Source organism: Hymenobacter algoricola, from assembly GCF_039539525.1.
In the GTDB taxonomy this organism is placed as follows: domain Bacteria; phylum Bacteroidota; class Bacteroidia; order Cytophagales; family Hymenobacteraceae; genus Hymenobacter; species Hymenobacter algoricola.
Map to the genome: position 1 here is coordinate 108,816 of NZ_BAABDH010000041.1, position 113,902 is coordinate 222,717.

At 63.9% G+C, this 113,902-nt stretch carries 94 protein-coding genes, 1 tRNA gene and 2 pseudogenes (2 of these 97 only partly in view); 32 read left to right on the plus strand and 65 right to left on the minus strand.

Features of this window, described 5'->3' with window-relative positions:
* Positions 1-918, minus strand: partial view of a PAS domain-containing protein gene (locus ABD842_RS13020; protein ID WP_345114535.1) — the start only. Its footprint begins 2,553 nt before the window's first position; 918 of the gene's 3,471 nt are visible here — the first part of the coding sequence; the start codon lies at positions 916-918; its stop codon lies off the left edge, out of view.
* Positions 919-1,051: 133 nt separating this feature from the next.
* Here ABD842_RS13020 and ABD842_RS13025 point away from each other — a divergent pair, with 133 nt between their 5' ends.
* Positions 1,052-1,279 (plus strand): hypothetical protein, encoded by a 228-nt coding sequence (locus ABD842_RS13025; RefSeq protein WP_345114538.1) that lies wholly within the window; start codon positions 1,052-1,054, stop codon positions 1,277-1,279.
* A 177-nt stretch (positions 1,280-1,456) separates the two neighbouring features.
* Positions 1,457-2,122: a peptide-methionine (S)-S-oxide reductase MsrA gene (gene msrA / locus ABD842_RS13030; RefSeq protein ID WP_345114541.1), complete on the plus strand. Its 666-nt coding sequence runs from the start codon at positions 1,457-1,459 to the stop codon at positions 2,120-2,122.
* A 58-nt stretch (positions 2,123-2,180) separates the two neighbouring features.
* Here the strand turns inward: msrA and ABD842_RS13035 are convergent, their stop codons facing one another.
* The gene (locus ABD842_RS13035) at positions 2,181-3,902 is read right to left on the minus strand and encodes an alpha/beta fold hydrolase (protein ID WP_345114544.1); all 1,722 of its coding nucleotides are present in this window, start codon (positions 3,900-3,902) and stop codon (positions 2,181-2,183) included.
* A gap of 514 nt (positions 3,903-4,416) precedes the next feature.
* Between ABD842_RS13035 and ABD842_RS13040 the strand changes: the two genes are divergently transcribed.
* On the plus strand, positions 4,417-5,016 hold the full coding sequence (locus ABD842_RS13040) for a TlpA family protein disulfide reductase (RefSeq protein WP_345114550.1): 600 nt from the start codon (positions 4,417-4,419) through the stop codon (positions 5,014-5,016).
* 91 nt (positions 5,017-5,107) lie between these two features.
* On the opposite strand, the gene ABD842_RS13045 is transcribed toward ABD842_RS13040, so the two are convergent.
* The 3 genes from ABD842_RS13045 to ABD842_RS13055 all read right to left on the minus strand — a co-directional run bounded on the left by ABD842_RS13045 (position 5,108) and on the right by ABD842_RS13055 (position 7,307).
* The gene (locus tag ABD842_RS13045) at positions 5,108-5,380 is read right to left on the minus strand and encodes a hypothetical protein (protein WP_345114553.1); all 273 of its coding nucleotides are present in this window, start codon (positions 5,378-5,380) and stop codon (positions 5,108-5,110) included.
* Positions 5,381-5,515: 135 nt separating this feature from the next.
* On the minus strand, positions 5,516-5,731 hold the full coding sequence (locus ABD842_RS13050; protein WP_345114556.1) for a heavy metal-binding domain-containing protein: 216 nt from the start codon (positions 5,729-5,731) through the stop codon (positions 5,516-5,518).
* 109 nt (positions 5,732-5,840) lie between these two features.
* Positions 5,841-7,307: a L,D-transpeptidase family protein gene (locus tag ABD842_RS13055; protein ID WP_345114561.1), complete on the minus strand. Its 1,467-nt coding sequence runs from the start codon at positions 7,305-7,307 to the stop codon at positions 5,841-5,843.
* Positions 7,308-7,589: 282 nt separating this feature from the next.
* Here ABD842_RS13055 and ABD842_RS13060 point away from each other — a divergent pair, with 282 nt between their 5' ends.
* The 7 genes from ABD842_RS13060 to ABD842_RS13090 all read left to right on the plus strand — a co-directional run bounded on the left by ABD842_RS13060 (position 7,590) and on the right by ABD842_RS13090 (position 17,020).
* A complete protein-coding gene (locus ABD842_RS13060) occupies positions 7,590-8,756 on the plus strand; it encodes a hypothetical protein (RefSeq protein WP_345114564.1) in 1,167 nt (388 codons plus the stop codon).
* Between the two features lie 80 nt (positions 8,757-8,836).
* Complete coding sequence (locus tag ABD842_RS13065; RefSeq protein ID WP_345114566.1) at positions 8,837-9,526, plus strand: HD domain-containing protein; 690 nt, start codon at positions 8,837-8,839, stop codon at positions 9,524-9,526.
* Between the two features lie 95 nt (positions 9,527-9,621).
* A complete protein-coding gene (locus tag ABD842_RS13070; RefSeq protein WP_345114568.1) occupies positions 9,622-9,864 on the plus strand; it encodes a hypothetical protein in 243 nt (80 codons plus the stop codon).
* Between the two features lie 112 nt (positions 9,865-9,976).
* Positions 9,977-12,553, plus strand: a complete 2,577-nt coding sequence (gene gyrA / locus ABD842_RS13075; RefSeq protein WP_345114571.1) for a DNA gyrase subunit A — start codon at positions 9,977-9,979, stop codon at positions 12,551-12,553.
* A gap of 177 nt (positions 12,554-12,730) precedes the next feature.
* Positions 12,731-13,873 carry a tetratricopeptide repeat protein gene (locus tag ABD842_RS13080; RefSeq protein ID WP_345114574.1) on the plus strand — a complete coding sequence of 381 codons (1,143 nt, stop codon included), beginning with the start codon at positions 12,731-12,733 and terminating at the stop codon, positions 13,871-13,873.
* A 940-nt stretch (positions 13,874-14,813) separates the two neighbouring features.
* Positions 14,814-15,821, plus strand: a complete 1,008-nt coding sequence (locus tag ABD842_RS13085; protein ID WP_345114577.1) for a hypothetical protein — start codon at positions 14,814-14,816, stop codon at positions 15,819-15,821.
* 182 nt (positions 15,822-16,003) lie between these two features.
* Positions 16,004-17,020, plus strand: a complete 1,017-nt coding sequence (locus ABD842_RS13090) for a GDP-mannose 4,6-dehydratase (protein ID WP_345114580.1) — start codon at positions 16,004-16,006, stop codon at positions 17,018-17,020.
* A 15-nt stretch (positions 17,021-17,035) separates the two neighbouring features.
* Here ABD842_RS13090 and ABD842_RS13095 read toward each other — a convergent pair whose 3' ends face one another.
* Positions 17,036-17,671: a lipid-A-disaccharide synthase N-terminal domain-containing protein gene (locus tag ABD842_RS13095; RefSeq protein WP_345114583.1), complete on the minus strand. Its 636-nt coding sequence runs from the start codon at positions 17,669-17,671 to the stop codon at positions 17,036-17,038.
* A gap of 3 nt (positions 17,672-17,674) precedes the next feature.
* On the minus strand, positions 17,675-18,433 hold the full coding sequence (locus ABD842_RS13100; RefSeq protein ID WP_345114586.1) for a glycosyltransferase: 759 nt from the start codon (positions 18,431-18,433) through the stop codon (positions 17,675-17,677).
* A 159-nt stretch (positions 18,434-18,592) separates the two neighbouring features.
* Between ABD842_RS13100 and ABD842_RS13105 the strand changes: the two genes are divergently transcribed.
* Together ABD842_RS13105 and ABD842_RS13110 are read left to right on the plus strand one after the other, a co-directional pair.
* A complete protein-coding gene (locus ABD842_RS13105) occupies positions 18,593-19,213 on the plus strand; it encodes a DUF3575 domain-containing protein (protein WP_345114589.1) in 621 nt (206 codons plus the stop codon).
* A gap of 197 nt (positions 19,214-19,410) precedes the next feature.
* On the plus strand, positions 19,411-20,022 hold the full coding sequence (locus ABD842_RS13110; protein ID WP_345114592.1) for a hypothetical protein: 612 nt from the start codon (positions 19,411-19,413) through the stop codon (positions 20,020-20,022).
* Positions 20,023-20,123: 101 nt separating this feature from the next.
* Here the strand turns inward: ABD842_RS13110 and hisIE are convergent, their stop codons facing one another.
* The 8 genes from hisIE to hisG form a co-directional block, all read right to left on the minus strand.
* Positions 20,124-20,765, minus strand: coding sequence for a bifunctional phosphoribosyl-AMP cyclohydrolase/phosphoribosyl-ATP diphosphatase HisIE (gene hisIE, locus ABD842_RS13115; protein ID WP_345114595.1), 642 nt, complete (start codon positions 20,763-20,765; stop codon positions 20,124-20,126).
* A 104-nt stretch (positions 20,766-20,869) separates the two neighbouring features.
* Positions 20,870-21,628, minus strand: a complete 759-nt coding sequence (hisF, locus tag ABD842_RS13120; RefSeq protein ID WP_345114598.1) for an imidazole glycerol phosphate synthase subunit HisF — start codon at positions 21,626-21,628, stop codon at positions 20,870-20,872.
* 91 nt (positions 21,629-21,719) lie between these two features.
* Positions 21,720-22,436 (minus strand): 1-(5-phosphoribosyl)-5-[(5-phosphoribosylamino)methylideneamino]imidazole-4-carboxamide isomerase, encoded by a 717-nt coding sequence (hisA, locus tag ABD842_RS13125; RefSeq protein ID WP_345114601.1) that lies wholly within the window; start codon positions 22,434-22,436, stop codon positions 21,720-21,722.
* Positions 22,437-22,484: 48 nt separating this feature from the next.
* The gene (gene hisH, locus ABD842_RS13130) at positions 22,485-23,072 is read right to left on the minus strand and encodes an imidazole glycerol phosphate synthase subunit HisH (RefSeq protein WP_345114604.1); all 588 of its coding nucleotides are present in this window, start codon (positions 23,070-23,072) and stop codon (positions 22,485-22,487) included.
* Positions 23,073-23,224: 152 nt separating this feature from the next.
* A complete protein-coding gene (gene hisB, locus ABD842_RS13135; protein WP_345114607.1) occupies positions 23,225-24,328 on the minus strand; it encodes a bifunctional histidinol-phosphatase/imidazoleglycerol-phosphate dehydratase HisB in 1,104 nt (367 codons plus the stop codon).
* 53 nt (positions 24,329-24,381) lie between these two features.
* Positions 24,382-25,428, minus strand: coding sequence for a histidinol-phosphate transaminase (gene hisC / locus ABD842_RS13140; protein ID WP_345114610.1), 1,047 nt, complete (start codon positions 25,426-25,428; stop codon positions 24,382-24,384).
* Between the two features lie 90 nt (positions 25,429-25,518).
* Positions 25,519-26,814, minus strand: a complete 1,296-nt coding sequence (gene hisD / locus ABD842_RS13145) for a histidinol dehydrogenase (RefSeq protein WP_345114613.1) — start codon at positions 26,812-26,814, stop codon at positions 25,519-25,521.
* Positions 26,815-26,925: 111 nt separating this feature from the next.
* Positions 26,926-27,777 carry an ATP phosphoribosyltransferase gene (hisG, locus tag ABD842_RS13150; protein WP_345114616.1) on the minus strand — a complete coding sequence of 284 codons (852 nt, stop codon included), beginning with the start codon at positions 27,775-27,777 and terminating at the stop codon, positions 26,926-26,928.
* A gap of 504 nt (positions 27,778-28,281) precedes the next feature.
* Here hisG and ABD842_RS13155 point away from each other — a divergent pair.
* Positions 28,282-29,184: a DUF2911 domain-containing protein gene (locus ABD842_RS13155; protein ID WP_345114619.1), complete on the plus strand. Its 903-nt coding sequence runs from the start codon at positions 28,282-28,284 to the stop codon at positions 29,182-29,184.
* Between the two features lie 106 nt (positions 29,185-29,290).
* Here the strand turns inward: ABD842_RS13155 and ABD842_RS13160 are convergent, their stop codons facing one another.
* From ABD842_RS13160 to mnmA, 6 genes are all read right to left on the minus strand, one after another.
* Entirely contained in the window at positions 29,291-31,837 is a 2,547-nt protein-coding gene (locus ABD842_RS13160; RefSeq protein ID WP_345114622.1) for a TonB-dependent receptor, read from the minus strand.
* Positions 31,837-32,517 carry a ribulose-phosphate 3-epimerase gene (gene rpe, locus ABD842_RS13165; RefSeq protein WP_345114877.1) on the minus strand — a complete coding sequence of 227 codons (681 nt, stop codon included), beginning with the start codon at positions 32,515-32,517 and terminating at the stop codon, positions 31,837-31,839. Before rpe ends, ABD842_RS13160 begins: the two co-directional genes overlap by 1 nt.
* A 238-nt stretch (positions 32,518-32,755) precedes the next feature.
* On the minus strand, positions 32,756-33,073 hold the full coding sequence (locus ABD842_RS13170) for a hypothetical protein (RefSeq protein WP_345114625.1): 318 nt from the start codon (positions 33,071-33,073) through the stop codon (positions 32,756-32,758).
* Between the two features lie 172 nt (positions 33,074-33,245).
* A complete protein-coding gene (locus tag ABD842_RS13175) occupies positions 33,246-34,865 on the minus strand; it encodes a S8 family serine peptidase (protein WP_345114628.1) in 1,620 nt (539 codons plus the stop codon).
* 252 nt (positions 34,866-35,117) lie between these two features.
* Positions 35,118-35,861 carry a hypothetical protein gene (locus ABD842_RS13180; protein ID WP_345114631.1) on the minus strand — a complete coding sequence of 248 codons (744 nt, stop codon included), beginning with the start codon at positions 35,859-35,861 and terminating at the stop codon, positions 35,118-35,120.
* Between the two features lie 11 nt (positions 35,862-35,872).
* A complete protein-coding gene (gene mnmA, locus ABD842_RS13185; protein WP_345114633.1) occupies positions 35,873-37,039 on the minus strand; it encodes a tRNA 2-thiouridine(34) synthase MnmA in 1,167 nt (388 codons plus the stop codon).
* Between the two features lie 264 nt (positions 37,040-37,303).
* Between mnmA and trpF the strand changes: the two genes are divergently transcribed.
* Positions 37,304-37,930 carry a phosphoribosylanthranilate isomerase gene (trpF, locus tag ABD842_RS13190; protein WP_345114636.1) on the plus strand — a complete coding sequence of 209 codons (627 nt, stop codon included), beginning with the start codon at positions 37,304-37,306 and terminating at the stop codon, positions 37,928-37,930.
* Positions 37,931-38,263: 333 nt separating this feature from the next.
* Here trpF and trmB read toward each other — a convergent pair whose 3' ends face one another.
* From trmB to ABD842_RS13230, 8 genes are all read right to left on the minus strand, one after another.
* Positions 38,264-38,926 carry a tRNA (guanosine(46)-N7)-methyltransferase TrmB gene (gene trmB / locus ABD842_RS13195; protein WP_345114638.1) on the minus strand — a complete coding sequence of 221 codons (663 nt, stop codon included), beginning with the start codon at positions 38,924-38,926 and terminating at the stop codon, positions 38,264-38,266.
* An 80-nt stretch (positions 38,927-39,006) separates the two neighbouring features.
* A complete protein-coding gene (locus ABD842_RS13200) occupies positions 39,007-40,302 on the minus strand; it encodes a bifunctional folylpolyglutamate synthase/dihydrofolate synthase (RefSeq protein ID WP_345114641.1) in 1,296 nt (431 codons plus the stop codon).
* 135 nt (positions 40,303-40,437) lie between these two features.
* Positions 40,438-41,322, minus strand: a complete 885-nt coding sequence (locus ABD842_RS13205; RefSeq protein WP_345114643.1) for a hypothetical protein — start codon at positions 41,320-41,322, stop codon at positions 40,438-40,440.
* Between the two features lie 121 nt (positions 41,323-41,443).
* Positions 41,444-41,854, minus strand: coding sequence for an ExbD/TolR family protein (locus ABD842_RS13210; protein ID WP_345114645.1), 411 nt, complete (start codon positions 41,852-41,854; stop codon positions 41,444-41,446).
* A gap of 94 nt (positions 41,855-41,948) precedes the next feature.
* On the minus strand, positions 41,949-42,656 hold the full coding sequence (locus ABD842_RS13215) for a MotA/TolQ/ExbB proton channel family protein (protein WP_345114648.1): 708 nt from the start codon (positions 42,654-42,656) through the stop codon (positions 41,949-41,951).
* A 1-nt stretch (position 42,657) separates the two neighbouring features.
* Positions 42,658-43,797, minus strand: coding sequence for an HU domain-containing protein (locus ABD842_RS13220; RefSeq protein ID WP_345114651.1), 1,140 nt, complete (start codon positions 43,795-43,797; stop codon positions 42,658-42,660).
* A gap of 169 nt (positions 43,798-43,966) precedes the next feature.
* Positions 43,967-45,673: a hypothetical protein gene (locus ABD842_RS13225; protein WP_345114653.1), complete on the minus strand. Its 1,707-nt coding sequence runs from the start codon at positions 45,671-45,673 to the stop codon at positions 43,967-43,969.
* Positions 45,674-45,854: 181 nt separating this feature from the next.
* The gene (locus ABD842_RS13230; protein ID WP_345114656.1) at positions 45,855-49,073 is read right to left on the minus strand and encodes a tetratricopeptide repeat protein; all 3,219 of its coding nucleotides are present in this window, start codon (positions 49,071-49,073) and stop codon (positions 45,855-45,857) included.
* Positions 49,074-49,474: 401 nt separating this feature from the next.
* Here ABD842_RS13230 and ABD842_RS13235 point away from each other — a divergent pair, with 401 nt between their 5' ends.
* Entirely contained in the window at positions 49,475-49,963 is a 489-nt protein-coding gene (locus ABD842_RS13235) for a hypothetical protein (RefSeq protein WP_345114659.1), read from the plus strand.
* 142 nt (positions 49,964-50,105) lie between these two features.
* Here the strand turns inward: ABD842_RS13235 and ABD842_RS13240 are convergent, their stop codons facing one another.
* The 3 genes from ABD842_RS13240 to ABD842_RS13250 all read right to left on the minus strand — a co-directional run bounded on the left by ABD842_RS13240 (position 50,106) and on the right by ABD842_RS13250 (position 52,891).
* The gene (locus tag ABD842_RS13240) at positions 50,106-50,567 is read right to left on the minus strand and encodes an RES family NAD+ phosphorylase (RefSeq protein WP_345114661.1); all 462 of its coding nucleotides are present in this window, start codon (positions 50,565-50,567) and stop codon (positions 50,106-50,108) included.
* 9 nt (positions 50,568-50,576) lie between these two features.
* Positions 50,577-51,026, minus strand: coding sequence for a type II RES/Xre toxin-antitoxin system antitoxin (gene parS, locus ABD842_RS13245; RefSeq protein ID WP_345114664.1), 450 nt, complete (start codon positions 51,024-51,026; stop codon positions 50,577-50,579).
* Between the two features lie 359 nt (positions 51,027-51,385).
* Entirely contained in the window at positions 51,386-52,891 is a 1,506-nt protein-coding gene (locus ABD842_RS13250; RefSeq protein ID WP_345114666.1) for an NCS1 family nucleobase:cation symporter-1, read from the minus strand.
* A 147-nt stretch (positions 52,892-53,038) separates the two neighbouring features.
* Between ABD842_RS13250 and ABD842_RS13255 the strand changes: the two genes are divergently transcribed.
* The gene (locus tag ABD842_RS13255; RefSeq protein ID WP_345114669.1) at positions 53,039-53,686 is read left to right on the plus strand and encodes a sce7726 family protein; all 648 of its coding nucleotides are present in this window, start codon (positions 53,039-53,041) and stop codon (positions 53,684-53,686) included.
* A 174-nt stretch (positions 53,687-53,860) separates the two neighbouring features.
* Here the strand turns inward: ABD842_RS13255 and dinB are convergent, their stop codons facing one another.
* Entirely contained in the window at positions 53,861-54,895 is a 1,035-nt protein-coding gene (gene dinB / locus ABD842_RS13260) for a DNA polymerase IV (RefSeq protein WP_425553188.1), read from the minus strand.
* A gap of 281 nt (positions 54,896-55,176) precedes the next feature.
* Positions 55,177-56,229 (minus strand): DNA polymerase III subunit delta, encoded by a 1,053-nt coding sequence (holA, locus tag ABD842_RS13265; protein ID WP_345114674.1) that lies wholly within the window; start codon positions 56,227-56,229, stop codon positions 55,177-55,179.
* Positions 56,230-56,418: 189 nt separating this feature from the next.
* Here holA and tyrS point away from each other — a divergent pair, with 189 nt between their 5' ends.
* Complete coding sequence (gene tyrS, locus ABD842_RS13270) at positions 56,419-57,723, plus strand: tyrosine--tRNA ligase (protein ID WP_345114677.1); 1,305 nt, start codon at positions 56,419-56,421, stop codon at positions 57,721-57,723.
* 193 nt (positions 57,724-57,916) lie between these two features.
* Here the strand turns inward: tyrS and ABD842_RS13275 are convergent.
* Both ABD842_RS13275 and ABD842_RS13280 read right to left on the minus strand, forming a co-directional pair.
* Positions 57,917-58,087, minus strand: a pseudogene (locus ABD842_RS13275) (histone H1); the annotation flags it as partial.
* A 252-nt stretch (positions 58,088-58,339) separates the two neighbouring features.
* Positions 58,340-59,578 (minus strand): aminotransferase class I/II-fold pyridoxal phosphate-dependent enzyme, encoded by a 1,239-nt coding sequence (locus tag ABD842_RS13280; protein WP_345114679.1) that lies wholly within the window; start codon positions 59,576-59,578, stop codon positions 58,340-58,342.
* Between the two features lie 428 nt (positions 59,579-60,006).
* On the opposite strand from ABD842_RS13280, the gene accC reads away from it, so the two are divergent.
* The 3 genes from accC to ABD842_RS13295 all read left to right on the plus strand — a co-directional run bounded on the left by accC (position 60,007) and on the right by ABD842_RS13295 (position 63,933).
* Complete coding sequence (gene accC / locus ABD842_RS13285) at positions 60,007-61,515, plus strand: acetyl-CoA carboxylase biotin carboxylase subunit (RefSeq protein ID WP_345114682.1); 1,509 nt, start codon at positions 60,007-60,009, stop codon at positions 61,513-61,515.
* 668 nt (positions 61,516-62,183) lie between these two features.
* Complete coding sequence (locus ABD842_RS13290; RefSeq protein ID WP_345114685.1) at positions 62,184-62,846, plus strand: carboxypeptidase-like regulatory domain-containing protein; 663 nt, start codon at positions 62,184-62,186, stop codon at positions 62,844-62,846.
* 505 nt (positions 62,847-63,351) lie between these two features.
* Positions 63,352-63,933, plus strand: coding sequence for a helix-turn-helix domain-containing protein (locus ABD842_RS13295; RefSeq protein ID WP_345114687.1), 582 nt, complete (start codon positions 63,352-63,354; stop codon positions 63,931-63,933).
* A 277-nt stretch (positions 63,934-64,210) separates the two neighbouring features.
* Here ABD842_RS13295 and bshB1 read toward each other — a convergent pair whose 3' ends face one another.
* The 8 genes from bshB1 to ABD842_RS13335 form a co-directional block, all read right to left on the minus strand.
* A complete protein-coding gene (gene bshB1 / locus ABD842_RS13300) occupies positions 64,211-64,930 on the minus strand; it encodes a bacillithiol biosynthesis deacetylase BshB1 (protein WP_345114690.1) in 720 nt (239 codons plus the stop codon).
* A gap of 99 nt (positions 64,931-65,029) precedes the next feature.
* Entirely contained in the window at positions 65,030-66,136 is a 1,107-nt protein-coding gene (locus ABD842_RS13305; protein WP_345114693.1) for a peptidoglycan DD-metalloendopeptidase family protein, read from the minus strand.
* Positions 66,137-66,214: 78 nt separating this feature from the next.
* Positions 66,215-67,162 carry a thioredoxin-disulfide reductase gene (gene trxB / locus ABD842_RS13310; protein ID WP_345114696.1) on the minus strand — a complete coding sequence of 316 codons (948 nt, stop codon included), beginning with the start codon at positions 67,160-67,162 and terminating at the stop codon, positions 66,215-66,217.
* 293 nt (positions 67,163-67,455) lie between these two features.
* Positions 67,456-68,319: a sigma-70 family RNA polymerase sigma factor gene (locus ABD842_RS13315; protein ID WP_022823752.1), complete on the minus strand. Its 864-nt coding sequence runs from the start codon at positions 68,317-68,319 to the stop codon at positions 67,456-67,458.
* Between the two features lie 110 nt (positions 68,320-68,429).
* Entirely contained in the window at positions 68,430-70,586 is a 2,157-nt protein-coding gene (gene pnp, locus ABD842_RS13320; RefSeq protein WP_345114699.1) for a polyribonucleotide nucleotidyltransferase, read from the minus strand.
* A gap of 191 nt (positions 70,587-70,777) precedes the next feature.
* Entirely contained in the window at positions 70,778-71,053 is a 276-nt protein-coding gene (rpsO, locus tag ABD842_RS13325) for a 30S ribosomal protein S15 (RefSeq protein ID WP_345114702.1), read from the minus strand.
* A gap of 147 nt (positions 71,054-71,200) precedes the next feature.
* On the minus strand, positions 71,201-72,634 hold the full coding sequence (locus ABD842_RS13330) for an LptF/LptG family permease (protein WP_345114704.1): 1,434 nt from the start codon (positions 72,632-72,634) through the stop codon (positions 71,201-71,203).
* Positions 72,635-72,747: 113 nt separating this feature from the next.
* Entirely contained in the window at positions 72,748-73,161 is a 414-nt protein-coding gene (locus tag ABD842_RS13335; protein ID WP_345114706.1) for an START-like domain-containing protein, read from the minus strand.
* A gap of 138 nt (positions 73,162-73,299) precedes the next feature.
* On the opposite strand from ABD842_RS13335, the gene ABD842_RS13340 reads away from it, so the two are divergent.
* Positions 73,300-73,373, plus strand: a tRNA-Met gene (locus ABD842_RS13340).
* A gap of 391 nt (positions 73,374-73,764) precedes the next feature.
* Here ABD842_RS13340 and rplT read toward each other — a convergent pair.
* From rplT to ABD842_RS13380, 8 genes and pseudogenes are all read right to left on the minus strand, one after another.
* Complete coding sequence (gene rplT / locus ABD842_RS13345; protein WP_345114708.1) at positions 73,765-74,109, minus strand: 50S ribosomal protein L20; 345 nt, start codon at positions 74,107-74,109, stop codon at positions 73,765-73,767.
* 92 nt (positions 74,110-74,201) lie between these two features.
* On the minus strand, positions 74,202-74,396 hold the full coding sequence (gene rpmI / locus ABD842_RS13350; RefSeq protein WP_135499477.1) for a 50S ribosomal protein L35: 195 nt from the start codon (positions 74,394-74,396) through the stop codon (positions 74,202-74,204).
* Between the two features lie 170 nt (positions 74,397-74,566).
* Positions 74,567-75,115: pseudogene (gene infC / locus ABD842_RS13355) on the minus strand (translation initiation factor IF-3); the annotation flags it as partial.
* 376 nt (positions 75,116-75,491) lie between these two features.
* Positions 75,492-77,438 (minus strand): threonine--tRNA ligase, encoded by a 1,947-nt coding sequence (gene thrS / locus ABD842_RS13360; protein ID WP_345114713.1) that lies wholly within the window; start codon positions 77,436-77,438, stop codon positions 75,492-75,494.
* A gap of 135 nt (positions 77,439-77,573) precedes the next feature.
* Complete coding sequence (locus tag ABD842_RS13365; protein WP_345114716.1) at positions 77,574-78,656, minus strand: tetratricopeptide repeat protein; 1,083 nt, start codon at positions 78,654-78,656, stop codon at positions 77,574-77,576.
* A gap of 117 nt (positions 78,657-78,773) precedes the next feature.
* Positions 78,774-79,637, minus strand: coding sequence for a tetratricopeptide repeat protein (locus ABD842_RS13370; protein WP_345114719.1), 864 nt, complete (start codon positions 79,635-79,637; stop codon positions 78,774-78,776).
* 110 nt (positions 79,638-79,747) lie between these two features.
* Positions 79,748-82,681 (minus strand): DNA gyrase/topoisomerase IV subunit A, encoded by a 2,934-nt coding sequence (locus tag ABD842_RS13375; protein ID WP_345114722.1) that lies wholly within the window; start codon positions 82,679-82,681, stop codon positions 79,748-79,750.
* 224 nt (positions 82,682-82,905) lie between these two features.
* Entirely contained in the window at positions 82,906-84,381 is a 1,476-nt protein-coding gene (locus ABD842_RS13380) for a hypothetical protein (RefSeq protein WP_345114725.1), read from the minus strand.
* 308 nt (positions 84,382-84,689) lie between these two features.
* Here ABD842_RS13380 and ABD842_RS13385 point away from each other — a divergent pair, with 308 nt between their 5' ends.
* Positions 84,690-85,781, plus strand: coding sequence for a PAS domain-containing sensor histidine kinase (locus ABD842_RS13385; protein ID WP_345114728.1), 1,092 nt, complete (start codon positions 84,690-84,692; stop codon positions 85,779-85,781).
* Positions 85,782-85,787: 6 nt separating this feature from the next.
* Here ABD842_RS13385 and ABD842_RS13390 read toward each other — a convergent pair whose 3' ends face one another.
* The 6 genes from ABD842_RS13390 to ABD842_RS13415 form a co-directional block, all read right to left on the minus strand.
* Complete coding sequence (locus ABD842_RS13390; RefSeq protein ID WP_345114731.1) at positions 85,788-86,213, minus strand: response regulator; 426 nt, start codon at positions 86,211-86,213, stop codon at positions 85,788-85,790.
* Positions 86,214-86,276: 63 nt separating this feature from the next.
* Positions 86,277-88,619, minus strand: a complete 2,343-nt coding sequence (locus ABD842_RS13395; RefSeq protein ID WP_345114733.1) for a PAS domain-containing sensor histidine kinase — start codon at positions 88,617-88,619, stop codon at positions 86,277-86,279.
* Positions 88,620-88,815: 196 nt separating this feature from the next.
* Positions 88,816-89,442 (minus strand): response regulator, encoded by a 627-nt coding sequence (locus ABD842_RS13400; protein WP_345114735.1) that lies wholly within the window; start codon positions 89,440-89,442, stop codon positions 88,816-88,818.
* A 100-nt stretch (positions 89,443-89,542) separates the two neighbouring features.
* Entirely contained in the window at positions 89,543-91,612 is a 2,070-nt protein-coding gene (locus tag ABD842_RS13405) for a tetratricopeptide repeat-containing sensor histidine kinase (protein ID WP_345114738.1), read from the minus strand.
* A gap of 485 nt (positions 91,613-92,097) precedes the next feature.
* A complete protein-coding gene (locus tag ABD842_RS13410; RefSeq protein ID WP_345114740.1) occupies positions 92,098-94,182 on the minus strand; it encodes a T9SS type A sorting domain-containing protein in 2,085 nt (694 codons plus the stop codon).
* 244 nt (positions 94,183-94,426) lie between these two features.
* Entirely contained in the window at positions 94,427-96,358 is a 1,932-nt protein-coding gene (locus ABD842_RS13415; RefSeq protein ID WP_345114743.1) for a DNA topoisomerase IV subunit B, read from the minus strand.
* 236 nt (positions 96,359-96,594) lie between these two features.
* On the opposite strand from ABD842_RS13415, the gene ABD842_RS13420 reads away from it, so the two are divergent.
* From ABD842_RS13420 to ABD842_RS13440, 5 genes are all read left to right on the plus strand, one after another.
* Positions 96,595-97,776, plus strand: coding sequence for an AI-2E family transporter (locus ABD842_RS13420; protein WP_345114746.1), 1,182 nt, complete (start codon positions 96,595-96,597; stop codon positions 97,774-97,776).
* A gap of 205 nt (positions 97,777-97,981) precedes the next feature.
* Entirely contained in the window at positions 97,982-98,455 is a 474-nt protein-coding gene (locus ABD842_RS13425) for a ferritin-like domain-containing protein (RefSeq protein WP_345114748.1), read from the plus strand.
* Positions 98,456-98,624: 169 nt separating this feature from the next.
* Positions 98,625-99,104 carry a ferritin-like domain-containing protein gene (locus ABD842_RS13430; RefSeq protein WP_345114750.1) on the plus strand — a complete coding sequence of 160 codons (480 nt, stop codon included), beginning with the start codon at positions 98,625-98,627 and terminating at the stop codon, positions 99,102-99,104.
* Positions 99,105-99,378: 274 nt separating this feature from the next.
* Positions 99,379-100,863 carry an exonuclease domain-containing protein gene (locus ABD842_RS13435; RefSeq protein WP_345114752.1) on the plus strand — a complete coding sequence of 495 codons (1,485 nt, stop codon included), beginning with the start codon at positions 99,379-99,381 and terminating at the stop codon, positions 100,861-100,863.
* A gap of 243 nt (positions 100,864-101,106) precedes the next feature.
* Positions 101,107-101,532 carry a hypothetical protein gene (locus ABD842_RS13440; protein WP_345114755.1) on the plus strand — a complete coding sequence of 142 codons (426 nt, stop codon included), beginning with the start codon at positions 101,107-101,109 and terminating at the stop codon, positions 101,530-101,532.
* 14 nt (positions 101,533-101,546) lie between these two features.
* On the opposite strand, the gene ABD842_RS13445 is transcribed toward ABD842_RS13440, so the two are convergent.
* Both ABD842_RS13445 and ABD842_RS13450 read right to left on the minus strand, forming a co-directional pair.
* Positions 101,547-101,981, minus strand: a complete 435-nt coding sequence (locus ABD842_RS13445; protein ID WP_345114757.1) for a hypothetical protein — start codon at positions 101,979-101,981, stop codon at positions 101,547-101,549.
* A 51-nt stretch (positions 101,982-102,032) separates the two neighbouring features.
* Positions 102,033-103,646, minus strand: a complete 1,614-nt coding sequence (locus tag ABD842_RS13450; protein ID WP_345114759.1) for a hypothetical protein — start codon at positions 103,644-103,646, stop codon at positions 102,033-102,035.
* 164 nt (positions 103,647-103,810) lie between these two features.
* Between ABD842_RS13450 and ABD842_RS13455 the strand changes: the two genes are divergently transcribed.
* Positions 103,811-105,403: a hypothetical protein gene (locus ABD842_RS13455; protein ID WP_345114761.1), complete on the plus strand. Its 1,593-nt coding sequence runs from the start codon at positions 103,811-103,813 to the stop codon at positions 105,401-105,403.
* A gap of 83 nt (positions 105,404-105,486) precedes the next feature.
* Here the strand turns inward: ABD842_RS13455 and ABD842_RS13460 are convergent, their stop codons facing one another.
* Positions 105,487-106,596 carry a DNA topoisomerase IB gene (locus ABD842_RS13460; protein WP_345114764.1) on the minus strand — a complete coding sequence of 370 codons (1,110 nt, stop codon included), beginning with the start codon at positions 106,594-106,596 and terminating at the stop codon, positions 105,487-105,489.
* A gap of 338 nt (positions 106,597-106,934) precedes the next feature.
* Here ABD842_RS13460 and ABD842_RS13465 point away from each other — a divergent pair, with 338 nt between their 5' ends.
* Positions 106,935-107,756, plus strand: coding sequence for a M48 family metalloprotease (locus tag ABD842_RS13465; RefSeq protein ID WP_345114767.1), 822 nt, complete (start codon positions 106,935-106,937; stop codon positions 107,754-107,756).
* 140 nt (positions 107,757-107,896) lie between these two features.
* Positions 107,897-109,039, plus strand: coding sequence for an App1 family protein phosphatidate phosphatase (locus tag ABD842_RS13470; protein WP_345114772.1), 1,143 nt, complete (start codon positions 107,897-107,899; stop codon positions 109,037-109,039).
* 74 nt (positions 109,040-109,113) lie between these two features.
* Here the strand turns inward: ABD842_RS13470 and ABD842_RS13475 are convergent, their stop codons facing one another.
* Positions 109,114-109,548, minus strand: coding sequence for a YybH family protein (locus ABD842_RS13475; protein ID WP_345114775.1), 435 nt, complete (start codon positions 109,546-109,548; stop codon positions 109,114-109,116).
* Between the two features lie 20 nt (positions 109,549-109,568).
* A complete protein-coding gene (gene mtgA, locus ABD842_RS13480; RefSeq protein ID WP_345114778.1) occupies positions 109,569-110,309 on the minus strand; it encodes a monofunctional biosynthetic peptidoglycan transglycosylase in 741 nt (246 codons plus the stop codon).
* Positions 110,310-110,445: 136 nt separating this feature from the next.
* On the opposite strand from mtgA, the gene ABD842_RS13485 reads away from it, so the two are divergent.
* Positions 110,446-111,081 (plus strand): LON peptidase substrate-binding domain-containing protein, encoded by a 636-nt coding sequence (locus tag ABD842_RS13485; RefSeq protein ID WP_345114781.1) that lies wholly within the window; start codon positions 110,446-110,448, stop codon positions 111,079-111,081.
* A gap of 107 nt (positions 111,082-111,188) precedes the next feature.
* Entirely contained in the window at positions 111,189-112,424 is a 1,236-nt protein-coding gene (locus ABD842_RS13490; protein ID WP_345114784.1) for a metallophosphoesterase, read from the plus strand.
* On the opposite strand, the gene ABD842_RS13495 is transcribed toward ABD842_RS13490, so the two are convergent.
* Positions 112,378-113,286 carry a diacylglycerol/lipid kinase family protein gene (locus tag ABD842_RS13495; RefSeq protein WP_345114786.1) on the minus strand — a complete coding sequence of 303 codons (909 nt, stop codon included), beginning with the start codon at positions 113,284-113,286 and terminating at the stop codon, positions 112,378-112,380. The genes ABD842_RS13490 and ABD842_RS13495 overlap by 47 nt on opposite strands.
* A gap of 102 nt (positions 113,287-113,388) precedes the next feature.
* A protein-coding gene (locus ABD842_RS13500; protein ID WP_345114788.1) for a M48 family metalloprotease crosses the window boundary here: on the minus strand, positions 113,389-113,902 show its 3' portion. It continues 296 nt past the right edge of the window; 514 of the gene's 810 nt are visible here — the last part of the coding sequence; the start codon falls outside the window, past its right edge; its stop codon occupies positions 113,389-113,391.

A 113,902-nucleotide genomic window follows, 5' to 3' on the forward strand; every position in this document is an offset into this window, starting at 1 on the left:
GAACAGGTAGCGGTGCTGGGCATCGAAGACGGAAATGGCCACCGGCAGCTCCTCCAGAATGGTTTCGTAGAACTCGCGCTGCTCGGCAAACTGCTGCTCCACCTGCCGCCGGGCGGTAATGTCGACCAGGTACAGGGTGGCGTAGCCGGCGGCCGGCACGGGGGCCGCGGTGAGCAGGAAGTAGCGGGCGCCGACGCCGATTTCCTGCTGCTGGGGGGCCGCCGTGCGCAGGGCAGTGGTGACCAGCTGCAGCAGCTGGCGCTGCAGGGCCGCCCCGGCCGGATCCTCCAGCTGCTGCACCACGGGCCGGGCCGCGGGATTGGCGTAGAGCAGCTGCCCGGCCGTGGTGAGGCGCAGAATCGGGTTGGGGCTCTGCTCCGAAATCAGGGAGGCCGTGTGCAGCTGCGCCTCGCGGGCGTGGCGGCTGGTCACGTCGCGGTAGCACACCAGCCGCCCGGCCATGGCGTTGTCGAGCACCAGGTAGTCGCGCTCCAGCACCCGGCCGTCGACCAGCACGAGCTCCTCGTTGAGCACCGTGCGCCCGGCCTGACGAATTGCGGCGGCCCGCGCCAGGTGCGCGGCCGGATCGGGGAAGTGGTGCTGCATCCGGGCCGCCACGCTCAGGCCCATGGCGCGCGGCAGCCCGGCAGCCTGGTCTTCGAGCCCAAACAGCTCCAGGAAGCGCTGGTTGACCAACTCCACCTGGCCGCTGTCGTCCACGAGTAGCAGCCCCATGCGCAGGTTCTGGACCAGGGCCGAGAGGCGGGTGGAGTAGCGCTGGGCGTTGAGCTGGGTTTCGACCAGCTGCTTTTTGAGCCCGGATACCTCGGCTTCGGCCCGCTCGCGCAGGCGGCGCTCAGCCTGCAGCTGGGCGGTAAGAGCGGCCACGGAGTCGGCCGGGACGAAAGAAGAGGGCATAGGGGCGCGGAACAGGCGGGGGATAAAAGCTCAATATACACGGCTGCCCGACCCGCCCCAACTGCGCCGCAGGTCCCGGCACACTATTTCGGCCCCCGCCGCAGTTCTTTTCCCGTACCAACTTTGCCCGCTGATGAAAACCGGAATCCTGCTTTTGTTGGGTATCCTGCTGCTGGTGTTGAGCACCGCCGCCACCGCGGCCCGGCCCAGCGCCTGCGCCCGGCCCAAAATGAAGGGGCCCCTTTACGTGCACCGGCCCAACTACAAAATCTGCCGCGGCCATCCGCGGCGCCACCGCACCTGGCTGGGCCGTCTCATTCCCCAAACCCACCGCGCCCGCCCGGCCCGCAGCCGGCTCTAAGGCCGGCCACGGAGTGGTCCGCCAATCCTGGGCGGCAGGTGTCTGCGGAGCTGGTCACGTGCCCCGGAGCCGGTAAAAACCCCGCGGCGCGTGACTTTTTGCTGGCTTCGGGGTTAAGTTTACGGGGGCGGCCCAGTAGGCCGCTCCGGCCTTTTTTTCGTCTTACTTGCTTCGCTCATGTCCTCTTTTAGAATGAACCTGGCGGCCCTGGTGCTGCTGGCTGCTGCCAACCTGGCGGCCTCAGCCCAGACGCCGACGCGCCCCACGGCCGGCGCGGCCCCCAAGAATCTGAGCGGCCTGGCCGTGGCTACCTTCGGGGGGGGCTGCTTCTGGAGCTGCGAGGAAACCTTTGAGGAGCTGCGCGGCGTGCGCGAAGTGGTAGCGGGCTACGCCGGCGGCACGGTAAAAAATCCGACTTACGAGCAGATTGGGGGCGAAAAAACCGGCCACGCCGAGTCGGTGCAGGTGTACTACGACCCCCGGCAGGTCAGCTACCAGACGCTGCTGGAGGTGTTTTTTCTGGGGGCCCACGACCCCACCCAGCTCAACTACCAGGGCCCCGACACCGGCCCGCAGTACCGCTCGGTGGCATTCTACCGCAGCGCGCAGGAAAAGCAGCTGCTGGAAACGACCATCCAGCGCATCAACGCCACCCGGCACTACGCGGCGCCCATCGTGACGCAGGTGACGGCCTTCACGCAGTTCTGGCCCGCGGAGGCCTACCACCAGGGCTACATGCGCCTGCACCCCGAAAGCGGCTACATTCAGCACGTCTCCCAGCCCAAAGTCGACAAGTTCCGTCGGGCTTTTGCCGACCAGCTCAAGCCCGGCAAGGCCCTGTAGCGCCGGGGTGCGGGCCTTATCCGGAAGGGGGGCGGGTGCGACGGGCTGGGCCGGCTGCTTAGGGCGTGAGCAGAAAGTCGAGTACCGTTTGGTTGAAGAGGGCAGGGATTTCCTGGGGCGCATTGTGTGAGGCTCCGGGAAAAATTGCCAGCCGGGCGCCCCGGATGTGTCGGGCAATAGCGCGGGTGTGGGTTTCGCGAATCAGGTCGTACTGCCCGGCCAGCACCAGCGTGGGCGCCGTAATGGCGGCTAGCTCGGTAAAACTCAGCCGCGGCTCCTCAAGCAGCAGCTGTACCAGCCGGGCCTGCTGCCGGGCGCTGGTGTCGGGTCGGGCAGGCAGGCTTAGGAGCTGCTCGCGCAGGCCCGCCAGCACGCCCGGGGCCAGCGCCTGCTCGGTAGGAAACAGGTTGGGGGCCATCAGCACCAGCCGGTCGACGGCGGCCGGGTGGGCCAGCGCCAGCTGCAGGGCGGTATTGGCTCCGTCGCTCCAGCCCAGCACGCTGGCCCGCTCGAGGTGCAGGGCCTGCAGCAGCTGCCACGCATCGGCGGCAAACAGATCATACGAAAGCGGCCCGGTCGTAAAATCCCGGCTTTTCCCCTGAGCCCGGGTATCGACGGCAATAACGCGGAAATGACGGGCCAGCGGCGCCAGCTGCCGCTCAAAGGCCGCCACCGATTGCCCGTTGCCGTGCAGCAGCAGCAGCGGCGCACCCTGGCCGTACTCTTCATAATACAGCCGGGCACCCCGTACCGGCACGTAGTGGCCCGCGGCGGCACTGTCGCCGTAGTGGTGCGAATCCGGGGGGGCGGGCTGAGGGTGCTCGACAAACTGCAGGTACTTCAGGCTGTCGGGCACCGCGTAGGTGGCCGGGGTCGGTGCTGAGCGGCGGGGTGCGGCGCCGCGGTACGAGTCGGCGGTAAGAAACAAACTCAGGTGGCCGGGCCGCACCTCCCGCCAGGGGGCCTGGCTTTTGTCGCGAAACAGAATGGCGTGTCCCGGGGTCGGCACGGCGGAGAGGCCAAAAGCTTTCGGGGTACCCGGGGCCGCCTCGCTCTGCAGCCACTGCAGCGTAACGGCCACCTGCCGATGATTCTGGAGCAGAATCCGGTACGGGGTCAGGTCCACGCTCACCCAGCCGCGGGGCTGCGTTACCTCAAAGAGAATATCCGGATGGGGCACAGGCGCGGCGGGCCGCCCGGCCTGCACGGCGTACAGGTTCAGGCGAAACCGCACCCGCTGAAATCGGTTGAAAGCCACGTGAAAGCGCAGCTCCCGCAGCCGACAGTCCGGGTCCAGGTCAAGGATGGTGCCCTGCTCCTTGCCCAGCTCATCCTGCTCCAGGGCTGGCTCGGTATACATCCTGGCGACCATGAAGGCAGAGGCCCCGGTACGGCCAAAGGTTTTGGTGGTCACGTTGCCCGGCCGGACCGTCACGTCACCCAGCTCCACCGCCGCCGCCCGCAGCTGCACGGTTTGCGGGCCCGCCCGGAAAGCCGCTACCGGTACCGCGGCCGGCGTAAACCCCACGCAGGACACGACCAGCTGCACCGCGCCGCTGGCCAGCAGGGTCGTGGGTACCCGGAAGTGGAAGCGCCCCTGGGCATCGGCTACCGAACCCAGGGGCTGCTGCTGAATTCCCAGCGTGGCAAAGGGCACGGGTGCCTGGCTGACCTGGTCCCGCACCTGGCCTTCGAGCAGCAGGGACTGTGCCGCTACGGGGCTTTGGAGCAGGAGAAAAAATGAGAACAACAGAAAGTGACTACTGGAGCGAAGCGGCATAATAACGTGAGCGGCAAGGGTTGTCAGTTTGCCAAGGAGTAGGGGCAGCGGCTAAAGGTTGCCTCCCGGGGGCTGCTACAGCGTAAGTAACTCAGTCCTTGCCCCGCGCCAATGCCGGAGTAGGCTCCCGCGCGGCCTGCTACTCAGCCCCTGTCTTCGCGCCAGTTCCCCAGTCAGGGCGGACAGGCGGCCCGGGCCGGAAACTCTCCAACGCGACGTTATGCGGGGACTCTATGCCCTGCTTGCCCATTCGGGAGCGGCGCAGCCCGCAGCACTACAACGGGCGCCGGCCTCGTTTCTGCGTGAGCACGAAGTTGCGGTATTACCGGCTGTTTGAAGCCCCGGCCCCGGCCATTCTGCTGATCTTCGGCATGGGGGCCGACCCTCCGGGCGCCTGCACCATCGACCCCGGCGTAGCGGGGCCAGCTGCCTGGTCGGCACAGTTGGTTTCGTCCGGCGTATATTGGCCGGCGGGAGTCCCGCCGCTGGTCAGGCGGCTTGCCCTGTCTTTCTTATGAAATCAATTGCGCTGAAATGGCCTGCCTGGGCCCGCTCCGCGGCCTACATTCTGGTGCCATTGCTGCTCTACGCATCGGGGCTGCACTCGGAAGTAATCGGTGGGGCGCAACGTTTGCTGCTGGCGACGGGGTTGTTTGTGCCCCGGCTATCGGCCCCGGTGGCCCCGGCCAAAGCCGACTACAGCCTGGCCCTGCGCACGCTGGACGGGCGCCTGACCACGCTGCAGGCGCTGCGGGGCAAAGTGGTGTTTCTGAACCTATGGGCCACGTGGTGCCCGCCCTGCGTGGCCGAGATGCCCGGAATTCAGCGCCTGTCGGAGCAGCTTAAAACCGCGCCCAACGTGGCGTTTGTCCTGCTTTCCCTGGATCAGAATCCCGACAAGGCGCGCCGCTTCGTAGCCCGGCGCGGCTTTACCATGCCCGTGTACTTGCTGGCCGGGCCGTTGCCCGCCGTGTTTGAGTCCGGGTCTATTCCCACCACTTTCATCATCTCGCCGGCCGGGGAAATCATCGTGCGCCACGAGGGCATGGCCGACTATGACCGGCCCGAAGTCGCGGGCCTGCTGCGCCGCTTGCAGACGGCCACCGTGGAGTAAGGCCCAAATGGGGCGCAACCGCATCGGAGGACCCAAAAAAGCGGCTACCCCGTGTAGGGTAGCCGCTTTTATGCTGGGTTGCGAAATCGGGTTAGTTAAGCCAGACGGTGTGCAGCAGCTCGAAGCGGTGGGGGGCATACGCGTTGAAGTATGGGGCCTCGGCCTCGAAGCCCAGCACGTGCACCAGCGGCATGCCTTCCAGGTGCGACTCGACCACGCGCACGGGGTAGAGCTGGCCTTCCACCGGCCAGTCGCCAGTATGGTTGGCCGGGCGGCTGCTGGCATCTACGCAGCGGGCAAAATCCACGAACGGAGCGTGGCTGGTAGCTTCGGCAAGGGTCAGATTGGCTACTTCGTGCGACATAAAACAAAGGGTAAAGCGAAAAGGGAGACTGTCCGGCCGCTAACCGGGCAGTCATTCAACTAAGTAAACAAAAAAATGCGGGGTTGGTGCCAGCGCCCGGACTACTTTATTAAGGATTAAGGCCGCGCTGGGCACTCAGCTCTTTTTCTCGAGCTTCATGCCGCATACCGGGCAAGTGCCGGGCTTGGCACTGGTACTGCCTGCGCAGCGCATCGGGCACTCGTAAACGGCCGCCGCCGCTTTAGCCGCCGGCGCGGGCGGGGCGGCCGTCTCGGCCGACTTGCTGCCGCAGGCGCCGAGCAGGCTGCCGGCCAGCAGCAGCGTGGCCGCAAAAAGGGTTTTGCCTTTCATGAGGTCGTTGGAATGGAAACCACAAAGGAACGGCAGAATATCGAATGAACGGACGCCGGGCCCCGGAATTGTTCGGCCCCGGTCGGCCTTGCTGCCAGTAGCCGCTGGCTCAGGGCCGGGCGAAGAAGGCCCGCAGCAGGGCCGGGTCCTTGTCGTAGATATCCGGGTAGGAGCGGAGCTGCCCCTTTTCGCCGCCGCAGGTGTAGTAGCGGAAGTGCAGGGGCAGTCCGCGGCGCAGGTCGAAGCGGTGCTTTTCGTGGCGGGCCGGGCCGGTGAGGGCGGGGCGCAGGGTGGCTGCGGTACCTTCCCGGCGCAGCAGGTAGTCGGCCAGCAGCAAGGGGTTTTCGACCCGCACGCAGCCGTGGCTCAGGGCTCGGTCGGGCCGGGCGAAGACGCTGCGCACGGGCGTATCGTGCAGGAAAACGGTGTGGCGGTTGGGGAAGTAAAACACTACTTTACCCAGGGCGTTGGTGCGACCGGCCGTCTGGCGGATGGTGTAGGGAAACGTCTGCGGAGTGACGTGGCGCCAGCGTACCCGCCAGGGGTTTACCCGCTCGTTGGCCGCGTTTCGAAGCTCATAGTGGTGGTCGGCCAGAAAGCCGGGGTCGCGCTGGATTTTGGGCAGCAGCTCATTCACCGCAATGCTGTAGGGCACCCGCCACTCCGGGGAGGTTATAAACACGATAATGCGGCTGTTCAGGGTGGGAGTGGGCATAGCCGGCGCCCCGACCACTACCCGGTGGGTCTGCACCACCCGCCCGTTGCGCACCAGCGCGAGCCGGTACGCCGGAATATTGACCATGGCGTACTCCGAATCCGGGGCTGCTTCCCAGCGCAGACGCTCCAGGTTGATGGCTACCCGGCGGAACAGGGCCTGCTCCCCGCTCAGCAGCCGGGCCGAGTCTTCCGGACAGGCGGCGGCCAGCGTGGCCTGCCAGGCGAGCAGCAGCTGCTGGTAGGCCCGGCTGGTGGGCTGGCACGCCGCCCGGAAGTCAGCCAGCGTGCCCGTATCCAGGGCCTGGCGTAGTTGGTCGGCGGCCGTCAGGCTGGTCGTTGCCAGCGGGGCTGGTGCCAGGGTAGTGCTGAGCAGCCGCCCCCGCTGCAAATGGGTGGTGTAGCGCAGCAGCGCATCGGTGAGCTGCAGCTCAAACAGGCCCAGCCGGGGCCCGAGCCGGTCAGCTTGCAGGAGCCGGAGCGTGTCGGGCAGCGCCTGCAGCGGTTGCCAGTCGTATTCGGCCGGCGGCAGGCCGTAGTCGGCGGCCCGGGCCAGCCAGCCCAGGGCTTCGGTGGCAGCGGCCGTCCAGCCCGCAGGCTGGGTCCAGACGGGCTCATAGCCGGTAGAAGCGTAGAAGAGGTGGACGCCGGCGCCGGCCTGCAGGCCCAGGTGCTGGTAGGTGGCCACCGGGCCCAGGGCTGCCGTGTCGAGCAGGGTCCGCAGGGTCCGTACGGCTTCGGTGCCGGGGCGGGGCAGCCCCGCAAAGCCGGTCGGCGGCGGGGCTGCGGCCATCAGCAGGCCGCAACAGGTGCCAGCGACCAGGCGGCCGGCAGCACGCACGTAGTTTCTTAGCCAGACCATGGTTGTGGGGCAAGAAAAAATGGGGAAAGCGGTGCGGGTAACGGGGCAGAGCATACCGGGCAAACAGCAGGAGCAGGCATGTCAGCGGGTGGGAGCCTGGTCCGGCGAGCCTCTTTCTCAATATAAGCATTGCCCCCGCCAAAGTCAACCGCGGCTGCCGTGGGGGAAGGCAGCAGGCCGAATTTTAGGGGTTGCCGGCCCGGGAATGGGGGGGAGTGCGTACCTTGGTCCGGTCAGGCTGCTGTTGGCCCCGGCGCATTATTTCATCCGTCCCGCTCATCTATGCAGTTGCAGGAAGTGCTAACCCCGGCGCAGGCCCGTGAATTTCTGGAATTTCCGGTGCGCCTCTACCAGAACGACCCTCAGTATATCCGGCCGCTGGACAAGGACATAACCCAGGTATTCGACCCCCGGCAAAACAAATACTTTCACCACGGGGAGCTCACGCGCTGGCTGCTGCTCGACGAGGCCGGGCAGACGCTGGGCCGGGTCGCCGCGTTTATCAATGAGCGCACGGCCCGCACCTTTGAGCAGCCCACCGGCGGAGTCGGCTTTTTTGAGTGCCTCGACGACCAGCTCGCGGCCACCGCCCTGTTCGACGGCTGCCGCGCCTGGCTGATGGCGCGGGGAATCGAGGCCATGGACGGTCCCATCAACTTTGGCGACCGGGACCAGTGGTGGGGCCTGCTGCTCGACAACTTCGGCGCCCCGCTCTACGGGCAGAACTACAATCCGCCCTACTACCGGCGCCTGCTCGAAACCTATGGCTTCCAGCTCTACTTCAACCAGTACACCTACTTCCGCAAGATTGCCACCCCGCTTTCCCCCGGCTTTCACACCCGGGCGGCCGCGCTGCTGCAAAATCCCGAGTACAGCTTCGAGCACCTGCGGCTGAATAACCTGGCCAAGTACACCGAGGACTTCCGTCAGGTCTACAACAAGGCCTGGGTGAAGCACGACGGCGTGAAGGAAATGACGCCCGAGCAGTCGGCTACCATCATGCGCAAGCTGCGCCCCATCATCGACGAGCGGGTGTGCTGGTTTAGCTACCACCGGGGTGAAGCCGTTGGGTTTTTTATTGGCCTGCCCGAGCTCAACGAGCTGTTTCGCTACGTGAATGGCAGCCTGAACTGGTGGGGTAAGCTCACCTTTGCCTGGCACCGCTGGCGCGGGGCCGTGCGCACGCTCACCGGCGTGGCCTTCGGCATTGTGCCCGCCCACCAGCGTCGGGGCCTCGAAATCGCCTTTATCCTGGCCGTGGCCAACACCCTGCAGGACAGCACCAAGGTGAGCTACGAAGACTTTGTGCTGAACTGGGTGGGCGACTTCAACCCCAAAATGATGCGCGTGGCCGAGCTGATCGGCAGCAAAGTCTGGCGTACCCACGCCACCTTCCGCTACTTGTTCGACCGCAGCAAGGAGTTTCAGCGGGCTCCGCTGATTGACTAACGCCGCTGTGCCCCGACCAGCGCTTTGACCGGGTTGCCGCCCCGCAGAGTCGGGGCGGCAACTTCCTCATACCGTATCGTATGCCACCGAATCACCTGAGTCCCGCAGCCATCATCACCCAGACCGCGGACTTTATCCGGGAGAAGTTTCTGGGGGAAGGCTCCGGCCACGACTGGGACCACATCCGCCGGGTGTGGCAGACCAGCCGCGCTATTGCCGCCACGCTGCCCCGGGCCGACCCGCTGGTCACGGAGCTGGGTGCCCTGCTGCACGACGTGGCCGACTGGAAATTTCACGCCGGCGACGAAGAAGCTGGTCCCCGCGCGGCCCGCGCCTGGCTCACCGGCCTGGGGGTGGACGAAGCCGTGGTGCAGCGGGTCGAAACCATCATCCGGGAAATTTCCTTCAAGGGGCTGGGCGTGCCCACGCCCATGAGTACGCCCGAGGGCGAAGCCGTGCAGGATGCCGACCGGCTCGAAGCCATCGGCGCTATCGGGGTGGCCCGGGCCTTTGCCTACGGCGGGCACAAGGGCCGCCCGCTGCACGACCCGGCCGTGCCGCCCGTTCAGCACGAATCTTTCGAAAGCTATAAGCAGAACTCAGCGCCTACGATCAACCATTTTTACGAAAAGCTGCTGCACCTGCGCCAGCGGCTGCACACGCCCGCCGCCCGCCGGCTGGCCGAGGAGCGCCACCAGTTCATGGAAGCCTTTTTAGCGCAGTTCCTGCGCGAGTGGGACGGCCGGGACGTGGCTGAGCTGCTGGGCTAAGAAGCTTCCTTCGCGGCGCGGCGCGGGCCGGTGGCACCGCTGGCCGGTGGGCGGGAATGTGCCGGCCCCAACTGTCAAGTGCTTACTTTTACCCCATGAACATTCGTTTCCTGACTTCCCGGCTGCTGCTGCCGCTGCTGGTGTTGCTGCTGGTGGCCTCATGCCGGACCTGCCCCATGGTTTCGTGCCACACCCGCAAGGTGCATACCCACAACGGAAACAAGTACCGGGGCCAGCCGCTGTGGAAAAAGCAGAGCCCGGCGGTGGGTGAAAAAATTAAGGTCCATACCCCCAAATCCGGCACCCACAAGGCCGATAAAAGCAAGGGGAAGAAGTAGGCGCGATTAGGCCAAACAGGCCTTTTTTCGTATCTTGCGGGCTTCACCTAGTACTCACTCACCGGTGTCGGAAATGCCCCGTAAAGGGCCTCCGGCTGACTAAGATTTCCCTATGGCGGAAGGCGAAAAAATCATTCCGATTAACATTGAAGACGAGATGCGCGGCGCCTACATCGATTACTCGATGTCGGTTATCATCTCCCGGGCTCTGCCTGATGTGCGCGACGGCCTGAAGCCCGTGCACCGCCGCGTGCTCTACGGCATGTCGGATCTGGGCGTGTCCTACAACAAATCCTATAAAAAGAGTGCCCGTATCGTGGGTGAGGTGCTGGGCAAGTACCATCCCCACGGCGACTCCTCGGTCTACGACACCATGGTGCGCATGGCCCAGGACTGGAGCCTGCGCTACCCGCTCGTCGACGGCCAGGGCAACTTTGGCTCCATCGACGGCGACTCGCCGGCCGCCATGCGTTACACCGAAGCCCGCCTCAAGCGCCTGGCCGACGAGATGCTCGGCGACCTGGACAAGGACACGGTGGACTTTCAGCCTAACTTCGACGATTCGCTGGAAGAGCCCAGCGTGATGCCCGCCAAGTTTCCCAACCTGCTGGTCAACGGCACAACGGGTATTGCCGTGGGCATGGCTACCAACATGGCCCCGCACAACCTGACGGAAGTGGTGGATGGCATTATTGCCTACCTCGACAACGAGGACATCACCATTGCCGAGCTCATGGAGCACGTCACGGCGCCGGACTTTCCGACCGGCGGCACCATCTACGGCTACGAGGGAGTCAAGCAGGCCTTCGAAACCGGCCGCGGCCGGGTGGTGATGCGGGCCAAGGCCCACTACGAAACCCTGCCCAGCGGCAAGGAGCAGATCATCATCACCGAAATTCCCTACATGGTGAACAAGGCCTCGATGATCGAGAAGACGGCGGCCCTGATCAACGACAAGAAGATCGAAGGCATTTCCGACCTGCGCGACGAGTCCGACCGCGACGGCATGCGCATCGTCTACGATCTGAAGCGCGACGCCATGCCCAACGTGGTGCTCAACAACCTGTACCGCTACACCCAGCTGCAGTCCTCGTTCGGCGTCAACAACGTGTGCCTGGTCAAAGGCCGCCCGATGACGCTCAACCTCAAGGAGCTGATCCACTACTTCGTGGAGCACCGTGCCGACGTCATTATTCGTCGGACGCGCTACGAGCTGGCCGAAGCCCAGAAGCGGGCCCACATCCTGGAAGGCCTGCTCATTGCCCTCGACCATCTGGACGAGGTCATCAAGCTCATCCGCGCTTCCCGCGACGGCGACGCCGCCCGGGCCCAGCTCATCGAGCGCTTCGCCCTGAGCGAGGTGCAGGCCCGCGCCATTCTGGACATGCGGCTGCAGCGCCTCACCGGCCTGGAGCGGGATAAGATCGTGCAGGAGTACGAGGAGCTGATGCGCCTCATAGACCACCTGAAGGCCGTGCTGGCCTCCGACGTGCTGCAGCGCCAGATCATCAAGGACGAGCTGCTCGAGATTCGGGAGCGGTACGGCGACAAGCGCCGCACCATGATCGAATACGCCGGCGGCGACTTCTCGATGGAGGACATGATTGCCGACGAGAGCATGGTCATCACCATCTCCCGCGAAGGCTACATCAAGCGTACCGCCCTGGACGAGTACCGTTCGCAGGCCCGCGGCGGGGTAGGAGCGAAGGGCGCCGCTTCCAAGCAGGACGACTTTACCGAGCACCTGTTTGTGGCTACCACCCACGAGTACCTGCTCTTTTTCACCGAGCTGGGCCGGGTGTTCTGGCTGAAAGTGTACGAAGTTCCGGAAGGAGGGAAGAACACCAAGGGCCGGCCAATTCAGAACCTGATTGAGATTCCGCGCGAGGATTCGGTCCGCTCGGTCCTGAATGTGCGCGGCCTGCGCGACCCGGACTATCTGGAAAACACCTTCCTGATGTTCTGCACCGAGCAGGGCACGGTGAAGAAAACTCCGCTGGAAGCCTATTCGCGGCCTCGCACGGCGGGTATCAATGCCATTACCATCAACGAAGGCGACCGGCTGCTCGACGTGCAGCTCACCAATGGCAGCAGCGAGATTGTGGTGGCCCTGCGCTCGGGTCGGGCAGTCCGCTTCCCCGAGGGCAAGGTGCGCTCCATGGGCCGCAACGCCGCCGGCGTGCGCGGCATTACCCTGGCCGACGAAAACGACCGGGTCGTCGGCATGGTCTGCATCTCGGATCCGGAGTCGCAGGAATTGCTGGTGGTTTCGGAAAACGGCTACGGGAAGCGCAGCGCGCTCGACGAGTACCGCGTTACCAATCGGGGTGGTAAGGGGGTGCGCGCCATGAAAATAACCGACAAAACCGGGGCCCTGGTAACCATTAAGGATGTGCAGGACTCGGATGACCTGATGATTATCAACAAGTCGGGCATCACCATCCGTCTGCGAATGAGCGACTTGCGCACCATCGGCCGTGCCACCCAGGGCGTTCGGTTGCTGAAAATCAGTGCCGGCGACGAAATTTCGTCGGTAGCCAAGGTGGCCGCCGACGATAAGGAACTGGAAGACGCTGAACTCGATGCGGTCCTCACCGGCAGCGCTGACGGGCAGGAGCCGGGCCCGGTGCCAACGGCCGATACTGATTTGGCTTCCCTTACTGACCCGGACTCGCTGAGCAGCAACTAAACCGCGGTAATACGGAGCCTGGGGGCTTTCAGGCACGGTATTCGATTTGGAATACGGCGTCTGAACGTCTGCCAGGCTTCTTTTCGGAGGTATCCGCAGCTGAACCTAGTGCTGATACCAGCCGTTTGTTCAAATATTTCCTTTCTCTCACCCTCGTTCCATTCTTCGGCAAAACCCATGAAGAAGATTTTTCTGACGCTTGTAGCTGCTGCGGCGCTGCATACTGCTTCGGCCCAGACTTCGGCCGTCACCAGCGCTATTCTGAATCAGCGGCAAGGCCTGCTGGATAAAGCCCGTACGGATATTGATGGCGCTATTCTGAACGCCAAAACCTCCGGTAAAGCCAAAACGTGGTATACCCGCGGCGAAATCTACGAGCAGCTGACGGCCAACCCGATCTTCGGCAAAGCCCTCAAGCCCGGCGAAGGCACCAAGGTGGCGTATGAGTCGTATACCAAAACTGTTGAGCTGGATACCAAGGATGGTGAATTTGGCAAGCAGGCCGTGCAAAAGCTCGGTAATCTGTACGGCCTGGCCCTTAATGCCGGAGTAGAAAGCTACAACGGCAAGAACTACGACGAAGCCTTGGCCTCGTATCAGATGGCCCAGCAGATTCGGCCGCAGGACACCACGGCTTATCTGTATGCGGCGTATGCGGCCGAAGCCAAGCAGGATTTTACGGTAGCCAAGGATACGTACAGCAAATTGCTGGCGATGAATTATAAGTCGCCCGCACTGTACAGCCGTTTGCTGCAGATTGCCCGGCAGGAAAAGAACGACGCTGAGGCCATGAAAGTGGTGCAGCAAGCCCTGGTGGCGTATCCCAACAACAAAGCCTTCATGCTCGAAGAGCTGAACATGTATCTGAGCTCCGGGCGCGGTCCGGAGGCGATTGGAAAGCTGGAAAAGGCCATCGCGGCAGATCCGACCAACGGGAATCTATATGCTGTATTAGGCTCGCTCTACGACCAGGGCAAGCAGCAGGAGAAGGCTCTGGGCGCCTACAAAAAGGCCGTTGAAGTAGATCCGAACAACTTTGACGCTCAGTTTAATCTTGGAGTATACAACTACAACAAGGCGGCTGATCTGTACACCAAAGCCAGCAAGATGGACCTGGCAACGTACCAGAAGTCGGGCAAGAAGTTTGAGACGGATGGTAAGAAGTATTTCCAGGATTCTCTGCCTTACTTTGAGAAGGCTTTGCAACTTCAGCCAAACGATCGGGCGGTTATATCATCACTGCAGAAAGTGTACGTGCGGTTAGGTCGTCCGGCGGATGCTGAGCGTATGAACACGAAGTTGGAAGCACTGAAAAAATAAGCAGCTCTATTTCTTAATAAGGGTAGAGGTGTAGGCAATGCCCGGACGCGGAAATAGTGTTCGGGCATTGTTTTCAAATCATTACTTAACATAATATAAATTATAAGACAAAGATGATTTTGGTTTTTGATGTATCTGTGGCCAGTTATTGGGTTGGTTACACCACTGGATGATTCGGTCAGCCAGGACCTATTGTATCCGTTTGTATCCACGGTTAATCTGCTGGTTCGTCACCGCAGGGCAAGGTCGCTTTCTGGAATGGATGCTCTGGCTGGGCCGGTGAATCGGCCAAGCGTTGAGCGAATTCAGTTCAGCTGGTGGTTCATGAACAGGCCACGTTTTTTACTTTCATGGGATCTCACGATTCAAAACGACAAAGCCTATAGTAGCAGCTTCAGTAATGGACGTTCCTGAGGAGGTTGTATGAGCGCAGACCCCGCAATCGTGCCACCACTTGACCACACTTGCAGCATCCCGTACCAAACCAGTGCACTGTGGTAGCTGGCCGCGCTACCGAGATGCTGCAAGTGCGTGACTACGCCGGTCAGCACCACTTTGTTTTTCTGCGGGTCTTGCTAGCCCTTGGTTCACGCTCACCTCGGCGATATACTTTCCGAGACGCCTTGCTCCTGCCGGTTCAGCTTGCTTTACCGGCGACGGACTTTTCTATCCATCATCGGCACCTGTATTCAGTGAAAGTCTCACTGGGGCTCTTATCTGATCAATAGAGCCCGCTCAAACGCTCCCCTCCGCCCGCCCCTTCCTCTTTATGGTAGGTTGGTATTATTCTGAATAAGTACTTCTATGTATAATCGCCATTCAGGCAAAGTATAAAAAAGTATAAAAAAGCCTGAAAAAGTATTACTTTTTTATACTTTATACTACTTTTTTATACTTTTATGTCTTATACTTGTGTTTCCTGTTTGCTTCTGCCTTTGCCATGCCTAAGACCATTGACTACCCTCGTACCACTTATTTAAGCGCCTGGGAGATTGCTGAAGTCGTTGATGATACTGGTGGCAAGTGTGCCATTGAGACCTGTGCCCGTAAGCTGAGCCGTAAGGTCAGCGGCTCCTTCAAAGCCATCATTGGTTCCGCAGTCAAGTTTGGGTTAGTCACCAGCAAGCGGGAGTTGTTGACCACGACGAACTTGTTCCGGCGTATCAAACACGCCTATGACAAGCAGGAAGAGAAGATTTACCATCGGGAGGCTTTTTTGCATCCTCCACTCTTCACCCAGATCTGCCGTAAGTTCCGTAACCGGGAGCTTCCCGTCCATATGTTTGACGTGATGCTAATCCGGGAGTTCGGAGTGGAGGAGATCAATGCCCAGAATGTTGCCAAGGCCTTCGTGGACGGGGCGCGCATGGTGGGCATCATCGACGAGCGAAATATCATCGCGGATATTGACTTATTAGCCGCTCAGACCGGCCCGCGGCGGGAGCTGGCCAGTGTAGAGCTACCTGCCAACTTGTTCAAGCAAACGACGGCGGCACCACCCGGTACAAACAACCCAACCGTGGGTACCAGTTCTGCAACGGCCCCAGATACTCTTTCAGAGGATGTGCAGCCTAGTACTAACCGAGGACCGGCTATTATACTTCCCGTCCGTGGCAGAGACGCCGTATCCAGCCTCTTCGGGCTCGATACTGACGACATGGAAGACTCTGCGGACCCATCCCCGCCAAGCGCTTTAATAAGCGCTAGCACTACCGCTACTCCAGCTGAAGCCGTGCCTTCAACTGGAGTAGCGGTGAACTCTTCTGCTGTTGTATCAGAGACATATTCAGGTCCACCGACAACGCCCTTCTTACCCAGTAGCTCCGCAACCAGCTACTCAATTCACATCAGTGGTCCTGGCATTAATACCCAGCTGCTGATTCAGGACGCTGATGACCTGATTATCGTGAGCAGCCTGCTGGAGAAGATCCGCAAACGGCTTTCCTGAGCGGAACCACTACCCCTTTCCGACGGAATTGATTATTCGACTGCTTACAGCATAGAAGTATTATGTTAAGCTTGGAAATGGTCATTTCAAACGACTGACGGCTTTTCATCTTATCTTTATTGCCTTGCTTATCCGCCGGCGGCCACTCCTGGCTGCTTTTTTCGTTCTTCCTCGCTCTGTCTATGGCTTCGATTCTGGTTACCGGCTGCGCGGGGTTTATTGGGTCTCATTTGTGCGAGCAGCTTCTTTCCCAGGGACACCGCGTGAGCGGCCTTGACAACTTCGATCCATTCTACGACCGGACTATCAAGGAGCAGAACATGGCTGGCTTCGCGACCCACCCCCTGTTTTCGTTTCACGAACTGGACTTGCATCAGGGTGCCGAAGCCCTGGCCGATGCGCTGCCCGCCGAGCGCCTGGACCTGGTAGTACACCTGGCTGCCAAAGCCGGCGTAGGCCCTTCCGTGCGCCAACCGATTGCGTATCTGGAGGCCAACGTGGTAGGCACCGCTCAACTACTGGAGTGGATGCGGCTGCGGGGCATCGGGAAGCTGTTTCTGGCTTCCTCTTCTTCCGTGTACGGCAACACCCGCGAATTGCCCTTCCGGGAGGACATGCCCCTGCTGCAGGCCTGCATTTCCCCTTATGCCGCCAGCAAGCTGGCCTGCGAGCAGCTGACCTATACCTACCACCATCTGTATCAGCTGAACGTGCTGAACGCGCGCTTCTTTACCGTGTATGGCCCCCGGCAACGCCCGGACCTGGCGATACACAAATTTGTGCAGCTGCTGCGCGCCGGCCAGCCAATTCCGGTCTTTGGGGACGGAACCACCGCCCGCGACTACACCTTCGTGCTGGATACCGTGGACGGCATCGGCCGGGGCATCGACTACCTGCTCGGCCACGAACAGGTGTACGAAACCATTAATCTGGGCAATAAGCGCCCCGTCCAACTACTGGACCTTATCCGAACGATTGGACAGGCCGTGGGCCGGGAGCCACAACTGGCGTTCCACCCAATGCAGGCCGGCGACGTGGACGTGACCTACGCCGACATCCGCAAGGCCGAGCAGCTGCTGGGCTATGCTCCCCAGACAACGCTGGCCGCAGGTATCCGGCAGTTTGTGGCCTGGCTGGATGAGCAGCACCCATCTCAGCCTACCCTGCCGGCCGCAGCCCAACCAGCCGCGGCCTTGTAAACAACAGCCTAAAAGCTAGCTTACCCGCGGCGGCTCTTTGCGCAGCAGTACGATGTTACGGGCATACACCACGGTGCCGAAGACGTTGCCCAGGATCAGCACGGCATCGACGCGCAGGCTGGCGTAAAGCAGAATCAGCACGGAGCCCACGAGGCTGACCACCCAGAAGTGCAGCGGCAGCACCGACTCGCCTTTGCGCTCGGAGTAAATCCACTGGTAGACAAAGCGCAGCAGGAACACGACCTGACCGACGGCTCCCAGCAGCAGCCAGCCCCCGGGAATACGGGAATTCAGCATTCCCTGCAGACTAAAATGCTGGTTGCCGGCCACAAACCAACCCAGCATGGCCAGCGGAAATACGTAGGCAGCGGCCCGAAACCAGGCGTTCAGCTTATGCCATTCCCCCAGCAGCTGCAGGTTGCGGATGTAGATGGCGTAGCTAATGAGCTGGGCCAGCAGGATGATCGGGTCGTGGCGCAGCATGCCGTAGATAATCATCAGAAACGAGGATATCAGGCTGATCTGCCAGAACAGCGTGGGCACCAGCACCCGCTGGGCCCGCTCACTCTGCACCCATTGCAGCACAATGCGACTGGAAAACAGCAGCTGCGACACCAGGCCAATGCCCAGCGCAATTGTCTCCGTTCTCATTCCTTAGCGGCCGGCCGCCGCCGAGCGGTGGTCCTCCCCGATTTCGTAGTTCTTCCAGCGGCTGCGAATCCAGCGGAAGCCGAACGTATCCACCAGGGGCTTCCAGGCGCGGTTCCAGAGGTTATATTTGGCCGTGCCGGCAAAGCGCGGGAAGTGCTGCACGGCAATCTGCTTGACCTGGCCGCCCTGCAGCTGCACCAGGGCGCCCAGAAAGCGGTGCATCCCGTGGAAGAGCGGCAGCCGGCGGGCATACTCCACCTTCAGAATCTTGAGCGGACAGCCCGTATCCTGAATGCCGTCGTTGATCAGGGTGCGGCGCACGGTGTTGGCCAGCCTGGACGAGAGCTTCTTGACCAGCGTATCCTGGCGCTTGGCCCGGATGCCGTTGACCATATCGTACTGGGGGAAAAACTCGAAGAAGCGCAGCAAATCCAGCGGCGAAGTCTGGATGTCGGAGTCGATGTAGCCAATCAGCGTGCTGCGGCACTGGTCTACCCCGGCCTTGATGGCCGTACTCAGCCCGCGGTTCTGCCTCAGGGAGATGAACTCGTAGCGGGCATCGTGGCGGCAGATGTCGCGCAGGATAGGCAGCGAGCCGTCGGTGCTGCCGTCGTTGACGAAGAGCACGGTGGTAGCCACCGGGGTCTGGGCCAGAAACCGGCTCATCTCCACCACGAACTGGCGCAGACTTTCTTCCTCGTTGTAGACCGGCACCAGGACGGTCAGGGACTGGAGGGCCAGGTAAGCAGAATTATCGGACATAAACAGGCTGAAATCGGGGCGCAAAGTAGCAACTATTTCCCCGTCCGGGCCGGCAAACCGAATTTGTTGACCCCGGCAGGCAACCCGGCCGCGGGCTGCCGGCTCTATAGCAGCAGAGCCCCTCTATCATTCCTTACCTACTCCCTCCTTTTTATGCAGATGAGAAAATCCGCTGTTGCGCTGCTGTTCTGCTTCGGCACGCTGCCCGTAGTGGCTGGCACTACCCAGCCCGATACGACCACGGCCCGGCCGGGGCGCCACCATAGCCTCAAGCTGGGGCTGCACTCCTCCAACTATGCGGGGACATTGCCCACGCTGGGCTACGAATGGACCCTAGGCCGGCATCTAAGCCTGCAAACCAGCGCGAGCTACTACGGCTCGACCTGGCGCAACAGCTATAGCCTGGTCAACGACGACAACACCGTCACCAGCTTCTCCTCTTCGCACCGGGAGCGGCGGGTGACGGGGCAGGTGCAGGCCCGCTACTACTTCCAGCGCCACACCCCGGCCCTGGTTGGCTGGTATGCCGGCCTGGGGCTCAGCACGACCTATACCTATGCCTTCTTAAGCTCCGATACCCAGCCCGCCGGCACCACCACCCAGAGCCTGATGCTGCAGCCCCAGCTGCGTCTGGGCCGGCAATGGGCCCTGGGCCAGCGTTTCCTGCTCGATACCTACGTGGGCCTGGATATGAATAAGACCCCGGGCCAGCTTTCCTCCGGCCGGCGCCCCTGGATAGCCACTCCCGCCGCGGGCTTTCAGCTCGGCTACCGGTTTTAAGTTCCTGGGCCTACGGGCGAGCCAGGGGTTGGGGTTGACGATGATACGGATAAGATGCTGATGGCAGAGTCGGAGAATACTTGCGCAGAGAAATACTTGCGTAAAGAAGTGGCCGTTCAGCAGTTCAAAAGCACCCGGGTACTAGCTCCCGCTGCAATACTGTCCCCGATTCTCAACCACCTTATCCGTTTTACGCCATGACTACTTTCTTTCTCGGCGCGCTGCTGCTCGGAGCCCTGCCGGCCGCGGCCCAGCCCATCCAGCCTGATACGACGATGACCAGGCGCCCGCACAGTCTGAAGCTGGGCGGGCAGACCTCGTCCAGCGGCCTGCTCCCCACGCTGAGCTACGAATCGCAGCTGCGGCCCCGCCTGAGCGTGCAAGCCAGCGCCGGGTACTCGGCCCGCGCCACCCGGCACGCCTATAACGTCAGGTTGACCAGCACCGGCGTGACGAGTGACTCGTATACCCAGCAGCAGAACCGGCTGACGGCCGGGGCGCAGCTGCGCTACTATTTTCAGGGGCAGAAACCCGCGCTGCTCGGCTGGTACGCCGGCGCCGGGCTGGCCGGAGTCTATTCGCACGCCCGGGTGCGGCCGGATTCGGCCGCGGCCATTGTCCGTAGCCAGGTGCAGCTTCAGCCCCAGCTGCGCGCCGGCCGGCAATGGGCCGTTGGCCCCCGCTTTCTGCTGGACACGTTTCTGGGCTTCGACCTGGTGCAGTACGCTGATTATGCGTTTGTAGCCCAGCCCCGCCGTCATCTGGACCTCAACCCCGTTTTTGGTCTGCAGGCCGGCTACCGCTGGTAAAATCAGGCGTCAGTAACCAAGCGGGCCCCGGGACCACCAGACAACCCTGGCTACTCCCGGGGCCCGCTTGGTTAAGCACCCCACTTCCCTAGTTGCGCCCCTTACGGCCGCCGCATGCCGGCCGAAATAGTGGTGTGCCGCTCGCGCAGCACGGCCACGACCTGCTCCAGGGTAAGCTGGGAGGCGGCCAGCAGCACCAGCAGGTGATACAGCAGATCAGCGGCCTCGCCTTTGAGCCCCTCCACGTTGCCGCCCACGGCATCAATTACGGTTTCGACCGCTTCCTCGCCCACCTTCTGGGCAATCTTGGGCATGCCCTTCCGAAACAAGGATGCCGTGTAGGAATTAGGCTCCTCCTGCGGAAAGTCGCGGCGGCGCTGCACCAGGCGTTCCAGCTCGGCAATGAAGCCCACGGGCGCGGCCGGATAGGCTGTTTGCCCGGGCTGCTCGAAGCAGCTGGTCGTGCCCCGGTGGCAGGTCGGGCCGTCGGGCCGGGCCCGGATCAGCACCGCGTCACCGTCGCAGTCGGGGTGCAGGCTCACCACGGTCAGAAAGTTGCCGGAGGTTTCGCCCTTGGTCCAGAGACGGTTTTTGGAGCGGGAAAAGAAGGTCACGCGGCCCTCCTGCCGGGTTTTCTGCCAGGCTTCCTCGTTCACGTAGCCCAGCATCAGCACCTGACCCGTATCGGCATCCTGCACCACGGCGGGCAGCAGGTCATCCATTTTTGCAAAGTCCAGCTCCATAATGGTTCTTGGTTAATGATTTTTGGTAGTTGGCTGCAGTCCCGGATTGGCACACCCCGTGTGAACGGGCCCAAAACCAGAAGCCATCAACCAAAAACCGGTTCCTACAGGCGCACCGGAATCCCGTCCCGGCGCAGGTGCTCCTTCAGCTCCCGGATACCGATTTCGCCGAAGTGAAAGATGCTGGCTGCCAGGCCCGCATCGGCCTGGGCCTGCTCAAAGACGTGGGTAAAGTCCTGCATCGAGCCGGCCCCACCCGAGGCCACCACCGGCACCGATACGGCCCGGCTCACGGCCCCGGTGATATCCAGGGCGAAGCCGTCCTTGGTGCCGTCGTTGCTCATGCTGGTCAGCAGAATCTCGCCCGCGCCCCGGTCGGCGGCCTCCCGGCACCACTGCACCGCGTCGCGGCCGGTGTTGTTTGTGCCGGCCCGGGTGTAGATCTGCCAGCCGTCGGCATCGTTGTAGCGCGTGTCGGCGGCCACCACGATGCACTGGCTGCCGAAGCGGCGGGCCAGTTCCTCAATCAGCGCCGGCCGGGCCAGCACCGCCGAGTTGAGGCTGACCTTGTCGGCCCCGTTGAGCAGCAGCGCCTCCACGTCCTGCACCGTGCCGATGCCCCCCCCCACGGTAAAGGGAATATCCAGCTCCCGGGCCACGTCGCGCACCAGCGCCACCAGGGTGGTGCGCTTCTGGTTGGTGGCGGTGATATCAAGAAACACCAGCTCGTCGGCGCCCTCACGGGCGTAGCGGGCGGCCAGCGCTACCGGGTCGCCGGCGTCGCGCAGTCCCTCAAAGCGCACGCCCTTCACGGTGCGGCCATCCTTGATGTCGAGGCAGGGAATGATGCGTTTGGTCAGCATGTGGTTGTTGGTTTGTCGTTTTTGGTTTTTAGGCAGCGGCTGAGCATTAGCCAGGGCGCCGGCGGGCGGATTGGCTATCCACTACTCCTGCTTACAGCCAGGGCTGCAGCTCGTCGAGCGTGATGGTGCCTTCGTAGATGGCCTTGCCGATGATGGCCCCGTGCATGCCGATAGCGGCCAGCGCCTCCACGTCGGCAAGGGTGGTTACGCCCCCGCTGGCAATCAGGCGGGCGGCGGGCAGCCCGGTGCGCAGCTGCGCATACGTGGCCAGCGAAGGGCCCTGCAGCTTGCCGTCCTTGCTGACATCGGTGCAGATAAACGTGGTAGCCCCGGCCTGCAGGTACTGGCCGATAAACTCGGCCAGCGTGCGCTCCGACTGCTCGGCCCAGGCGTTGATGGCAATGTGGTTGTCGCGAAAATCGGCGCCCAGCAGAATCCGGTCGGCGCCGAACTGCTGCAGCCAGGTTTGGACCAGCTCCGGTTCGCGCACGGCAATGCTGCCGGCCGTAATCTGGGCCGCGCCGGCGTCGAAGGCCTGCTGCAGCGCTGCCGGGCTTTGCAGCCCGCCGCCGAAGTCAATCATCAGCCCCGTGTGGCGGGCAATGCGCTCCAGCACCGGCAGGTTCACCGGTTGCCGGGCCCGGGCCCCGTCGAGGTCGACCAGGTGCAGGCGCCGCACCCCGTGCTGCTCGAAGCGCTGGGCCACGGCCAGCGGGTCGGCGTCATACGTGGTTTGCTGGGTGAAGTCGCCTTCGGTCAGGCGCACGCACTGGCCGTTGATCAGGTCGATGGCGGGTATTATTTCCATGGGGGGGGTAGTGGGACGCGAAAGAAAAGCCCGGGGAGCCAGAGGCGGCTAGAGGGTGAGGAAGTTCTCCAGAATACGCGTGCCGACCGGGCCGCTCTTCTCGGTGTGGAACTGTACGGCGTAGAAGTTCTCGTGCTGCACGGCCGCGCTAAACGGGGCCGGATACGCGGCCTCGGCAATGGTGTACTCCCCGACCGGGGCATAGTAGCTGTGCACAAAGTACACGTAGTCTTCTTCGCGCAGGCCGGCAAACAGCGGGGAGCGCAGCTGCTGCAGGTTGTTCCACCCCATATGGGGCACCTTCAGCCCCGCAGCTTCGGGAAAGCGCCGCACGTTGAAGGGCAGAATGCCCAGCATCCGGGCATCGTTCTCCTCGCTGTGCTGGCCCAGCAGCTGCATTCCCAGACAGATTCCCAGAAAAGGCTGCCTGAGCGTGGGCAGCAGCTGGTCGAGGCCCTGGGCCCGCAGCTCCTGCATGGCGGAGGAGGCTTCGCCCTCGCCGGGAAACAGCACCTTGTCGGCCCGGCGAATGGTGTCGTGGTCGGCCGTGAGCGTGGCCTGGACCCCGAGCCGCTCCAGGGCAAAGAGCACCGACTGCACGTTGCCGCCCTTGTAGTCTACGACTGCTATATTCATTTGAGCAATATGAAATGTTTACTCATTTGTAAAATACTCTTTTTCATTTCCTGCTCCTCGCTGTTTGCCTCGGAAGGAGCCTGAGCAGACTAATCCAGACAGTCAAGGCCTGTTACCCAAATGTTATAACATTTGGGTAACAGGCCTTGACCTTATAGAATACCCTTCGTGCTCGGGATTTCCATCTTCCCCGCGTCGCGCACCAGGGCCATTTTAATGGCTTTGGCTACGGCTTTGAAAACGGCTTCGATCTTATGGTGCTCGTTCTGCCCTTCGGCTTTGATGTTGAGGTTGCAGCGGGCGGCGTCGGAAAAGCTCTTGAAGAAATGGTAGAACATTTCGCAGGGCATATCCCCTACCCGCTCGCGCTTGAACTCCGCCTCCCACACCAGCCAGGGGCGACCCGAAAAGTCGATGGCGGCCTGGGCCAGCACGTCATCCATGGGCAGCAGGAACCCGTAGCGGGCCAGGCCGCGCTTGTCGCCCAGGGCCTGGGTGAAGGCTTCGCCCAGGGCAATGGCCGTGTCCTCGATGGTGTGGTGCTCGTCGATGTGCAGGTCGCCCTGCACGTCGATCTTCATATCCACGCCCGAGTGCTTGCTGAGCTGGTCGAGCATGTGGTCGAAGAAGCCCAGGCCGGTGCGCATCTGGGGGCGGCCCGCGCCGTCGAGGTTCAGCTCGATGCGGATCTTGGTTTCATTCGTGTCGCGTTGTACTACTGCCGTGCGGGCGGGCAGGCGCAGGAATTGGTATATAGCTTCCCAACTCGTGGTACTAAGCGCGGCGCGCTCGTCGGCTTCCGCCCGGATCAGGATCGACTGGCAGCCCAGGTTCTGGGCCAGCTCCACGTCGGTGATTCGGTCGCCAATTACAAAGGAGTGCACCAGATCGTAGCGGCCGGCTTCCCGGTACTGCCCGAGCATGCCGATGCCGGGCTTGCGGGTGGGCAGGTTGTCGTGGGGGAAGCTGCGGTCGATGTGCTCGCGCACGAACTCCACTCCTTCCGCGCGCAGCACGTCGAGCATCATCGTGTGGGCGGGCCAGAAGGTTTTTTCCGGGAAGCTGGCCGTGCCCAGGCCGTCCTGATTGCTGACCAGCACCAGCTCGTAGTCCAGCTCGCGGGCAATGCGGGCCAGGCCGCTGATGGCGCCGGGTACGAACTGAAATTTTTCCCGGGTCAGGGCGTCGACCTGGAAATCCGTCGGCGGCTCAATCAGGATGGTGCCGTCCCGGTCGATGAAGAGTACTTTTTTCATGGGGTGCTTATGGGCCCGGCGCCGGGTTAGGGCCGCGGGCAGTGCGTTTCGTTTTACTTGTAATCCCGCAGCGCCTGCAGCAGCTGCTCATTCTCGGCGGCGGTGCCCACCGTCAGGCGGAGCGTGCCGGCGCAGCCGGGCTGGGTGGTACGGTTGCGCACCACGATGCCCCGCGCCAGCAGGTAGTCGTACACGGCCGTCGCGTCGGGGCGGAAGCGCACGAGCAGGAAATTGGCATCCGAGGGAAATACTTCCGCCACGATGGCCAGGGCCGGGAGCCGTGCGGCCAGCCAGTCGCGGCCGGCGAGCAGCTGGTGGCGCAGCTGCTCGAAGCGGGGCGCATCGTGCAGGGCCGCCAGCGCGTGCTGCTGGGTGGCCTCCGACACGTTGTACGGCGGCTTGATCTTGTTGAGGTAGCCGATGATGGCGGGCGAGGCGAAGGCCATGCCCAGCCGCAGGCCGGCCAGCCCCCAGGCCTTGGAAAAGGTCTGCAGCACGACCAGGTTCGGGAATTCCGCCAGGCGGGTAGTCCAGCTCGGGGCGGCGGCAAAGTCGGCGTAGGCCTCATCTACCACCACCAGGCCGCGGAAGCCGCGCAGAATCTGCTCGATGGCCGCCGCGTGCAGCAGGTTGCCGGTGGGGTTATTCGGCGAGCACAGCCAGACCAGCTTGGCTTCCGAAGCCAGAATCTGCGCCGTGGCCTCGGCCGAAATCTGGAAATCGGCCGTGAGCGGCAGGCGCTCAAGGTGCACATCGTTCAGGTGGGCCGCTACCTCGTACATGCCGTAGGTAGGCGGCAGAATCAGGATGCGGTCCTGGCCGGGCACACAGGTCAGGCGCACAAGCAGGTCGATGGCTTCGTCGGAGCCGTTGCCCAGAAAAATCTGCCCGGGGGCTACCCCCTTTAGGGTGGCTAGTGCCGCTTTCACGGCCCGCTGGTGCGGGTCGGGGTAGCGGTTGAACTGCTCGGGGCCGGCGCTGCCCAGGCTGTTTTCGTTGGCGTCGAGCATCACCCGGGCGTCGCCCTGGAACTCATCCCGGGCCGACGAGTACGGCTTCATGGCGCGGATATTGGGGCGAACGAGACTTTCTAAATCCATAACTGAGGTGGGGCTGATAACGCCGCCCGGGCGCTGATTGCTTATCTGATTAACCTGTTCTTGGGGCCGGGGCTGGCTGCTGAGTCGCTTTTATCCGGCCGCCAACGACTCCAGCCGCAGCGTGATGGCGCGGGCGTGGGCGCTGAGACCTTCGGCTTCGGCCATGGTTTCCACGATGGCGCCGATATGCTGCAGCCCGGCGGCGGTGATGCGCTGATAGGTGATTTTCTTCAGGAACGAGTCCAGCGACACGCCGCTATAGTTGCGGGCGTAGCCGTTGGTGGGCAGCGTGTGGTTGGTGCCCGAGGCGTAGTCGCCGGCGGCTTCGGGGGTCAGGTGGCCCAGAAACACCGAGCCGGCGCTGGTGACGCCCTCGGCCAGCTGCTCCGGGTTCTGTACGGCCAGAATCAAATGCTCGGGCGCGTACTGATTGGAGAAGAACAGCATTTCCTCCGGCGTGCGCAACAGAATGGCGCGGCTCTCGTCCAGGGCCCGCGTGGCCACCGCGGCCCGGGGCAGTGTAGCCAGCTGCCGCGCCACTTCGGCCTGGGTGGCCTCGATAACCGCCAGCGAGTCGGACAGCAGAATCACCTGCGAGTCGGGGCCGTGCTCGGCCTGGCTAAGCAAGTCGGCGGCCACGAAAACCGGGTTGGCCGACTCATCGGCAATAACCAAGACTTCCGAGGGGCCCGCGGGCATGTCGATGGCCACGCCGTAGCGGGTCGCCAGCTGCTTGGCAGCCGTCACGTAGCGGTTGCCGGGCCCGAAGATCTTGTCTACGGCCGGCACCGATTCCGTGCCCCCGCTCAGCGCGGCCACGGCCTGGGCCCCGCCGGCTTTGATGATGGTGGTGATGTTGAGCAGCTGGGCCGTGAACAGGATAACCGGATTCACCGAGCCGTCGGGGCGGGGCGGCGTGCACAGCACCACTTCGGGGCAGCCAGCCAGCCGGGCCGGCACGCCCAGCATCAGCAGGGTGCTGAACAAGGGCGCCGTGCCGCCGGGCACGTAGAGCCCGACGCGCTGCACCGGCACGGCCCGCCGCCAGCACAGCACGCCCGGCATGGTTTCCACTTTCTCCTCCGCCGGGCGCTGGGCCTCGTGAAAGCGGCGGATGTTGGCGTGGGCCTGGCGGATGGCCGTCTGCAGCGCGGAAGGTACCTGGCCCACGGCGGCCTCCAGCTCGGCGGGCGTCACGCGCAGGCCGGCGCGCAGGTCGGCCCCGTCAAAAGTCTGGGCGTATTCGAGCAGGGCTGCGTCGCCGCGCTGGCGCACGTCGGCGAATATCTGCGCTACGCGCTGCTCCACGTCGGGGGCCTGCTGGGCGGCCGCGCGCTGCTGCAGGGCGGCCCATTCGGGTTGCGAAGGATAGTGAAAGATCTGCATCGGGTTGGCGAAGTTAGGGGCGAGAAGCTGGCAGTCGGAAGTGGTGCTCGCCTGATAAGTCGGGACCTGCAAGCCCAGGGGCCAGCTCCTGACTCCCGGCTGCTGGCTGCTTCAGGAAATCATTTTCTCAATCGGGAGCACCAGGATGCCTTCCGCGCCCACGGCTTTAAGCTGGCCGGTGATGTGCCAGAAGTCGTCCTCGTTCACCACCGACTGCACCGACACCCAGCCCTGCTCGGCCAGCGGCGTCACCGTGGGCGACTTGATGCCGGGCAGCAGGGCCTTCACCGCGTCGAGGGCGGCCACGGGGGCATTCAGCAGAATGTACTTGTTGCGGCGGGCCCGGCGCACGGCCTGCATGCGGAACTGCAGCTGGGCCAGCAGCTCCTGCTTTTCGGCCGGCAGACTCTGGTTGGCAATCAGCACGGCCTCGGAGCGGAACACGGTTTCCACTTCGCGCAGGCCGTTGCCCAGCAGCGTGGAGCCCGAGGAAACGATGTCGCAGATGGCGTCGGCCAGCCCGATGCTGGGGGCAATTTCGACCGAGCCGCTGATGGTGTGCAGGTGGGCCTGCACGCCTTCGCCGGCCAGGTAGCGGCCCAGAATCTGGGGGTACGAGGTGGCAATGTTCTTCCCCTGCAGGTCGGCTACCGAGCTGTAGGCTTCGTTGCGGAGCACGGCCAGCGACAGGCGGCACTTGCTGAAGCCCAGCGTTTCGACTTCCAGGGCCGGGAAGCCCGCTTCCACCAGCACGTTCTGGCCCACAATACCCAGGTCGGCCACGCCGTCCTGCACGTAGCCGGGAATGTCGTCGTCGCGCAGAAACAGGATTTCGAGGGGGAAGTTGGTGGCTTCGGTTTTGAGCTTGTAGGTGCTGCTGACAAAGGAAATACCGCACTCCCGAATGAGATTGAGGGAATCTTCGCTCAGGCGGCCCGACTTCTGAATGGCTAAACGGATCATGGAATTCTGGGGGGGGGGTAAGAAAAGAAGGAGGCCCGGGCCTGGCGGCGGACGAGCGGACCCTTCGGGGATGGGAAGACTGGGTTACGGGAGAAAGACCGGCGCGGCGCCCGAAAGCGGGCAAACAGCGGTCGGGCCGCCTTGCTGGGCGGCCGGGCCACCGACTAGCGGCAGGCCCCACGGGGACGATATGCTGCGTTCATTCCTCTACAAAGAGGAATGGTGGCCGTGCACATGATGGTGCGCCGCGCGCAGCCAGCCAGCGGCAACGCCCACGGTGGGGGCGGCGGCTTGGGGGCGGGTGCGGAAAAGGGGCGCGACGAAGGTCATGGAGGCGAATTGCTGGGCAAATGTACAAGCGGGGAATCCGGAACAAAAGTTTACGGAGAAAAAATATTCAAAAGCCCGATCTTCGCCCCTGGGTTGGATTGCCAACCAGCTTTCTGGCACCATTGTTTCGGGTACCGGCGCCACGCTCCGTTTTGGCGCGCACACTCCTTGTCTATGCATCCTCTCCGGTTTTCTTCCCTGCTGCTGGCCAGCGGCCTGTGCTTCGGCCTGCTGCTGGGTGGTTCCAGCGCCCAGGCTCAGTCCTACGCCGAGCAGCAGCAGCTGCCCCTACCCCAGGCCAGTCCGCACGCCGTGGTGCAGCAGACCGTGGGCCTGACCGACATCACCGTCGACTACCACTCGCCCAGCGTGAAGGGCCGCGCCATCTGGGGCGCGCTCGTGCCCTACGACCAGGTGTGGCGGGCCGGGGCCAACGAGAATACCATCCTGGCCTTTGCCGACCCGGTGATTCTGAACGGCCAGTCGGTGCCGGCCGGGCGCTACTCCTTCTACGTGGTGCCCCACGAAACCCAGGACTGGGAAGTGGTACTCAACCGCGTAACGACCCACTGGGGCGCCGAGGGCTACGAGGCCAAGGACGACCAGCTGCGCCTGAAGGCCGCCCCCGAAACGGCTCCCCTGCACGAGAGCCTGCTGTACTGGTTTTCGGAGCTCAAGCCGGCCAGCGCCCGCCTGAACCTGACCTGGGAAAAGCGTACGGTAAGCGTGCTGGTCACCACCGACGTGCACACCAAGGTGCTGGCCACCATCGAAAAAACGATTGCGGCCCAGCCTCAGAACTGGCAGCTGCTGGCCCAGGCCGCCGACTACCTGGTGCTCAACAACCTGGAGTCGGAGCGGGCCCTGCGCTACATCAACGAGTCCATCCGTCTGAAGGAAGCCTACACCAACACCTGGATCAAAGCCCGCCTGCTGGCTTCCCAGCAGGACTTCGGCACCGCCATCGAGGTAGGGCGCAAGGCCATCAAGCTGGGCGAAAAGCGCGACACGAACTTCAAAACCCAGCTCCCCGGCATGCGCCTGGCCCTGACGGAGTGGCAAAGCAAGGCCTACTGATGTTGAAGCCCGGCGCCGCCCGTCGTCCGGCCCGCCCACAAAAAGGCCCGCAACTGTTTCGTTGCGGGCCTTTTTTGCTGTCAGCTTCTTCCATCTGCCGGGTTCGTCAGAACCGGGCAATGGCCCGCAGGTTGATGATGCGCTGAGACAGGTAGTTGGGCACGGCATAGGTGCGCCCGTTCACGTCCTGCACGTAGCTGTAGCCCGCCACGTTGTTGGCGTCCAGCACGTTGAGGATTTCCAGCCCCAGCCACAGGCTTTCGAGCTGGCCGGGCCGGCGCGCGGCTTCGGAGCGGTTGGCCACGAACAGGATCTTGGAAAAGCCCAGGTCGACACGCTTGTAGGAGCGCGTCAGGGCCGAGGTGCCGCGCAGCTCCTGGTTGCCGGGAATGCTGAACGGCAGCCCGGTGCCGAAGACCAGGTTCACGTAGCCTTTCACGGTGGGGTTATTGGGCAGTTGGTCCTGGAAGAAGATGCCGAAGTTCAGCCGCTGGTCGGCCGGGCGGCGGATGTAGCCTTTCTCGGCAAAGCCAATGGAGTCGTTTTGGGCGTTGCGCAGCACGGTGAAGTCGCCGGCCACGTTTTCGCGGGTGGTGAGCACGCCCAGGCTGAACCACGACTCGGAGCCTTTCACAAACTCGCCGCTGACCCGCGCGTCGAGGCCGGCGGCGTAGGCCGTGGCGTTGTTCTTGGCAAAGTAGCGCAGCCGCACGTTGTCCACGTCGTAGGGAATCACGTCGGTGAGGTATTTATAGTACACCTCGCTGCTGAGCTTGAAGGGCCGCTCCCACTGCCGGAAGCGCAGCTCGGTGCCGGCAATGAAGTGCAGGGAGCGTTGGGCGCGCAGCTCGGCGTTGAGCGTGGGCTGCTGCACCAGCACGCTCTGGGGCGTGGCGCGGGTGCCGCTGTTCTGGTCGCGCAGCTCCCGGTAGAACGGGGGCTGGTAGTACACGCCCGTGGCCAGCTTGTACGACAGGTTCGGGTGCCGGCGCGGGGTAAACGAATACTGCAGCCGCGGACTGATGGTGAGCTGCCCGTTCACCGACCAGTAGTTGGCGCGTACGCCGTAGGTCAGGGTCTGCAGCGAGTCCAGCTCGACGGTGTGCTGGGCGTAGCCCTGGTAGCGGAAGCTGGTCAGGTCCAGGTCCGTCAGCAGGCGGGTGCGGCGGTAGTCGGGCACGAAGCCGGCCGAGTCGGCGAAGCTGTACTCGTTGAGCTGGTCCTGGAGCTGCTCGCGGCCGGCTTTGGCGCCCCAGCGCACGGAGTGGCGCGAGCCCGGCGTCCAGCGGCCCCGGCCTTCGAGGTTAAAAACCCGGGCCGTGAGGTAGTTGCGCGAGTTGTCGAAGCGGGAGCCCACGTCGCGCTGGCGCACGGCCTGGTTGAAGTCGGGCGACTTCGGGTCGCGGTTGATTTCGGCAAAGCTGTAGCGGGCTTCCACGTCGCGGTATTCCAGCTCCCGGGAGAACATGGCCCCGCCCAGCAGCTCGCCCTGCAGGGTGCTGGTGAAGTTGTGCTTCAAACTCAGCCCGCTCTGGTAAGTGTCGTACTGCATCCGCTCGTAGCCGTCGTACTGAACAAAGAGCCGCGACACCTGGTTGGTGGCCGTGCTGAACGTGACCTGCCCCGATTCGGGCGTCAGCCGGTAGTCGTTGTGGGCTACGCTGGTCAGCAGGCTCAGGCTGGTGCGCTCCCTATCGTCCCGGGGGCCCAAGGCGGCGGTAACGTACACCTGCGCGTCGTAGAAAGTCGGGTTGTAGTCGCCGCGCTGCGCCCGCAACGACCGCAGCACGTAGCTGGCGTTCTTGTAGCGGATACCGGCCAGGTAGCTTACCCGCTTGTTGGGCGAGGTGGCCTCCACGTGCATCGTGCCGCCCACCAGGCTGGCCGTGGCCGAGCCGCCGAACTGGGCGGGCTTCTTATAGTCGATGCTGAGCACCGAGGAGAGCTTGTCGCCGTACTTGGGCTGCCAGCCCCCGCTGGAAAACTCGATTTTGCCCACCAGGTCCGGATTCACAAAGCTCAGGCCCTCCTGCTGGGAAGCCGTAATCAGGAACGGCCGGTACACCTCGATACCATTGACGTAGACCAGGTTTTCGTCGTAGTTGCCCCCGCGCACCGAGTAGGTGCTGGTCAGCTCGTTGTTGGCTACCACGCCGGGCAGCGTAGTCAGAATCTTGTTGAAGTCGCCGAAGGCCGAGGGCAGCTCCTTCACCGAGCGCGGGTCGATGCGGGTGATGCTGACCTGCTCGCGGGTGCTGGCATCCTCGTTGCGGCCGCGCACGGTCACGTTTTTCAGCGCCTGGTTGTCGGCGGCCAGCGTCAGGCTCAGCTCCTGCCCGCGGTCCAGATCCAGCGGCTGGCGCACGGCCACAAAGCCCAGGCGGCGGGCCACCAGCACCGGGGCCCGGCCGCTCACAGGCCGGGCCACGCTCAGGGCAAACCGGCCCCGGCTATCGGTGCTGGTCCCCCCGGGCTGCCCTTCAATGCCCACCCCGACCAGCTCCAGCGGCTGGCCGGCGGCGTCGCGCACGGTGCCCGTCACCAGGATGCGGGCGGCCTGCTGGGCTTGGGCGGCGGGCAGGCCCAAGATCATCAAACACAGGGTCAGCCAGCCCAGGCGGGCGGCCAGAATCCGTCGGTAGCGGTGCGGCATCAGCGTTGCTCTTGGGCGGCGGTGGCCAGTAGGTGAGCCCGCAGGTCGGCCAGGGTTTGTACCGGATCGGCGGAGTTAAAGACGAAGCTGCCGGCCACCAGCACGTCGGCGCCGGCTTCCACCAGGGCGCTGGCATTGTCGAGGCTCACGCCCCCGTCGATCTGAATCAGCGCCGCGGAGCCGTTGTCGACCAGCAGCTCCTTGAGCGCGGCCACCTTGCGCAGGGTGTTGGGAATAAACGACTGCCCGCCGAAGCCCGGATTCACCGACATCACGCAGACCAGGTCCAGGTCGGCGGCAATATCGGTCAGCACGGCCACGGGCGTGTGCGGGTTCAGGGCCACGCCGGCGCGGCAGCCCAGGGCCTTGATCTGCTGAATCACGCGGTGCAGGTGGGGGCAGGCCTCGTAGTGCACGGTCAGGTTGGCGGCGCCCGCGTCGCGGAAGGCGGCCAGGTAGTGCTGGGGCTCCTCAATCATCAGGTGCACGTCGAGCGGCTGCCGGGCGTGGCGGTGAATGGCCTGCAGCACGGGAATGCCAAAGGAGATATTGGGCACGAAGCGGCCATCCATCACGTCGCAGTGCAGCCAGTCGGCGGCGCTGGCGCCCAGGCGCTCAGTTTCGGATTGAAGGTTGCCAAAGTCGGCAGCCAGCAGGGAGGGAGCCAGCAGCGGGGCCATGCGTCGGGACGAGTTCATACGGCGAAGGTAACGCTTTGGCAAGCAGGTTTTGGTATAGCCCAACCCGGATTCGACCAGCCTTTTTTCCCGCGCGCCCCGCGTCAGCGGCCCGCTACGCCTGTTGCGCCGCGCCCCGGCCGCCGCCACCCACCGTGTTCGGCCAAGCCTCGGGGAAAAGCCAAAAGCCCTTTGCCCGGGCGGGACAAAGGGCTTTTGGCGGCGGCGCCCGCGGGGCGGGCTACTTGCCCTCCACGGGCTTTTTCCAGGCCTGCCAGTCCAGCTCGCCGTTGTCTTTTTTGCGCAGGAAGTAGGTCTGGTCGTCCTTCTGGGTTTTGCCGAAGGTCACGTCGCCGCGGCAGTCGAGGCACTTGACGGAGGTGTACTTGAACTTGTCCTGGGCCAGGCGCGACGACAGGTCCAGGTTGTCGGAGCCGCACAGGCCACAGGCGGCCACGTCGGGAAAGCTGAGCCGGTCGTACTCGGCGACGACCTCGTGCAGATTCGGCCCCTGCACCGTGAAGTGGAACTGGCGGCGGCCAATCCGTTTAGTAATCATGAGTTGCAACATGCTGCCGGAAAGTAAAAAAGTGCGGAATAAAGGAAATGAAGCTGGGTTCAGCTCTTTGCCAACACTAATATGGTTGGAATAATTACCAATAAAAACTAAAAAAGGGAGAAACCCGGCGGACCGGCTTCCTCCCTTTTGGTTTGGGCACCGCGCTTGGGGCTTAGAGCTTCACCAGCCGGACCGTTTGCTGAGCTTTGCCGGAGCTGACCAGGCAGGTATAGATGCCCTTGGCCAGCGGCAGCGCCGGCAGGCGCACCTCCGCGGCCCCGGCCGGGGCCAGCTGCAGCTCCCGAACCAGCGTACCGCGGGCGTCAAAGAGGCGCACCCTGAGCGGCGTGCCCCGGAAAGCCGGGCTCAGGTGCAGAAACAGGGCTTCCTCCCGGCTGGGGTTGGGGTACACGGCCAGGGCCTCGGCGGCCGGCAGGGCGCTGGCCGCAGCCAGCGGGGTGCTGGGGTTGGCCAGGTTATAGGCCGTCACGAAGTTGGGAATGCCATAGCCCAGCGTGTTGTTCGGATTGGCTGCCAAAGAGCCTGAGCGCTGCAGGAACTGGATAACCTGCTGTACCCCCAGCGTGGGCGACGACTGCCAGAAGGCGGTGGCCATGCCCGCCATAATGGGGCAGGAAAAGGAAGTGCCGCTGCCGTAGCCCGGCCCCGTCGGATAGACGAGGGCGGCCTGCTGCCCCTGGGCCACCACGTTGGGCTTGATGCGGCCGTCGGCGGAGGGGCCGTAGGAGCTGAAGGCGGCGTGGTTGCGCTGGGCCGTTACGGCGCCCACCGTCAGGATGGAGTCGGCATCGGCAGGGGCCGTGATGTAGCGCCAGGCAGAGTTGCCTTCGTTGCCCGCGCTGTTGACCACCAGCATGCCCACCCGGGCGGCCACCGTGGCGGCCCGCGTCGAAATGGCCGTGCGCCCGTTCATATCGGCGTAGGTGTAGTTGGCGGAGGGCACGTCGAAGGTGCTGTAGCCCAGCGACGAGCTGATGACGTCCACCCCGGCCGAGTCGGCGTACTCGGCCGCCACCAGCCAGTTGGCTTCTTCCACGGGATGCTCCGAGCCGATGTCCTCGGTGATGAACAGCCGGTACGAGGCCTTGGGCGCCGTGCCGATGAATACGCCGGGCTGGTTGCCCGCCAGCGTCGACAGGCACAGCGTGCCGTGATCGTTGCGCTGGAACACGTCCGTGTTCTTATCGACCACGTTGAACGTGCTGATCAGGCGCTGCTCCTGCAGCAGGGGCGCAAAGACGGCCATCTGGTTTACGCTCGGAAAGCCGGCGTCGAAGACGGCAATCTGCATGCCCTCGCCGCGGAAGTTGGCGTTGTGCATAGTTACGGCCCCGATCATCTGGGCCTGGTTGTAGGCAATGCCGTAGTCGGCGGGAGCACTGCTGGGCCGCTCGGCGGGCGCTACCGGCTCCTTCTCGGGCTGGCGCGGCCCGCCCTGGCCGCGGTTCAGGGTCTGGGCACCCTGCACGCAGCTCAGCGTGCGGATCTGGGCCAGGGTAGTGGAGTCGCAGGACACGATGGCGGCATTAAACCAGCGGGAGGTGTACCACAGCCGGGTGCCGGCCACGGCTTTCACCTGGGCCACGTAGGCGGGGTTTACCGGCAGGTCGCGGGGCTTGAGGGCAATGCCCTGGCGGGTGCGCCGCTGCAGGGCCCGGGCCGAGAGAAACGCCCCGGGCTGACTCAGGCTGAACGGGGTACCGGTCTTGTTGGTGAAATAAATCAGGTGCCGGCGCACGGTGGGTATGGCCCGGGCTGGGGTTCCGGTCACGGGATCCGACGCGGCCCGGGCCGGGCTGACGCCGGCGCAGAGTCCGGCCAGAAGGAGAAGGTAAGAAAAGCGCATGGATACGAGTAGAGGTGGACGTACGGCAAGATACGAATTTGCCCCCGCACTGGCCGGGGGCGCCCACCTTTTCGCTGCCCCGGCCCCGACCCCCAAAAAGCGCGGCCCGGGAAAGTCCCGGGCCGCGCTTTTGGTTGTAATTGGTCCATCCTCTTGGCTGCACTGCCGGCAGCAGACTTACGGGGTATGCCCTTTTTCCAGCAGGGTTTCCACCCGCACCCGGCCCTTAAAGATGCGGGTGGGGTCGGGCGTGCAGTTGCCGCCGTTGCAGAACTCCAGCCGCCGCCGCACCCGCTGCACCGGGCCGCTGCCCTGGGCGTACACCTGCCGGTACTTGGCCACGTTGTAGAGGCCGTCGTCCAGGTTTACATCCTCGATGTCGTCGGTGGTTACCGTGCGCTCGTAGCGGAAGGTCTGGCTGCCCGCCTGGGCCGTGAAGGGTTGGCCCACGCGCTGGTAGCGGCGGTTTTCGGCTACCACCGTATCCCGGGCATTAAAGGCGTCGCGGTTCCAGGCCCGGTCGGCCCGCACCGGAAACACCAGCTCCACGGTCCGCCGGTTGTTGCGCACGAGCTGCACGTTGGTGGCCGTCGCGCTGAGTACCAGCACGCTGTCGTCGCGCCACAGGTCGGTGGGCAGCAGGCGGCGGGAGCGCACAATCCGGTAGGCCGGCTGCCCGCTGGCGTCGGTAATCTGCTCGTCGACCCGCTCGCGGAACTGAAACGAGCTCACCGGCTGCCGCTGGAAGTTCAGCCAGCTGGAGTCGGTGACGGCAAAGATGCGGTAGTCACCCACGGCCAGCGGGTAGTAGTCGGCGCCCGACTCCGGGCCGGGCTCAGTTTCGGTCTGGCAGCCGGCCACGAGCAGCGTCAGTGCACCGGCCGCAGCCAGCCCCCACGACCAGCGGAAACGAAATAGCATAGGAGAATGGGTTAGGACGCGGCTACGGTAGCCGCGGCAGGGGAAGATACGGGAACTTCGCCGATGGTATGCCGCTCGATCCAGCCGCCGCCGATAACGTCCGGCCCGTCGTAGAACACGGCGGCCTGCCCGGGCGTCACGGCGTGCACGGCCTCCTCGAAGTAAACGTGGATCTTGTCGCCGATCTGCTCCAGAAACGCGGGGGAGCCGTCGTGGTTATAGCGGATCTTGGTGCGGCTCGCGACCAGGCCCCGGCCTTCCAGCGAGGCGAACTTGCCCATGTTGAGCTTGCCCACCAGCGTGCGGGTGCTGGCCAGATCGTCGAAGTTGCCGAGCACGACCTGGTTGGTGTCGGGCCGGATTTCGGTCACGTAGGCCGGGAAGCCCAGCGCGATGCCCAGCCCCTTGCGCTGCCCGATGGTGTAGAACGGGTAGCCCTCGTGGTGGCCCAGCACGGTGCCGTCGCGCAGCACAAACTCGCCGCCGGCCACGCGGGCCTCCAGCCCTGCCACGCGCCGGCGCAGGAAGCCCCGGTAGTCGTTGTCGGGAATAAAGCAGATTTCGTAGCTCTCGGGCTTGTTGACCAGCTCGGTGAAGCCGCGGCGGCGGGCCTCGTCGTAGATTTCGGTTTTGCGCAGCCCCCCCAGCGGGAACATAGTCCGCGCCAGGCTCTGCTGCGAGACGCCCCAGAGGGCATACGACTGGTCCTTGTTCTCATCCAGGCCCTTACTGACCACGTAGCGGCCGTTTTCGTGGCGGATGTTGGCGTAGTGGCCGGTGGCAATAAACTGGCAGCCGAGCTGGTCGGCCCGGCGCAGCAGCGCGTCCCACTTGATGTGGGTATTGCAGAGCACGCAGGGATTGGGCGTGCGGCCGGCCAGGTACTCGTCGGTGAAGTTGTTGATGACAAAGTCACCGAACTCGTCGCGGATGTCGATGATGTAGTGCGGAAAGCCCAGCTCCACGGCAATCTGGCGGGCGTCGTTGATGCTGTCGAGCGAGCAGCAGCCGGTTTCCTTCTTGGAGCCGCCGGCCGAGGCGTAGTCCCAGGTTTTCATGGTCATGCCCACCACTTCGTAGCCCTGCTCGTGCAGCAGCACGGCGGCTACGGAGCTGTCGATGCCGCCGCTCATAGCGACGAGGACCCGTCCTTTCGATTCGGAAGTATTCGTATTCATACCAGTAAAAAGCAAAGAGGCGGGCTGAAAGTTTCCGCCGCCCGTCGGGCAAAGGTAAGCACTCTGCCGTTGGGCCCGCCGGGGCCGCCGCCCCGCGGGGTTAGGAGCCATCCGGGGCGCGGGCCGCCCGGGACGCGGCCCCGGATACCGGGTTATTTTTTCGATCAGTAAGCCCCTAAAACGTTGGACTTCGCCAAGGCAACGGTTTTTATCCCGAATATTGCGGCAGGTCTTCCCTTCCGCCCTGCTTCCCTCCCGTTTGCTATGTCTTTGATTACCCCGGTGCTGGTTCGCGGCATCAACAACCTGTCGGATGCCCGCTACTGCGCCGGCATGGGCGCCGAATACCTTACCTTCCGCCTCGACCCGGCCCTGCCCGGCCACCTGCAGCCCGCGGCCGTGCAGGAGCTCAGCGGCTGGGTGGCCGGCGTGCAGCTCGTGGGCGAGTTCGACACGCTGCCCGTGGAGCAGATCAACGAGCTGGCGCAGGCCTGCCGACTGGATTACGTGCTGCTGCACCGCCGCCGCCCCGCCGAGGAGCTGGCGCGACTGGTCGTGCCGGCGCTAAAGCTGGTGAAGTGGATTCCGGACATGCTGGAGCAGGACGTGGAAAAGCGCTTCCGCGACCAGCACGCTCACGTGGCGGGGTTTGTGCTGGCCACGCCCCCCCCCGAGCCGCTCACGACCATGCAGCGGGCCCAGCTCACGTCGCAGGCCCGCACCTACAAAATCTGGCTGGGCACGGGCTTTGCACCCCCGCACAGCATGCGCCAGCTCGTGGACGAGCTGACGCCCGCCGGCCTGGTGCTGGAAGGCGGCGAGGAAATCAAAACCGGGCTGCGCGACTTCACCGAGCTGGAAGCCATCTTCGAGCAGCTGGAGGAGGAATAGGCCGCCCGGCGCCGCGTCGGGCCTTAGCCCGGCACGGCCAGCACGGTAGAGGCCGGCTCGGTAAGCTCCGGGGGGCCACAAACCTGAAGGTGGCCTTCCGCCGCCGGCCGGCCCCGACCCACTCCGCGTTGAGCTGATCCAGAAACCCCCACGATTTCCGGGCAGCAGGGAGAGCAGGCGCCGATTGCCGCCGAGCAGGTGCAGGGCCACGGCGCGCGCCCGCCAGCGTGGCCCGCTCCCACTCGGCCGGCAGCGCCAGCAGGTGCTGCTCCAGCCCGGGGAGCAGGCGCACGGTCGGAAGCGGCGGCAGGGCGGACCCGGGCAAGACCGGGATTAGCTCAGCTGGAACTGCAGGTACTTGATGGGGATGCCCTCGGCGCGGAAGCGGCGCTCGTAGTGGGTCTGAATGTCCTCGGCGTGGGGTAGCAGCTCGGGCGTCGCGTACAGGTCCTTGGTGTGGGCCCGCAGCGTGGCGCCGGGGCGCTGCTGCACCACGGCCAGGGAATAGTCGAACAGGGCTTCGTCGTCGGTTTTGAGGTGAACCAGGCCCCCGGGGCGCAGAATCTGCTGGTACAGATCCAGAAAGCGCGGGGCCGTGAGGCGGCGCTTGGCGTCGCCCAGGCGCGGGCGCGGGTCGGGAAACGTAATCCAGATTTCGCTCAGCTCGCCGTAGCCGAAGTGCTGCCGCAGGTCCAGGGCGCGCATGCGCACGAAGCCCACGTTGGTCAGGCCCAGCTCCTGGGCCCGGTGGCTGCCCTTCCAGATCCGGTCTCCCTTGATGTCGAGGCCCAGGAAGTTGCGGTCGGGGTAGCGCGCGGCCAGGCCTACGGTGTAGTCGCCCTTGCCGCAGCCCACTTCCAGGGTAATGGGGTTGGGCCGGGCAAAAAAGCGGGCTTCCCACTGGCCCGCCAGCTGCTGAAAGTTGGCTTTGCCCGGCTCCACGATGTCGGGCCGCTCGGCATTATTGGCAAAGCGCTTCTGTTTAACTCGACTCACTGACTTGGTTTTTGGTTATTCGTTTTTGGCTTTTGGCGCTTTGCCAGTCTCGGTCGGGGCTCACTGCCCAAAAACCAGCCCTACAACTCTTCGATTTCGGCCACCACAAAGGTACTGCCCCCGATAAAGACCACGTCGGCGGGCTGGGCGGCGGCTCGGGCGGCGGCCACGGCCGTCATGACCGGGCCGTACACCTGCCCCTGCAGCCCCACCCGGACGGCCTGGGCAGCCAGCTCCGCGGCCGGCAAAGCCCGCGGGATGTTGGCCTGGCAAAAGTAGTACGTTGCCGACCGGGGCAGCAGAGCCAGCATTTTAGTTACGTCCTTGTCGTTGACCGCGCCCAGCACGAAGTGCAGCTGCCGGTAGGGCAGCCGCGCCAGCTGGGCCGTCACGAAGCGCAGGCCGGCCTCGTTGTGGCCCGTGTCGCAGACCACCAGCGGGTGGCGGCCCAGGATGGTCCAGCGGCCGCGGAAGCCGGTGAGGCGGCGCACGTCGCGGAAGCCGGTGCGCACGGCGGCCTCGGGAATGACGTAGCCCTGGCGGCGCAGCTCGTCGAGCACGGCCAGCACCCCGGCCACGTTCAGCCGCTGGTAGTCGCCGGCCAGGGCCAGCTCCAGCTCGTCCAGCCCGGCCGCGCCGCTCACGTGCAGAAGCTGGGTACCGGCATCGGGCGCGGGCTCGCCCAGCAGCTCCACCTGGTAGTGCTGGTCGGCAAAGAGCAGCGGGGCGTTTTCGGCCGCCGCCTTCTGCTCGAATACGGCGGCTACTTCCGACTGGCTCTGGCTGATGACGACGGGCACGCCGGGCTTGATGATACCGGCTTTTTCCCCCGCAATTTCGGGCAGCGTGTCGCCCAGCAGGTTCTGGTGGTCGTAGCTGATGTTGGTGATGAGCGACACCAGCGGGGTGATGATGTTGGTCGAATCCAGCCGGCCGCCCAGCCCTACTTCCACGATGGCAATGTCGACCTGCTGCCCGGCGAAGTACGAGTAGGCCAGCGCCACGCACATTTCAAAAAACGAGGGCTGCACCGCGGCAAACTGCGGCCACCACTGCGCCACCCAGGCCACCAGGTAGTCCGGCGTCAGGTCCTGCCCGTTGATCTTGATGCGCTCCGTGAATTCGCGCAGGTGGGGCGAGGTGTAGAGGCCGACTTTGTAGCCGGCAGCCTGCAGCACGGCGGCCAGCAGGTTGGAGGAGCTGCCCTTGCCGTTGGTGCCCGCCACGTGCACGGCCCGGAACCGCCGCTCGGGGTGGCCCAGCACCTCCGCCAGGGCTTCGGTGTTGCCCAGCCCCTTCTTGAAGCCGGCCGCGCCCACCCGCTGAAACATCGGGAGCTGGTCGTAGAGGAAAGCAAGGGTTTGGGCGTAGGTCATGGAAGGCAGAGCAGAGAAGCGGGTGGGCAGTGGTGGTGCCACGACCGAAAAAGTCGTGGCACCACCACTGCCCACAAAAGTAAAGCCGCCGGCCGGAGAATTCCGACCGACGGCTTTTTAATTGGGTGCAGCCGCTTAGCGCACCGTAATCTTGAACGTGTAGAAGCCCGTGGCCCCGCCGCCGGCCGAGCTGGTGCGGCGCAGGTCGGCATTTTCCAGCGCGTCGCGGCATACCTTCTCCTGGGCCGGCGACACGTTGCCCGACACCTTGGTCACGGCCTCAATCTCGCCATCGGCATTCACCTTGATCTTGAAGCGCACGAAGCCCGAGCTGTTGTCCAGGGGCGGCACGTCGGGGATGCGTACGAAGGTCCAGCCCGCCATTTCCAGCCCGCCGGAGCCGGGGCTGCGGCCCGAGCCGCCGCTGCCGGGCTGCCCGTAGAGGGCTTTGGCATCCAGCGAGCCGTTGGGGTCGCCCTGGTCGCCGGTGGCGCCGGGCCGGTCGCCGTTGTTGTTGCCGGTGGGGGCGTTGCTGGTACCGTTTTCGCCGTTGCCGCCGCCGCTGGCGCTGCCTTTGGGCGTGTAGAGCGTACGGGGCTTTTCGGCCGGCTTGGGCACTTCCTTCACCTCTTCGCGGCGCGGGGCGGGCTTTTCCACCGGCGGCACACTCACCGGGCTTTCCTCGGCCTCGCTGGTCACGATCTTATCCTCGGAAGCCTGCTGGGGCGTAGGCTCGGCCGCCTGCTGCACGGGGCGCGGCGTGGGGTCGGGCGAAGAGGCCGGCGGGCGGCTGTCCTCGCGGTTGGTGGACGCGTTGGCCACGGCCTTGCTCTGAATGTCGCCCGAGCCGGCCTCGTCCACGCCGTAGTTGAGCTCCACGCCGTCGCCGCCGAAAGCCGCCAGCGGCGGGTCGGGGCCTTTAAATACGGTAAAGATAAAAGCCGCGGCCAGCAGCGCATGGATAGCCACCGTGCCAATTATCGCCTCGCGGCGGTGCTCTTCGCGGTAGTCTAGGGGCATGGCACTTTGGTTTTTAGGGGTTGGCTTTGGGGTTGCTGGCTCTGGTTATCTATTGTCAACGCATTCGACTTTGTTGGTTGACCAAAAACCAAAAACAAATTATCAAAAACCAACCGAAAGCTTACTTGGCGGCCGACTGCTGGGCCTGGGTGGCCATCACCATCTTTACCTTGAGGCGGTTGCCGATTTCGAGGATGTCGACCAGCTTCTGCACGTTCAGCGACGAGTCGACGCGCAGCACCACGGTAGGGCTTTCCAGCCCGGCCACGCGCTGGGCCAGGGCCGTTTCCAGGGTGGCGGCCGTCACGGGCTGACGGTCGAGGAAGTAGGCCCCGGCCGCATCGACCGACACGTTGATGGTTTCCTTCATTACCGCCTTGCCCGAGCGGGCGTTGGGCAGCATGAGCTTAATCACGTTGGGGTTCACCATCGTCGACACGATCAGAAAGAACAGCATCAGGAAGAACATGATGTCGTTCATCGAGCTGGTCTCGACGTGCGAGGAAAGCTTACGGCGCCGGCTGAGGTCCATATGAGTTGCCAGTTGCGAGTTGCCCGTTGCCGGTTACGATTGCCGTTTCGTCGTTGAACAAACGGGCAACTGATAACCGGTAACTGGCAACTGATTAGTTGTCCTGAAGGATGTCCATGAACTCGATGGCCGAGTTTTCCATGCGGAACACGAGCCGCTCGACCATGATGCTGAGCCAGTGGTAGCCGATGTGGGCGATGATACCCACGATCAGGCCGGCGGCCGACGTGACCATCTTGGTGTACAGACCACCCGAAATCTGGGCGATGCCGAAGTCGCCGGTGGCGCTGATGGCGTAGAAGATCTTAATAACGCCGATGATGGTACCCACGAAGCCCAGCATGGGCGCAATGCCGGCGATGATGCCCAGGATGCTGATGTTCTTTTCGAGGCGGGCAATTTCAATCTTACCCACGTTTTCCACGCTGGCCTCAATGTCTTTCAGCGGCAGGCCGATGCGGCGGATGCCCTTCTCAATCATGCGGGCCAGCGGCGAGGGATTCTGCGCGCAGAGCATCTTGGCGCCTTGCAGGTCGCCCTTGACCATCAGCCCGCGGATGCCGCTCATAAACGAGTCGGGGTTGACGGCGGCGCGGCGGATGGTAATGAAGCGCTCAATGATGATGTAGAGCGACACGAACGAGAGCAGCAGCAGCGGCAGCATGATCCAGCCGCCTTTCAGAATCAGATCCAGCAGGGACAAATCCCCGGTGACGGTGGGGGTGCCGGCGGCAACGGCGGTGGCGGCGGTATCGGTGGCGGTGGTAGCGGCGGTGGTAATCTGCAGCAGGAATGCGGTCATGCTAGTAGTTGAGAACCCAAAGATCAGAACCTAAGTGCTTCCGCACCAGGGGCAATTGTTGCTGGGCGACGGCCTTGCTGGGAAAGTCGACCACCGAGAGGCGGTACTGGCGGCTGCCGCGGGCCGGCAGCACTACTTTGGCGTCCTTGTGCCCGTGGCGCAGCAGGGCCAGGCGGCCTTTCTCGGCGTGGGCCAGCGTGGTATAGGCCCCCACAATGATGTAGGAACGGCCCGTACGGCTTTTAATTGTAGTGGGGCCGGTAGCCGGCGCCAGGCGGGGAGCCACTACCCCGGCTTTCGCCACCGGCGCTGCGGGCGTACGTACGGCCACCGGCTTGGCCACTGCCGCGGGCTTGCGCACGAGGGCTGCTTTCGCCGGGATAGCCGCCGGGCCTTTGACGACGGCGGGGGCCGCGCTAATCACCGGCGCGGGAGCCGCTTCCGACCAGCTGCTGTTGGTCAGGGCGGCCTGCTGCCGGTCGAAGGTCGGCTGCGCGGCCCCGGACGGCTTTTCAGCGTCAGCCGCGGGCTGGCTCAGATCTAGGGTAAGACTTTCAGGCAGATACCCTAAGCGCAAAGCGCCCTGGTAGTTGGCCGTCAGGATCAGGCCGGCAATGAGCATCGTAGCGGCCGCTTTGAAGGCTTTGGTCAGGCGGCGCGAGCGGCTCACGGTGAGCAGCGGCGCGGCGGGCTGCCGGTCGCGGGCCAACAGGGCATCGGTGGCGCGGATGGGGCGCGACACCAGCTCGGGCAGCCCGTAGCTGGCGGTGAGCAGGTTCTGGTGTCCGGTGTATTCGAAGTCGAGGCCGCGGCCCGCGAGGCGGCGGAAGGTGCCGATGCCGGGCAGCTCAGCGCGCTGGCTGGTTTCCAGCTGGGCCTGCAGGCCCAGCACGGCGTCGCGCACCAGCTGCCGGGCCTGGGTGGGCGACACCTGCAGGGCGCTGCTCAGCGCATCGACCAGCAGCCCGTCGTTGCGGGTCAGCGACTGGTTGAAGGCTACGCGCTTGGTGGGCGGAGCCAGCGTGTGGCGCACGGGATGGATGTGGGCCGGGGCATAATCGGCAATCAGGCCGCCGAAATCGGGGATGATAACGCAGTCGTGGTCCCGGAGCAGGGTGCGGATATGGTCGGAAAGCTGCATCAGGCGGCGAAGTTAGGATTGGGTGAGCGGGGGTTTCGGCCGGGCAACGCGAAAGACCTTCCGGGCGGCCGGCCCCCGGTTGCCGAACGGCAAAAAGCGGGCTGCGGGCGACCAGAAGGTCTTTCGGGCACTAGGAAGACGGCGGATTCAGCAGCAACGCAATCAGGTTCTAGAAGTCGTAGGTAACGCCCGCCAGCACGTTGAGGCCCTTCACCGGATAGTTCAGGAACCGCTCGTACTTGCGGTTGAGCAGGTTATTGCCCGAAGCAAAGATGGACAGATTTTCCATAATACGGTAGTCGGCGCGCAGGTTCAGGTCAATTACGGCATCCGTTTCCTGCACGATACCGATCTGGGGCGCGGGCAGCGGGAAGGTCACATCGGGCTGATACGTGGTGCCGTAGCTGGCGGTATAGGTGTAGAGCTCGGCGCCCAGCAGCAGCTTGCTGTACATGTTATACGTGGCAAACAGCGTGGACTGAAAGGCCGGCCGGTGGTAGGCTTTGGCCAGCGTGTGCACCTTGTAGCCGTTGTAGTCGGCCTTGAAGCCGATGCGCAGCTGCTCGGCGGCATTGTACAGGATTTCGCCGTGCACGTTCACCAGCTGGGTGGCCTTCTTGTCGTACACCAGCTCGAACTTGGTCGAGTCCTGGGCGGAGTTGTTGTAGAAGTACAGGTTGCGGTCGTTGCTGAGCGTCACCTTGGCGTTCACCGACAGCGCCCGGGCCGGGGTGGCGTTGAAGCCGAAGTACAGCGTCGGGCCGCGGTGGGTGTCGGCCACGCGCTGCCGGGCGGCCAGCCAGGGGTTTTCGGTGGTCAGGTCATACATCGTCACGCGCTGCAGACCGCCGCCCAGGCCGGCAAAGGCCACGAACTTGTCCTCGGCCACGGTGTAGCCCAGGCGGATGGCCGGGTACACGTTGAACTGCGGGGCCCGGCGGATGGTGTCGCCGGTGTAGCCCAGCGTAGCCCCCACCGACACATTCAGCCGGTCCAGGGTCAGCTCGTAGGCCGGCGTGACCTGCACGAAGGGCCGGCTCACGGAGTAGGCCGAATCCTTCTGGGAGATGAACGACACGTCGCCGTTGACGCTCACCCGGCTTTTCTCGCTCAGCACGTAGGCCGAGCGCAGCTGGGCGTGGATGTTGCTTTCGGTGGCCCGGAAGTCATCTTTCCAGTAGTTGTAGCCCAGGCCGAAGTCGTACTGGAAGGCGGCGTCGGCGGCGCGGTTGCGGGCGTAGACCTTGGCCGCGGCGCGGTAGAATACCTGCCTGAGCTGGTCGGTTTCGGGCGGCAGCTTGAGCGTGCGGCGGTTGTAGCCGTAGAAGTTGTACCGCTCCCGGCCCAGGTCCACCCTGGCGCCCAGCGTCATCGGGCCGCGGTAGGTTTCGCCGTTCAGGCCCAGGCTGTTCTGGCTCAGGCCCGAGTTTTTCTTGTCGACGGGGCCGTTGGCCGAAGCCAGGTGGCTGAAGTCGAGGCCGTAGGAGGCGGCGTCGGAGCGGGTGTTGTGCAGGTAGATTTTGCCGTAGGTGGTGCCGTAGTTGCCCAGGCCGGCCTTCACGTAGTTGCCGGTCTGCGGGGCCAGCTCCTCAGCCCGGATGGTCAGCACCCGCACCGAGGGGTTGAGCAGGTCGGCGGGCAGGCGGAAGTCGGGGTAGGTGTAGGCGACTTTGCCGGCCTGCCTGACGGGCGGGTCGAGGCGGATTTTCTCGAAGTTGCGCGTGGCCTCGGGCAGCTGGTTGACCCGCTCCTTGACGATTTCAATTTCGGCGTCTTCAATCTTGCCCCCGGTTTTGCCGGGGCGTTGGGCCTGGGCGGCCAGCGGCGCCGCGGCGGCCAGCAGTACGGCCAGGGCCAATGGTTGACGAAGGGTCATATGGTAGGGTCTTGGGGTCTTGGGGACTTAGGGTCTTGGCTTTTCGCCTTAACCCTGGCAGGTGTCATTCCGAGCTTGCCGGGGAATCTCGCGGGCTGACGTTGGAACAGCAATCCAACGTCAGCCCGCGAGATACTTCACTCTGCTCAGCATGACGTTCTTTTTCATTCGGCTGCTCCCGCTACTCCTGGCTCGGGGCGGGCGTGGCCGACGAATCGGCCGGCGCGGCCTGGGTGGGCGTCAGGTTGTTGACGGGCACTTTGCCCTTGGCCGGCGCTTTCGTAGGCGGCGTCTTGGTGGCGGGGGCTTTGGTCGGCGTCTTGGCCGGCGGCGTTTTGGGGCTGCCCGTCGGGCTGCCGGTGCCCGAGCCGCCCGCGGGGGCGTCGGCGGGCAACGCGGCCAGGCGCTGCCTGGCGCCTTCGATGACTTCGGCCACCGGGAATTTATTCTCGATGATGGAGTTCAGCGTGGCCCGGGCCTGGAAGATTTCGCCCTGGGCCTGGTAGATGTCCGAAATCAGCAGAAAGCCCCGGCCCTGCCAGAGCTCGTAGTTGGAGGAGTTGGTTTTGTAGGCCGCGTCCAGGGCTTCGGGGTACTTCTTCTGCTGAAACAGCACGTCGGCCAGCAGGTACTGGGCTTCGGCACCGGTTTCGTCGGTGGCGGCGGCGGCCGTGGTCAGCTCGGGCAGGGCCTGGTCGAGGTTGCCGGCCTTGTAGGTGGCCTTGGCCAGGTAGAGCGTGGCGGCGTTGGTGGCGTTGAGCGTGGCCCCGCTCAGGGCGCGCAGCTCCTCGGCCACGCGGCGGGTGGCGGCGTAGTCGGCACTTTCGTAGTAGCTCTTCAGCAGCCCGATGCTGGCCGTGGCCACTTCGCGCTTGTTCTGTGACGACTCCCGCAGGCGGGTGTAGTACTTGATGGCTTCGGGGTAATTCTTGCTTTCAAACTCCAGGTCGGCCACCCGGCCCACGGCGCGGTTCACAAACTCCGACTTGCCCTCCTGCACCACGGCTTTCAGGCGGGTCAGGGCCTCGGCTTTCTGGCCCGTTTTCAGGTAGGCATCGGCCAGGAAGTAGCGGCCGTCGGCGGCCAGGGCCGTGCCGGGGTACTGCTTGAGGTAGCTTTCCAGGCGCGGAATGGCCTTGTCGTACTTCTCGGCCAGGTACAGGGACTTGGCGGCCTCAAACTCCACGCTTTCGGTGGCCCCACTTTCCGGGTTCTGCTGCTTGAACTGGGCCAGGTACTGGTCAAACTCCTCGGTCTTGCCCAGCGCCGTCAGGCTTTCCTGCAGGCTGAACAGGGCGCTGTTGGCCGACTTGGTGCGCGGAAACCGGGTCAGCACCTGCCGGAAGTCGGCCACGGCCTTCTCGTGCTGGTTCAGGTTGGCGTAGGCCACGCCGCGCTTCTGCAACGCCGGCGGAATCAGCGGGGAGTTGGGGCGGTTGTCAATCAGGCGGGTAAAGCCGTCGACGGCGGGCTGGAAGGCGCCGGCCTCGTAGTCGAACTGGGCCTGCTGGAACACGGCGTCGTCGGCGTAGCGCGAGGTGGGCGCCGTGCGCAGCAGCGTGCCCAGGGTTTTGGTGGCCTCGTCGCGGCGGCCGAGCAGGCCCAGGGTCACGCTTTTCTGGTAGTAGGCGTAGTCCTTGTCGGCGGCGTTGGCCTGAATCACCTTCTCGTAGAGGTCCAGGGCCTGCTGGTAGCTTTTGGCAATGTAGTAGGTATCGGCCAGGCGCAGGGTCACGTCGTAGTAGTTCGCGTCGGTGGGCTTGGCCATCTTGTCGTTCAGGTAGGCCTGAAACTGGGTGCGCGCCTGCGGATACTGCTGGGTGTTGTAGTAGGCGTAGCCCAGGCCGTAGCGGGCTTTCTGGTCGAAGTCGGTGTCGGCGGCGGCCCCGTCGCGGGCGGTGCGGGCGGCGGCGGTGTAGGCCTGAATGGCCTCGGGGTACTTCTGCCCCACGCTGTACACCTCCCCTTTCAACACTTGAGCCGCGGCGCGCAGGGCGTCATCCTGGGGGTACTTCAGCGACTTGTCCAGCACGGGCAGCGCGTCGGAGTACTGGCCGTTGTTATACAAAGTGGCGGCCTGCAGATAGGCCACGCGCTGGTAGGTGGTGTTGAGCTTGGTGCTCCGGTCATCGAGGCCGTCGAGGTAGCGCAGGGCCTGGGCGTAGTCCGACGAGTTCAGGAAACTCTCGCTCAGGATGTCGTCGGCAGCCGGGCCGTTCTTGGAGCGCGGAAACTTCTTGCTGAAGTCCTTGAGCGCCGCAATGACCTCGGGCGTGTTGCCGAGCTCGTAGTTGATCTGGGCGTACTTGAGCGTCGCGTTTTCGGTGATTTTCTTGTCGAACGTGGCCTTGCGGGCCGCGTCGAAGGCCGTGAGGGCAAACTGCTTCTGGCTGGTCTGCAGGTAGCTCAGCCCCAGGTGGTAGGCCGCGTTCTGGCCCAGGGAGTCGCGCTGGGCGGCCACGCCCTTCAAACTGCCGATGGCACCCTTGAAGTCGCCCATCTTGTAGTTGGCAAAGCCGATCTTGTACTGCACGGCCGGTTCGATCTTCTTGCGGCCGGCGGCGTAGGTGTCGAAATACTCGGCCGCGGGCTTGTAGTCCTGCTTCTGGTAGTAGGCGTCGCCGACCAGCAGCTGGATTTCGTCGGCGCCCTGGGGCGGCGGGGTCTGGGCCAGGGCCCGGGTGCCGTAGTCGATCAGGCCGTCGAAGTTGCCTTCCTTGTAGTAGATCTGGCTCATGATGGCCGGCACTACGGGCTTGTAGGCGTCGTTTTCCTCGGCTATGGCCAGGTCCTTGCGGGCGCCGGGGTAGTCGCCGGCGCGGAAGGCCAGGTAGCCCGCGTAGTAGGAGCTGGCGTAGCGGTACTGGTGGTTGCCCTGCTTGTTGCGGTCGAAGAGCAGCTTGGCCTTGTCGAACTCCTTCTGGGCGAAGTAGCTGTAGCCGAGCTTGAACTCCGACTCGGCCCGCTGGTCGTTGGAGAGGTTGTTGGCTCCCACGCGCTGCAGGTAGTCGATGCTCTTGGCGTAGTTTTTCTGGTCGAAGTAGAACTTACCCAGCTCGAAGAAGGCCACGGCGGCCTTGGGGTGGGCCGGGTTATTGGCCGCGAAGGCCAGAATGCGGTCCTCGGCGTCGGGGTGAAACAGGAACAGCCCCGATACGGCGTAGTAGTACTCGGCCTCAATGGTTCGGTCGCGCAGCTCGCCGGTGCGGCGCTGCGTCAGGTCGAGGTAGCGCTGGAAGGCCTGCTGGGCGGCGCCGTACTTGCCGCGGTCGAAGAGCTCGAGGCCTTCCTGAAAGTGTCGTTCGTCGGAGGCAAATACCTGCGTTTGCTGGGCGTGCGCGGCTATCGGGGCCGCCGCGCTGAGCGTGGCCGCCAGCGCAATCCGGGGAAATATCTTCATTATGAGGCGTTACGGGGACGGGGCGCTAGGGGCCCGATGCTGGCCAAAAGTAGCGAAAAAAGGCGGTGGGTTGCGTCTTAACGGGTTCTGTGGCGTTTGCTAACGCGGGCGGCAGCGGCTTTGGTATGCCGGCTCATTTTCGGGGCGGCGGTTTCCGCACGGCCGCCGCCCGGCCCGCCGGGTCTTTGTTACGCCCCGCGGTAGCACGTGGGAGTCTGGCGGCAGGCGTCCTGTCGATGGCCTGATTGCCAGGGCTCAGATCCTACCGCTCCCGACAGCACTAATGCCGGCTTAGGCGCTGCTGCCGAATAATTTCTGCGCACGAAACTTATCTTGCCCAAAACTAGCGCCTGTAACCCCGGCAGTACGCAGGTTCGGGTCAAATTAAGCAAAACCAGGAAATGACTACGAAGCGCGGCTTTTTGTTATCGGCTATCCTGGTAGCTGTTTCGCTTGCCACCCCTTTCATCTGGCTGAAAATAGGCCCCGGAGGGTATGCCAACTACGGACCCAACGTACCCGATATTTATATCTTTGGAGCCACGATTACGGGCAAAGACAAAAGCTTTGAAGGAATAAATTTCGCTTATAAATTTCAACTGGTCGTCATCGGGTACTTCTTGGTGAGTAGCCTTTGGGCCGCCATTCGAAGTGATAACAGGAGAGAAGCTCTAATCTTAAACTCCATCAACTCCGTGCTTCTGCTGCTATTCCCTATTTGGCTGTACCTGTATACTGACGGCGTAATATGCAATAGTGATGGAGCCGATCTTACCACATATCCTCATGTTGGAATCATACTCTACCTGCTGTTAGTTTTTCTAAATGTTCGAATACTTCAGAAAATCATAGCAATGCCTGCCCTGCCGTCGCCCGGCCGTGCCCAGTGACTCTTACCCTTTGAGCAGTTGCGCTGCGAATTGCCCCGCGCCATTCGCACAGCTGGCCCACGCGGTGCGGGACACTCGCGGCACAGCCGCTCCGGCGTAGGAGTCACTCGGCGCAGCCGAGCGACGGCGGGGCTGGCGGCCCCTACTCCGGCTCCGCCGCCTTGATGCGGGCGTCGAAGCTGAACTCTTCCCAGGCCAAAAGCTTGATGCGCTTGAAATCGGGGTGGCGGGTGTGCAGGATGTAGTTGGCTTCCTGGGGCACGATGGACGAGGGCACGCGCAACACGGCCGCCTGCCGGGCGTCGTACCAGGCGTCGCCCAGGGGCTGGCAGACGGCGTAGCGGCTGGCCTGCTCCCAGCCCGCGGGCAGCTGGGCGGCCGTTATTTCGGCAATAGCTATATCGTCGGGCACGTCGATGACCAGCACCCGAAACTGGCCGTTGAGGCCCTCGCCGCTGCGGTGGACCACGTTTTCGAGGCAGGCCAGGGCACGGGTGGCGGCGGTATAAATCACGAACTTATCCTGGCTGTTCCAGCGGGCCCGGCGGCCGGAGGCAAACAGGTCGTCGGCGTACTTGGCCAGGCAGATGCGGTACACGAGCATACGCGGCAGTCAGGCCAGGTCGCCGTAGGCAATGCGGCTGAGCTCCTCCTCCACCAGATCGATGCCGCCGCTGGTTTCGAGCAGGGGCAGCGGTACTTCGCCGGCCAGGCCGTGGGCGGGCTTGCCCAGCCAGCGCAGGAAGGCCGGCGCGTCGCCGAACACCTCTACGCCCAGCTGGTAGAGGGCAATAATCTTAAGCGTTTTCTCACTGCTGGCCGCGTTGAGCAGCTTTTTACTTTGCGTATAGCTGCGCAGCGTCTTGGTCGAAAGCTCGTAGATGGCCTCCAGCTGGGCGGTTTGCAGCTGAAACGCCTCGGCCACCTCAAACGCCGTGGCCGCCGGCAGACCCTTCCGGGCGGCCATGACCAGGGCAAACGAATCCTGGCCGGTGCGGCCCCAGGTGTCCCAGGTGCTGCGCGGGGCGGCGGTTTTGCGGCGGGGTGCGGTAGTGGCAGTCATGGCTTGGGGAAGGAGGCTGACGAAGCTAGGGAAATATTTCCATTTAACGCAGAAAAATTTCCTTCGGTTTCTTTCGTGGCGTTTTGATCCGCCAGGCTTGCTCTGGCGTCCGCCCGGCGAAGCACCGCTACCGCTTCCTTGTTTAGCCTGTCATCCTGAATGGAGCGCAGCGCAGTGAAGGATCCGCCTCTTCGCCCTTATAAACCCTGATGCAAAGCAAAAAGCCCTTCCCCGCGCTGACGGGAAAGGGCTTTGCGCAGTGAAAGACGTTTGCACAGGCCAAGAGGCAGGTCCTTCACTCCGCTGCGCTCCATTCAGGATGACAGACGACTTTAATGACAGTCAACTTTGGGCGGCCTTCAGGCTTGTACACGAGAAGGAGTTTCCACCGTCTTCGCCCCCCGCATCAGCGCCAGATATACCACCGCCGACAGCGCGAAGCCCACGAACCAGGCGTAGTTATACAGCGCCACCAGCCCGGGCGCCACGGCCGCTTTGGGCAGCGCGCCGATGGCGACCAGGAAGCCCGGCACGTTGGGCGCGATGCCCACGAGCAGGGCCAGGATGGCGGCGGTGTTGAAGCCGCCCCGGTAGGTGTAGCGGCCGTGGTAGTCGTAGAGGTCGGGCACGTCAAGCTGCTGGTGGCGCAGCAGGTAGTAGTCGGCAATCATGATGCCGCCGATGGGGCCCAGCAGCGCCGAGTAGCCCACCAGCCAGGTGAAGATGTAGCCCGAGGGGTCGGCAATGAGCTTCCAGGGAAAGATCAGCAGCCCGATGACGCCGGTGATATAGCCCCCGGTCTTGAAGCTGATGCGGGTCGGCGAGAGGTTGGCGAAGTCGTTGGCGGGACTCACGATGTTGGCGGCAATGTTGGTGGCCAGCGTCGACAGGGCCACGGCCAGCATGGCGAAGCTCACCAGCAGCCGGCTCTCGAAGCGGGCGGCCAGCACCACCGGGTCCCAGATGGTCTGGCCGTAGATGATAACCGTGGCCGAGGTCACGACCACGCCCACAAACGAGAACAGGGTCATGGACGCGGGCAGCCCGATGGCCTGGCCCAGCAGCTGGGCCCGCTGGCTGGTGGCGTAGCGGGTGAAGTCGGGAATGTTCAGCGAAAGCGTGGCCCAGAAGCCCACCATGCCGGTCAGGGCCGGGAAGAAGTAGGCCCAGAACGCGGCCGACGACGTAAATTTGGATGGCTGCGCCAGAATCGGGCCCAGGCCGTGGCCGGCGGAAATGGCCCAGAACAGCAGCGCCAGCGCGGCCAGGGGCAGGAAAAACGCCTTGAACACCAGCAGCTTCCTGATGCTGTCGACGCCCAGATGCACCACGTACATATTCAGCAGCCAGAACAGCCCGAAGGTAAGGGCCGGGCCGGTGGCCAACCCCCAGGAGGCGGGAAACACGGCCGGCAGCGTGCCCAGCGCCGGCAGCCACAGCATGCCCATCTGGTAGAGCGCATACCCGCCAATCCAGGTCTGGATGCCGAACCAGCCGCAGGCAATAAAGGCCCGCAGCAGGGCCGGAATGTTGGCTCCGCGCACGCCGAAGCTGGCCCGGGCAAACACCGGAAACGGAATGCCATAGGTGGCCCCGGCGCGGCCGTTGAGCAGCATGGGCACCAGCACGATGGTGTTGCCCAGCAGAATCGTGAGCAGGGCCTGCCACCAGTTCATGCCCCCGTCGATGAGCGAGCTGGCCAGCATGTAGGTCGGAATGCACAGGCTCATGCTGATCCAGAGCGCGGCGTAGTTGCCGGTGGTCCAGCTGCGGTCGGCCCAGGCCACGGGGGCCAGGTCGGGGCTGCTCAGGCCGGTGGTGGAGAGCTCAGCGGTGGCAATGGGCAGGTCGTGGGTCGTTTCCATCGGCAGCGGGGAACGGGCTCAAAGTGAATGGCGCCGGGGAATGTAGAAAGATGCACCGTGATTTCCATGCTACGCCTGTCATTGCGAGGCGTGAGCCGACGCAATGACAGTACAAAACGCACCATCTCCCCTATCTTGCGGGGCTGTATGAACGATCCGGAAATCCGCGCCCTGCTTTACCCACTGCTTCAGCAAGGCGTCTACGTCGATGAGCTGCCCACCGGCACTACCCGCGCCGACGTGGTGCACATCACCCCCGCCTTCATGCACGGCTACGAGGTGAAGGGCGACGGCGACACGCTGCAGCGCGTGGCCAACCAGCTGCGCTGCTACGCCGAAGTCTACGATTTCGTCACCTTCATCGTCACCGAAAAGCACGTGGCCAAGCTGCTGCCGCTGCTGCCGGCGTGGGTGGGCGTGCTGGTGGCTTCTTCGGAAGGCCTCCGGGAGCACCGGCCGGCCGGCTACAACGCCACCGTAGCGCGGGCCGCCCTGGCCAGTTTGCTGCTGCTGGAAGAAGTCAAGCAGTTTCTGCTGGCCCGGGGCTTTGCCGGCGTCAGCACCCTGCGGCGGCGCGAGGTGCTGCACTTCCTGCGCCACACCCGGCTGGTGCCCCTGTCGCACTTGGCCCAGTTCGTCCGCGACCAGCTCAGCCTGCGCCTGCCCCAGCGCCTGCTGCACCGGGCCGAGCGCAAGGCGGAGCGGGCTTTGCGGCCGGCCCGGCTAAAGCCCCACCGCCCAAAGAAGCGGAAGACCGCGAAGAAGAAAGCCGCCCGCGTGAGCAAGCAGGCCTAAACCAAAGAACAGTCATTCCGACTAAGAAGAACGTCATTCCGAGCATTCTGCGCCTCAAGCAGAGACCGAGGAATCTCGCGTGCTGCGGTTGGAATAGTAATCCGCCGTCAGCACGCGAGATGCTTCGCCTCCGCTCAGCATGACCGTTCTGATTTATCCAATTCCGTAGCTCCCTCACAGCCCCAGCACCAGCTGCCGGCCCGGCTCCTGCTCGCCTTCCAGCGTCGAGATAGTGACGCCCAGCAGGCGCACGCCTTTGTCGAGCGGCACCTGGGTGCGCAGCAGCTCCAGGGCGGCCAGCGCCAGCGCGTCCTGCGTCGGCACCGGGGCGAAGCCCGTGCGGCTGCGGGTGATTTGCTGGAAGTCGGCGTACTTGACTTTGATGGTGACCGTGCGGCCCCGGGCATTGGTTCTTTCGCAGACTTTCCAGACCGACTCCACCAGCGGCAGCAGGACCGCGCCCAACTCGGTCAGCGTGGTCAGGTCGTGCTCGAAGGTGGTTTCCGAGCCAATGGACTTGCGCACCCGGTTGGGCTGCACGGGGCGGTGGTCTTCGGCCCGGGCAATGGCGTAGTAGTACGAGCCGGCCTTGCCGAAGTGCTGGCGCAAAAAGGCCTCCGGCTGCTGGCGTAAGTCGAGGCCGGTGAAAATACCCAGCGCGTTCAGCCGGGCCGCCGTCACGTGGCCGATACCGTGAAACTGCCCCACAGCCAGCGTCTCCACGAAAGCCAGCCCCTGGTGGGGCCGGATGACGTACTGCCCGTTGGGCTTGCGGTAGTCGGAAGCCAGCTTGGCCAGAAACTTATTGTAGGAGATGCCCGCCGAGGCGTGCAGCTGGGTTTCCTGAAAGATGCGGGCCCGGATTTCCCGCGCCAGCTCGGTAGCCGTGAGCGGGCTGGGGCTATGGGTCACGTCGAGGTAAGCCTCATCCAGGGAAAGTGGCTCCACCAGCTCGGTGTACTCGGCGAAGATGGCCCGGATCTGCTGGGATACGGCCTTGTAGACGTCGAAGCGAGGCTTCACGAACAGCAGCGCCGGGCACCGGCGCCGCGCCACCGCCGAGGCCATGGCCGAGCGCACCCCAAACTGCCGGGCCTCGTAGCTGGCCGCCGCCACCACGCCCCGCTCCCGGCTCCCGCCCACGGCCACGGGCCGGCCCCGCAGCTCGGGGTTGTCGCGCTGCTCCACGGAGGCGTAGAAGGCGTCCATGTCGAGGTGAATGATCTTGCGCGGCGGCGGGGTTTCCAACTTTCTTGATCCGGAAGTAGGGTGTCATGCGAAGCGAAGCTGAAGCCTCGCGCCCATAGTCAGGATGGTCATTCCGAGCTTGCCGAGGAATCTCGCGTGCTGAGGCTGTTGGAAAAAGAACGTCCTGCTTCATCTGTTGTCCGCGAAGCCGATGCCTCTGTACCGCTTCAGGGCAACCGTAATCCAACGACGCCACGCGAGATTCCTCGACTTCGCTCGGAATGACGTTCCAACGGGATATGCTACCCCGTAATGGCGCTCAGCGGGACGGGGTGCAGGATCAGGAACACCAGCTCGCGCAGGATTTCGCCGTCGGTCATCGAGCCGCTGTCCACGCCCTTGCTCTGCAGATCGGCGCGGCGAATGAGGTGGATGATGCTGCGGGTGCGGCCGAAGTCGTAGACGCGCATAGCCAGGCTGTAGTCTTTCTGGGCGAAGCTGTTGATAATGCCCAGCTTTTTGAAGTCGGCGTCGGAGGGGTTGCCGTGCTGGTGCAGCACCAGCAGCTTGGTAAAAAAGCCGAACAGCAGCGTCAGGTTCGGGATAATGGGGTTGGCCTTGGGGTTGGCCTCGAAGTAGCTCAGGATGCGGTTGGCCTTGAGCACGTCGCGCTGCACCAGGGCTTTCTGCAGCTCGAAGATGTTGTACTCCTTGCTGATGCCCACCATGCGCTGCACCAGGTCCTCGTCGATGCTGTGGCCGGGCAGCACGTTGAGCAGCAGCTTGTCGATTTCGTTGGTCAGCCGGCCCAGGTCGGTACCGATGTACTCGGCCAGCATGGCCGTGGCCTGCCCGCCGATGCTCTGCTGCCGGCTGCGCACGTAGCCCGCTATAAAGGCCGGCACCTGGTTGTCGTACACCTTCTTGCTGGTCAGCACGGCGGCCTTTTCGCCCATGAGCTTGCCGAGCTTCTTGCGGGCGTCGAGGGTTTTGTGCTTGTAGCAAAACACCAGCACGGTGCTGGTAAGCGGGTTTTTCAGGTAGGCTTCCAGAAACGGCCAGCTTTTGTCGGCCTCCAGGTCGGCCACGGCCTGAGCTTCCTTGATGATGACCACGGACCGCTCGGCCATCATCGGAAACCGCTTGGCCTGACCTAGAATAGTAGCCACGTCAGCATCCTTGCCGTAGAGCACCACCTGGTTGAAGCCCCGGTCGGACTCGGGCAGCACGGTCTGCTCCAGCCTGTCGGCCACCAGGTCGATGTAGTAGGGCTCCTCCCCCTGCAAAAAGTAGACGGGCTGAAACTGCCGCTGCTGGATCTGCTTGAGAAGGTCGTCGGGGCTGAACGTAGGCATCAGGAAAGGAGAAGCGAAGAAACCGGGACCCGTCCGGCGCGGTCAGTGCCGGCCATCTGGGGTCCCGAAGCCAAAGTTACTGTTCCCCGCGCTTACCTTTGCCACTTCCGGTAAGAAGGAACCCCGCGGCCGGTTCCTTTTGCGCCCGATTTCCCTCTGAGCTCCAAGACCCTAAGTCCCCAAGACCCCATGACCCTTATTGACGAACTCCGCTGGCGCGGCATGCTCCACGATGCCATGCCCGGCACGGCAGAACACCTGGCGGCCCGGCAGCCCGTTTCCGGCTACATCGGCTTCGACCCCACCGGCGTGTCGCTGCACATCGGCAGCCTGGCCACCATCATGCTGCTCGTGCACCTGCAGCGGGCCGGCCACCGCCCCGTGGCGCTGGTCGGCGGCGCTACCGGTATGATTGGCGACCCCTCGGGCAAGTCGGCCGAGCGCAACCTGCTCGACGAGGACACGCTGCGCCGCAACCAGGCCGGCATCAAGGCCCAGCTGGAGAAGTTCCTCGACTTCACCCCCGGCCCCACCGCGGCCGTAGTGGTCAACAACTACGACTGGTTCAAGGACTTCGGCTTCCTCGACTTCCTGCGCGAGGTGGGCAAGCACCTGACCGTAAACTACATGATGGCCAAGGACTCGGTGAAGCGCCGCCTGGGCACCACCGAGGGCGACGAGCAGCGCGCCGACGGCCTCTCGTTCACCGAGTTCAGCTACCAGCTGCTGCAGGGCTACGACTTCCTGCACCTGTTCCGGACCCTGAACTGCACCCTGCAGATGGGCGGTTCCGACCAGTGGGGCAACATCACCACCGGCACCGAGCTCATCCGCCGCCTCGGCGACGCGGACGCCAAGGCCTACGCCCTGACCACCCCGCTCATCACCAAGGCCGACGGCACCAAGTTCGGCAAGACGGAAGGCGGCAACGTGTGGCTCGACCCCACGATGACCTCGCCCTACCAGTTCTACCAGTTCTTCCTCAACGCCGCCGACGAGGACGCCCCCCGCCTGATCCGCGTGTTTACCCTGCTGCCCCAGGCCGAAATCGAGGCTCTGGAAGCCGAGCACGCCCAGGCTCCCCACCTGCGCACCCTGCAAAAGGCGCTGGCCCAGGACGTGACTATCCGCGTCCACTCCGAGCAAGCCTACGAAGCCGCGCTGGCCGCCTCGCAGGTACTTTTCGGCGGCGGCGAGCTCAGCTCCCTCGACGAGGCCACCCTGCTCGACGTGTTTGCCGGCGTACCGCAGCTTGAGGTAGCGCACGCGCTGTACTCGGAAGCCAGCGTGGTGACGCTGCTCAGCGAGTCGACCAACGGCGTGATTTTCCCTTCCAAGGGGGAGGCTCGCAAAATGATGCAGAGCGGGGGCGTGAGCTTGAACCGCCAGAAAGTAGCGCCCGAGCAGCTGGCGCTGGATATTCCCCTGCTGCTCGACCAGTACCTGGTGGCCCAGAAGGGCAAGAAGAACTACTTCCTCATCAAGCTGGTGTAGCCCTGCCCCTGACCGGCCCCACAAGAAAAAGGGAGTCTACCGTGCGGTAGACTCCCTTTTTGCTGAATAACAACCGGCGGCCGGGGGCCGCCCGTCATTACTTCTTCTTGGCTGGAGCAGCAGCTTTCTTGGCGGCCGGAGCAGCGGCCTTCTTGGCTGGAGCAGCCTTGGCAGCGCCAGCGGCTGGAGCGGCAGTGTTCTTCGCGTTCTGAACCTCGGTGCGGATGCTCTGCGCCATGTTCTTCAGCTCCTGCATGCCTTTGCGCACGCGGGTACCAGCGGCCGAGTTCTGCTTGTCGTAGAACTTCTCGAAGTCGCCTTCCAGTGCCATTACGAGGTCTTTCAGTTTGCCAAAGTTGTTCATTGGGGAGGGGGTTGATTGGTGTGGGTTAATGTTCTTGAACGGCCCTAATATACAGGGATTTCAAATACAAGCAATAGTTCGACTTTTTTTATAAAACCCCTTTCCTCGCCTCTAAAGGCATTTTTTACACCCAAACCCTTCCTCAGCGCTCCGCTTTACCCAGCCGCAATTCTTGGAATAGCACAAAAAAACGGCCGACTACCCAGAGGGTTATCGGCCGTTTTTTTGTGCTGAGCAGAAAAACCGCTCTATTTACACGCTAACCGTATTTTTGGAGTACAGGCCCTTATCCAGCTTCACGGCTACGGCCTCGAAAGCCGTAATCGTCTCCCGGACGTCCTCCAGCGTGTGGACGGCCGTGGGAATCAGACGCAGCATGATCACGCCCTTGGGCACGACGGGGTACACTACGATGGAGCAGAAAATACCGTGATTCTCACGCAGATCGAAGGTTATTTGGGTGGCGTCAGGAATTTCGCCGGCCAGGAACACCGGCGTTACCGGCGACTTGGTGGTGCCCAGGTTGAAGCCTTTTTCGCGCAGTCCGCTTTGCAGGGCCCGCACGATGGTCCAGAGGTTGTCTTTCAGCTCGGGCTGGGTGCGCAGCAGCTCCAAACGCTTCAAAGCGCCTACCACGAGCGGCATGGGCAGGGATTTGGCGAAAATCTGGCTCCGCATGTTGTAGCGCAAATATTCAATTACGCTCTCCGGCCCCGCCACGAAGGCGCCGATGCTGGCCATGCTCTTGGCAAACGTCGAAAAATAAAGGTCAATGCCGTCCTGAATGCCCTGTTCTTCGCCCGTACCGGCCCCGGTAGCGCCCATCGTGCCGAATCCGTGAGCATCATCGACGAATAAGCGGAACTCGTATTTCTCCTTCATGGCCAGCACCCCGCGCAGGTCGCCCATGTTGCCCGACATGCCAAACACGCCCTCGGTAATGACGAGGATACCGCCGCCGGATTCCTTGGTCAGGCGGGTAGCGGCCTGGAGCTGCTTGTCGAGGCTCTCCATGTCGTTGTGGCGGTACACGAAGCGCTTGCCCTGGTGCAGGCGCACGCCGTCGATGATGCAGGCGTGCGACTCGGCGTCGTACACAATCACGTCGTGGCGGCCCACCAGCGCGTCGATGATGGATACCACGCCCTGGTAGCCGAAGTTGAGCAGCAGGCAGTCGGGCTTGTGCACGAACTCGGCCAGCTCATTTTCCAGCTGCTCGTGCAGGTTGGAGTTGCCGCTCATGATGCGCGCGCCCATGGGCAGGCCCATGCCGAAGTCGGTGGCGCCGTCGATGTCGGCCTGCCGCACCTCGGGGTGGTTGGCCAGGCCCAGGTAGTTATTCAGACTCCAGGTAAGCACCTCTTTGCCGCGGAAAATCATGCGGGGCTTGATTTCGCCTTCCAGCTTGGGAAAGGTGAAGTAGCCGTGCGCATAGTGGGAATGGCTGCCCAGCGGGCCGCGGTTGGAGGCAATCTTCTCGAAAAGATCCACGGAGGAAACGGTTAGTAGTTGAAAGAAATCCGGAGAGAACTGACTGGCAAACTCCTTCAGCTTGTACAAAGTTATGGCAATTCGCAAAGGTAGCCCTTGCCCGCGTGCCGTCCAACTCAGGCGGCCGGGCCTTAATTTACCGATTAAGGTTTAGGAAGCCGCCGGAATGGCGTTTCTTTGGGGCATTGATTCGTTTTCACTGTCTTTAAAATACGTCTGTCATCCTGAGCGCAGCGCAGCGGAGTGAAGGACCTTCCTCTTCTTGCCTGCAAAGCGCTTTTCAATGCGCTACGCTCCTGCTCGCTCTGCTGCAGGGCTTGGCTTCTTGAAAAGGATTTGTTCCTTAACTGAGGCAGGTCCTTCGCTTTGCTCAGGATGACCCCCGTAAAGTGACAGCTGTTTTTGCTTCTTCTCTCCCACCCTTTCGCATGAAAAAAATCACCAAGCTCCTCGTGGCCAACCGGGGTGAAATTGCCCTGCGCGTGCTGCGCTCGGCCAAGGAAATGGGCATCCAGACCGTGGCCATCTACTCCGAGGCCGACCGCCAGGCCCTGCACGTGCGCTACGCCGACGAGGCCGTGTGCGTGGGCGGGCCGCAGTCGAGCGAGAGCTACCTGCGCGGCGACGCCATCCTGGAAGTGTGCCGCCGCCTCGGCGTGGATGCCATTCACCCCGGCTACGGCTTTCTGAGCGAGAATGCCGGCTTTGCCCGCAAGGTGAAGGAGGCCGGGCTGATTTTCGTGGGCCCTTCGCCCGAGGCCATGGAGCTGATGGGCGACAAGCTCTCGGCCAAGCAGACGGTGAAGGCCTACAACATCCCGCTGGTGCCCGGCACCGACGAGGCCATTTCGGACGTGGAAGAAGCCAAGCGCATTGCCAGCGAGGTGGGCTTCCCGATTCTGATTAAGGCTTCGGCCGGCGGCGGCGGCAAGGGCATGCGGATTGTGAACAACGCGGCCGAGTTTGAGGAGCAGATGCAGCTGGCCATCAACGAGGCCGTGTCGGCCTTCGGCGACGGGGCCGTGTTCATCGAGAAGTTCGTGACCGGGCCGCGCCACATTGAGATTCAGGTATTGGGCGACGAGCACGGCAACATCGTGCACCTCTTCGAGCGGGAGTGCTCCATTCAGCGCCGCCACCAGAAGGTGATTGAGGAAGCACCTTCCTCGGTGCTCACGCCGGAGTTGCGGGCCGAAATGGGCCGCTGCGCCGTGGAGGTGGCCCGGGCCTGCAACTACACCGGGGCCGGCACGGTGGAATTCCTGCTCGACGATCAGCACAACTTCTACTTCCTGGAGATGAACACCCGCCTGCAGGTGGAGCACCCCGTGACCGAGCAGATTACGGGCCTCGACCTGGTGAAGGAGCAGATCCGGGTGGCCGAGGGGCACCCGCTGGCCTTCACCCAGGACGAGCTCACCATCACCGGCCACGCCCTGGAAGTGCGCGTGTACGCCGAGGACCCGGCCAACAATTTCCTGCCCGACATCGGCACGCTGACCACCTACGTGCGCCCCCAGGGCCCCGGCGTGCGCGTCGACGACGGCTTCGAGCAGGGCATGGACATCCCGATCTACTACGACCCGATGATTGCCAAGCTCATCACCTTCGGCAAAGACCGGCAGGAGGCCATCGAGCGGATGCTGCGCGCCATCGACGAGTACCAGATTACGGGCATCCAGACCACGCTGCCCTTCGGCCGCTACGTGCTCCGGCACCCGGCCTTCGTGAGCGGCAACTTCGACACGAACTTCATCCGCGACCATTTCACCCCCGCCAACCTCACCCCCGCCACACCCGACCCCAACATCGCCAAAGTAGCCGCCGTGCTCACCGCCATGCTGATGACGGAAAAGAAAGCGCCGGTGGTAGCGTCTTCGGATGCTGCGGCCGCTGCGGGCTCCAACTGGAAGCGCAACCGGCTGGGCGCGCGGTAAGGCGTTGCGGTTTCTTGTATTTGAAAAGCCCGGCCGGTTGGCCGGGCTTTCCTTTTATAGCGGTTTCGTGAACGGTATACCCACCGGTCGGACGGCTTTTTCCGCCGTCCGACCGGTCGCCTCAACCACGATAAGTTCAACGAACCTCAACCCTACCGACAACCAGTCTGACGGCAGAAAAAGCCGTCGGACCGGAGCACATGGCACCGGGCACACCGTTGGCGAAACCGCCATAAGGTAGCCTTTCCCCCGCCGTCGCTCGGCTGTGCCGGGTGACCACTACGCTCTGAGCAGCTAAGCTGCGAATTCGCCAGCGCCGCCGCAACAACCAGCCCTAGCGGCGCGGGATGCTCGCGGCCCAGCCGCTCCGGCGTAACTGTCACTCGGCACAGCCCAGCGACGGCGCAGGAGGAGGCCAGAAAATTTCACCGTTGCAGCTCCACGACCGCGCCAGCGGCAAATCCGGACCGCGCCGCCTGAAGCAAGCCGGGCGGCGTACTCGTTCTGACGGAGGCGCCGCCTGCCGGCATCCACTGGCCCGCGTTACGGCTTCGCCTGAACGCGCGCCAAAAAAAAGTACCCGGCCGCGTGTGCCATTGCCGCCACTTGGGCATCACCCGATAGCGGAACACGTACCCGCCCAGCCCACTTATTCCCCTCGCCCCACTATGAGTACCCTTCCCAAGCCCCAATCCTGCGGCCAGCACTGGCTGGATATGCAACCCACTGCCAACGGCCGGCGCTGCGGGCAGTGCGAGAAGGAGATTCACGACTTCTCGGCCATGGCGTGGCCCGACATAGCCCGCACCCAGGCCGCGCACGGCAACGCGCTCTGCGGCATGTATGCCCCGGCGCAGCTGGCGCACTGGGGCCAGGTGCCGCCGCCCGGGGCCTGCGCCCGGCTGGCGACGGCCACCAGCATAGCCCTGGCGCTGGCGGCCATTCCGGCGACGGCGCAGGTAGCCGCGCCGGCCCGGCTCACGCTCAGCGGCACGGTTACGGTGCTTTCCGCCAAGGGCCAGCCCGTGCCGCTGCCTTTCGCCACGGTGCTGCTGGCCGGCACCACCACCGGCGTCTCGACCGACGAGCAGGGCCGCTACGAGCTAGCTGTGCCCGATGCCGTAGCCGACCCGACCCTGGTTTTCATCAGCATCGGCTACGAGAAGCTGGAGTGGATGGTGCCGGCCGCCAGCCAGGGCCAGCTCCGGCACGATGCCTGGCTGGCCATCAACCCCCACAGCTCCCTGAGCGTGTTTTCGGTGCGCAAGCCCACCCTCTTCGAGCGGGCCACCTGGCCGCTGCGCCGGTGGCTGGGGCGGCAGTCGCAGTAGTGGAGCGGCCGAGCAGCCGAAACTACCGGCGCGAGTGTCCAGTGGGCCTACTGGCCCCACTGGCGCGCGTTTAGGCGCAGCCATAGCCCGTGCCGCAGCACGGCGTGGAGAGTGTATCCCAGCTGCCGCGCCAGCGGCAGACCGGTACCGCACCGCCGGGAGCAGGCCGGGCGGCGGGCTTGTTCGGGCGGGGCAGGCATAGCGGGGCAAGAGCAGCGGGCTTTCCCTAAGCGCCCCCCCCCCAGCCGTCGCTTGGCTGCGCCGAGTGACCACTACGCCCCGAGCAGCTATGCTGCGAATTACCCCACGCCGCCTGAACAGCCGGCCCGCATGGCGCGGGACGCTCGCGGCCCAGGCACTCCGGCGTAGTAGTCACCCGGCAAAGCCGAGCGACGGCCCATTATGGGTAAGGTATTTTCAGAAAACGAAAAATACCTTACACTTGCCGTGGATATTTTGTAAGGTATTTTTCGTTTTTTTGAAAATACCTTACACGCTTTTTGCTATGCCGCGCCGTGCCCGTATTTCCCAAAATCTTATTGCCCGTCTCCGTACCTGGTTTGGGATGCGGCAGGATGAGCTGGCCCTGTATGCCGGCGTGAGCCCGGAGCTGATTCAGGCGGCGGAAAGCGGCCGGCGCTCCATGAGCACCCCACTGCTCATGGCCATGTTGCCGCTGTTGCAGCAGCTGCCCGAGGCGGCGGCTCCGGCCTCGGAGCCCCCAATTGTGCTGCCCGCCCTAGCCGCCGGCTCCCCCGCCCCGGATGCCGCCGCACTGGACTTTCGCCGTCGGCAGTGCCAGCAGCAGGCTGGCCGCCTGCGTACCCAGGCCGACAAGCTGGCCACCCGCGCCCGGGCGGCCGAACGGTGGGCCCAAGTGCTACCTGCCCTGCTGGCCGCCCACCCGCCCCCCACCGACCCAGCCGACGAGTATGCCGCAGCACGCCACGTATGGCTGATGAATTGGCTCCCCCGCCGCACCCGCCCTCTGCCCACCGATGACGTGACGCGCTGGCACCTGCTGCAGGCCCGTATCGTGGCGCTGGAGGCTGAGGCAGCGGCACTAGCGGCCGTTGCGCCGGACTAACGCCCTTATAGAAACAGCCCTTACCAATGCGGTAAGTAGCATGACGCTATACAAAGTCAAAGCCCAGCTCGGTGGTGGAGCTATTTTATGGGCTGAAGGAGGAGCTGCATCAACTGCCGGTTCTGGTCATAATCAAACAGCCCTTTGCAACGGGGTAAACCAGGCGTTGTACTAGCTGTCGGTTCTGGTGATGAGCATACAGGCCGTTGCGGCAGGTCAGGCGTGCCGGATACGGTTGGCTGGTACCACTCGCAGCCGGTAAGTGGCGGGAGCACTGCTAAATCAGATCCGTCAGCTGCCGCACGCCCAGGGGCCGCTGCCGGGTGTAGCCTTCGCCGAACTCCACCCCGATCAAATGGCCGAACTCCCGGGCCCGGGCCTCCATGAACTTGGTGAATACCGGCGTGGACAGGTAGGTGACCGGCTCGGTGCTCTCTTCGTCGAAGAACTGGGTTTTGTAGGCCTGAATCGACGCCCACTTCTGCTCCCAGTGCGCGGAGATGTCGACCACGAAGTCGGGGCTGATCTGGCGGTCCTGGATGAAGTGGTACACGTGCCGGGGCCGCCACGGAGCCTGGGGCTGGCCGTCGGCACCCAGGGTTTCAATCATCTTGAGGCCCGATAGGAAGCAGGCATCGGAAATGAGCTGGGCGCCGCGGCCGTGGTCGGGGTGCCGGTCATGAATGGCGTTGCAGAGCACGATGTCGGGCTGGTAGCGGCGCAGCGCGGCCATGATGGGCAGCTGGTGCTCCCGGTCGTTGCGGAAGAAGCCGTCGGGCAGCCCCAGGTTTTCGCGGGCGTGCAGGCCCAGGATGCGGCTGGCGGCTGCGGCCTCGGCGGCCCGGGTGGCCGGGGTGCCGCGGGTGCCCAGCTCCCCGCGGGTGAGGTCCACGATGCCGATTTTCCTGCCTTCCGCCGCCGCCGCCAGCAGCGTGCCGGCCGCCGACATTTCCACGTCATCGGGGTGGGCCGCAAGGGCCAGGATATCGAGTTTCATTGGGTTGGGGTCTTGGGAACCTGGGGACCTGGGGTCTTGGTTTTCGTTCTGGCGTTTGGGGCCGAACAAGAACCAGGACCCTAAGTCCCCAAGACCCTATTACTTAATCCGCAGCGTCTTGCCCACCTGCAGGGTCCGCACGTTGCCGTTGAGGCGCCGCAGCTGGGCCTGCGACACGCCGTACTTGTCGGCCACCTCCGAGAGTGTGTCGCCGCTGCGGATGCGGTGGGTGACGACGCGCCGCGCGGCCGCGGGGCGGCTGGGGCGGGCGGCGGCCTTGGCCCGCAGAGCCCGGCTGTAGTAGTCAAACAGGGCCGAGGTAATCACGAAGTTGTCCTGCTTGAGCTTGTAGTCGGGGAAGTCGTACATGCGCTCCGGGTCGATGGGGTTGCCCTCGTAGCGGATTTCGAAGTGCAGGTGGGAGCCGCTGCTGCGCCCCGTGCTGCCGCCCAGCCCAATCACCTGCCCGGCCTTGACGAAGGTACCGGGCTTGACCAGCGCCTTGCTCAAATGGCCGTAGAGCGTCTCAACGCCGTTGTAGTGGCGCACGAGCAGGTAGTTGCCGTAGCCGCTGCCGTCCCACTTCGAGATGCGCATCACCCCGTCGAAGGCGGCCCGCACCGAGTCGCCGGTTTCCAGGTCCAGATCCACGCCGTAGTGCCAGCGGTAGCCGCGGAAGCCGAAGTCGGACGTCACCGGGGTCGTGCGCAGCGGCATCTTGGCGAAGCGCTGCTTGTCGGGCTCGGTCAGGTGCAGCAGCAGCGTGTCGCGCAGGCGGCGCCCGTCCACCCGGTAGGGGTTGATGTTATGGGTATCCCAGATGGAATAGTAGCCGGCCACCTTCACCCAGGAAGAGTCGATGAGCACCTGCTCCGACACTTCCACAATCTGCTGCTCGCCCTCATCGAGCGTGGTCGTGTCCTCACTGACCAAAGACAGCTTCTTGGCCGGGTTAAAGAAGATGGACTTGGCGGCCTCGGAGTTGTCGTCGGGCAGGTCCCGGGTTTCAATCAGCACCGTGGTGTCGGGCCGCACGTAGCGGATGGTGGGCGACTGGATGCGGAAGAAGTCCTTCCGCTTACCGGGTGAGCCGGCCTTGGCTTTCGGCTCGGGCACTTTGCGGCGCTGGGCCTGCCCCTGGCCGGGAGCCAGCAACAGCCCGAGCAGCAGCAGCGGCAGCAGCCAGTATTTGAGGAAATGAAGCAAGGGCAAAAGGTGAGGTGAAGGGATGGTAAGGAACGGCCCGGGCGGGGCGGCGCAGCGCGCCCACGACCGGGCCCGCACCTAATGGTCGCCCAGGGCCGCCAGGTAGCGTTCCGCGTCCAGGGCCGCCATGCAGCCCGAGCCGGCGGCCGTCACGGCCTGGCGGTAGGTGAAGTCCTGCACGTCGCCGCAGGCGAATACGCCGTCCACGTTGGTTTTGGCGGTGCCCGGCACGGTTTTCAGGTAGCCCTGCTCGTCATGGTGCAGGTAAGAGTGGAAGATCGTGGAGTTGGGATCGTGGCCGATGGCCACAAAGAAGCCCTCCACCGGAATTTCGCGGGTTTCGTGGGTCAGCACGTTTTTCACGCGCACGGCGTCCACGGCCTGCGCGCCCAGAATCTCGTCGGTCACCGTGTTCCAGAGCACCTCGATCTTGGGGTTGTCCACCACGCGCTTCTGCATGATTTTCGAGGCCCGCATCTCCCCTTTGCGCACAATCATGTACACCTTGCTGCACAGGTTGGCCAGGTAGGTAGCCTCCTCGGCGGCGGTGTCGCCGGCGCCCACGATGGCCACTTCCTTGCCGCGGTAGAAGAACCCGTCGCACACCGCGCAGGCCGACACGCCCGAGCCGTTCAGCCGCGCCTCCGACTCCAGCCCCAGCCACTTGGCCGAAGCCCCGGTGGCAATGATGACGGTGTCGGCCGTAAGCTGCTTGCTCTCGTCGATGGTGATTTTGTGCGGGTGGCCCGAGAAGTCGACCGCCGTGGCCAGCCCGTAGCGCACGTCGGTGCCGAAGCGGGCGGCCTGCTTCTTGAGGTCTTCCATCATTTCGGGTCCCATCACCCCGTCGGGGTAGCCGGGGAAGTTCTCCACGTCATTGGTAATGGTGAGCTGGCCGCCGGGCTGCAGGCCCTGGTACATCACCGGCGCCAGGTTGGCCCGCGCCGCGTAAATAGCTGCCGTATAGCCCGCTGGACCCGATCCGATAATCAAACACTTGATGTGTTCCGTGGTGGTAGTAGCCATTGCTTTGGAAAAGCAGAGTTGAAAAGTGAAGTGTAAAAGTAAGCGTACTGTCGGGTTCCGGCGCGGAAAGCTGCCGGAACGCCGTGCCGAGGCGCAGCCGGATCAGCCCGGCCGCCCCGGTCTTATCCCGTCGGGCGGGCCGCAGCCTCTCTACCGCGTTGTCTGGACTCTATAACAACGCAGCGGGCCGGATGCCTCACTACGCGCAGCAGGATGTTTGACCGGCCGGCCGGCCGCCAACAAAAAACCCCAACGAAAGGGCTGGGGTTTTTGGGGTCCGAGACAGTAAAAAACTATCCCAGGTATGGTTTCAGGGCTTTGGAGCGCGAGGTGTGGCGCAGGCGGCGAATGGCCTTCTCCTTGATCTGCCGCACCCGCTCCCGGGTCAGGTTGAACTTCTCACCGATTTCTTCCAGGGTCAGGGAATGCTCCCCGTTCAGGCCGAAATACAGCGTAATCACGTCGGCTTCGCGCTTGGTGAGCGTGCTCAGGGCGCGCTGCACTTCCTTGCGGAGCGAGTCGTTCATCAGCCCCGTGTCGGGGCTCTCCTCGTCCTCGTTTTCGAGCACGTCGAGCAGGCGGTTTTCCTCCCCCTGCACGAAAGGAGCATCCACGGACACGTGGCGACCCGAGATTTTCAGGGTGTCCACGACTTCCGAGGTGGTCAGCTCCAGCACTTCGGCAATTTCTTCGGGCGAAGGCTCGCGCTCAAACTTCTGCTCCAGCTCGGAAAAGGACTTGGAAATCTTGTTCAAAGAGCCCACGCGGTTCAGCGGCAGGCGCACGATGCGGGACTGCTCGGCCAGGGCCTGCAGAATCGACTGGCGAATCCACCAGACGGCGTAGGAAATGAATTTAAAGCCGCGGGTTTCGTCGAAGCGCTTGGCGGCTTTGATCAGGCCCAGGTTGCCCTCGTTGATCAAATCGCCCAGCGAGAGGCCCTGGTTCTGGTATTGTTTGGCTACCGACACCACGAAGCGAAGGTTGGCTTTGGTTAGTTTCTCCAGCGCCTGCTGGTCACCTTCCTTGATGCGCTGCGCCAGCGTTACTTCCTCGTCGGGAGTGAGCAGATCGACCTTACCAATCTCCTGAAGGTACTTGTCCAGCGACTGGCTTTCGCGGTTGGTGATCTGCTTGCTGATTTTAAGCTGTCTCATTGCGGGCGCGAAATTGTATTTTTGAAAGTATTAATCATCACTAGGGCCTTTCTAGAGGTCGGCAATTGTAAACAACGCGCCGACCTCCGTGAAAGTTCGCCAAGGTTGCTTTAGGCTTGCGCCTCGTCGGCGGCCCGCTCAGGCTTGGGCAGCAATGCCTTGCGCGACAAGCGGTACTTGCCCGTTTTCTTGTCGATGTCCATCAGCTTCACGTCGATTTCCTGGCCTACCTCGAGCACGCCTTCCAGCGCGTTCAGGCGCTCGTGCGATACTTCCGAGATGTGCAGCAGGCCATCTTTGCCCGGCATGATTTCCACGAACGCGCCGTAGGGCTGGATGCTGCGCACCTTGCCTTTGTAGGTCTCGCCCACTTCCGGGGTAGCCGCAATGGCGCGGATCCGGTCGATGGCCGCCTGCATGTCTTCCTGGTTGGAAGCGTAGATGCTCACGTGGCCTTTCTCGTCCTTCTCCTCGATGATCACCGTGGCGTTGGTGTCCTTCTGGATCTGCTGAATAACCTTGCCGCCGGGCCCGATTACCGCGCCGATGTACTCCTTGTCGATGAGCATCTTGTGCGAGCGGGGCGTGTGAGGCTTCAGCTCCGCGGCCGTCTCGCTGATGGTCTTGGCCATCTCGCCCAGAATGTGCAGCCGGCCTTCGCGGGCCTGGTGCAGGGCCGCGGTCATGATTTCGCTGCTCAGGCCCTGGATTTTGATGTCCATCTGGCAAGCCACGATACCTTTCTCGGTGCCGGTTACTTTGAAGTCCATGTCGCCGAGGTGGTCCTCGTCGCCGAGGATGTCGCTCAACACGGCATATTCGCCGGTTTCCTTATCCTGCACGAGGCCCATGGCGATGCCCGAAACGGCCGCGCGCACTTTAATGCCCGCGTCCATCAGGGCCATCGAAGCGGCACACACGGTAGCCATCGACGAGGAGCCGTTCGACTCCAGGATATCCGACACGATGCGGATGGTATAGGGGTTTTCGTCGTCGGAAGGCAACACCTTCTTCAACGAGCGCATGGCCAGGTTGCCGTGGCCGATTTCCCGGCGGCCGGGGCCGCGGTTGGGCTTCACCTCGCCGGTCGAGAAGGCCGGAAAGTTGTAGTGCAGCATGAACTTGCTGTAGCCCGAGGTCATGGCCGTGTCGATGATCTGCTCATCGAGCTTGGTGCCCAGGGCTACCGTAGTCAGCGACTGGGTTTCACCGCGGGTGAACAAAGCCGAGCCGTGGGCACCGGGCAGGTAGTTCACCTCGCTCCAGATCGGGCGGATTTCCGTAAGCTGACGACCATCGAGGCGGGTGCGCTCCTTGATCATCATGTCGCGGATGCCTTTCTTCTCGGCCGAAGCGTAGTAGCGGCCGAACATTTTCATGTCCAGCTCCGGATTTTCTTCCAGCAATTGAGCCAGCAAAGGCTTCTTGATAGCGCCGAAAGCTTCCTTGCGGCCGGCCTTGCTGGGGTTGCCCGACTTAGCAACGTCGTAGGCGCCCTGGTGCACGGCCTGCATGATCTGCTGCTTCAGCGCGTCATTCTCCTCGTACTGCGGATACTCGCGCTTCACGTGGGATTTTGCCACCTCGGCGGCCAGCTCGCGCTGCACGCGCACTTGCTCTTTGATGGCAACGTGGGCGAAGGCAATGGCTTCCACCATCTCCTCTTCGCTCACTTCGTTCATCTCGCCTTCCACCATGGCTACCGAATCCGCCGTGGCACCAACGATGAGGTCGATGTCGGCGCGGGCCAGGTCGGCGGTCAGCGGGTTGATCTGCAGCTTGCCGTCGATGCGGGCTACGCGTACTTCCGAAATCGGCCCGGCGAAGGGAATGTCCGAAATCGACAGGGCGGCCGAAGCGGCCAGCGCGGCCAGGGCATCGGGCTGCACGGTCTTATCGGCCGAAATCAGGGTTATCATCACCTGCACCTCGTAGTGATAGTCCTTGGGGAACATCGGGCGCAGGATGCGGTCTACAATGCGGCATACCAGGATTTCGTAGTCCGACAGGCGGCCTTCGCGGCGCTGGAACGAACCGGGAATGTTACCGGCACCACCAAATTTCTCCTGGTAGTCGACCGACAGCGGCAAAAAGTCCACGTCGCCGCGGGAGCTGGGCTGCGACACGACCGTGGCCAGCAGCATCGCGTCGCCGAGGCGCACGACGACGGCGCCGTCGGCGAATTTGGCCAGCTTGCCGGTTTCCAGGGTAATCTGCCGACCATCGGGCAGGGTAATGCTCTTGGTAATAGCGTTGTAGTTGGGCATCTAAGAGTGCTTTTAAAAAGCGTGCAGCGGGCGAGCAGCCAAAAGAACAGGGCCGGCAACGGCCCCCTTCTACTCTGAAAATCAGGGTACTTCGAAAAGAAAACAACGAGAGCCGCACAAGTGCTGACGGCTCCGAACAAAAAAGAGTAGGGAACCCTCGGCGTGAGGGTTCCCTACTCCAACGAGGTGGGCTACTTGCGAATGCCCAGCTCCTTGATAATTGCGCGGTAGCGGTTGATTTCGCGGTGCTGGAGGTAATCCAGCAGGCGACGGCGCTTACCTACGAGCTTCAACAGGCCCAAGCGGGTCGAGAAGTCCTTCTTGTTTACCTTCAGGTGCTCCGTCAGGTGGGTGATGCGGTGCGTGAACAGCGCAATTTGGGATTCAGCCGAACCGGTATCGGTTGAGGTTTTGGTGAGGCTATTTTTCTCGAAAATAGACTGCTTGATTTCGGTAGTGAGTTTCATCGGCAGATAGGTTCCCCCGTCTTGGATTAAGCGTGAAAAAAGAGAAATTGACTACCCCGCATTTCGGGGTGGCCGCAAAGGTATGGGATTTTATAATCCGTTGTTCGCCCTGAGGGCAATTTAGTGCGGGGGCGCCGCCGCCTCGTGCTACACCGAGCGCTTGTAGCCGCGGAAGGGCCAGCGGAGCTTGGCCGGCAGCAGCCGCCGGAAGTCCAGCTCCAGCAGCCCCGAGTCGCGGCGGGCCTGGTTGAGAAACAGCAGCCCGACGGGCAGCAGCAGCAGCGTCGAGAGCCACATGCCAATGCCGACGGGCATCACGGCTTCGCGGCCGTACTTCTCGCCCATGATGGACAGCACGTAGTAGATGATGAAGAACACGATGGAAATCAGCACCGGCACGCCCAGACCGCCCTTTTTAATAATGGCTCCCAGCGGGGCGCCAATCAGAAACATGAGCAGAATCGCCACCGACTGCACGTACTTGCGGTAAATCTCGATGCGGAAGTTGCCGGCCTCCTTCGAGAGGTTGGTGAGCCGCTCGCCGGTGCTGCCGGCGTAGGCTTTCAGGTTGCGGGCGCGGTTGGTGGCCTGCTCGATAAAGGAGGCATTCAGCGCCGGCAGCTTGGTGGTGGCCACCTGCCAGCCTTCGATGCGGCGCGCCTGCTGCTGGCCCGTGGTATCGAAGCGCAGGTAGGTGTAGTAGGGCGTCAGCTGCCGGGGCATCAGCTTGCGCTCCAGCGTCAGGCGGTTGTGCAGCGAATCCGTGTAGTTGCGGAGCTGGGGAATGTTTTTCATCATCTTGTTTTCCGCAAACAGCTCCTCCTTGGTGCGGTTCAGGTCGAACGAGGCCAGCGAAAACGTAATCATGTTGCGGGAAAAGGCTTCGCGCACGAAGCTGGCGCCGGCCCGGTCGCGGGCATCGGGCTGCTCCACGTACATGGTGCCCCGAAACAGCTCCAGACCCAGATACTGGCCGCCGAAGCGGGTAAACATGCGCCCCGAGTCGGCCAGAATCACGGTGGAGTTGCCGCGGCCGTTGGTGTGGTCATAGATCATGACGCCCATCAGGATGTCGCCGTTGTCGCCCAGCTTCTGGTTGACCTTGATGGTGTAGCCGGGAATGCCGTTGTAAAAGACGCCTTCGCGGATATCCAGGGCCAGCTTTTGCTGGCGCAAATCCCAGAGCAGGCTGTAGGCGCTCAGGTTGGCCTTGGGCACGATGGTATCGTTGAACCAGAACGAGAAGCCCGCCAGCACTACGCTGGCCAGCAGCACCGGCCGCAGAATCCGGGTCAGGGAAATGCCGGAGGTTTTGATGGCCGTCAGCTCGTGGTGCTCGCCCAGCGTACCGTAGGTCATCAGCGAGGAAAGCAGCACGGCCAGGGGCAGCGAAATGGGCACCATCAGCACGCTGAAGTAAAACAGCAGCTGCCCGATAATGGCCACGCCCAGATCCTTGCCGACCAAGTCGTCGAGGTACTTGAGCATGTACTGGGTGAGCAGAATAAACTGCACCACGGCCAGCGTGAGCAGAAACGGCCCGGCGAAGGCCTGTAAGATCAGTTTATCGAGTTTTTTCATGCAAGACGCTCCCCACGCCCATCCGGCAGGCGCAGCCCAAAAAAAAGGAGCAAAAGGGAAACGAAGGTACGCCCCGTTTCGCTCTTGCTCCCGTCAGTTTTTTTCGGGCGGTGCTAGCCGCCGACCAATTCGCGCAGCTTCAGCACCAGACCTTCCCACATGTCCAGCAGCTCACTATCGTCGGTTTCTTCCGAGTAATCGATAATGCGCAGGTACACTTCCTGGGTCAGCTGCGACTCTTCAAGGGAAAAATCCAGGTAGTTGGCATCAGACACGTGCCGCTTGTTCTGGTCCAGAAACACGAACCGGACCGAGCGGTTGGTGCGGTGGGAGCTCATTTCGGCGAAGTGGGGCTGGTTGTCCCAGATAAAGTTGTAGCGGTGGTCTTCATCGATGCGCACATCCTGGCAGTACCACTGCGAGAGGCCGGAAGCGGAGGCCAGGTAAGGATAAAGGATTTTGGGCGAAGCGTTTACCGGTAGTTCGACCGTAAAGCGGTGTTTGGAGCGAGTAGCAGAAAGCGGCATAAGCTGAACGAAACATGAAAAAAGTGCGGAGCCTGGACGCCAGAAATGGGGTACCGCAGCCAATATACACGGGTTTTTTTTCATGTCAGGCTTGCATGGGTTCAAATCTTGTTCCTACCTTTGCGGCACCAAAAACCCGGCGGGGTAGCTCAGTTGGTTAGAGCACAGGATTCATAACCCTGAGGTCGGCGGATCGTACCCGCCTCCCGCTACACGACGAAACCGCTTAGAAGTCAGCTTCTAAGCGGTTTTTTTTGGCCCCATTGTTTTTTTAGCCCGGTTTTTTTCCGGCCCCCTGTGGGTAGCGAGGAACCTCCGTTGCGAGCTTTTATTTCTCTGGCCACCGGGCCTCGCCCCTCTCTTAGGCAGCAGGAATTTAAAAACCCTTTCAGCCAGACCGACCTCATTACTGAGCACACCGCCGGGCAGGACTGGATTTACAACCATTGGCTGGCGCTGCTGTCCACCGGTGCCGTCATGCAGGGCTGCAGCGGCCTCTAATCGACTAGCCGGCTCTTTGCTGCGCACTGAGCCAGTTTAGGGCACAAAAAAAGAGCCTGACCAGTATGGTCAGGCTCTTTTTTTGTGCGTTACGCAGCCGATCTACTTGATCTTCTCCACGATGCCCTTAAAGGCCTCCGGGTGATTCAGGGCCAGATCAGCCAGTACTTTGCGGTTGAGCTCGATGCCGGCTTTCTTCAGGCCGCCCATCAGCTGCGAGTACGACAGGCCGTGCTCGCGGGCACCGGCGTTGATACGCTGGATCCAGAGGGCGCGGAACTCGCGCTTCTTTACCTTCCGGTCGCGGTACGCGTAGAGGAGCGCCTTTTCAACGGCATTCTTGGCAACGGTCCACACGTTCTTGCGACGGCCGAAATAGCCTTTCGCCAGACGCATTACTTTCTTACGACGGTGGCGCGAGGCCACGTGGTTTACACTTCTTGGCATAACCTACTTTTTTTTGGCGGTCGGTGACTGTTCAGTAAAGTCTTCGAGACCGGACGCCGGGTTGAAATTCACTTAAGCTACTCTGCCGAACATTAGATGTTCAGCATGTCCTTTACGCGGTTCATGTCCGCGGAGCTCACCAAGGTGATGTGCGTCAGGTTACGCTTCTGCTTGGTGCTCTTTTTGGTCAGGATGTGGCTTTTGAAGGCGTGCTTCCGCTTCACCTTGCCCGAGCCGGTGAGCGTAAAACGCTTCTTAGCACCGGATTTCGTCTTTACTTTTGGCATTGTGGTATGTATTGAGAAAAAAGAAAAAGCTGGTTGAGGGCCGAACTAAGTTGCCTCACTTCGGCCGGCTTGCGCTACTCGGCGGCCGTTTGGGGCTCCGCCGCCGCCGCCGGCTTGGGAGCGGGGGCAGCAGCACCTTCCTTGGCCACCGGCTTGGGCTTGGCAACCGAAGGGGCCACTTTCGGGGCTAGGTACAGGAACATCCGCTTGCCTTCGAGCTTGGGCAGCTGCTCCACCTTGGCCAACTCCTCGAGGGCCTGGGCAAACTTGAGCAACAGGATTTCACCCCGCTCCTTGAAGACGATGGAACGGCCCACAAAGTGCACGTACGCCTTGATCTTGGCACCTTCCTTCAGGAATTCCTGGGCGTGCTTCAGCTTAAAGGCGAAATCGTGGTCATCGGTGTTGGGACCGAACCGGATTTCCTTCAGGACCACCTTCGTGGCTTTGGCCTTCATCTCGCGGGTGCGCTTCTTCTGCTCGTACTTGAATTTCGAGTAGTCGATAACGCGGCACACGGGCGGTACGGCGGTAGGCGAAATCTCGACCAGGTCGAGGTTCTGCTCCTGGGCCATTTTACGGGCCTGCTCAATCGGGTAAATGCCTTGCTCGATGTTTTCACCGACCAGGCGTACCTCACGGGCCGTAATCTTCTGGTTGATTTTGAACGGCTCCTCCACCTGAGCGCGGGGGATGTAGCGGCGATTTGGGGTAGCTATGGGTTGGTCCTCCTTCTAAAAGGTGAGCTTAAAAGTCTGTTTGCACTGATTGAGCGACGAAAACACGAGTTTCTGCGGCGCTATCAGGGGGCGAATATCCGTCTTTTTTTTGAATCTAAAAAAGCAGCTATATAAAATAGCCCGGAAATCTGCCCGCTGCGGGCATTTCACAAGCTAGTGTCGCTGGGTTAAGTTCAGTACTCCTTTGTCATTGCGAGGCGCAAGCCGAAGCAATCGGTCCTCTGAAATGCCCTGAGCCTGGTTAAATCAGAAAGCTCCGAACGTTAGCACAACGTCGGGGCTTTCTGATTTAGATAAGCTTGGCTTATTGTCCGGGAAGCATTGCTTCGGCTTGCGCCTCGCAATGACAAGGTGTTTACGCTTTGCCGTCCATCATTTCCGTTACCTGGGCCTGGAAGCTCTTGATAAAGGCGTCAATGGGCATCGAGCCCAGGTCGCCTTCGCCGTGCTTGCGCAACGAGATGATGCCGTTTTCCTGCTCCTTTTCGCCCACGATGAGCATGTAGGGCACCTTGGAAATCTCGGCGTCGCGGATTTTGCGGCCGATTTTCTCGTCCCGGCTGTCCAGCGTGCCGCGCAGCTCGGCCTGAATGAGGCGGTCGTAGACCTGCTGGGCGTAGTCCTGGTACTTCTCCGAGATGGGCAGCACGGCAAACTGCTCGGGCGCGAGCCAGAGCGGGAAGTTGCCGCCGCAGTGCTCGATGAGCACGGCCACGAACCGCTCCAGGGAGCCAAACGGGGCGCGGTGAATCATCACCGGGCGCTGGCGGGAGTTGTCGGAGGCCACGTATTCCAGCTCGAAGCGCTCGGGCAGGTTGTAGTCGACCTGAATCGTGCCCAGCTGCCACTTGCGGCCGATGGCGTCGCGCACCATGAAGTCGAGCTTGGGGCCGTAGAAGGCGGCTTCGCCCAGCTCGGTTACCGTGCTCAGGCCCTTCTCGGCGGCGGCTTCGATGATGGCCTGCTCGGCGCGGGCCCAGTTCTCGTCGGAGCCAATGTACTTGGTCTTGTTCTCGGGGTCGCGCAGGCTGATCTGGGCGGTGAATTCCGGGAAATCAAGGGCCTTGAGCACGTAGAGCACGATGTCAATTACCTTGAGAAACTCCTCCTTCACCTGATCGGGTCGGCAGAAGATGTGGGCGTCGTCCTGGGTGAAGCCCCGCACCCGGGTCAGGCCGTGCAGCTCGCCGCTCTGCTCGTAGCGGTACACCGTGCCGAACTCGGCCAGGCGCACCGGTAGGTCGCGGTACGAGCGGGGCTTGCTCTTGTAGATTTCGCAGTGGTGGGGGCAGTTCATCGGCTTGAGGAAGAACTCCTCGCCGGGGTTGGGCGTCTTGATGGGCTGAAACGAGTCGGCGCCGTACTTCTCGTAGTGGCCGCTGGTCACGTAGAGCTCCTTGGAGCCGATGTGCGGGGTCACGACGGGCTGGTAACCGGCCTTGAGCTGGGCGCGGCGCAGAAACTGCTCGAGCTTCTCGCGCAGGGCCGTGCCCTTGGGCAGCCACAGGGGCAGCCCCGCCCCTACTTTCTCCGAAAACGTGAACAGCTCCAGCTCCTTGCCCAGCTTGCGGTGGTCGCGGCGCTTGGCTTCCTCCAGCCGCTCGAGGTACTCGGTGAGCTCCTTGGCTTTGGGGAAAGTGATACCGTAGATGCGGGTGAGCTGCTTGTTTTTCTCGTCGCCGCGCCAGTAGGCGCCGGCCACGTTGAGCAGCTTCACCGCCTTAATCGGGGAAGTATCGGGAATGTGCGGGCCGCGGCAGAGGTCGGTGAAGTCGCCCTGGGTGTAGAAGGTGATAGTACCGTCGTCGAGGCGCTCCAGCAAGTCGAGCTTGTAGGGGTCGGCCTTCTCGGTGAAGTAGGCAATGGCGTCGGCCTTGCTGACCTCTTTGCGCTCGTAGGTGCTTTTCTTTTTGGCCAGCTCGAGCATCTTCTTCTCGACTTCCGGCAAATCGTCGGTAGAAATCGTGCGGCCTTCGCCCAGGTCGATGTCGTAATAGAAGCCGTTTTCGATGCTGGGTCCGATGCCTAGCTTCACGCCGGGGTACAGGGCTTCGAGGGCCTCGGCCAGCAGGTGGGCCGAGGAGTGCCAGAACGTGGCCTTGCCGTCCTGGTCGTTCCAGGTCAGGATTTCGAGCTTGGCACTTTGGTCAATAGGCCGGTGCAGGTCGCGCAGGTCGCCGTCGACGCGGACGCCGAGGGCGTTGCGGGCGAGGCCTTCACTGATACTGGCGGCAACGTCGTAGCCCGTGGCGCCATCTACAAACTGGCGCACGGAGCCGTCGGGGAGCGTGATGTCAATCATGTTGAAAAGGGGAAAAAGTAGCTATACAAACAGCGTGAAGCCGCAAGTTAGAAGTTCTGGGAAAGAATGGGGCAATGCCGGCCGGTTAAAATAGACGGCGCAACCGGCCTCCCGGGCCGGCCCCAAGCCCGGCGGCTACAGTGAGGGCCGGGGCACGGCCAGCGGCTCAACGGGCGCGGTGGCGGCGCGGCGGATGGTGTCGGTGAACACGCCGCGGGCGCGGTTGCCGGTTTTCCAGGCTTTGTAGGTCCAGTGCCTGTTGCCGGGGTTTTCGGCAATGAGCCGGCGGTACTGGTCGGCAGCTTCGGGGTAGCGGCCCAGGCTCTCGTAGCTTTCGGCCAGCATCTGGCGGGCGTTGGCCAGCCGCGGGGCCCGGCGCAACGCCCGCTGCAAATGCGGCAGCGCCGTGGCGTAGCGCCGCAGCTTGTAGGCGTTCAGGGCCAGGCGGTAGTCGGCGCGGTAGATGGTCGAGTCGAGCTGCACGGCGCGGGCGTAGTAGCGCAGGGCGCTGTCGGGCTGGCTTTGCAGCTCAAACTGCCGGCCATGGTCGTACCAGAGCGGGCCGTAGGCGGGAGCCAGCCGCAGCCCGCGGGCCGAGTAGCGGGCTGCTTCGGCGGGCAGGCGGTAGGCGTTGGACAGAAACGCGAGCTGGTGCAGGGTTTCGGGCTGGCGCGGGTCGCGGCTGAAGCTGGCCCGCAGGTAGTCCAGGGCCTGTACCGTGTCGGCCAGCGAGACGTAGGCAATGCCTTTATAAAAGAGGGCCGCGGCGTGGTCGGGCTCCTGCTGCAGCGTCCGGTCGAGGTGGTCGAGGGCGGCCTCGTAGTTGCGGGCAGCCAGGTTGGCCTCCCCCACCAGCAGATTCAGCTCGGGCGAGGAAAATCCGTGCCGGGAAGCTTCCTGGGCCGCACTCAGCGTCGCCTGCAGCCTTCCCTGGGTGCGCAGGGCGCGGGCCTTGGTGAAGTAATACTCGCCGGGCGCGTCATCCAGGGCAATGGCGCGGTCAATGTCCTGCAGGGCCGCCGCCGGCTGGCCCGCATCGAGGCGGAAGGCGGCGCGGCGGGCATACAGGGTGGCATTGCCGGGCTGCCGGCCGATGGCCCCGTCGAGCTCCTGGGCCTGGATTTTGGGGCCGCTTTGCACCGTTTGCAGGTTTACCATCCGTGCGGCCTGCTCAGTAGGCGCCCTGTCGCAGCCAGCCAGCAGGACGGCAAGGGGCAAAGGCAGCAGGACGGAAAGCGGAAATCTCACGAAAGCGGTGAATGGCGTGGGCCCCAAAGATACGACTTGGCCGCCCGCGGTCGGCACCCGGCCCCGCGCTGAAAGCCAGACGATAAACTACGTCTGCCGGATTTTATGGTGCAGCTGCTTGAGCATTTTGCGGTTGAGCTGCACCAGCAGGGCCCGGCAGCGCCGGCTCATTTCCAGCTCCTCACTGGTTACGGGCGTGAGCTGGGCCGCTTCCTGGAGCACGGCAATAGCCTGGCTGCGCTGGCCCTGGTTGAGCCGCACCCGGGCCAGATCGTAGCAGAACTCGATGCGCAGCGGGGCCAGCTCGTGGGCTTTGGCCAGCGCCACCAGGGCGCGGCGGGTGCTGGCCCCGTTGGGCATGCCGCCCAGAATCAGCTTGCTGTAGGCTCTTTCCAGCGGGTTGTAGTGGTCGACGCGGTAGTGCCAGCGGCCCAGCAGCTGCCAGGCTTCAGCCCACCTGGGGGCTTTTTCGGTGGCTTTGAACACGTACTCCCGCATTTCCTTGTAGGCAATCAGGCGGCCGCGGGCACTGAGCAGCGTCGCCTGGTTGGCCAGGGCCAGGGCCTCGGCATAGTTGCCCTCCGCGCCTTCCGGCTTCACCACCAGCGCCCGGGTCGAGTACAGGCGGGCGGCGCTGAAGTAGGCGGCTTTGCGGGTCTCGTCGGTGTAGCGGGCCCCGATGCGCACACTCAGCACCGCGGCCTGCCACAAAGCCTCGTAGTGGCCCGGGACCTGCCCCAGCACCTGCTCGTACTTGGCCAGGGCCTCCGAATCCTTGTACTGCTTCTGCAGCGCCCGGGCCTCGGCCAGCAGCCGGTCCACGTCGAAAGCCCCCGGCGGCGCCGGCCACGCGGCCACGGCATGGCCGGCACGCACGCCGCCGGTCGGCCACCCCAACAGCAGGCAGGCCACCAGCACTTTGCAGACAGAACGGAACGCGGAAAAAGACATCAACAACAGCAAACAGGCCCGCCCCGGCTTTCGGAACCCCAAACCGGGGCGGGCCCCGCAATAACACCAAAAAAGCCCTGGCGACTCCCCAGGGCTTTTTTATTTCTCTTTTAGAACAGCCCCAGCTGGGCTTTGGGGCGGCGCAGAATGGCCTGGGCCTGGGCCACGTCCTCCTCCGTCACTTCCACCGGGCCGGTCAGCTCGGGCAGCGGGCCGGTAGCTTCGGGGGCCGCGGCGGCCGGGCGCGGAATGGTGGCGGGGCCTTTCTTGCGGGCCGTTTCGCGGCGCTCGGGCTCGGGGCCTTCCCCGGTGAGCAGAGCCACGGCGTGGATGCGGAAGTAGTTGAGCTTGTTGCCCATGGCCTTCCATCCTTTCACGTCGATGAACTCGTGGAGCCGCAGCTGCTCGGTTTCCTTGTCGGCCTTCTTGTCGCGCTGCAGCCTGATTTCCACCTGGGGCTCGGCGAAGGCCGTGGCGGCCAGCAGCTTGGAGCCCTTGGTTTCGGAAATGAAGATAAAGCGCTTTTCCAGGGTGCTGGTCTCGATTTTGAAGCGCTTCACGTAGTGGATTTTCGTGTCGCCCTCCACGTACACGGCGCTGAGCACGGTGTCGGACTCCAGCTTGCGCAGCAGCACGATGTTGGGCACGTCGAAGTGCAGCGAGGGGTCGGGCGCCTTCATTTCGTAGGAGCCGTCGCGGTACACTACCAGCACCGTGTTGTCGGTGTCGAAGGTGCCCAGGTAGCGGCCGTGGCCGGCGGTGTTGAGGCGGCCCACCACGGCGTCGAAAAACACTTCCCGCCCGCCCAGCGTGGAGTCGCCGAGGCTTTTCTGGGTGATTTTCTTGATGGGCTGCTTGGTCACGATGTTGCCCATCGAGCCCTTGCCCTTGATGGCCAGCTCGGCAAAGTCGAAGTCGAACTGCTTGACCCGGGCCGGGGCCTTGTCGGTGAGCTGCACGCCCACCAGCTCCGACTCGGAATTGGGGTTGGCCGTCAGATACAGCACTTTCGAGCTCTTGCCGCCCTTGGTCAGGTCGTACACTTTGTCGCGGGTGATGCCCGTGACCAGGAAGCGCTTGGCGTAGGCCACGCCCGAGGGGCCGTCCTGGTAGACCATGTTGTAGACCAGCCGGTCGTCGTTCTTGTTATACACGCCCACGTGCAGGATATCCTTACCCACGAAGGTCTTCTCGGCAATCTTGAACACGGTGAACGTGCCGTCGCGGCGGATGGCGATGATGTCGTCCAGGTCGGAGCAGTCGGCTACGGTTACGGCGTTTTCGTCCTTTTTGAGGCCGTAGCCCACGAAGCCGTCGGTGTAGTTGACGTAAAGCTTCTGGTTGGCCACGGCCACTTTCTGGGCCGTCACCACGTCGAAGGTGCGCAGCTGGGTTTTGCGCTCCCGGCCCGCGCCGTACTTCTTGAGCAGGTTTTCGAAGTACTGAATGGCGTAGCGCGTGAGGTTAGCCAGGTGGTCGGCCACTTCGGCCAGCTCGGCTTCCAGCTTCTGAATGTACTCGTCGGCCTTGAAGCCGTCGAACTTGCTGATGCGCTTAATGCGGATTTCGGTCAGGCGGGTCAGGTCGTCCTCGGTGATGGCGCGGCGCAGCACGATGCGCTGGTCGTCGGCCCGGGCCTTGAGCCCGTCGATGCGCACATACTTGCTCAGGCCCTTCTCGATGGTTTCGAGAATGTCGGCCCAGGTTTCGCACTCCTCAATTTTGCGGTAGATGCGGTTTTCGATGAAAATCTTCTCCAGCGAGGCCGAGTGCCACTTTTCGTGCAGTTCATCCTGCCTGATTTCCAGCTCCCGCTCCAGCAGGCGCACCGTTTTCTGGGTGCTCAGCCGCAGCATGTCCTCCACGCCCACGAAGCGGGGCTTGTCCTCGATGATGACGCAGGTGTTGGGCGAAATCGAGATTTCGCAGTCCGTGAAGGCGTACAGCGCATCCATCGTCAGGTCGGGACTCACGCCGGTGGGCAGGTGCACCTGGATTTCGACGTGGGCGGCCGTGTTGTCGACCACCTTCTTGATCTTGATCTTGTTGGCTTCCGAGGCCTTCACGATGCTTTCCATCAGCGCCGTGGTGGTGGTGCCGTAGGGAATGTCGCGAATGACGAGCATGGTCTTGTCGGCCTTCTCGATGGTGGCGCGCAGGCGGATTTTAGCCCCGCGCAAGCCGCCGTTGTAGTTGGTCACGTCGCAGAGGCCGCCGGTGCTGAAGTCGGGAAACAGCTGGATGTCCTTGCCCCGCAGCACGGCGATACTGGCCTGGCACAGCTCGCGGAAGTTGTGGGGCATAATCTTCGTGCTCAGGCCCACGGCAATGCCTTCCACACCCTGGGCCAGCAGCAGCGGAAACTTGACGGGCAGCGTGGTCGGCTCGCGCTTGCGGCCGTCGTAGCTCATCTGCCAGTCCGTGACGTCGGGGTTAAACACCACGTCGAGGGCAAACTTGCTCAGGCGGGCCTCGATGTAGCGGGGTGCCGCCGCGCCGTCGCCGGTGCGGATGTCGCCCCAGTTGCCCTGGGTTTCAATCAGCAGATCCTTCTGACCCAGGTTCACCATGGCGTCGCCGATGCTGGCGTCGCCGTGGGGGTGGTACTGCATGGTCTGCCCGATGACGTTGGCCACCTTGTTGAAGCGGCCGTCGTCCATCTCCTTCATGGCGTGCAGAATGCGGCGCTGCACGGGCTTGAGGCCATCTTCGATGGCGGGCACGGCCCGCTCCAGAATCACGTAGGAGGCGTAGTCCAGAAACCAGTTCTGGTACATGCCGGCCACGGTGGCCACGTCGTGAATGGTTTCGCCGGGGGCAAACTTGGGCTCCTCCTCGGTTTCCTCAGTTACGGGCGTGGCTTCGGTCACGGCCTCCACGTCCTCCGACGATTCGGCCAGGGTCAGCTCGCCCGCGTCGGGGGCGTAGTGCTCCTCGCCCTCGGCCGGGGCCGGTGGGGCAGCCTCGTCGAAGCTGAGCGTGTCGCCGGCGGCGAACAGGTCGGGCTGCGGCGTTTCGTCGAGGGGAGCGTCAGGGTTGACCATAAGGGCAGGGGGTTGGTCGGCGGGGGGAATGCGGGTGTTCATCAAAAGTACCGTTAGCTGCGCAGAACGCAATATTTCCAAGGCGAAGCCGAAGCATAAAGTTCCTAATTATATTAGCCAATGGCAAGCCCGATTCAAATTTTACCTCACCTGAAAAGACGATAAAGAATGCACGATGTCAACTTTGCCACCCGCAAATATGCCAATCATATTAGCCAACCAAATCATCCGGCGGCGGCCACTCCAGCGCTTGGCCGCCGCTTTTTGAGCGGAGCCGGCTGCCCGGCCCGGGTAGCGGTCCGGGCGGCCGGCTCCCTGAACTCCAGCGTCGCGTACGTGCGGGCCGACTGCCAGCCGCACCCGAGCACGAAGATCAGGTAGGCCCCCACCAACGGCCCGGCAGGCCGCCTAGCGCTCGTCGCGGGCCAGCCAAAGCACACGGCGCCATACGCCAGCAGGTGCAGGGGCAGCAAAAACCGACACTCAACGACCAGCGGCAGAGCCGCCAAGCAGGGCAGCAGCAGCGTGCCGACCACCACTGCCGGCCGGCGGCCCAGCCCGGGCCGCCGGCCGCGCCAGACCAGGAGCAGCGCGGCAAACCAGAGGGTGTAGTTGGCCCAGGCCAGCAGCCGGCCGGGCCGCCACACCTGCGCCACGTAGGGCGTGGGGTGCTGCACATCGAGCCCATTGAACAGGTGCCGGGCGTAGATAGCGGCAAAAGCCGCCGGGTGGCGGCCGACCAGCGCCAGATACTGCCCGTAGGAAGTTAGCCGCGGCGGCCCGATTTTTTCCGTCGGCAGCTGCTCGGCGGCCAGCACCCGCTCGCCGCCCGGGTCAGCATACAGCACCAGGTCCCGGGGATATTCCTTGCCCAGCCGGCCTTCGGTTTTCTGGGTGGTAATGCCCCACCACAGCTGGGCCAGATACAGGTCTTTCACTCCCAGCCCGTCTATTTTGGCAATAACCAGGGGCGTGGGACGGTGGTACTGGCGCAGGTTGAGCAGCAGCTGGGGCCCCAAAATCAGGGCGGCACCCAGCCCGAACAGCCCCGTGGCGACGCCCCACCCGCCAGCCGGCCGACGCGGCAGGGCGGCCAGCAGCACCAGCCCGGGCAGGCAGATGCTGTACACGGGCCGGATGTTGGCGGCGGCAGCAAAGCACAGCCCCGCTCCTACCCAGCCCAGGCGCCCGGGGCCGCGCGCCAGCAGCAGCAGGCTGGCCAGCAGCAGCGTGAGCGCGGGAAAGTCGGACAGGGCGAAGTTGAAATGCCCCCGCCAGAACAGGAAGCCCAGCGCGGCAAACGCCACCCGCCGGACCGTCGGAACCCGGGGCTCCCCGCTCACGGCCTGGTACAGCGCCGGCCCCAGCCAGCCAAACAGCCCCGCCGCGCACCCGGCGCCCAGCAGCGCGGCCATGTACACGGGCCGGAGGCCGAGCAGGTGCGCCACGGCCTTGGGCCCGAACAGCAGCAGGGGAAACAGGTACCCGCGCGTCTCGCTGCGGTAGTGGAAAAGCGAGAAGTGCCCATCCTGGTAGAACAGGCCCGCCAGCCGCCAGTACTCCTCGGCGTCGTAGGGCATGTAGCCCTGAAAGCCCCAGCCCAGCAGGTAGCCGGCAAAAACCAGGAAAATAGCGGCCGGCAGCAGCAGGGGCCGACGGCGCAGGTTGGGGGAGGTCCACGCCTCGGGTTCTGATGGCATACTCGAAAGGCAACTCCGACGACCAGGGCCCGCCTTCGACAAGCCTGATTCGCGGGCGGCAGGCCAGCATTTTTTGGGGCGGCGGAGTGCGAGCAAAGGTAGAGAATTGAGGCGGGGCCAACCCACCGGCCTCACTGCCGGGGCCTTCTGCGGCTCCCGGCTCCAGCCCTTCGCTCCTTGCCAGCCAGCAGTACCAGCTCCCGCCGGGGACGCCAAATCAAAATACCCCGTTCGGTGTTGTCAACGGCCGGGAATCCCACCAGCCGCCCCTGCGACAACGAAATATTTCCGCACCAGTACTTCTCCTTATGTCCGACTATCTACCCTTGTTCCGCCCCCTTATTGAGAACAGCAACGTCATCTATTTTGCCTATGACCTGGCGGGCCGCCGCGTGGCCCACGTCAGTCAGCAGGCCTACGAGCAGCTCTTTGGCGACCCGGCCGCCCACGTCAACGACGACCTGCCGCACTGGCTCACCCGCCTTCACCCCGACGACTGGCACTACCTGCACCAGCGGGTAGAGCAGGCCGGGCCGGCGGAGCTGGTGCAGGATGTGGAGCTGCGCGTAACCCAGGCCGACGGCAGCCCCGGCTGGCTGTGCGCGACGGTGTACTGCACCCAGCCGGCGGGCGGACCGCAGTACCTGTGCGGCAGCCTGCGCGACATCAGCGCGGCCAAGGCTGCGACGCTCAACGCGCAGAAGTTCAATATCAAGAAAGACTCGACGCTCGAAATTCTGTCGCACGACCTGGCCGCGCCCCTCATTCTGGTGCAGCAGCTGGCCGACCTGCTCACCCACGAGGCCGACGGCCGGCTCACCGAGCGGATGCGGCACCTGCTGGGGCTAATGGAGCGCACCTGCCAGGACGGCATCAGTCTGATCCGGGACTTTGTTGACAATGAGTTTCTGGAATCGGCCAATGTGGACTACAAACCGGAGCGGGCCGACCTGGTGGCGTGGCTGCGGCTGCTGATGACGGAGTTTCAGAACTCGGAGTGGCATACGCACCTGCACTTCGACTTCGGGGCTCCCGAGCAGCCCCTGTACGTGTGCTTCGACATCAACAAGTTTCAGCAGGTCATCAACAACCTCGTCTCCAACGCCATTAAGTTCACCCCCGACGGGGGGCGCATCACGGTGGGAGTTGCGCGCCACGGCAATGCAGCCCGCATCAGCGTGGCCGATACCGGCGTGGGCATTCCCGCCCAGTACCAGGCCGAGCTGTTCGAAAAATTCACCCGGGCCCGGCGGCCGGGCCTGCGGGGCGAAAAAACCACCGGCCTGGGCATGTCGATCATCAAAACCATCATGGAGCTGCACCAGGGCCGCATCTGGTTCGACAGCGCCGAAGGCACGGGCACCACGTTTTACCTGGAGCTGCCCGCGCTGCCGGCGTAACGCCCGCTACGCTTCGGGCAGCGTGCGGCCGAAGTGCTGGCTCAGAATAGAATTGATCTTAGCCGCCGTGAGGGGCTTGTTGATAAAGCCATTGACCAGGTTGAGCTGCTGCACGCGGTCCACGTCGCGGGGGTGCAGCGAGGTGGTGAGCATCACAATGACAATGGCGCCCTGCTGGCCCAGCGGCAGCTGCTGGTAGGCTTCCAGAAACTGGATACCGTTCATACCGGGCATGTTCACGTCGAGCAGAATCAGGGCCGGGCACGCGGGCGTAGGCGGCACGCAGTGCTGCTGCAGCTGGCTGAGCGCCTGCTGCCCGTCCAGGGCCACGAGCAGCTGTTCGGCCACGCCCAGGCGGGTGAGCAGGCTCTGATTGAGAAAGTTGTTGGTCTGATCGTCGTCGACCAGCAGAATGCAGGGCAAAGGAGTCATGAAGCTAGCCATCGGGAGGGCTAACCAGGTCGTCAGCCGCGCACAGGCGCAGGTATACGGCGCTTAGCGGGGAAAGTATACGGTAAAAGTGGACCCTACCCCCGGCTGACTGGTCACCAGCACTTTACCGCCGGCATTTTCCACGCTCCGCTGCACCATGTACAGGCCCAGGCCGGAACCTTCGACGTGGCTGTGCAGGCGGCGGAACATGGCGAAAAGCTGGGGCAGCTGGTCGGGCTCCAGGCCCAGGCCATTGTCTTCCACGCTCAGCACCGCGCGGCCCGGCTCCTGCCGGCAGCGGATGCGCACGTGGGGAGTCCGGTCGGGGTGGCGATACTTGAGGGCGTTGCTGAGCAGGTTAAAAAGCACGGAGCGCAGGTTTTTGGCCGAAAACAGCACGTTGGGGCAGTCGGCAACGTCGAGGTCGAGCTGCGCCCCGGTTTCGCGCAGCAGCGGCAGCAGGTCCTGCTGCACATCGTCGAGCACGGGCTGCAAAGCCACATCGGTGGTGGGCTGGCCGTGCTCCTTCTGCAGCTTGGTCACGTCGCTGAGCTGGTTGATGGTGCGCTGGAAGCGGGCTACCGACTCGTGCATCATCCCCAGCACGGGCGACACGGCGGCCGGCTCCGGGCCGGCCGCGGCCAGCTCGTGCTGCAACACGTGCAGCAGCCCCTCGATGTTGGTGATGGGCGCCTTCAGGTCGTGGGAGGCCGTGTAAATGAAGTTGTCCAGATCCACGTTGCTGCGGGTCAGCTGCTGGTTGGTGGTTTGCAGCTCGGCGTTCAGGCCCTGGGCGTCGTCGCGGGCGTTGCGCAGCTTGCGGGTCAGGCGCTGCAGGGCCTGCTCGGCCAGCTTCTGCTCGTGGATGTCGATGACCGTTCCCACGATGCCGGCGAAGCTGCCATCGGGGGCGAAGCGCGGCAGGCCGCTGTCGGTAGCCCAGCGGTAGACGCCATCCCGGCGGCGCAGGCGGTACAGGCAGTGAAACGGCAGCTGGCGGGCATTGGCATCGAGGAAGCTCTGGCTGGCGCTGGCCGCGTCGTCGGGGTGCAGGGCATTCACCCAGCCCAGCCCCAGGGCCTCCTGCTCCGACTGGCCGGTAAAGGCGTACCACTGCTCATTGAGGTAGGTGCAGTAGCCGTCGGGGTCGGTCACCCAGATCATGGCCGGGACGCTGTCGGCCATCTGGCGAAAGTTCTGCTCGCTGAGCTCCACCAGCTGGCGGGCCCGCACCTGCTCGGTCACGTCCTGGGCGAAGCCCAGGATACCGTCTATGAGGCCCCGGGTATCGTAGCGGGCCTGCACGGTAAAGTTCCAGTAGATTTCCTCCGGCGGGGCGCCCTCGTAGCGGGCCAGCAGCAGGGGCAGCTCCTGAACCACCCGGGTGGCGCCGGTCAGGTACACCTCCCGCAGCAGCGCGGGAACAAGGGTACCCGCCAACTCGGGCAGGGCCTGTAGCAGCGGCCGGCCGAGCAGCTTCCGGCCGGGAAAAATCTGCTGGTACGCCGGATTGACCAGCTGGTACACCAGCTCCGGGCCGTCGAGGATGACGATGGGTACCGGGGCCTGCATAAACAGCGTGTGCAGCAGCTGGCGCTGGCGGTCGGCCTCCTGGCGGGCCTCCACCTGCTCGGTCACGTCGAAGGCAAAGGTGGAAATACCCACAATCCCGCCGTTTTCGCGGTAGGCCTGGTAGGTGAAGGTAAAGAACTGTTCCTGCGGGGGCCGGCCGGCGGGCTGCGCCAGCAGCAGCGGCTGCTCGTGCCCAAAGTACGTGGTGCCGGTGCGGTACACCTCGTCGAGCAGGGCCACGAAGCCGGCGTCCACAGTTTCGGGCAGGGCCTCAGCCGCCGTCAGCCCCAGCAGCGGCCGGCCGGGAAACAGGGCCTGGTAGGTGGCGTTGCAGTACTCGTACCGGTGCTCGGGGCCGCGCTGAATGCACATTGCCGCCGGCGTATGCTCAAAGATCTGGTAGCACGCGTCGCGCTGCCGGGTCTGGCTTTCGCGCAGGGCCAGCTCGACGGCGGGCCGGTCGTGGTCGGCCGTATCGGTAAAGCTGACGACCAGCAGCGCGCCGCTGCGCTGGGCGGCCAGGTGGAAGAAGTTGTCCAGCCCGTCGTGCTGGTAGTTCACGTCGAAGCGGCCCGGCTCGCCGGAGCGAAACGCGTCGCGGTAAAAGGCGAAGATGCCGGCCTCCCGGGCGTGAGGATAAAGCGTCAGAAACGTGGCGGCCGGCTGCTCGGGCAGCTGCAGCATGCGCTGGGCGGCGGGGTTGAGCTGCTCATAGGCCAGATCCGTGATTTCGGTTCCCTCATACACGGGCCGAAACAGGATAACGCCGGTCAGTGAGATGCTGAGCAGCGTTTGGGCTAAGTCGGGGGACAGGGGCGCGGCGGGCGTAGACATGGGGCTAAATTACGACCCGCAAGATACAATCCCGGCCGTGGGGACTGGCGTCAGAACCGCGGGAGCAGAAAGTTTTTGGAGCGGGCCGGCGGTGCGGAGGCGGTTAAAGCCAAAACGGCAGCCTAGGGCCGTGGCCCCGCTGTCGGCCGTAGGTTGCCTCTCTGCGGCGGGGCCGGCAGCCTACCCGGGCCAACGGCTAGCGGACCTGGTGGCGGTGGCGGCCCAGCAGCTCGGATTTGGAGTTGATCTGCAGCTTGTCGTACACGGTGCGGATGTGGGCGCGCACGGTATTAATGCTGATGCCCAGACGGTCGGCCACCAGCTTGTAGCTCAGCCCCTGCTCCAGGGCCTCCACCAGCTGCCGTTCCCGGGCCGTGAGGGTCGCCTGGGGAGTGGCGGGCCGAAAGTAGCGCATCACGTGGCGGGCCACGGCCGGCGACATCGGCGAGCCCCCGGCCAGCACGTCGAGCAGGGCCTGCTTGATTTCGGGCAGCGGCGTGCTTTTCACCAGGTAGCCCACGGCCCCCGCGCACATGGCCTTGAAAATCCGCTCCGCATCCTGATAAACGGTGATGAGCACCACCTCCGCCGCGGGGGCCAGCTCGTGCAGCCGGGCAATACCGCCGATGCCCGACACGCCGGGCAGGCCAATATCGGACAGCACCAGCCGGGGCCGCGGGGCGCCGGCGGCCAGCGCGGCCAGCAGCTCCTCCACCGACTCGGCCACTACCACGCACTCAAACTCCGGCTGGGCGCACAGGTACGTGTGCAGTACCTCCCGGATGGCAGGCTGGTCTTCGACAATGGCCAGGGGGATTTTCATACGCGTAAAAGTAGTCCTGGCAACGATACCACGGTATCGCATGATGATGCGGGGCCATGAAGCGCGGCCGACCGTGAAGAGGGGCCCGCCTACCGTCTTTTCACTCCCCGCTTCTTGCCCCGGCGGGCAGGGGCACCAGCACCCGCAGGCGGAAGCCCGCCGGCCCCGAGCCGGCCGTGGCCTCCCCCCCGACGGCCGCTGCCCGCTGCCCGATGTTGCGCAGTCCGTGGCCCGTGCGCCGCTGGTGCGGGCCGGCGTCCAGCGCGGGGGGCACCAGCGGCGGGGGGCCGTCGTCGGCAATGCTGAGCACCAGCTGGCTGCTCTCGGTCAGGTGCAGGCCTACGGTGACGCGCGTGGCCTGCCGGGCGTGCTTGAGAATGTTGTGCAGGGCTTCCTTGTAAATCAGGTAGAGGTTGCGGCGCAGCAGCACGGGCAGGCGCAAGCTGGGCATCCGGACCGAGACGTCAAACACCAGCTCCAGCCCGGCCGGACCGAGCACCTCGTGGGCGTAGTCGCGCATCCGGTCGAGCAGGTCGGGCAGGTGGTCATTGTGGGCATCCAAGCTCCAGACCACGTCGTTGAGCTGGCGTACGGCCGAGCGGCTGGCTTCGGAAATCTGGCTGAGCTGCTCCCGCTGGGCAGCGGGGTCGGCCAGGCCTTCCTGCAGCAGGCCACTCTGCAGCGAAATCTGCGAAAGCAGCGTGCCCACGTCGTCGTGCAGGTCGGCGGCCAGGCGGGTGCGCAGGTCCGTTTCGCGGCGGCGCTGCCGCTGGCGGTAGCGCCACAGCCCCACGCCGCCGCCGAGCAGGGTCAGCAAGGCCACTGCCGCCGAGATGGCCAGCCGCCGCTGCTCCCGCAGCCGATCGAGCTCCTGCTGCTGGGTGAGCAGGCGAATCTGCGCCTGCTGCTGCCGCAGCTCCTGATTGAACTGCAGGGCGGCGGTGCGGCGGGTTACCTCGGCCCCGGTCAGGCTGTCGTTGTAGGCCGTCACCCGCTGCTGGGCCTGGTAGGCCAGGTGGAAGTTGCCGCGACGGGCGTAGGCGGCGGCCAGCACCTGGCTGGCATCGCGCAGGCCCTCCTGGAAGCGCATGAGCCGGCTGGCCTGCCAGCCGCGCTGCCCGTACCAGATGGCGCTGTCGGGCCGGCCGCGGCCCAGGGAGGCCCGGGCCAGCACTACCTGCGCCCGCGGAATCAGGGGCAGCAGGCTGGCCGTCTGGGCCTGGTGCAGCACGCCGTAGCCCAGGCGCAGGGCCGCTTCATAGTTGCCCTGCTGCTCGTTTACCTCGGCCAGGTTCAGCTCCGTGGCCAGTATGTCGGGCAGGTCATTGAGGCGGCGGCTTATCACCAGGCTGCCCTCAAAGTAGCGGCGGGCCGCTGCCCACTGCCGCTGGCGGCGGCTCAGCTCGCCCAGCTCGTTCAGAATCAGGTTGAGGCGGTCGGGGTAGTCGAACTCGCGGGCCACTGCCAGGGCCGCCCGCAGCAGCTCGCGGGCTTTGCCGAACTCACCCATGCGGGTGTAGATGCTGGCCGCCTGGATGCGCAGGGTGGTATGAAAGCGCCGCTCATTGCCGGTCGAGCCCAGCGCCATGGCCTGGTAGCAGTAGCCCAGGGCCTGGGCGTAGCGGCCCCGCTGGTCGGCAATGATGGCCAGGCGGTTCAGGCAGCGCATCACGCCCCCCACGTCGCGCAGGCGGCGGAACTCGGCCCGGGACTGCTGCAGGCGGGCAATGGCGGCGGGGTACTCGGCCAGGGAAATATGGTAGTCGGCCAGGTCCAGCAGGGTTTCGGCCACCAGGTCGCGGTGGCGCACCCGGCGGGCCAGGGCCAGGGCCTCCCGGCAAATGGGCCCGGAAGCGCGCACGTCGTACGTTCCTACCGCGTCGGAAAGCCAGGTGAGCAGAATAACCCGGGTGCTGTCGGGTTGCGGGTGCGCCCGCAGCAGGGCCCGGATGCTGTCGATGCCCCGCCGCTGGTTTTGCCGGAACCGGTCGCGCAGCTGCTGCTCCCGGGTGCTTAGCCGCTGCAGACTGTCGGGCGCCGCTACGGACCCAGCCGGCAGGGCCGCGGGTACTGCCTGAGCCGCCGAGCCGGCCCCCACCAGTGCTAATGCTAAAACCAGCGCCAAGCCAGCCGGCCACCAGCGCAAAAACCGAAAAAACATCAACTGCATAAGTACCCGGAAGCGGAGGCGTGGGAAAGAGGGCTGCTGAGCGGGCTTGTGGCGAGGCCCAGCGGTTCGGGATACTATGGAAAAAGTAAATATAAGCTGGTTTTTGGATCAAACCCAACTGCGTACCCCAACCGCTAACTGCTCCTTTTAGCCTGCTCCAAGGTCGGGAGGCTCACGTCCTACGCTTGAGCTGCTAGTGGCGAGGTTAGGGGAGGCACATGATACCGGCCCCGAGGACGGCCAACGCCTGATACCTGGGTGAGCGGGCGGGCCAAATACGCCGGAGCAAGTTCCCGACCGGGAGTGCGACCAGCAGCGCGCCGGCGCCGGACGCAATGCTTGCCTGAGCGCCGGGCTGGCCCGCAAAGCGCCCCTGCAGCCCGCCTTCCCAAGCTAGCCTTACACTTGGTTGCTACCCAAAACGCCCCACCCGGCTCGAAGCCAGGTGGGGCATTTTGGGTAGTATACCCGGCTAGAAAAGCGTTTTAATGCCTGACCTGAATAGAGCGCCGCACCACGGAAGCAGGCGTTTTGAGGACCAGAATGTAGATACCTTCGGGCAAGGCTTCCGTGCTTATGGGGGTGGCGGGGCCCGCCAGGGTACCTTCCCGCACCTGACGGCCATAGGTGTCGTACAGGCGGTAGGTGGTCGGGGCCGGATGGGCATCGGCGGCGCGGCTGGCCGGCACGTACTGCACGGAGAAGCTCTGGTTGCTGGGGTTGGGAAACACCTCCAGCGTGGCGGCAGCGGTGGGGGTGTCCGGATCCGGCGTGGGAGCTTTGGGGCAGATGATGCAGGTTTCGTCGGGAGCCCGGTAGCGGGTGGCAAACGCGCGGTCGGTGGTGGTAGTGCCGCAGTCACTGGCTACGCTCACCTCCACCCGCACAAAGTCGAAGTACTGCGATGATGCCCCCAGGCCCGCATTGCCCCCGTCGGCCTGTAGCTGAAAATTGGGGTTGTCGTGGGTCCAGCTGTACACCAGGTTGCCTTGCAGGTCGGCCCGGCGCGTCGTGGCCACAATGCCCAGGGTGGTATACGGCTCCATATCCTGGTAGGAGTTGTAATTGCCGTACGACTCCTCCTGGGTCTGAATCGAGACAATGGGGGCCCCTTTCCACAGGTCCTGCTTGATGGTCACATTCTGGGACGAGCAGGCGTAGTTGCTCACGTAGGACGCCGATACGCGCACTTCCCCGTTGTAGGCATCCGCGGTAGGCGTCACGCGGTAGATTTGTCCCGAGCCCTGGTTGATAACCGTCCCGGTGGCCGCCGTGCTGGGCGAAATAGACCACGTAACCGGCGTAGTGGCCGGAATCGTCAGAGCCATATCCCGGGAAGCACCATTGGCGCAGACCAGGTAGGCATTGCTGGTGCTGGCAATGTGCGTGTTGCGCAAGTCCTCGATGATACCCGCATTGAAGGCAAACCACTGAAACAGCGTGGCCACGGCCCGGATAGAATAGTTGAAGGTCTCGTTGGCAATAACCTGGTGGTTGATGTCGGAGGGCGGGCTGCCCAGGGCGGCATAGCGGGCGTTCAGGTAGGCGTTGGTGCCGTTCCAGAGGTTCCGGTTGCCGCTCTCGTAGCTTTGATTGTTGGGCACCGGACCTCTGGGGTCAAACTTCTGGCTGGTAGTTACACCGCTGGGAAAGAAGTCGGCCAGCTGGTTGGTGGTATAAAACAGGTAGCGCATCTTAGCCATGTCGGCCCCCTCGCAGTAAATCTGGTCGATGAGGCCCCCGGTCTGGGCCGCCGTGGCGGCCGTCCACTGCTCGGCGCGGTAGGTGCCGCCGGGGTCGTCTTCACAACTGCTCCGGCTGTTATTCGACCAGTACACGTTGCCCATGTTATTCTCGTAGAAGTCGGGCAGGCTTAGCGGGCAGGGGTGCAGGTGCGAGTGGGCATGGGCCGGCACGCTCATGTCGCCCAGCAGGTGGGCCACCCGCCCCAGAATATTGAGCGCCACGGGCTTGGAGAAAGTGGGGTCGAAGCGGGGCTGGTGGTAGTAGTGGACCCGGTTGCTGCCGTCGAGGTCCGTGGTAGCCTCCAGAAAGTAGTTCCCCTTATAAAACTCGGGCAGCGAGGTATAGGTGATGAGGTAGTTCTTGTACGAGTAGCCGTTGTAGAAGGGAATGGTGATGTCATGGGCCCCGTTGTGGTCCTGGCTAAACAGGTACACCCGGGCTTTTTCCCAGGCGTTGGGGGCCTTGGACGTGTAGCCGATGTTCAGGGGGGCCGATTCGTAGTTGTCGCCGTAGTCGGCCTTCCAGAAGTGGGTGATGGACGGGGTGAAGCCGCCCTGCCCCAGGTCGTAGTGGTATACGATGTCCTCCATATCCTCGCGCCAGGCGCCAATGGCAATCTGCGGGTAGCTCGGGTTAAACGGGTTGCTGTTGTCGCCGGACCCGTGGAAGTTCACCGAGTTCCGGAACAAGGGAATGGGCCCGACACTGTTTTCCAGGAATTTGTAGGCTTCCTTGACCATGTGCTGATGCACCCACTCCTTGTGGGCATACAGAGGGTTGGTAGCGCCCAGGGCCACCAACAGGGCGAGAAGTAGTTTTTTCATAAGCGAAGCGGAAATGAGTGAAGCCAGAAGACGCCGGCAACTACGCCCCCAGCCCTTTCCCGTCCCAAAACATTACACCAATACCCGGTAGGCCACGACCAAAGCCCGCTTCAGAAGCTCGCCGTGTCGGGTGGGCGGCCTGCCCCCAGGCTGCGGCCCGATTAAATAAAAACGCCCCGCCTGGCGCTGGGCCAGGGGGGCATTTTACTTGTCGGAACGAGGTTGAGCCGCGCAGGCGGCGGAATTAGGCAAACGCCATGTCTTCCTCGGCTACTTCGCTCACGGGCAGCACGTCGGAGGTGACGAGGTCTTTTTCCTGGCGCAGGTTGTCGATGATGAATTCCTGGCGGGCGGGCGTGTTCTTGCCCATGTAGTACGTGAGCACCTGCTGGATGCTGCGGTCGGACTGCAGGATGACGGGCTCAAGCTTGATGTTGTCGCCGATGAACTTGCCGAACTCATCGGGGCTGATTTCGCCCAGGCCCTTGAAGCGCGTGATTTCGGGGTTGCGGCCCAGCTGGCGCATGGCGGCCTGCTTTTCCGGCTCGTTGTAGCAGTAGATGGTCGTTTTCTTGTTGCGCACCCGGAACAGCGGGGTTTCGAGGATAAACACGTGCCCGTTGCGGACCAGGTCGGGGAAGAACTGCAGAAAGAAAGTCAGCAGCAGCAGGCGGATGTGCATGCCGTCCACGTCGGCGTCGGTGGCAATGACCACGCGGTTGTAGCGCAGGCCCTCGATGCCCTCCTCGATGTTGAGCGCGTGCTGAAGCAGGTTGAGCTCCTCGTTCTCGTACACGATTTTCTTCTTCAGCCCGAAGCAGTTCAGGGGCTTGCCGCGCAGGCTGAAGACGGCCTCCGTCTCCACGTTGCGGCTCTTGGTGATGGAGCCCGAGGCCGAGTCGCCCTCGGTGATGAAGAGCGTGGTCAGGGCTTCGGCCTCCTGCTTGCCCTCGCCGAGGTGGAAGCGGCAGTCGCGGAGCTTGCGGTTGTGCAGGTTGGCTTTTTTGGCGCGCTGGTTGGCCAGCTTTTTCACGCCGGCCATGTCCTTGCGCTCCCGCTCGTTCTGCTCAATGCGCTTTTTGAGGGCCTCCGCTACCGCCGGGTTCTGGTGCAGGTAGTTGTCCAGATGCTCCTTGACGAAGTCCAGGATGAAGCCGCGCACCGTGGGGCCGTCCTCGCCCATGTTGAGGGAGCCGAGCTTGGTCTTGGTCTGGCTTTCGAATACGGGTTCCTGCACGCGCACCGAAATAGCGGCGATGATGGAGCCGCGAATGTCGGCCGCGTCGTATTCCTTGGTCTTGTTGGTCTTGCTGTAGAACTCGCGCACGGTCTTGACCACGGCCTCCCGGAAGGCGGCCAGGTGGGTGCCGCCCTGGGTGGTGTACTGCCCGTTGACGAACGAGTAGTATTCCTCGCCGTAGTCGTTGCCGTGGGTCATGGCCAGCTCAATGTCGGGGGCCTTGAGGTGGATGATGGGGTAGCGGATGCTCTCGGCATCGGCCTTGCGGCTGAGCAGATCGAGCAGGCCGTTTTCGGAGTAGTACTTCTGCCCGTTGAAGTTGATGGTCAGCCCCGCGTTGAGGTAGACGTAGTTCCAGATCTGGTTTTCGAGGTACTCCGGGATGAAGCGATAGTTCTTGAAAATCGTCTCGTCGGGCTGAAACACCATCAGCGTGCCGTTGCGCTGGGAGCTTTTCACCGGCTTGGGGTCCTGCACGAGCTGGCCCTGGGTGAACTCGGCGGACTTCATCACGCCCTCGCGCACGCTCTGCACCAGAAAGTAGTTGCTGAGCGCATTCACGGCCTTGGTGCCCACGCCGTTCAGGCCCACCGACTTCTGGAACACCTTGGAGTCGTACTTGCCGCCGGTATTGATTTTGCTGACCACGTCTACCACCTTGCCCAGCGGAATGCCGCGGCCGTAGTCGCGCACCTGCACGCGCTGGTCCGAGATTTTGATGTCGATGGTGCGGCCGTAGCCCATCACGTGCTCGTCGATGGAGTTGTCGATGACCTCCTTGACCAGCACGTAGATGCCATCGTCGTAGGCCGAGCCGTCGCCGAGCTTGCCGATGTACATGCCCGGCCGCAGGCGGATGTGCTCCCGCCAGTCGAGCGAGCGGATGGAGTCTTCGGTATAGGCGTGGGGTGCGGCGGGGAGTTCTTGTTCGGACATGGAAACCGGAATCTTAATTTGAGGTAAAATAACGCAGAAAATTGGCCATTTCCCGTACTGGGCCGTAAGGCGAAGCACGGGCCGGCCGGCCACGCGCCGCCGGCCCGGCACCAACCGCTTTGGCGAATCATATTAGCATAGCCCCGCCCCAAAAAGCGGGGCTCACTGCTCTCCGTCAAATATACCTCGTTTTCCCCACTTCCCCACCTCTCCTAGATTCCTAATTTTTTTAGCCAATGCTCCCCAGACCTAACGCCCTTAACGTTCCGCACCATCCCAGTCCGCCCGCCCAGGTGAAGCAGTCGCCGGTAATTCACTACACCTTCCTGCTGGTTGGCTTGTCGTTGCTGGTATTTGTGCTCCACAAGCTGGACAGCATCCTGCTGCCGCTGCTGTTCTCCATCCTGTTTGCCCTGCTGCTGCTGCCCCTGTGCCGGTGGTTTGAGCGGCGCGGGCTGGGCCGGGTGGGGGCCATCATCCTGTGTCTGCTGCTGCTCACGCTGCTGTTTGCGGGCATCGTGGTCGGGTTCGGCTCGCAGCTGGGCCAGTTCAAGAACGAATTGCCCAAGCTCCAGGATAAGCTGCTGCAATTCTTCCACGACGGGCAGGAGTGGGCGGCCCGCCGCTTCGGCATCGAGCCCATGAGCGAGAAGGAGCTGAAGGACTCAACCTTGAGCTCCCTGAAAAAATCGGGTGGCGGCTACCTGGGCACCACTCTGAACATGACCTCGGCCGTCATCAGCAACCTGATTCAGGTCCCGATCTACATCTTCTGTCTGCTGCTCTACCGCGACCATCTGCGGCAGTTCATGTTCCGCTTTGTGAGCCCCGACAAGCGCACCAGCGTGCTACACACCGTCGACAACATCCAGACCGTGGTGCAGGCCTACATTTCGGGTTTGCTGAAAGTGATTCTGATTGTGGCCGTGCTCAATGCCGTGGGGCTGCTGGCGCTGGGCGTCAAATTCGCCATCTTCTTTGCCATTTTTGCCTCGGTGCTGGCCGTGATTCCCTACATCGGCATCATGATCGGGGCCCTGCTGCCGGCTATTATCACGCTGGTCGAAACCGGCTCCCCGCTACGGGCGGCGGGCGTCATCGGGGTGTTTATGTTCGTCCAGTTTCTGGAGGGCAACTTCATTACGCCCATGATTACCGGCTCGCAGGTGAGTATCAACCCGATGGCCGCCATCCTGGCCCTGGTGCTGGGCGCCGAGCTGTGGGGTACGCCGGGCATGATTCTGAGCATTCCGCTGGTAGCCGTGCTCAAGGTGGTGATGGACGCCAGCAAGTCGACCGAGCCCTGGGGCTTCCTGCTCGGCGACACGGCCGAGGGCGAAGACTCCACCAAGAAGCCCGAAACCCGCACGCCCGGCTTCATGCACCGACTGTGGCTGCGGGCCCTGGGCAAGGCCTAGGAGCCGTTTTGGCCTGAGCTTACCTTCATCTATACAGCCTCGCCGATTCGCTCGGCGAGGCTTTTTGCTGGGCGACGGGGGCAGAGAAGCCCTAATTTTTAACCTTTTAAAGCTAACCCCGCGCCGCCCCGGCCAGTATAAGAAACCGGCTGCTCCGGTAGCCAACCTGTTTCCTTACCTGACCTTCCACTTAACCCTTCTTTCCATGGCTGCCATTACCGATAACACTGCCCGCGCTTTCAACGACCTGGTCGAAATCAACAAAACGGCCGTCAAAGGCTACCAGGAAGCGGCCGAAGGCGTCAGCAACCCCCAGCTTAAATCCGAGCTGAGCCATTTCAGCCAGCAGCGTGCCCAGTTCGCCTCCGAGCTGGAGCAGCAGGCCCAGCAGATGGGCGTAAACACGCGCGCTGAAGGCACCATCGAAGGCGCCGTGATGGATGCCGCCGCCACCGTGCACCGGGGCTGGATCAATATCAAATCGGCCATTACGGGCCAGGATGACAATGCCATTCTGGGCGAGTGCGAAACGGGTGACGCCGCCGCCCTGCAGACCTACGAAACGGCTTTGAAGGCCGAAGGCCTGCCCGCCGAAGCCCAGGCGTTGGTGCAGAAGCAGCACGCCGAGATTCTGGCGGCCAAAAACAAAGTCACCTCCCTGAAAGGCCAGGTGCGCTAGTACCCCCCTTGGATTCCCTGGTAAAAGGCGTCCTGCTGCTGGCAGGACGCCTTTTTGTTTGTAGTGGCACGCCGAAACGGAGGCAGGACGGCAACTTTGGCCGGTGGTTGCAGTACCAAAGCTATTGGCTACCTTCCGTCCCTACTCCTCTCTCCTACCCTGCTGCATCATGGCTCTCATTACCGGCGAAACTGCCCGCATCTACAACGACCTGGTCGTCATCAACAAAGCGGCCATCAAGGGCTATCTGGAGGCAGCTGAAGCCGTCAGCAACCCGGACCTGAAAGCGGAGCTGCTGCGCTACAGCGAGCAGCGCACCCGCTTTGCCGAAGAGCTGGAGGCGCAGGCCATTGCCTTCGGGGTGGAGCCGCCCAGCGAGGAAAGCACCGTGGAAGGCGCCGTAACCGACGCCGTAGCGGCCATGCACCGGGGCTGGATCAACCTGAAGTCCTCCATCATCGACCGGGAAGACAAAGTTATTCTCAGCGAGTGCGAAAACGGCGACGCGGCGGCTTTGATGAGCTACGAGCTGGCTTTGCAGTCGGAAGACCTGGTGCCGGCGGCGCTGGCGCTGCTACGCCAGCAGCAGGGCGAAATTCAACTGATCAAGAACAAGTTCGCCGCCCGCCGCAGCCAGCCGGGACAGTAAACGGCCGTCGGGCCGGGCGTCATTCCTTGCCCCGGCCGACGGCTGAAACGTAAACGCGCCCTGTTTTCACTACCGGGCCCCGACGTGCGCGCAGCCTCGGGGCCTGGTGGTGAAAAGGCGGTGGGCCCGGTTCAGCAGCCGGTCGGGGCGGTGACCTCTACCCCCGCTCTGCCCGGCGGCGCGCGTTTCCTTGCGGCCGGCGCTGCAACCTTAGCGGGGTGTATCTTTGTTACCTATTTCCTTAGCTTATTTCTGACCCGTTTCCGCACCGCCCTTGTACGCCATCATCGACCTTGAAACTACCGGCGGGCAGCCCACCCAGGACCGCATCACGGAAGTAGCCATCTTTATTCACGACGGGGAGAAAGTTGTGGACCAGTTTGACACGCTGCTCAACCCGGGCCGGCCCATTCCCACCTTTATCAGCCAGCTTACCGGCATCACCAACGACATGGTGCGCGACGCGCCCAAGTTTCACGAGGTGGCCCGCAAAATCGTGGAGATGACCGAAGGCTGCGTATTCGTGGCCCACAACGTGCGCTTCGACTACTCGTTTCTAAAAAAGGAGTTTGCCGACTTAGGCTACAACTACTCGCGCAAAACCCTGTGCACGGTGCGCCTGAGCCGCTCGCTGATGCCGGGCCAGCCCAGCTACAGCCTGGGCAAGCTCTGCCACAACATCGGCATCCCGCTCGAAGGCCGCCACCGCGCCGCCGGCGACGCCGCCGCCACCGCCATCCTGTTTGACCGGCTGCTGAAAATAACGCAGCAGGATGAGGTATTGACAGACTCCTCCATCAGCACGGCCGATACGCTGGCCGCCGTGGATGCCGTGGCGCCGGCGGGCCGTAAGCCCGCGGCAGCCAAGCAGCCCAGCCCGCGGCGGGTAACGGCGGTGCAGGAAGCCATCAAAACAGCCCTGCTCCCGCCCAACATCACGCCCCAGCAGGTGGCCGCGCTGCCCCAGGAAGCCGGCGTGTACTACTTCCACAACCTACAGGGCGAGGTGATTTACGTGGGCAAGAGCATCAACATCTACAAGCGGATTCAGCAGCACTTCGCCGTCGACTACAAGTCGCGCAAGAGCCTGGATTTTAAGAACAGCATCTCCGAAATCACCTGGGAGCTGACGGGCTCGGAGCTGGTGGCGCTGCTCTACGAGTCGCACGAGATTAAGCGGCTCAAGCCGCTCTACAACCGCGCCCAGCGCCGCTCGGTATTTCCGGCCGGCATCTTCCTGCGCACCGACGAGAACGGCTACAAGCACCTGTACTACGGCAAGGCCGACGACCACGCCGAGTCACACCCGCTCATTGCCCTGGGCAACCAGTTCAAGGCTAAGGGCTTTTTGTTTCACAAGGTTGCCAAGTTCAACCTCTGCCAGAAGCTCTGCGACCTGTATAAAACGCCCGGCTCCTGCTTCGATTACCAGGTGCACCGCTGCAAGGGCGCCTGCCTGGGCCTGGAGCCGCCGGCGGAGTACAACCAGCGCGTGGAGGAAGCCATTGAGAGCTTCACCTACGAGCACGGCTCCTTTACCATCGTGGGGCCGGGCCGTCGGGCCGACGAGAAAACGGTCGTCGTCGTCGAAAACGGCCGCTACCTGGGCTTCGGCTACGTCGACGAAACCTTCTCGGCCCGCAAGCTCAAGGATTTCACCGAAGTCATCACCCGCTACAATGACAACAAGGACGTGCAGCAGATTATCCGCGGCTACCTGCGCACCAAGCACAAGGACAAGGTGAAGGTGTTCAAATAAGCCCGCCCGCTGGCTGGCCTTCCCCGGCCCCGCCCGACTTCGGCGGGGCTTTTGGCTGGAGCCCCGGCCCTGGCCAGCAGTGGCGGCGGGTAGCAACCGCAACGAACGACGAAAGAAAAAACGCGGCCTCCGCGCCGCCCGCCTTAGCAAAGCTGCGCGGGAAGCCGTATACTAGAGCAGTATTTCCGACCTATCCTATTGCTCCCGAACTCCTTTTTATGACGTTCTACCCGGCTGCTACCCATGGCTTACTTACTTTATCCTACCAACGCCTCGCTGTATTTTCACAACGAGCTGGCTAGCGTGCTGGAGCACGCCGACGGCTACGCCCGCATCGACTGGAGCCCCGTGCCGCTTCAGAGCGGCGCGCTGCGGGCCGTATACGAGCAGGTGCTGCGCCTGCTGAGCTCTTCGGGCTTCACCAAAATCCTCTCCGACCACCAGCTCCGGACGCCGCTGCTGCCCGCCGACCAGCTCTGGCTTAGCCAGGAATGGGTGCCGCGCGCCATTGCCGAGGCCGGCTACCGCCACGGCGCCGTGGTGGAAGCGCACGACTTGCTCAGCCGTAGCAGCGTGGTGCGGGTGGTGCAGCAGCTCGACCGGCTGCCGCTCACGATTCGCTACTTCGAAGACGCCCAGCTGGCCGCCGCCTGGCTGCGCTGCTCCTGAGAACGATTGGGGCGCTACTGCCGGGCCCCGGCAGTGGGCAACCTTTGCTGTGCCCGCAGCCATTCCTCGGCCGAAGCCACATCATCGAATAGCTGCAGCTGCAGGTCGGGGCCGAAGAACTGCCGGGTGCCGACGGCCTGGGCCAGCAGGTCCTGGGGCTGCACCACGTGGGCAATGCAGCGCAGTCCCATCCGCTGCGCCTGGGGGCCCCACACTTTGTGCAGCCATTCCACCGAGTCGAACCAGGGGCCCTGCAGTTGGCTGTTGTCGTTGAGCAGGTACGGGCAGTGCAGCTGTTGCATGGCGGCCAGAAACCGGGACGCCCCGTCGTAGGCCTCGTCGGGGTCGACGTAGCCCAGCCAGATGGCGCGCAGCCAGTTGTCGTTTTCGTCGAACAGCAGCTCGCAGCTGCTGCCGTCGCGCGGGTCAGTATGTTTGGAAATCTGCATAAACCCTGATACGCCCAAAAGGCCGGTTTTAGTTGCTAAAGTAAAGCCGGCCTAATACAGCCGGTGGCGCAGCAGCCAGCCGGCCGCGTCAAACTCAGTGGCCGCCGGCACGTAGGCCTGCGTCTTGATGGGCTTGGCAACCCGCAGCGTGTTGCCGTCGCCACTGTCGTACACCATTACGTTGGTAGGATGGGCGGCTTCGCCCGGCGCGGCGAACAGCTCCACCAGATCCTGGCCGGCCCCGTCGTAGATGCCCACCTCAAACTGCTGGTCGGGCAGGCCCCGCAGCTCAAATACGTCGTTGCCGCCGAGGCCGAACAGCTTTACCGAACGGGTTTCCCCCGGGTTGAAAGTGCGCTGGTTGATCAGGCTGTCGGGGCGCCCGGCCCGCAGGCTGAACACCTGCACCCGCAGCTGGCCGGGGCCGGCGGGCCCGATGATAAACCGCTCGGGCTGGTCGGTGCCCGGAATTTCGATTTCGTGGGCCAGCAGCTCGTAAAACCGCGCGGCCACGGCCGGCAGCTGGTCGCGGCGGCCGCGCAGGTTGCGGTCAAACTCGGCCCCGGCCAGCGCGTACACTTCCTTGGGCCACACGGTCAGCGCGCTTTTAATGACCTGGTCCGATAGGCTCAGGCGCATCGAGTCAGCCACCTGGCGGAAGTCGGCCGCGGTCAGGTACACCAGCAGAGACTTATCCAGCGGCCGGGCCGCGCGGTTGAGGCCTTCCACGTCGCGCAGGCGGATGTGCTCGTGAAAGCTCTGGTAGTTCGACTTCACCCAGCCGATGATGTGGGTGAGCAGGCCATCGTCGAACTTGAAAAAGGCGTGGTCCCGGTCGCGGGGGATGGCGCGGTACACGGTGGCGCCGCCGGCCCCCGGAAAGCTGGCCCAGCGCCACTGATCCTCGCGGCGGCTCCAGTCGCCGAGCCACATATCAAACAGGCGGGCGCGCAGGTACTGGCGGGCATCCACGCGGGCGGCGGGGTTGAAGGCCAGCGTGGTAAACACCTTGCGGGAGCTTTCCACGCGGGCCGAGCGGCCGAAGCTGCGCACGGCGCTCTGGTCGCCCTCGGGCCGCTCCTCCAGCAGGTAGAGGGCATTGGCGAATTCCTTGCGGAAGGTGCCCAGGGCCGGGTCGTCGGCTACGTACACCAGCCGCGGGTTGGTGTGGTACACGCCCGCGGCCGTGGCCAGGGCCGGGACGATGTAGGCCCCATAGGGATTAATGACGCTGGTCTGATCCTTCATCAGCCGGCCGATGGGGCCGTCGCGCAGGTTTTCGGGCAGGGCCTTGGTGGCGTCCTTGTCCACGGAGCGCAGCACGTACTGCACCCCGTTGCGGCCCACCAGGCGCAGGTTCTTGGTTTGGAAGCTGCCGCCCGCCTCGGTGGGTGTGAGGCCGCCGGGCACGATGGTGCGCAGGTTGAGCACCGGCGCCTGCACCGGCACGGCCCACAGCCGGCGGTAGTGCCTGCCCCAGAAAAACTGGTGCACTCCGCCCCGCATGTACTGCGGCCCGGCGGCCACCCGCACCGTAGAGTCGGGGCCAATAACCGGGCGGGCGGCGGACGAAGCCGCGGGTGCGGAGCAGGATACCAGCAGCAAGCCGCCCGCCAGCAGACCGGTGAGCTGGTGCGGATGCGGGAAGAGAGAAAAAAAAGACACGTAGGCGGGAAGAAGTCGAAGAATAAAACGGGGCGGCCGCGGAGCCGCTGCCTTATAGCGTAAAGGGGCAGGCAGCGGTTGTGCTTACGGTTATCGGGCACAAACCGCCCACTTTTCCCCGGCGGCTGCGTTGAAGGAGGCAAAGCAGCGAACCTCCGGCCCCGATGAACCCTCGTTTACCCCTCTTCTTCCTTCTTGCCCTGAGTACCGGCTGCGTCCGGCAGAACTATTTCCAGCCCGATGCGCGGCTGCCCCTGAGCGGGGGCGCGCCGCGCGCCGCCGACAGTGCCCGCGTCACGGCGGGGCGGCACTACCAGCGCGGGGCGGTACACCGGCTGTTTTTTGGGGCCCACTACCGCCGGGTATGGGCCACCCCGGTGGTGCTGCCCGTACTCGACCTGGGCCGGGTGGTGCCCGGGGGCCTGACGCCGGGCAAGATGGGCGGCGGCTTCCAAAGCATCAGCATGACGGTGAACGGCGCCAACGGCCGCACCTACTCGCTGCGCACCCTCGACAAAGACCCCTACAAAACACTACCCAAGGTGGCCCGCAAGTCATTTCTGCTGAATATGGTGCGCGACGCTACCAGCGCCGCCAATCCGTACGGGGCCTTTGTAGTGCCGCCGCTGGCCGAGGCGGCGGGGGTGCTGCACACCAATCCGCGCCCTTTCTACGTGCGGGCCGATGAAACGGGCCTGGGCACGGCCTCGGCCCTGTTTCAGGGTAAGGTGGTGATGCTGGAAGAGAAGTTTGAGGGCAAAGCCAACCTGACGCCCGCCTTTGGCGCGGCCGAGAACCTGGAAGACAGCGGCCCGATGCTGCGGAGTCGCTACGCGCGGCCTTTCCACCAGATCGACCAAGTGGCCTTCGCCCGGGCCCGCCTGCTCGACCTCTGGCTCGGCGACTGGGACCGGCACGAGGGCCAGTGGCAGTGGGCGGTGTACCAGCAGCGGGGCCGCACGCTCTACCACCCCATTCCCAAAGACCGCGACCAGGTGTTCTACCGCTTCGACGACGGGCTGATTCCGTGGCTGGCCAGCCGCCGCTGGGCCGCGCGCAAGTTCCGCACCTTCAAGCCCAAGTATGAGGACGTGGGCGGCCTGGCCCAGAATGCCCGGTTTATTGATGAGCGCGCCCTGAGCGAGGTGAGCGGCCCGCAGTTTCAGCAGTTGGCCACTACCATGCAGCAGCGCCTCACCGACCAGGTTATCAACCAGGCGGTGCAGCAGTTGCCGCCGGCGGTGTACGCGGTGGAAGGTGCGCGGACCATTGCCGCCCTGCAGGCCCGCCGGGCGGCGCTGCCCGCGGCGGCCCGCACCTACTACCGCCTGCTGGCCCGGCACGTGACGGTGGCGGGCACCGACCAGGCGGAGCGCTTCGTGGTAGAGCGCCTCACCGACTCCACCACTCAGGTCAGCGTCTACCACCAGCCCGGTGATGACGAAAAGCCCCGGACCGACCTGCTGCTCTACCGCCGCCTGTTTCGCACCGCCGAAACCCAGCTTATCACCCTGCACGGCCTCGACGGCGAAGACCGGTTCGAGGTCAGCGGGGAAGCAGACCGGGGCATCCTCATCCACATCTTTGGGGGGCCCGATGAGGATGAGGTCGTGGACACGTCCCGGGTACGGCGCGGCGGCAAGAGGGCCGCGTATTACGACACCAAAAGCGGCAATACCTTTGCCGACAGCCCCGACCTGCGCGACAAAACCGAGAAGGGCGCCCGGCTGCACGTCTACGACCGGGAGGGCTACTAAACCCTATCCGCTGCCCGGGGCAGGGGGACGTCCGGGGCAGTTGAGCGTACCGCCGTCGCCCCGCCATTGGCAGCAGACCTCGGCTAAACTTCGGCCAGCATATCCAGCACCATGTGCTCGGTGGGCGTCAGCACGTCCTGTTCGGTGGGGTCCACGTCGTGCCGGCGCAGGTAGTCGATGAGCTTGTCGGAGTGAAACAGCTCCACCACCTGCGGGTGAATGTAGTATTTGGAGCACACGGTGGGCGTGTTGCCCAGGCCGGCGGCCACGTCCTTGACGGCTTTTTTGAGCACCTTATCCTTGGGCAGGTCCGGCTCTTCGCGTAGCACGGCCTCCAGGCAGTCCACCATTTTCACGGTGCCGCCCCAGGTACGGAAGTCCTTGGCCGAGAGACTCAGCCCGGTGGCTTCCTGCAGGTAGCTGTTCACGTCGCCGGACTCCAGCTCGGCCCGGTGGCCATCGGCGGCGTAGTACTGAAACAGGTGCTGGCCGGGGATTTCCTTGCATTTCTGCACCAGGCGGGCCAGCTTCCGGTCGTGCAGCGTCAGGTCGTGGGGCACGCCTTTCTTGCCCACGAAGGTAAAGCGGACCTCGTCGCCGGCCACCGCCACGTGCCGGTCGCGCAGGGTAGTCAGGCCGTAGCTCTTGTTTTTCTTGGCGTACTCCTTGTTGCCGACCCGGATAAACGACTGATCCATAAGCGTCAGCACCAGGGCCACCACCTTCTGCTTGTCCAGCTGGGGGCGCCGCAGGTCCTGCTGCATGCGCTGGCGCAGCGCGGGCAGCTTTTCGCCGAAGGCCCGCAGGCGGCTGAACTTGGTGAGGCTGCGGGTCAGGTCCCAGGTAGCATGGTAGATATACTGCTTGCGGCCCTTGGCATCGCGCCCGGTTACCTGCAGGTGGGCAGTGGCCGAGGGCGAAATCCACACGTCAGTCCAGGCCGGCGGAATCACGAAGCCGTTGATGCGGGCCAGGGTTTTCTCGTCGGTCACCTTCTGGCCTTTGGCATCAAGAAAGGAAAAGGTGCTGGTGCGGCCGGCTTTGCGGGTCAGGCCGGGCTTGGTGTCGGTTACGTAGCGCAGGCCGGCCAGCTCGGCCTGCCGGGCGGGGTCTTTGTAGAGCTCGTGGGCTTCGGCCAGGGGCGGCAGCTTCTTTTTCTTGACTTTCAGGCGCGGGTGGGCAGCGGTGGGCATAACTACAGCAGGACGAAGCGCGGCAGCCGACGTTGGCCCGCGGGCCTATCTGTACGCAACTGCCGCTGAAAAGGCGGAACCCGCCGCCCCGCCAGCGGCCCGCGGCTCCGGCGGGGTGCGACGGTCGAGCATTCCGCAGCCCTGGTCGGCCGGATGGGCCCACCGGCCGACTTTTCCCGGCGGCCAGGCTGCGTGAACGGCCCGCTGGCGCAATTTTCGCCCCCCGGCAACAGTTATCCGGGCCCGGCCGTATCGGGGCTCGGAGACTTTTGGCACCGTTTTTTCATGGCCGCTTTCACCCCACCCCTTCTTTCTTACTTTCCTTACCACCTCCACCTATGCGTCAGCTACTCTCCCAATCCCTGCTTTTCCTTTCTCTGACCACGGCCGCCGTGAGCGTTTCTTCCTGCGCCAAAGACGGCGAAGGCGGCGACGGCGTGCTGCTGTTTTCCGTGCAGGACGACATTGACCTGGGCGCCAAGGTAGCAGCCCAGACCGACTCTACCTACCGCGCCAAGGGGCAGCTGCTGGAACCCACCGATTCGCGCAACCGCCAGGCCTACGCCTACCTGGGCACCGTCGTGAACAAGGTGCTGAACTCGGGCAAGCTCGAGCACCGCAATGACTTCGTCTGGGACGTTAAGATCATCAAGGACGATGCGACCCTGAATGCCTTTGCCTCACCCGGCGGCCACATCTACGTGTTTTCGGGCCTGATCAAGTACCTGGATCACGAAGACCAGCTGGCCGGCGTGCTGGCCCACGAAATTGCCCACGCCGACCGTCGGCACACGTCCCGGCAGCTGCAGCAGCAGTACGGCATCGGGGTGCTGCTGAGTTTGCTGCTGGGGGAAAACCCCAACCAGCTGGCCCAGATTGCCGCCGGCCTGGGGCAGCTCAAGTTCAGCCGCGACTTCGAGAAGGAAGCCGACACGTACTCGGTCATCTACCTCAGCGGTACCGACTACGCCTGCGACGGCGCGGCGGGCTTCTTTATCAAAACCCAGGCCGCGGGCGGCGGCAACCCGCCGGAGTTTCTGAGCACCCACCCCAATCCCGACAACCGCGTGGAAGCTATTCAGGCCAAGGCTGCCGAGCTCAACTGCCGCAACAAAACCCAGTCGGACACGAACCTGGCAGGGCTGAAAGCGGTGCTGTAAGGCCTGCCTCACCCTTCGCAAAAGGCCCGCTGCTTCGGCAGCGGGCCTTTTTTGTGGCAGTTAATTTCTGGGGTCGGGCAACATCTGCCCCGGCTTTGCGCGTAAAGTTTCCCTGCTTCCTTGCTTTCTTTACGCCGCCTATGAACTCCCTTCTCAACAAGCTCGGCGACTTTGCCGAGCGCGCCGACGACCTGATCCTGCGCGCCCGCCAGCGCCTGGGGCTGCTGCAGCCTCTGCAAATCGTGACCTACCGCAGCTACGGCACGGCCGGCCGCCTCTACGTGAAAGGCCGCCTGCTCACCGACAAAGGGTTGGGCGAGGCCGCCGACACCGACTCGCGCTGGCACAATCTGGTGGACATGTACCGGCGTTTTGAGAGCAACGAGATAGCCGGCGCCCAGCTGCTTATCCGCCTCGCCGACGGCTCCGAGCAGCTGGTGGTAACCGACGAAGAAGGCTACTTTACCCTGAACCTGGAACCCGCTGCCCTGCCCGCCCCCGTCGACTTTCTGTGGTATCCGGTGGAGGTGCGGCTGCACTCCGTGCCGGCGCCCCTGCCCCTGCCGGTGGGCCTGAGCACCATGGCGCCCGTGCTCATTCCGCCCCCGGACGCGGAGTACGGCATCATCAGCGACCTGGACGACACCGTCATTCAGACCTCGGCCACCGACCTGCTGCGCATGGCCCGCACCGTGCTGCTGCGCAATGCCCGCTCCCGGCTGCCGTTTAAGGGGGTAGCCGAGTTTTACCGGGCCCTGCAGCTGGGCCGCAGCGGCAAGCGCAACAACCCGTTTTTCTACGTCAGCTCCTCGCCCTGGAACCTGTACGACCTGCTGGAAGACTTTCTGGAGCTGAACCAGATTCCGCCCGGGCCGCTGCTGCTGCGCGACTTCGGCATCGGGGCCCGCAAAGCCAACTCCACCTCGAGCCACCACGACCACAAGCTGCGCGAAATCGACAACGTGCTGCTGACCTACCCGCTGCTGCCCTTCGTGCTCATCGGCGACTCGGGGCAGGAAGATGCCAACATCTACCGCGAAGTGGTGCGCCGCCACCCCGGCCGCATCCTGGCTATCTACATCCGCGACGTGCTGCACCCCGACCGCGCCGCCCTGGTGGTCAAGGTGTCGGAGGAGCTGCGCCACGACAAAGTGGACATGCTGCTGGTGCAGGACACGGTGCAGGCCGCCGAGCACGCCGCCAAGAACGGGCTGATCTTCACCGAGGCCATTCCGGCCGTGGAAGCGGAGAAGCACAAGGACGAAACGGCGCAGGAGGCATAGCGCTGCCGCCGGCCGGTGATACCAAAAAGCTCCTTCACTAAGCAGTGAAGGAGCTTTTTTACGGCTGGACGTTTTCAGCTGGAATGGTCGGCCACAATCACCCACTGTCCCTGCAGCCGGCGGAACACCAGCAGAAAATGGCCTTCCACATCGCCGGCCACGGGGCGCGCCAGGTGCCACCTGCCCACCACGTGGGCCGCATCCGGCCCCACCGGGGTGATGCGCAGGTTGGAAAACGTGAGCTGCCCCATAGCCGCCGCATCGGGGTAGCTGCGCCGGTAGTTGTCGAGCGTGGGCTGCCAGCCGTAGGTCAGGCCGCGCTTGCCGATGAAGACCAGCGAATCGGACTGCCAGTAGCCCTGCATGAACCCCGCCACGTCGCCGCGGTTCCAGGCGGCGGTCTGGCGCTGCATCACGCCGCTGATGCTCTGGCGCAGGGGCAGTTTTTTCTGGGCCAGGCCCACGCTCAGCACCAGGCAGCAGGCGGCGGTAGTCAGGAGTCGTTTCATGGGGTGGCAGCTTACGTTAGTTAGTCCTCAATGATGGCCCGAATGTAGCGCGTGCCGCCCAGCCGGCGCATGTTGCGCATCACCCGCTGCTGCTTGGCCCGGGCCGCCGGACCGGGGTTGCTGGCCCGAAACCGCAGCGGATTGGGCAGCACCCCGGCCAGCAGGGCGGCTTCGGCGGTGGAAAGCTGCTGGGCCGGCTTATGGAAATACCGGACCGCGGCCGCTTCGACCCCGAAGGTACAGTCGCCCATTTCGGCCACGTTCAGATACATTTCCATGATGCGGCGCTTGCTCCACAGCAGCTCGATGAGCACGGTGAAGTAGGCCTCCGCGCCCTTGCGCAGGTAGCTGCGGCCCTGCCACAGAAACACGTTTTTGGCTACCTGCTGCGAAATGGTGGAGCCGCCCACCAGCTTCTTGCCGTCCCAGTTCACCTTCACCGCGTGCTGCATGGCCTTGAAGTCGAAGCCGTGGTGCTGCAGAAACAGCTGGTCTTCGGCCGCAATCAGGGCCAGCGGCACCTGCGCCGATACCTCATCGAGGGTCTTGAAGTCGTAGCTGATGCGGCGGCCTTCCTCGCGAATGCCGTAGTAGCCCTTGCCCACCGGCGCGTAGGCCCGGCGGTCCAGCATCAGCCAGGTGGCCGGGGGCGCCACCCAGCGGTAAATCAGCACCCAGGCCACCGAAACCAGAAACAGCGCGGCGCTCACCTGCAGCAGCACCCGCGCCGTGCGCCGGGCATATTTTTTATAGTCAGTCACTGATTTTCTTCCGCTTGGTTGCCCGTGGAGCCACCCGGCCCGGGTTTCGCCGGGCAAAAGTAGCGGAAATGCGCCCGGGCCGCCGTATTCTCTGCTTTTTTCAGGTACTTTTCCGGCCTTTCCCTGTTGTGCTGCTATGCCCCGACTGCTTGCCCTCTTCCCCCTGAACCTGGTCGTTTTTCCCGGTGAAAAGCTGAACCTGCACATCTTCGAGCCCCGCTACCGGCAGCTCGTGCGCGACTGTATTGAGTCTAACATCACCTTCGGCATTCCGCCCTACCTGAACGAGGGCGTGAGCATTCTGGGCACCGAAATGAAGCTGCTGAGCGTGGAGAAAAGCTACGACAGCGGCGAGCTGGACATCCGCACCAAGGCGCTGGGCATCTTCCGCATCCGCGACTTCCACCGGGAGGCGCCCGGCAAGCTCTACGCCGCCGGCCAGATTGAGGACTTGCGCGACGACCCCCAGGCCGACCCGGTGCTGCGCACCCGCATCACGGAATACGTGCGGCAGCTCTACGACGCGCTGGGTTTGCGCAAGCTGTTTGTAGACCTGGCCCCCGACTACCGGATTTACGACGTAGCCCACCATCTGGGCTTCAGCACCGAGCAGGAATACCAGCTGCTGGAAGCAACCAGTGAGCTGGAGCGGCAGGAGCTGGTGGTGGAGCACCTGGAGAATATCCTGCCCATCGTGCTGGAAACGGAGCGGCTCAAAGACCGGGCGCGGCTGAACGGGCACTTCAAAAATCTGACCCCGCCGAATTTTTAGCCGGGGCCGACCGCCCCGTTACCTGCGGGTCCCGGGTTTTGCGTATAGCCTTTAGCCTCCGTCTTCTCCTGCCCGTGCTGCCATCCTCGCTCCTGCTTCTATTTTATGTGTGCACTGCCGTCACGGCGCTGCTGGGGGGGTGGCTGCTGTACCGCTACTACCAGGAGCGCCAGTACCGGCGGCGCCCCTTCGTAGCGGCGGCGGAGGCCGGCTGGGCGCAGCAGCCCGAGCCGGCTGGCCCGCTGCGCCACCGCCTGGCCCTGGTCGGCGACCTGGGCGCCGTGGCCACCGACGGCCACGACCCCGTGCTGGCGCTGCTGGCCACCTGGATGCAGCAGACCGGGCCGGCCGGCACCGTGGTAGTCCTCGGCGACAACGTGTACCCCACCGGCCTGCCGGCACCCGAGCACCCGGGCCGGGCCGCGGCTGAGCGGCGCCTGAACACCCAGCTCGACGCGCTGCGGCCCTACCCCGGGCGGGTTATCTTTCTGAGCGGCAACCACGACTGGAACAAGGGCCGCGCCGATGGCTACCAGTACCTGCTGCGCCAGGAAGCCTACGTGCTCGATAAGCTGCCCGCCGCCCACTATCTGCCGCCCCGCGGCTACCCGGGTCCGGCGACGGTGCAGCTGGCCGAAAACCTGCTGCTGGTGGTACTCAACACCCAGTGGTGGGTGCAGAACGGGCCGCGCCCGGGAGTTTCAGCCGCCGGCGGCAACGATGCCAAAGCGCCCTTTCGGGAGCTGCGCACGCTGCTGCTGCAAAACCAGCACCAGCAAATTGTCATTGCCGGGCATCACCCGCTGTATTCCAACGCCCTGCACGGGGGCAAGTTCACGGCCAAGCAGCACGTGTTTCCGCTGACGGCGGTGCACAAGAAAGCGTACCTGCCCCTGCCGGTGCTGGGCTCCTTTTTTCCACTGTACCGCAAGCTGGTCGGCGCCGAGGAGGATATGGCTCACCCCCGATACCGGCAGATGCGCCGCCGCCTGCTGCGGGTGCTGCACGAGTTTCCCAACCTGATCTACGCCGCCGGCCACGACCACAACCTACAGTATTTTCACTACCGCCACGGCCACTACCTGGTCAGTGGGGCCGGCAGTAAAACGGCTTTCGTGCAGCCAGGGGGCAAAGCCGGCTTTACCCACGAGCACGAGGGCTTCTTCAGCCTCGATTTCTACGTCAACGGCGAAGTCTGGCTGCGGACGCTGGAGCCGCCCGCCACTGCCGGGGCGGAGCCGGCGCCCGAGGTGTTCCGCAAGCGGCTGCTGCCGGCCGCTGCCCCGGCGGCCCGCTCTACTCAGCCACAGGCGGCGTCAGTATCCGCAGGCTCCGCGGAATAATCTCGGTCCGGATGGGAGTAGTCAGCTGAAGCGGCTCCCCGTCTACCTGGCCTAGCACCTGCTGCTGGCCTACCACCTCAATTTCGGCCCACCAGCAGCGCAGCCGCTGCGTGTAGGCCGAGGCGTCGAAGTCTTCGGTGTAGAGCTGGTAGAGAATCCCCAGGGCCGCCGTGCCGGCAAAGGGAGCAATGATGCAGATTTCAAACTCTCCGTCATCCAGGCGGCTGCCGGGGTTGATGACGACGTTGCTGCCAAAGGTGCGGCCATTGGCCATGGTCACCATAAAGGCGGGTCCTTCGAATAGCTCCCGGTCGGTCTGGATGCGGTAGGTGGCGGGCTCGTAGTCCAGGTATTCCTGGGTGGCGATGCGCACGTAGGTACTCGGCCCCCGGGTGGCGCTGCTGCAGAACCGCTCCACCACCAGCGCGTTGAAGCCCAGATCGGCCAGATGCACCGAGAAGTGCCCGTCGATGCGCAAGGTATCAACCCGGCTCACCGAATGTCGCCAGATAAGCTCCAGGGCCTCATCCAGGGCCTGGGGAATGCCTAAGTCCTTGGCCATTCCGTTGCCCGAGCCCAGGGGCAGAATTCCCAGAATCAGCTCCGTACCGCTCAGCACCTGCGCCACCAGGTTCACGGTGCCGTCGCCGCCGCAGGCGAATACGGCGTCATAGCTGTGGTGGGCCAGAGCCGTCCGCAGCTTGGCCGCGTCCTGCGCACCGGAGGTGTGAAAAAAGCGCGCCTGCCGGCCATGCCCGGTACAGAAATCCGCTATGGTAGCTTCCAGCGCCGATTTATCGATGTCGCCGGAGATGGGATTGAGCACGAACAACAGGTGACGCAACAGAACGGGCGCAGTCATACAGGAAGAAAACGAGAGCAAGAAAAGCGGGTTGGTACTGCCCCTAACGCACTGTGGCCGGGCACTGGCCCGACCACGGTGGTGTAGAAAGCGCCGAATCGCCTAGGGCTTCAGGGTGGCCGGCACCCCACCGGGGAACTGGGCGGCAATGTCCTTTTCCAGCTCGGCAATACGGTTGCCGGGGTTCGGATGAGTGCTCATAAACTCCGGCGGGTTTTTGCCCCCCCCGGCCTGCTCCAGAATCTGCATTACCTGAATCATGGCCCGGGGGTCGTAGCCGGCCTGCGCGGTAAAGTCTACGGCCAGCTCATCCGACTCCAGCTCATCCTGCCGGCCAAAGCGCATAGTCACGAGCTTGCCGACGATGGCCGCCGCCGCCGCGCTTACGGCCGTGCTGGGGCGGTCCGGGTCGTAGAGGCCAATGGCCGCCGCCCCGGTCAGGCCCTGGGTCAGCTGGCTTTTGGCAACCTGCTCGGCCGAGTGCCGGCCTACTACGTGGCCGATTTCGTGGGCCAGCACGCCGGCCACCTGTCCCTCCGACTTGAGGTTTTTCAGCAGGCCCGCCGTAATAAAGATCTGGCCGCCGGGCAGGGCGAAGGCGTTGATGGTATTCTCA

What these genes read in the sequence shown, in the direction of transcription:
- ABD842_RS13040 (WP_345114550.1), top strand. Translation starts at nt 4,417, where the DNA reads ATGAAATCAATTGCGCTGAAATGGCCTGCCTGGGCCCGCTCCGCGGCC.
- ABD842_RS13315 (WP_022823752.1), bottom strand. Translation starts at nt 68,319, where the DNA reads ATGAGACAGCTTAAAATCAGCAAGCAGATCACCAACCGCGAAAGCCAG.
- ABD842_RS13385 (WP_345114728.1), top strand. Translation starts at nt 84,690, where the DNA reads ATGTCCGACTATCTACCCTTGTTCCGCCCCCTTATTGAGAACAGCAAC.
- ABD842_RS13055 (WP_345114561.1), bottom strand. Translation starts at nt 7,307, where the DNA reads ATGGTCTGGCTAAGAAACTACGTGCGTGCTGCCGGCCGCCTGGTCGCT.
- ABD842_RS13025 (WP_345114538.1), top strand. Translation starts at nt 1,052, where the DNA reads ATGAAAACCGGAATCCTGCTTTTGTTGGGTATCCTGCTGCTGGTGTTG.
- ABD842_RS13255 (WP_345114669.1), top strand. Translation starts at nt 53,039, where the DNA reads ATGAACGATCCGGAAATCCGCGCCCTGCTTTACCCACTGCTTCAGCAA.
- ABD842_RS13455 (WP_345114761.1), top strand. Translation starts at nt 103,811, where the DNA reads ATGAACCCTCGTTTACCCCTCTTCTTCCTTCTTGCCCTGAGTACCGGC.
- ABD842_RS13370 (WP_345114719.1), bottom strand. Translation starts at nt 79,637, where the DNA reads ATGTCTTTTTCCGCGTTCCGTTCTGTCTGCAAAGTGCTGGTGGCCTGC.
- ABD842_RS13410 (WP_345114740.1), bottom strand. Translation starts at nt 94,182, where the DNA reads ATGAAAAAACTACTTCTCGCCCTGTTGGTGGCCCTGGGCGCTACCAAC.
- ABD842_RS13335 (WP_345114706.1), bottom strand. Translation starts at nt 73,161, where the DNA reads ATGCCGCTTTCTGCTACTCGCTCCAAACACCGCTTTACGGTCGAACTA.
- ABD842_RS13085 (WP_345114577.1), top strand. Translation starts at nt 14,814, where the DNA reads ATGCCTAAGACCATTGACTACCCTCGTACCACTTATTTAAGCGCCTGG.
- ABD842_RS13415 (WP_345114743.1), bottom strand. Translation starts at nt 96,358, where the DNA reads ATGTCCGAACAAGAACTCCCCGCCGCACCCCACGCCTATACCGAAGAC.
- msrA (WP_345114541.1), top strand. Translation starts at nt 1,457, where the DNA reads ATGTCCTCTTTTAGAATGAACCTGGCGGCCCTGGTGCTGCTGGCTGCT.
- gyrA (WP_345114571.1), top strand. Translation starts at nt 9,977, where the DNA reads ATGGCGGAAGGCGAAAAAATCATTCCGATTAACATTGAAGACGAGATG.
- thrS (WP_345114713.1), bottom strand. Translation starts at nt 77,438, where the DNA reads ATGATTGACATCACGCTCCCCGACGGCTCCGTGCGCCAGTTTGTAGAT.
- ABD842_RS13390 (WP_345114731.1), bottom strand. Translation starts at nt 86,213, where the DNA reads ATGACTCCTTTGCCCTGCATTCTGCTGGTCGACGACGATCAGACCAAC.
- ABD842_RS13445 (WP_345114757.1), bottom strand. Translation starts at nt 101,981, where the DNA reads ATGCAGATTTCCAAACATACTGACCCGCGCGACGGCAGCAGCTGCGAG.
- hisH (WP_345114604.1), bottom strand. Translation starts at nt 23,072, where the DNA reads ATGAATATAGCAGTCGTAGACTACAAGGGCGGCAACGTGCAGTCGGTG.
- hisA (WP_345114601.1), bottom strand. Translation starts at nt 22,436, where the DNA reads ATGGAAATAATACCCGCCATCGACCTGATCAACGGCCAGTGCGTGCGC.
- ABD842_RS13220 (WP_345114651.1), bottom strand. Translation starts at nt 43,797, where the DNA reads ATGCAGCTTTCCGACCATATCCGCACCCTGCTCCGGGACCACGACTGC.
- ABD842_RS13035 (WP_345114544.1), bottom strand. Translation starts at nt 3,902, where the DNA reads ATGCCGCTTCGCTCCAGTAGTCACTTTCTGTTGTTCTCATTTTTTCTC.
- trxB (WP_345114696.1), bottom strand. Translation starts at nt 67,162, where the DNA reads ATGGCTACTACCACCACGGAACACATCAAGTGTTTGATTATCGGATCG.
- ABD842_RS13330 (WP_345114704.1), bottom strand. Translation starts at nt 72,634, where the DNA reads ATGAAAAAACTCGATAAACTGATCTTACAGGCCTTCGCCGGGCCGTTT.
- ABD842_RS13180 (WP_345114631.1), bottom strand. Translation starts at nt 35,861, where the DNA reads ATGCTATTTCGTTTCCGCTGGTCGTGGGGGCTGGCTGCGGCCGGTGCA.
- ABD842_RS13375 (WP_345114722.1), bottom strand. Translation starts at nt 82,681, where the DNA reads ATGGTCAACCCTGACGCTCCCCTCGACGAAACGCCGCAGCCCGACCTG.
- ABD842_RS13070 (WP_345114568.1), top strand. Translation starts at nt 9,622, where the DNA reads ATGAACATTCGTTTCCTGACTTCCCGGCTGCTGCTGCCGCTGCTGGTG.
- trpF (WP_345114636.1), top strand. Translation starts at nt 37,304, where the DNA reads ATGTCTTTGATTACCCCGGTGCTGGTTCGCGGCATCAACAACCTGTCG.
- hisB (WP_345114607.1), bottom strand. Translation starts at nt 24,328, where the DNA reads ATGAAAAAAGTACTCTTCATCGACCGGGACGGCACCATCCTGATTGAG.
- ABD842_RS13430 (WP_345114750.1), top strand. Translation starts at nt 98,625, where the DNA reads ATGGCTCTCATTACCGGCGAAACTGCCCGCATCTACAACGACCTGGTC.
- ABD842_RS13405 (WP_345114738.1), bottom strand. Translation starts at nt 91,612, where the DNA reads ATGCAGTTGATGTTTTTTCGGTTTTTGCGCTGGTGGCCGGCTGGCTTG.
- tyrS (WP_345114677.1), top strand. Translation starts at nt 56,419, where the DNA reads ATGACCCTTATTGACGAACTCCGCTGGCGCGGCATGCTCCACGATGCC.
- ABD842_RS13400 (WP_345114735.1), bottom strand. Translation starts at nt 89,442, where the DNA reads ATGAAAATCCCCCTGGCCATTGTCGAAGACCAGCCTGCCATCCGGGAG.
- hisC (WP_345114610.1), bottom strand. Translation starts at nt 25,428, where the DNA reads ATGGATTTAGAAAGTCTCGTTCGCCCCAATATCCGCGCCATGAAGCCG.
- holA (WP_345114674.1), bottom strand. Translation starts at nt 56,229, where the DNA reads ATGCCTACGTTCAGCCCCGACGACCTTCTCAAGCAGATCCAGCAGCGG.
- rpe (WP_345114877.1), bottom strand. Translation starts at nt 32,517, where the DNA reads ATGGCCCCGCTGCTGGCTCCCTCCCTGCTGGCTGCCGACTTTGGCAAC.
- ABD842_RS13100 (WP_345114586.1), bottom strand. Translation starts at nt 18,433, where the DNA reads ATGTCCGATAATTCTGCTTACCTGGCCCTCCAGTCCCTGACCGTCCTG.
- ABD842_RS13460 (WP_345114764.1), bottom strand. Translation starts at nt 106,596, where the DNA reads ATGCCCACCGCTGCCCACCCGCGCCTGAAAGTCAAGAAAAAGAAGCTG.
- ABD842_RS13105 (WP_345114589.1), top strand. Translation starts at nt 18,593, where the DNA reads ATGAGAAAATCCGCTGTTGCGCTGCTGTTCTGCTTCGGCACGCTGCCC.
- ABD842_RS13200 (WP_345114641.1), bottom strand. Translation starts at nt 40,302, where the DNA reads ATGACCTACGCCCAAACCCTTGCTTTCCTCTACGACCAGCTCCCGATG.
- ABD842_RS13080 (WP_345114574.1), top strand. Translation starts at nt 12,731, where the DNA reads ATGAAGAAGATTTTTCTGACGCTTGTAGCTGCTGCGGCGCTGCATACT.
- parS (WP_345114664.1), bottom strand. Translation starts at nt 51,026, where the DNA reads ATGACTGCCACTACCGCACCCCGCCGCAAAACCGCCGCCCCGCGCAGC.
- ABD842_RS13235 (WP_345114659.1), top strand. Translation starts at nt 49,475, where the DNA reads ATGACTACGAAGCGCGGCTTTTTGTTATCGGCTATCCTGGTAGCTGTT.
- ABD842_RS13095 (WP_345114583.1), bottom strand. Translation starts at nt 17,671, where the DNA reads ATGAGAACGGAGACAATTGCGCTGGGCATTGGCCTGGTGTCGCAGCTG.
- ABD842_RS13155 (WP_345114619.1), top strand. Translation starts at nt 28,282, where the DNA reads ATGCATCCTCTCCGGTTTTCTTCCCTGCTGCTGGCCAGCGGCCTGTGC.
- ABD842_RS13425 (WP_345114748.1), top strand. Translation starts at nt 97,982, where the DNA reads ATGGCTGCCATTACCGATAACACTGCCCGCGCTTTCAACGACCTGGTC.
- hisIE (WP_345114595.1), bottom strand. Translation starts at nt 20,765, where the DNA reads ATGGAGCTGGACTTTGCAAAAATGGATGACCTGCTGCCCGCCGTGGTG.
- ABD842_RS13160 (WP_345114622.1), bottom strand. Translation starts at nt 31,837, where the DNA reads ATGCCGCACCGCTACCGACGGATTCTGGCCGCCCGCCTGGGCTGGCTG.
- ABD842_RS13215 (WP_345114648.1), bottom strand. Translation starts at nt 42,656, where the DNA reads ATGACCGCATTCCTGCTGCAGATTACCACCGCCGCTACCACCGCCACC.
- bshB1 (WP_345114690.1), bottom strand. Translation starts at nt 64,930, where the DNA reads ATGAAACTCGATATCCTGGCCCTTGCGGCCCACCCCGATGACGTGGAA.
- ABD842_RS13110 (WP_345114592.1), top strand. Translation starts at nt 19,411, where the DNA reads ATGACTACTTTCTTTCTCGGCGCGCTGCTGCTCGGAGCCCTGCCGGCC.
- mnmA (WP_345114633.1), bottom strand. Translation starts at nt 37,039, where the DNA reads ATGAATACGAATACTTCCGAATCGAAAGGACGGGTCCTCGTCGCTATG.
- ABD842_RS13050 (WP_345114556.1), bottom strand. Translation starts at nt 5,731, where the DNA reads ATGAAAGGCAAAACCCTTTTTGCGGCCACGCTGCTGCTGGCCGGCAGC.
- ABD842_RS13210 (WP_345114645.1), bottom strand. Translation starts at nt 41,854, where the DNA reads ATGGACCTCAGCCGGCGCCGTAAGCTTTCCTCGCACGTCGAGACCAGC.
- hisD (WP_345114613.1), bottom strand. Translation starts at nt 26,814, where the DNA reads ATGCAGATCTTTCACTATCCTTCGCAACCCGAATGGGCCGCCCTGCAG.
- ABD842_RS13065 (WP_345114566.1), top strand. Translation starts at nt 8,837, where the DNA reads ATGCCACCGAATCACCTGAGTCCCGCAGCCATCATCACCCAGACCGCG.
- ABD842_RS13465 (WP_345114767.1), top strand. Translation starts at nt 106,935, where the DNA reads ATGCGTCAGCTACTCTCCCAATCCCTGCTTTTCCTTTCTCTGACCACG.
- ABD842_RS13045 (WP_345114553.1), bottom strand. Translation starts at nt 5,380, where the DNA reads ATGTCGCACGAAGTAGCCAATCTGACCCTTGCCGAAGCTACCAGCCAC.
- ABD842_RS13295 (WP_345114687.1), top strand. Translation starts at nt 63,352, where the DNA reads ATGCCGCGCCGTGCCCGTATTTCCCAAAATCTTATTGCCCGTCTCCGT.
- ABD842_RS13495 (WP_345114786.1), bottom strand. Translation starts at nt 113,286, where the DNA reads ATGACTGCGCCCGTTCTGTTGCGTCACCTGTTGTTCGTGCTCAATCCC.
- ABD842_RS13290 (WP_345114685.1), top strand. Translation starts at nt 62,184, where the DNA reads ATGAGTACCCTTCCCAAGCCCCAATCCTGCGGCCAGCACTGGCTGGAT.
- ABD842_RS13475 (WP_345114775.1), bottom strand. Translation starts at nt 109,548, where the DNA reads ATGAAACGACTCCTGACTACCGCCGCCTGCTGCCTGGTGCTGAGCGTG.
- ABD842_RS13225 (WP_345114653.1), bottom strand. Translation starts at nt 45,673, where the DNA reads ATGACCCTTCGTCAACCATTGGCCCTGGCCGTACTGCTGGCCGCCGCG.
- ABD842_RS13395 (WP_345114733.1), bottom strand. Translation starts at nt 88,619, where the DNA reads ATGTCTACGCCCGCCGCGCCCCTGTCCCCCGACTTAGCCCAAACGCTG.
- ABD842_RS13240 (WP_345114661.1), bottom strand. Translation starts at nt 50,567, where the DNA reads ATGCTCGTGTACCGCATCTGCCTGGCCAAGTACGCCGACGACCTGTTT.
- ABD842_RS13170 (WP_345114625.1), bottom strand. Translation starts at nt 33,073, where the DNA reads ATGATTACTAAACGGATTGGCCGCCGCCAGTTCCACTTCACGGTGCAG.
- ABD842_RS13230 (WP_345114656.1), bottom strand. Translation starts at nt 49,073, where the DNA reads ATGAAGATATTTCCCCGGATTGCGCTGGCGGCCACGCTCAGCGCGGCG.
- accC (WP_345114682.1), top strand. Translation starts at nt 60,007, where the DNA reads ATGAAAAAAATCACCAAGCTCCTCGTGGCCAACCGGGGTGAAATTGCC.
- rplT (WP_345114708.1), bottom strand. Translation starts at nt 74,109, where the DNA reads ATGCCAAGAAGTGTAAACCACGTGGCCTCGCGCCACCGTCGTAAGAAA.
- ABD842_RS13440 (WP_345114755.1), top strand. Translation starts at nt 101,107, where the DNA reads ATGGCTTACTTACTTTATCCTACCAACGCCTCGCTGTATTTTCACAAC.
- pnp (WP_345114699.1), bottom strand. Translation starts at nt 70,586, where the DNA reads ATGCCCAACTACAACGCTATTACCAAGAGCATTACCCTGCCCGATGGT.
- rpsO (WP_345114702.1), bottom strand. Translation starts at nt 71,053, where the DNA reads ATGAAACTCACTACCGAAATCAAGCAGTCTATTTTCGAGAAAAATAGC.
- dinB (WP_425553188.1), bottom strand. Translation starts at nt 54,895, where the DNA reads ATGGACGCCTTCTACGCCTCCGTGGAGCAGCGCGACAACCCCGAGCTG.
- ABD842_RS13250 (WP_345114666.1), bottom strand. Translation starts at nt 52,891, where the DNA reads ATGGAAACGACCCACGACCTGCCCATTGCCACCGCTGAGCTCTCCACC.
- ABD842_RS13205 (WP_345114643.1), bottom strand. Translation starts at nt 41,322, where the DNA reads ATGCCCCTAGACTACCGCGAAGAGCACCGCCGCGAGGCGATAATTGGC.
- hisF (WP_345114598.1), bottom strand. Translation starts at nt 21,628, where the DNA reads ATGCTGACCAAACGCATCATTCCCTGCCTCGACATCAAGGATGGCCGC.
- hisG (WP_345114616.1), bottom strand. Translation starts at nt 27,777, where the DNA reads ATGATCCGTTTAGCCATTCAGAAGTCGGGCCGCCTGAGCGAAGATTCC.
- ABD842_RS13380 (WP_345114725.1), bottom strand. Translation starts at nt 84,381, where the DNA reads ATGCCATCAGAACCCGAGGCGTGGACCTCCCCCAACCTGCGCCGTCGG.
- ABD842_RS13485 (WP_345114781.1), top strand. Translation starts at nt 110,446, where the DNA reads ATGCCCCGACTGCTTGCCCTCTTCCCCCTGAACCTGGTCGTTTTTCCC.
- ABD842_RS13060 (WP_345114564.1), top strand. Translation starts at nt 7,590, where the DNA reads ATGCAGTTGCAGGAAGTGCTAACCCCGGCGCAGGCCCGTGAATTTCTG.
- ABD842_RS13420 (WP_345114746.1), top strand. Translation starts at nt 96,595, where the DNA reads ATGCTCCCCAGACCTAACGCCCTTAACGTTCCGCACCATCCCAGTCCG.
- ABD842_RS13090 (WP_345114580.1), top strand. Translation starts at nt 16,004, where the DNA reads ATGGCTTCGATTCTGGTTACCGGCTGCGCGGGGTTTATTGGGTCTCAT.
- ABD842_RS13470 (WP_345114772.1), top strand. Translation starts at nt 107,897, where the DNA reads ATGAACTCCCTTCTCAACAAGCTCGGCGACTTTGCCGAGCGCGCCGAC.
- rpmI (WP_135499477.1), bottom strand. Translation starts at nt 74,396, where the DNA reads ATGCCAAAAGTAAAGACGAAATCCGGTGCTAAGAAGCGTTTTACGCTC.